This window comes from Umezawaea endophytica (genome assembly GCF_025061645.1).
GTDB classification, from domain to species: domain Bacteria; phylum Actinomycetota; class Actinomycetes; order Mycobacteriales; family Pseudonocardiaceae; genus Umezawaea; species Umezawaea endophytica.
Genome location: NZ_JANYMP010000031.1, coordinates 1 through 111,517, shown reverse-complemented (window position 1 = coordinate 111,517; position 111,517 = coordinate 1). Strand labels below are relative to the sequence as shown.

Below are 111,517 nucleotides of genomic sequence, written 5' to 3'. Positions count from 1 at the left end.
CCGGCACCCAACCCGACCCCCACCAAACCCACCGGACCCCCCAACCGGACCCGCCCGAACCCCCACCAACCCCACCGCCAACCCCAAGACTGTCGGACCCCTCCCCTATCGTTCGTCCCATGTCCGATCCAGCGGCGACGAGTGCGGTCGCGACGAGTTCCCGCCCAGTGCGTCGACCGGCCCTCTCGCCGTCCCGCGCAGGCGACTTCAAGCAGTGCCCCCTCCTCTACCGCTTCAGAGCCGTGGACCGCCTCCCCGAGGTCCCCACGAAGGCTCAGGTCAGAGGCACAGTCGTCCACGCCGTTCTGGAAGACCTCTTCGCCCTCCCAGCAGCCGCCAGAACCCCCGAGAAGGCCAAGTCCCTCCTGGCCCCGGCCTGGGACCGAGTCCGCACCGAACGCCCCGAGTTCGCCTCCCTCTTCTCCGGCTCGGACGACCCGGCCCTGGACGAGTGGCTGAGATCAGCGGACGGCCTCCTGGACGGCTACTTCGAACTGGAGGACCCGACCAGGTTCGACCCCGACGCCCGCGAACTCCTCGTGGAGTCGGAACTGCCGTCCGGCGTCCTGCTGCGCGGCTACATCGACCGGGTGGACGTGGCCCCCACCGGCGAGATCCGGGTGGTCGACTACAAGACCGGCGCCGCCCCCAGGCTCATCGGCGAGGCCAAGGCCATGTTCCAGATGAAGTTCTACGCCCTCATGCTGTGGAAGCTCCGCGGTGAGGTCCCCCGCCAGCTCCGCCTCATGTACCTCGCCGACCGCCAGGCCCTCGCCTACACCCCGGACGAAGCGGAACTGGGCCGCTTCGAACGGACCCTGGAGGCCATCTGGGTGGCCATCCTCAAGGCGGGCAAGACCGGCGACTTCCGCCCCAACCCCAGCAGGCTGTGCGACTACTGCGACCACAAGGCGTTCTGCCCGGCCTTCGACGGCACCCCGCCGCCGTACCCAGGCTGGCCAGAACCGGACGGCAGCGTCGAAACCCCTCTGGACAGGGTGGACTAGGTGGACGCCTTCTACGAACGCCGAACCGCCACCCGCTACCGCTCCACCAGTCACACCGCAGGCCCGTGGAGCACCGAGAGCCAGCACCTCGGCCCACCGTCCGCCCTCCTGGTGCGAGAACTGGAGTCCTGCGCCCCGCGAGACGACATGGTGCTCTCCCGGCTGGTGTTCGACGTCCTCGGCCCGGTCCCAGTGGCGGAACTGGAGGTGACCGCCAGCGTCCTCCGCCCAGGCCGCTCGGTCGAACTCCTGGGCGCCGACCTGACCCACGACGGCCGCCCCGTGCTCCGGGCCCACGCCTGGCGGATCAACCGGGGCGACACGACCTCCATCGCGTCCGAGTTCTCCGGCATGCTCCCCGAACCCCCGGCCTGCCCCAAGATGATCATGCCCGCGGACTGGTCGTGCGGCTACCTGGACGCGGTCGACTGGCGGTCGGTGGACGGCGACATGGCCACCCCCGGTGACGCCGTCGTCTGGGGCAAACCACTACTGCCCACCGTCGAGGGCGAGGAACCCACCGCGCTCCAACGCCTCTTCACCATCGCGGACTCGGCGAGCGGCGTGTCCAGCCGCCTGGACGTCCGGAAGTGGATGGCCATCAACACCGACCTCTCCGTGCACCTGCACCGCGAACCGCAGGGCTCGTGGTTCGCGCTGGAGGCGTCGACGGTCATCGGCGCTGGCGGGGTCGGCGTGGCGTCGAGCGTCGTGCACGACCTGCTCGGTCCGGTGGCGCGCACGGCCCAGTCGCTGCTCGTCCGCGAGAGGTAATCCACGCGCCTCCCTTGACCTGGTGGAAACACAGCGCAACACTGCGTGAACAAGCTGAGGTGAGAGCGCTCCCACTGACGCCCCCTGCATCGAACGAGGAGGCACAGTGTCCACCCTGCGTCGTGTTCTGCTCGTCCTGACCGGCCTGCTGCTGGCCGTACCCCTGGCCCCACCCGCCAACGCCGCCCCGGTCCTCGTCTGGTCCGACGAGTTCGACGGACCGTCGGGCTCCCGGCCCAACAGCGCCAAGTGGGCCTACGACATCGGCAACGGCTCCAACGGCTGGGGCAACAACGAGCTCCAGGCGTACACCGACAAGACCTCGAACGTCGCGCTGAACGGCGGCGGCCAACTGGTGATCACCGCCCGCCGGGAGAACTCCGGCGCGGCGTGCTGGAACGGCGGCACCTGCCAGTACACCTCCGGGAAGCTCACCACGAACAACCGGATCAACTGGACCTACGGCCGCATCGAGACCAGGATGAAACTCCCGTACGGCCAGGGCATCTGGCCCGCGTTCTGGATGCTCGGCTCGAACATCGGCCAGGTCGGCTGGCCCAACTGCGGCGAGATCGACATCATGGAGAACATCGGCCGCGAACCGACCACGGTCCACGGCACCATCCACGGCCCCGGCTACTCCGGAGCGGGCGGGATCGGCGCCGCGAAGCAGAACGCCCAACCGTGGTCCAACGCCTACCACACCTACGCGATCAACTGGTCCGCGAACCGCATCCAGTGGCTCGTCGACGGCGTGGTGTTCCAGACCCGGACCCCCGCCGACCTCGGCGGCCGGAGCTGGGTGTTCAACAACAAGTTCTACCTGATCATGAACCTCGCCGTCGGCGGCCAGTGGCCGGGCAACCCCGACGGGTCGACGCAGTTCCCGCAGCAGCTCGGGATCGACTACGTCCGGGTCTACCAGGGCTAGTGGGACGGGGTGCGGCGGTCCTCGCCCGCCGCACCCCGGCTCCCGCTACTGGAAGATCACATCACTGCACAGGTAGTACGACTGGTCCATGTGACTGGCCTGCCAGACCACGTAGACGATGTGCCGTCCGGTGCGGCTGCCCGCGTTGACGGCCGTCGAGTACGTGCCCGCCGACGCGTAGCGCCCGGTGCGGATCACCTGCTCCAGGTTCCCCCACCCGAGCGCCTGCCGCGTCGGGTCGAAGCCCTGCTTGGTGATGTACACGGCGAGGTAGTCCGCGCCGTGCCGGGCCTGATCGGTGATCGTCAGGGTGAACTGCCTGCTCTTCGTCGCGGCCTGCCAAGCGCCGACGGCGTCGAGGGAGTTGTAGCGGGGGGCCTGGGTGCGCCCGCCGCTGCACAGCGTGCCGTCGGCTATCGCCGCCTGGTGGTTGCCTGCGGCGCCCTCCCGGTACAGGCCGTTCCAGTTCCACATCGCGTTCGGGTCGGCCTGCCACGCCTGCCAGCACATCGGGTCCTTGGTGGCCATGGTCGGGTCCTGGAAGTTGCTGCCCCACCGCTGGTGGCAGCCGTAGTTGCGCGACGGCGGGTCGGTCGTCGAACCGTGCGCGTTCGCCACGCCGACGACGACCGAGGCCAGCAGGGCGGCCACCGCCGTGAGCACGCCGAGTGCTCGGGTTAACACCTTTCGGAAGTTCACACGTCCTCCACGTTGAGGATTGCGAAACAGGGGTCTGGGAACGCTCCCAGTCCGCACCGTAGCGAAAGTCTCACGCATTGTGAACAGGCCGTGACCACTCGGATCTGCCGTTCGACTCGGTGACCAGCGGCTGAACGTCCGAATTCGACGATTCCGGCGACGTGGAATACCTAGGCGAAGTGCTCGACGACCGGGAACGGGTCGTAGAAGTGGTGCAGCAGGTCGCGCCACCGCGGGTACAGCGGCCCCTGCCGGAACCCGACCGTGTGGTCTTCGAGGGTTTCCCAGCGGACCAGCAGCACGTAGCTGTCCGGGCGCTCGACGCACCGCTTCAGCTCCAGCCCGAGGAAGCCCGGTGAGGCCGAGATGACGGTCTCGGCCTCACCGAACGCGGCTTCGAACTCGGCTGAACGGCCCGGCAGGACGTCCAGGTGGGCGATCTCCAGGATCACAGGCGGCAGAACCGGATGTCCGACGCGAGGATCGCCTTCGCGCCCAGCGCGGACAGCTCGTCCATGAGCTGGTTCGCGTCCTTGCGCGGCACCATCGCGCGCACGGCCACCTGGGCCGGGTCGGCCAGCGGCGCCACCGTCGGCGACTCGAGACCGGGCGTGACGCGCAGCGCCTCGTCCAGCAGCGAACGCGGGCAGTCGTAGTCCAGCATCAGGTAGTGCTGGGCGAACACGACACCCTGCAAACGGGCCGTGAGCTGCTGCTTCGCCGCCGAGTCCTCGACCGCCGCCGAGTGGATCAGCACGGCCTCGGACTCGCAGATCGTGTGCCCGAACGGCACCAGGTCGTGCTGCTGGAGCGTGCGGCCGGACCCGACGACGTCCGCGATCAGGTCGGCGACGCCGAGCTGGATCGAGATCTCCACCGCGCCGTCGAGCCGGATGATCTCGGCCTCGATGCCGTGCTTCTCCAGGTCCGCCTGCACGAGCGTCTTGTACGCCGTCGCGAGCCGCTTGCCCTTGATGTCGGCGAGCTGCCAGTCCGTGCCCCTGGGACCCGCGTAGCGGAACGTCGACCCGCCGAACCCGAGCGACAGCCGCGGTTCCACGTTCGCGCCGGAGTCGCGCATCAGGTCGAGACCGGTGATGCCGAGGTCCAACCGGCCGGAGCCGACGTAGATCGCGATGTCCTTGGGGCGCAGGAAGAAGAACTCGACGTCGTTGGCCGAGTCGATGACGGTGAGGTCGCGCTGCTCGTTGCGCTGGCGGTAGCCCGCCTCCCTCAGCATTTCGGAGGCGCGCTCGGCGAGCGCGCCCTTGTTCGGAACAGCCACGCGCAGCATGGGGGATCTCCTCTTACAGGTACTTGTAGATGTCGTCCAAGGTGAGCCCGCGGCCCAGCATCAACACCTGCAGCCGGTAGAGGAGCTGTGAGATCTCCTCCGAGAGCCGCTCGTCGGACTCATGCTCCGCCGCGATCCACACCTCGCCCGCCTCTTCGAGCACCTTCTTGCCCTGCGCGTGCACGCCGGCCTCCAGTGCTGCGACGGTGCCGGACCCCTCAGGCTTGGTGTGGGCGCGCTCGCTGAGTTCCGCGAACAGCTCGTCGAAGGTCTTCACGAGCGGGAATCCTCCCACCTCGTGCCGGGACACGACGCATCTGGGCACGAATGTCCACCCAGTGGACTGACGGAGGACACCTCGACGGGGTCGCGGACCGCCGTTTTGCGCTCGACGCAATCTTGCGCGGCACGCAAGATCCCCTTATCGTGGCGCGATGACGACCCCACCACTCGGCCTGCGGGACCAGAAGAAGATGGCCAGGCGCGAGGCGATGATCCAGGCGGCCGTGCGGCTCGCCGTGGAGCGCGGCGTGGAGAACGCACTCATCGAGGACATCACGGCGGCGGCCGGGGTCTCGCACCGGACGTTCAGCAACTACTTCGGCGGCAAGGCCGAGGCCATCGCCGCCAAGCACCTCGACCGGGCGCGCGGGGTGGCCGAGGTGCTGCGGGGCCGTCCGGCGGACGAGCCGCTGTGGGACGCCATCACCTACGCGGCGCTGTCGCCGTACCGCGCGGACAAGAAGAGCCCGGATCCGGAGTGGACCGCCAGCATCCGGCTGATGACCAGCGAGCCGAGCCTGCTCGGGGAGTTCCTCAAGACGAACGCCGTCGCCGAGCGCGAACTGGCCGACGTGGTGGCGGAGCGGACCGGCACGAAGGTCGCGCGCGACCTCTACCCGAGGCTGGTGGCGGCGACGGTGTGGGCGGCGGTCGAGGTGGCGACGGACAAGTGGCTCAGCACCGCCAAGCCCGCGCCGATCACCCAGCTCGTGCGCAACGCGCTGCGGCAGGTCGCCGCGGGCCTGCCGGACCCCTCAGCCGACTGACCCGCTCGTCCGTGAGCTAGTTCGCGTTCAGCGGTCGCGGTGCCCTCGGAGGAGCGGTCCCGCGAAGGCCGAGCCCAGTCGTCGGGCCCGGCCCACCGGATCAGACCCGAACACCGGCGCCCCGGAAGTGCGGCGCGCGACGGGTGGTGATCGTCGACTCGGCGGGCGAAGCCGCCCTCAGGTCGGCGGTCATCCGGACGAGGTCGAGGTCTTGGACGTCGTTGCTGCCCGCCAGCCGCGCGTGCGGCCCGGACTGCTTGCTGTTGTTGCGCTCCAGGCTGTAGCCCACCAGCGCCAGGACGGCGAGGACGATCAGTGCGCTTGTCATGGCACTAAGTTTGTCCTGCACAACATCCCGCCACCAGTGGCAGCTCTGACGTTGTGCCACAAAATCCTGCCAAGTATGCTTCGAGCATGCTGAACACCGTGGCGTGCTTGCTGATCGATGAGCTGGAGCCGTTCGAGTTCGGGCTCATCTGCGAGGTCTTCGGCGTCGACCGCACCACCGACGGCGTGCCGCCGATCGAGTTCCGGGTGTGCGGCGAAGAACCCGGCGTGCCGCTGCGCACGAACGTCGGCGTCGCGCTGACCCCGGTGCTCGGCCTGGACGCCCTCGTCGGCGCCGACCTGGTCGCCGTGCCCGCGTTCACCACCCGCGACGAGTACCCGCCCGCCGTCCTGCAAGCGCTCCGCGACGCCGCCGCGGCGGGCGCCACCCTGCTGTCGGTGTGCACCGGCGGGTACCTGCTCGGTGCGGCCGGCCTGCTCGACGGGCGGAACTGCACGACCCACTGGCGCGAGCGTCGGACGTTCGCCGACCGTTTCCCGCTCGCCCGGCTCGACCCCGACGTCCTGTTCGTCGACGACGGCAACATCATCACCAGCGCGGGCGGCGCGTCCGGCATCGACGCGTGCCTGCACCTCGTGCGCCGCGAACACGGCTCCGCCGTCGCGACCGCCATCGCCCGCCGCATGGTCGTCGCCCCGCAGCGCGACGGCGGCCAGCGCCAGTACGTCGACATCCCCCTGCCGGACTGCCAGGCCGACAGCCTCACGCCGCTGCTCACCTGGATGCTCAAGCACCTCGACACCGAGCACGCCGTGGCCGACCTGGCGCGTCGCGCGCAGCTCTCCGAGCGCACGTTCGCCCGCCGGTTCGTCGCGGAGACCGGCACGACCCCGCACCGCTGGCTCACCACCCAGCGCGTGCTGCGCGCCAGGCAACTGCTGGAGGACACCGCGTTCAGCATCGACGAGATCGCGCAGCACAGCGGTTTCGGCACGGCTGCCCTGCTACGCCACCACTTCAACCGCACGGTCGGCGTGACCCCGAACGACTACCGCCGCACGTTCGCCCACCGGCCCGCGGCGGTCTGACGTGTGGCGCCTGGCCGCGGTCGTGGCGGTGCCCGCGGTCCTCGTCGGCGCGCTCTGGCTGTTCCAGCGCCACCTGGTGTTCTTCCCGGACACCTCCGCGCCCCCGTTGGCGCGCGGCGCCCAACCCGTCGTGCTGCGCACGGCGGACGGTCTGTCCCTGAACGCGTGGCACTTCCCCGGCCCCGGTCCCACCGTCCTGGTGGCGCCGGGCAACGCGGGCAACCGGGCGGACCGCGTCCCGCTGGCGACGGCGCTGGTCCGGGCGGGGTTCGCGGTCCTGCTGCTCGACTACCGCGGCTACGGCGGCAACCCCGGCAGCCCGTCCGAGGAGGGTTTGGCGCTGGACGTCCGCGCCGCCCGCCAGCACCTCGTGGACACCGGTGTCACCGCCGACCGGCTCCTGTACTACGGCGAGAGCCTGGGCTGCGCGGTGGTCGCCGAACTGGCCACCGAACACCCACCCGCGGGCCTGCTCCTCCGCTCCCCGTTCGTGGACCTCGCCACCGCGGGCCGCACGCACTACCCGTACCTCCCGGTCGGCCTGCTCCTGCGCGACCGCTTCCCGGTGCTCGAACACGTCACGGCCACCTCGGTGCCGACAACGGTCGTCTACGGCACAGCCGACACCGTCGTACCACCCGCGCAAAGCCTCGCCGTCGCGAAAGCGGCACACGCCGCCGTGGTCGCGGTCGACGCCGACCACAACGACCGCGTGCTGCTCGACGGGTCCTCGCTCATCGACGCGGTAGTTGGGCTCAAACGGCAATAGACCACGCGGAAGAGTGAACAAACAGGGTTCCATGACCAATGGTCCACGGGCACCATTAATGGCATGCGATCGATGACGGACATCCAGGCGACAAACGATTTCGCCGCCATACTCAAGGCGGCCGAAGAAGGCGAGAGTGTGATCGTCACCAAGAACGGCGTGCCGATCGGCACCTTCATCCCGGATCGCACACCGATCGGCGTGCGCGTCCAGGAAGTCATGCGCAAGTACCCGGTCGACCCGGACTTCGCCGACGACATCGAAGCGGCGATGCGGGAAATGCGCGCCCAGCCCGACCGGATGACCAAGTGGCCGACCGACTGATCCTGGACACCGGCATCCTCATCGCCGCGGAACGCGGAACGACCGACCTCGCCACGGTGATCGGGAACGACGACCCCGTCATCGCCGGGATCAGCGTGGCGGAACTGCTCGTGGGAATAGATCGGAGCACAGGGCCGAAAAGAGATTTCCGCGCCCTCCACACCGAAGCGCTCCTCGCGGTGATCCCGGTCGAGGCGTATTCGATCGAGGTGGCGAGAATGCACGCCTTCCTCCAAGGCCACGTGCGCAAGACCGGAAGCCCTCGCGGCACCTTCGACCTGATCATCGCCGCCACCGCCGTGGCCTCCAGCCGGACGCTGGTCACCCTGGACTCCAACGCCAACTTCGGTGCCCTTCCGGGGCTGAAGGTTCGGGTGGTGATGGCCGGGTAGTTTCGGGGCGTGTCGGAATTCGCCAGGGTGCTGGCCACACTGCGACAGGCTCGTGGCATCAGTCCGTTCTTCGTGCTCGACGTCGGCAGGCCGGACGAGAGCTGGGCGTCGGGTGAGGCGTTGCTCGACGGGAGTCGGGCGTTGACGGACACGCTCGACACCATCGCCGAGCGGTACCGGACTTCGGAGCGGCGGGTGGCCGCGTCCCTGTTCTTCCTGAGCTACACGGCACGGCTGCTGTGCCCGACGGTGGCCGCGCACGTGCTGGACGGCGCCGTGCCGGACATCCGTCCCGCGAACCTGTGGTGGAAGTACTCCCCCGCCGACGGGTTGCGGGTGCGGTTGGCGGAGCCGGTCACCGGGCCGGGGGTAGTCGAGGCGATGGTGCCGGTGGTCGACGCGATTCGGCGGGAGAGCGGCGTGGCGGCCGGACTCCTGTGGGGGAACGCGGTGTCGTCCATGGCAGGCGGGCTGCGGACGATGGCGCGGTCCGGCGCGGCAAGCACCGAAGACTGCCTCGCGGTGGGAGCGGCGCTGTTCGCCGAGCCACCACTGCTCGGCGCGGGCGAGTTCATACCGTTCCCCGGCGAGGTCGCGTTCAGGCGGCGCAGTTGCTGCCTCTACTACCGGCTCGACGGCGGCGGCACCTGCGGCGACTGCCCCCTGCCCGCCAGGTGACGGGGCCGCGGGGCCGGTGAACAGCGGCGGCTGGGATGGAACTGGTGTGGCGCTATTGCCGGACGCGACGATCCACTGGATGGTCAACGGCTCCGCGCGGCTGGGGAGCTGGATAAACGTCGCGGGGAAGACGCTGGGGCTCCGCATCCGGTGCGTCAGCGACCACCGTTGCCGCCGCGACGGGAAGGGGGTTGTGCCGGGCGATTGGCGCAGCCCGGTTCAGCTTCTCCCGCTGTGGACACCGTCATAGGTGACGGCGGAGTCCCGGTGCACCATGGCTCGGACGCGGCCGCCAGACCCGCGTCGGCAGTGAGTCAAGCGGCCCGAGCCCCAGCGGTGTTCGTGAGGCCGGGCTGGCTCTGCTGGAACCTAAGCGGCAGCGGCCGGAGCGGCATCTCGCGGCCTCCGAACCGGACCCGAGCATGCCGCCGCAGCCAGAGTCGATCCCCAGCCCGAACCGCGCCTCGACCCCCGCCGTCCGCGCGGTGACTGTCCGTTTTCCGAGGTGACGCTCATGACAACTCGTCTGGTCGGTTGTGCCGGAGCACGTGGGACCTTTACGGTTCCAGCGCCGCAGTGGACGGGAAGCCGGTGGGAATCCGGCGCGGTCCTCGCCACTGTGACCGGGTAGCGACCCCGCCGAGAACGTCACTGGCAGAAGAGTTCTGCTGGGAAGACGCGGGCTAGCGGTGACCTGGGAGTCAGGAGACCGGCTGCGGCGCCGAGTACACCGTTGACCTTCCACGAGGTATGGAGGAGCCCGTCATGACGAGCCCCGCACTGACACCGTCCATCGCCGTGCCGAAGTGGGCGTTCGCCGTCGCACTTCTGGCCCTGATCGTCGCCTGGGTCGTCCTCCAGGAGAACGGTGTCGCGCTCGGCGCCACCGCCGAGACCGTCCACGAGTTCTTCCACGACGGACGCCACGCTCTCGGCGTCCCGTGCCACTAGGCACCGGGGACATGGCTACCACCTACACCGGGCTGTTGACCCGCGGCTTGGCCGCGGGCGGCATCGCCGGACTCGCGGCTGGTCTCGTCAGCCTGTTCGTCGTCGAGGTGCCGATCCGGGCCGCGTTGGCGGTCGAGGAGGCGCGGGCGGCCGCTGAGCACGTCGAAGGTGACGCGCACGAGCACGCCGAACTGTTCAGCCGGGGCACCCAGGTGCTCGGTGGGGTGCTGGCGGCGGTTGTCGTCGGGCTCGCCGTCGGCGCGCTGTTCGCGACGATCTTCGCCTACACGCGCCGCTGGTTCACCGACCGGCAGCCGTTCTTCCGCAGCGCCACGCTGGGGTTGGCGGCGTTCGGCGTGGCGGCGCTGCTGCCCGCGATCAAGTACCCGGCGAACCCGCCTGCCGTGGGCGACCCGACGACCGTCAACTACCGGACGGGCCTGTACCTCGGGCTCATCGTGGCGGGCATCGTGGTCGCGTTCGGGGCGAGCTACCTCGCTTCGCGGCTCGGTCACCTGGCCGCGCCGGTGCGCGTCACGGCCGTGCTGCTCGCGACCGTGGCCGCGGTGACGATCCTGCTGCTGGTGTTCCCGGCACCGCCGGACGCCGTTCCCGCCGACATGCCGTCGAGCGTCCTCTGGGACTTCCGCCTCGCCTCACTGGCCGAGACGGCGACCCTGTGGATCGGGCTCGGCCTGGTGTTCGGACTGCTGATCGACCCGGCGGTCCGCAAGACCAAGACCAAGGCCAACGCCAAGTCGGCCGTCGCCGCCTAGCACGACCACACGGCCGTGGACTCCCCGAGCGGGGGTCCACGGCCGTTGTCGTCTACAGCCGCTCTCGACCACAGCCGTTCTCAACCACGGCCGTTCTCGTCTACGCCGTCGACTCGCCGATGGCCTGGTCCAGGATCTCCAAACCCAGCCCCAGTTCCGCCTCCGTAGCGGTGAGCGGCGGCGCGATGCGGAACACCCCGCCCATGCCCGGCAACTGGACGATGTTCATGTGCAGCCCCAGTTCCAGGCAGCGCCGGGTCACGGCCGCGCCCAGTTCGTCGGAACTCCCCTTGGTGTCGCGGTCCACGACCAACTCGATCCCGACCAGCAGTCCCCTGCCCCGGATGTCGCCCACGACGTGGTGCCGCTCGGCGATCCCTTCGAGGCCACGGCGCAGCACTCCGCCGAGGTGCAGCGCGCGCTCGTCGAGGCGGTCGCGTTCCAGGACGTCGAGCACCGTGTTGCCGACCGCGGCGACCAGCGGGTCCGAGACGTGCGTGGTGAAGAACAGGAAGCCGCGGTCGTGCGCCTCCTGCTCGATCTCGGCGCTGGTCACCACGGCCGCCAGCGGCAGGCCCGCGCCGAGCGTCTTCGACAGCGTCAGGATGTCCGGGACGACACCGTCGCGCTCGAACGCGTACCAGGTGCCCGTGCGGCACAGCCCGGTCTGAGCCTCGTCGAGGATCAGCAGCATCCCGCGTTCGCGGCACTTCTCCAGCAGCGCCGCGAAGTACCCCGGCGGCGGTTCGAGCAGGCCGCCCGACGACAAGATCGGCTCCACCAGGCACGCGGCCAGGCTGCCGACGGACTGGGCGTCGACCAGGTCGAACCCGAAGTCCAGTTGCCGCCGCCAGTCGAGCGTGCCATCGGGGTGGGTGAAGTCCGGTCGGTAGGTGTTCGGCGCCGGGATGGCGAAGTTGCCCGGCGAGGACGGGCCGTAGCCCTTGCGGCCCGCGCTGTAGGTCGCGTTCGCCGCGGCCTGCGTCATGCCGTGCCACGACCGCGCGAACGACACGACCTCGTGCTTGCCGGTGACGAGCTTCGCCATCCGGATCGCCGCCTCGTTCGACTCGGCGCCGGTGGTCAGCAGCAGCGCCTTCTCCAGCGGCGCGGGCAGCGTCCCGGCCAGCCGCCGGGCCAGGTCGACGACCGGGCGGCTCAGCATCCCGCTGAACAGGTGGTCCAGCGACCCGATCTGGCGCCGCACGGTGTCGACGATCTCCGGGTGCGAGTGGCCGAGGATCGCGCTCATCTGGCCGGACGTGAAGTCGAGGATGCGGCGGCCGTCCTCGGTGTGGACGAAGCTCCCGGCGGCGCCACTGATGATCTCGGGGGTGAACTCGCCGCCGTAGCGGACGAGGTGGCGTCGGGCGTCGGCCCAGAAGTCGGTGGACGTCGGTGCGGTCGTCGGAGCAGCCATGTCCTCGAAGCTAGGACCGCCCGAGCGACACGTCCATCTCACAATTCCGACTGTGCTGTTCGGCGGAACCGCACAACAATGGCGCCATGCTGAACCCGTGGCGGCTCCGGCTGCTGAGCCAACTGGACATCCTGGGCACGGTCCGCGCGGTCGCCGAGGCGGCCAACCTGAGCGCGTCGAGCGTGTCCCAGCAGCTCGCCGTCCTCGAAGCCGAAACGCACACCCACCTGCTGGAACGCACCGGCCGCCGGGTCCGGCTCACGCCCGCCGGGTTGGTGCTGGCGCGGCGGAGCAGGGCGATCCTCGACCACATGAACACCGTCGAGGCCGAGCTGCGCGGTCTCGGGGAGGAGCCGTCCGGGCTCGTGCGGGTGGGCGCGTTCCAGAGCGCGATCCACACCCTCGCCGTGCCTGCCGTGATCGAGCTCGCACGCACCCACCCGCACGTCGACGTCGAGCTGCTGGAGCTGGAACCGCACGAGAGCGTCCAGGCGCTGCGCGTCGGGGACGCGGACCTGATCATCACCACGCAGGACTTCGTCACGCTGCCGCTCGGCCCGGACATCGACGTGGTCCCGCTGGCGAGCGACGGGATCGTGCTCGTCGTGCCGTCGGACCACGCGGGTCGCGGGCCGACCGACCTCGCCGCCTACGCGGGCGAGCCGTGGGCGTTCGACATCCCCCAGTCGTACATGGCGAACCTGACCACCCGGCTGTGCCGCCAGGCGGGGTTCGAGCCCAGGGTCGTCTGCCGGTTCAGCAACTACATGATGACGTTGCAGCACGTCGAGGCCGGTCTCTCGGTGGCGCTGCTGCCCGCGCTCGCGGTCGACCCCCACTACCGGGTCGCCACGCGGGAACTGGCCCCGGCCGTCTCCCGCACGATCACGGCCATGACCCGGCGCGGCGCCCGGCCGCACGCGGCGGTCCGCCTCGTGCTCGACACCGTGCGCAGGCAGCCGGTGCCCACCGACCCCCGGTGAGCCCGTTCACAGCGCCGAGAGCACACCCAGGTCCACGCCCACGAGCGACTCGCGGAAGACCCGCCGTTCGCCCTGGTCGACCTCCACGTCGCACGGCACCACGAGCACCGTGCAGCCCGCGGCGACGGCGGAGGACACCCCGGTCGGCGAGTCCTCGATCGCGACGCAGTCGGCCGCCTCGACGCCGAGCAGCCGGGCGGCCTTCAGGTACGGCTCGGGCAGCGGCTTGTTGAGGCCGTCGACCTCGTCGCCGCACACCGTCACGTCGAACAGGTCACGGCCGATCGTGTCCAGCGCGACCTCGGTCAACGCCCGCTCGGTCGACGTCACCAGCGCCATCGGCACCCCGGAGTCCCGCACGGCGCGCAGCGCGTCCACGGCTCCCGGCCGCCACGGCAGGCCCGCCCGGAACACCTCCTCGGTGCGGCGCGCGATCCACACGGCGGCGTCGGTCAGGTCGTCCGGCGTCGGCTCCAGCCCGAACTCGGCGAACAGCAGCGCGAGCGTGGTGGGCACGTTCGACCCGACCATGGCGTGCCTGGTCTCGAGCGACAGCGTTCCGCCGAGCTTCTCCGCGTACTCGTAGAGCGGGATGTCCCAGAGCTTCTCCGAGTCGAGCAGGGTGCCGTCCATGTCCCACAGGACGGCGGCGGGCCGCCTTCCGGGGAGGGCAGTTCCATCAGGCATGGGAGTACTTCGCTTCCGGGTGGTGCGCGGCGAACGCGTCGGTCGGCTGGTCGGTGGGGCCTGCTCCGGACGGTTCGAAGATCCGGTCGGAGGTGCCGCGGTCGGCGGGGTTGGGCGGATCGGACCCGAAAGTGTTGGTCTCGACGGAGTCAGGTCCTGCCTCCGGGCAGGCGCGGCGCACACCTCGCCCGACATCCGGCCTGGTGGCGTTCAGCAACTCGCGACAACCGCTGTGACCTGCGAAGTCCTCCCGCAGGACCCTCACCGGCGGGAGCGCGGCGTCCGTCGTGCCGCCCGCGCCGACCACTCGATCTTCGAAAGCGGCCGCCACGGGTGAGGAGACACGATCCGCCATGCGCCAAGCCTACGGGCAACCAACTTGGCTCCGGGTCGTAGTCTGACCCGGTGACCGATCCGGACCAGGCCTCCCCCACCCCCTACGACCCTCGGAAACCCCTCACCAACCCGATCATGGTGGCGGCGTTCGAGGGCTGGAACGACGCTGGAGACGCAGCCAGTACCGCGATCGAACACCTGCAACTCACCTGGGACGCGACTCCTCTGGCGGAGATCGATCCCGACGACTACTACGACTTCCAGGTGACGCGGCCCACGGTCCGCATGGTGGATGGCATCACCCGAAGGGTGGAATTCCCGACCACTCGCCTGACCGTGTGCCGTCCGCCGGGTTCCGCGACCGACGTGGTGCTCGTGCACGGCATCGAGCCGAACATGCGGTGGAGCAAGTTCGCGGCGGAACTCCTCGGCCACATCGAGGGCCTCGGCATCACCACCGTGGTGACGCTGGGAGCGCTGCTCATGGACACCCCGCACACCCGCCCGGTCCCGGTGACCGGCACCGCCTACGACGAGGAGTCGGCGGCGAAGTACGGCCTGGAGCGCTCCCGCTACGAGGGGCCCACCGGGATAGTGGGCGTCTTCCAGGACCTGTGCGTCCAGGCGGGCATCCCGGCCATCTCGTTCTGGGCCGCCGTGCCGCACTACGTCTCCCAGCCCCCGTCGCCCAAGGCCACCCTCGCACTCCTGCACCGGGTCGAGGAGGTCCTCGACGTCGAGGTGCCGCTCGGCGCCCTGCCCGAGCAGGCGGAGGAGTGGGAGCGGACCGTCAGCGAGATGGCGGACGAGGACGAGGACGTCCGCAACTACGTGCGCGCCCTCGAGGAGCGCGGTGACGCGGAGATCGAGATCACCGAGGAGAGCGGCGACGCCATCGCGGCCGAGTTCGAGCGCTACCTCCGCCGTCGGGGCCGCGGTCCCGGCAAGGGCCCGGCGGGCCTGTAGCCACCGGTGCCGTCACCGCCCCGAGCGGTGGCGGCACCGACTTTTCCGCCACCACCGCGAGCCCGTCCTCCCTACAGTGGTAGCCACCCTGGGGAGGTGGGTTCGGCCATGGCTGAAGCGGAGTGGAGCGAGATCCTGGCGGGGATGGACCGCCACCGGGGCAGACGGCACCGGTCGCCGGACCGGATCTCGCTCCCGGACCTGATGGACCTGCACCGGGTGCCCGCGGTCAGCGTCGCCGTCACCGGGGACGGTGTCGTCCCGTGGGCGGCGGCGTACGGGACGGCGACGACCAGCACGATCTTCCAGGCGTGCTCGATCAGCAAGCACGTCGCCGCGTTCGGCACCCTGCGCCTGGTGGACCAGGGCGTCCTGGACCTGGACGAGGACGTCCACACCTACCTCACCTCGTGGCGCCTGCCCGCCGACGACGGGTGGCGGGCGCGCACGACCGTGCGCCAGTTGCTGGCCCACACGGCGGGCCTGTCGTCGAACTGGTTCCGCGGCTTCCACCAGGACGACCAGGTCCCGACGTTGCGCCAGGTCCTGGACGGCGAACCACCGGCCACCACCCCGCCGGTGCGGGCGACCACGCTGCCCGGCAGCCGCTTCCGCTACTCGGGCAGCCACTACGCCGTCCTCCAGCAGGTGCTGGAGGACGTCACCGACACCCCGTTCACGACCCTCATGCACACCCTGGTCCTGGAACCGCTGGACATGCGGGACAGCAGCTACGACCAGCAGTTCCCCCTGCACCACGACACCGCGACCGGCCACCACGCGGAGGGCACCCCGCTCGGCGGCGGGTGGCGCGTGCAGCCGGAACTCGCGGCGGCGGGCCTGTGGACGACCCCGTCCGACCTGGTCCGCCTGGGGGCGGAGATCCGCACCCGCGCCCTCTCGCTGCTCACCGCCGACACCACCGAGCAGATGCTGACCCCGCAGGTCCCCGGCGGTTACGGGCTGGGGGTCCACGTCGACGCGGCGGGCAGGTTCGGCCACACCGGTGGCAACCTCGGGTACGGCTGCTGGACGTTCACCTGGCCCGACGCCGGGGCCACCATGGCGGTGATGATCAACAACGAGCTGGCGGACGAGGTCCTCATGGGCCTGCTGGACGAGGCGGAACGCCGGTACGGCACGTCGCGGCCCGGTGCGGTCGAGGGCTCTCCGACCGGCACGTGGCGCCTGCGCGACGACTACCGGATCGACATCACCGAGACCGACGGCGGGCTGGTGCTCACGTCACCCGGCCAACCTCCGCTGGCCCTGCACCCGCTGGGCCGGGGGCGGTACCGCGCGGGCGCCCTCGACTGCGAGATCAGGCGGACCGACCGGGACACCCTGGAACTGCGGCAGGAGGACGACGTCCGGACCGCCACCCGCGAGCGGTGATCCCCCTACTCGGACCGTGCGGCGGGTGGAGTTGACTGTCCACGGCCCCGCACCACGATCCGACCAGGACCCATGACCACGACGACACCCCGCACCGGCTGGCGGGACAGGGCGACCATCGCGGCCCTCTACGCGGGCGGCTTCCTCGGCCCGTTCGGCGGCGCGATGACGACCTCGATCCTCCCCGAGATCGGCGCCGACTTCGACCGCTCCGGCGGTGAGGCGGCGACGACCCTCAGCTCGTACCTGCTCCCGTTCGCCGGTCTCATGCTCGTCTCCGGCACGCTCGGGGCCAGGTGGGGAGCACTGCGCACGGTCCGGATCGCCTACGTCGTCTACGTACTGGCGTCGGTGCTCTGCGCCGTCTCCTGGACGTTCCCGGTCCTGCTGGGCGGCCGGGCGATCCAGGGCGCGGCCAACGCCTTCACCACCCCGCTGCTGCTCGCGGCCATCGCCGCCGTCACGGAGCGGGAACGCCTCGGCCGCACCCTCGGCGTCTTCGCGTCCATGCAGGCGGCGGGCCAGACGTCGGCCCCGCTCGTGGGCGGTCTGGCGGCGGAGGCGTCCTGGCGCTGGGCGTTCGTCGGCGCGGCCGTGGTGGCCGCCCTGCTCGCGTGGATCGGTCTGCCGAAGAACACCACCCCGACCGGCGACCGGCCGAAGCTGCGCAGCGCGTGGCGGCCCTCGGTGATCCGGATCGCCGCCACCGGGTTCGTCGGCTGGGGCTGCCTCGGCGGCATCTCGTTCCTGGTCGCCTTCCGGCTGGGTGACGGCTTCGGCCTGAGCGCGGGCGAACGGGGCGTGGTCCTCACCGGCTTCGGCCTCGCGGGCATCCTGACCGCGCGACTGGTGGGCCGGGCCGTCGACCGCTTCGGCGCCAAGCGGTGCGTGCAGGTGGGGGCGATCACCGGCGGGGTGCTGCTGGCTGCGGTGGCGACGCTCCCGTCGATCTGGGCCGTCGGCCTGCTGTGGGCGCTGGCCGGGGCGTGCAGCCAGGGTGTCGTCGTCGGCGTGCACGCCATGGTGCTCACGGGCGACAGCGCCAACCGGGGCGGCTCGGTGTCGGTGGTGCAGTCCCTCCGGTTCCTCGGGGGCGCGCTGTCACCGATCGCCTTCGTGCCGCTCTACCACCTCGACCCGGTCGTCGCGTTGCTCGTCCCCGCCGCCCTGCTCGTCGTCGTGGCCCCACTGGCGGTTCAGCGCCACCAAGCCGGCTAGCGCGTACAGCCCGGCCTGCGCGTCGAGCAGCACGGGCAGCCCCAGCGGCACGACGAGCACCCCGGCGATCACCATCCCCAGCGCCTGGAACCCGTCGAACAGGGTGAAGAAGCTGCTCAGCACCCGTCCGCGGGAGCTGTCCGAGGTGTGGAGCTGGAGCACCGACATCATCCCGACCCCGCCCACGACGCCGGGCGCGCCGAGCACGGCGAACGCGACCAGGTAGAACAGCAGCGCGGTCGTCACGTACGCCGCGTTCCACATCAGCGCGGTGAGCACGCCGAACACCAGCAGCGCCCACGCGAGGAGGCGGCCGGCGGCGAACCTCCGCACCAGCACCCCCACCAGCACGCCGCCGAGCAGCCCGCCGACGGCCTGCACCCCGCGCAGCAGCCCGGTCTCCGCCTCGCCGCCGCCGAGCCGATCGGTCACGAACACCACGAACAGCACGACGAACAGGCCCTGCGCCATCGCCATCAGGCCGACGACCAGCACCATGAACCGCAACTGGCGCCGCGCGGCGATCTCCCGCAGGCCGTCCACCCACGCGCGCAGCACGGGCGGGTGCGCCACGACCGGTGGGGAGACGCCGAACCCGCGCACCAGCAGCAGGGCCGCCAGCAGGAACGACGCGGCGTCGGCGAGCAGCACCCCGGGCAGGCCGGTGTACCCGAGCAGCACGCCGCCCAGCGACGCGCCGAGCAGTCGGGCGAGGTTGACGCCGACGCCGATCAGCCCGTTGGCGGCGGGCAGGTCGGCGCGCTCCACCAGCGACGGCAGCAGCGCGCCGCGCGCGGGTTCGAACAGCGCCGCGAGCCCGGCCTGGCAGGCCGTGACGACGTTGACCAGCACGAGGTCCTCGGCGCCGCGCACGGCGAGCAGCGGCAGCAGCGCGAGCGCTTGCAGCACGCTGATCAGCAGCATCAGCCGTCGCCGGTCCCACCGGTCGGCGAGCACGCCCGCCACCGGGGACAGCGCGAGGCTCGGCAGCAGCGCGACGACGAACGTGGTCGCGGTCGCGGAGACCGAGCCGGTGAGCTGGTAGACGTAGACCGGCATCGCGACCTGGAGCACCCAGTCGCCGATCTCGGAGACGAACCCGGCGGCCAGCAGCCGTCGGAAGCCGGGGTTCGCGAGCGGGCCGGTCACCGGAGGAACGCCCGGACGCCGAAGTGGACCGGCGCGGCGCCCTCCGGCGCGTCCTGGCGCACCGGCACGAGGTAGGGCCGCAGCAGGTCGTCGACGATCCCGACCAGCCCGGTCAGCTCCTCCGGCGTGACGTTGAGGGCGTACCCGTGCAGCGCGGACGCCTCCAGCCACTCGCGCGGCAGCTCGTGCTGCCGCTCCAGGAACCGCTGGACCAAGCGGTTGTCCTCGTTGAGCTGCAACGCCGCCAGCGCGTCCTGCTGGGTGCGCACGGCGGGGTCCTCGTCGAACGCGCCGACGTCGAAGCCGACCTCGGTGGCGCGCCACGGCCGTTCCCGGCCGTCCGTGCCCTCGACGCGCTCCACGAAGCCGAACCTGGCGAGCTGCCGCAGGTGCCAACTGCAATTGGACGCGCTGGACCCGACCTCGGCGGCGCACTCGCTGGCGGTGCGCGGGCCGACCGACAGCAGGTGGTTGACCAACGACACGCGAAGCGGGTGCGTCAGCGCCTTCAGCGCCTCGACGTCGGCGACCCGGCGCGGCTGGGGAAACGTCACGACCACTCCTGAAAGAGTTCTTTCGAAATATCTCTTTCAGAGTTGCACGGGATCGCGCGCACGGCAAGGGCCGGGCCCTCCGAGGAGGACCCGGCCGAACGGGTTCAGGTCAGGTGGTGATGTCCCGGCGCCGGAAGGCGGTGAGCCCGGCGGCCACGAGCGCGGCGGCGATCAGCACCAGCCACACCAGCGGCACGGGGTCGACGTCCCCCGCCGGGAACCTCGGGATGTGGGTGTACGGCGACAGGTCCATCGCCCACTGGTCCAGCTCCAGCAGCGGCCCGAGCTGGCCGAGCAGAAGGAACACGACGAGCGCGACCCACCCGGTGGCGACCAGGCGCGGAGCCGCGCCGAACGCCAGCACCACGATGCCGGTGAGCACCCACACCGCGGGCACCTGCAACAACGCCGAGGCGAACACCGGCCCGAACCGGCTCATGTCGCCGGACGACGCGCCGTGCGACAGCCCGGCGCCCGCGCCCGTCGCCGCGACCAGCAGCACCGGGCCGCCGAACGCGATGGCGAGGTGGCTCCACGCCCACCTGGTCCGCGAGACCGCCGCGGCCAGCAGCGGTTCGGCGCGCTGGCCCGTCTCCTCGGTCCGCAGCCGCAGCGCGGCCTGGATGCCGTAGATCGACGCGACCAGGCCCATGACGCCCATCTCCGCGGAGATGAACGCGTCGGTGAGCGCGTCCGTGCCGCCCAGCTTCGCGACCATCTCCCGCGCGGACGGGCTGTCGACGAACCCGCCGACGTTGCCCGCGATGTTGCCGAGCACCAGCCCGAGCCCGGCGAACGCCGCGGTCCAGCCGAACAGCGATCCCCGGTGCAGCCGCCAGGCCAGCGCGAGCGTGCTGCCCAGCCGCGTGGACCCGGCGGGACCGAGCCGGTCGGCGACCAGGCCCGCGCCGATGTCCCGGCGCTCGACCAGCGCGAACGCCCCCATCACGACCACGGCGGCGAAGCCGAGCAGGACCAGCAGGACCCACCAGCGGTCACCCGAGTAGGGCCGGAACTGCTGGCCCCAGCCGATGGGCGAGAGCCACGACATCCACGTGGGGCCGTCCGGACCGGCCGTGTCGCCGACCGCCCGCAGGACGTACACGAAGCCGAGCACGATCGCGGCGAGGCTGGTCGCGCCGCGGGCCGTGGACGAGACCTGCGCGGTGGTGGCGGCGATCCCCGCGAAGGCGATCCCCACACCGCCCCAGGCGAGGCCGAACGCGAACGAGCCCGCCATCGGCATGCCCGCCCCCGCCACGCCCACGGCCGTGAGCAGCGCCAGCACCGCGTTGGTGCCGATGGCGACGATCAACGCCGAGGTGAGCGGGGCGTACCGGCCGACGACGGTGGCGCCGACCAGTTCGAGCCGCCCGGACTCCTCCTCGGCGCGGGTGTGCCGGACGACGACGATGATCGACAGCAGCGCGATCATCACCGCGCCGAGGCCACCGGTCTTGACCATCGAGATGCCACCCTCCGAGGAGGGGTCGTACACCCGGCCGTACAGCGCGACCAGCGCCGTCGTGTTGTTCGCCGCGGTGGCGGAGGCCACGCGCGACTCGACCGTCGAGTAGAGGTCGGCGGCGGCCGCGGCGGACCCCACCGCCAGCAGCACGATGCCCGCGATCCAGCCGGGCAGCAGGACCCGGTCGCGGCGCAGCGCGAGCCGCACCAGCGCGCCCGTGCCCACGAACCCGCCGGTCACCGCGGCGCCCTCGCGCGCCGCCGAAGCGGTTCCGGGGTCCGGCCGCGACACGACGGTGCTCATCGCGCCACCACCGGGTCCGCCGACGGCTCGGGCTCGTAGTGCCGGAGGAACAACTGCTCCAACGTGGGCGGGTGGCTCGCCAGGCTGCGGACACCGGCCTGGGTGAGCTGCCGGAGCACGGCGTCGAGCTGGTCGGTGTCCACGTCGAAGTGGACGCGCAGCCCCTCGACCTTGAGGTCGTGCACGCCGGGCAGCGCGGCCAGGCCGTTCGGCGCGGACGCGAGTTCGGCGGAGATGCTGGTGCGGGTGAGGTGGCGCAGTTCCGCGAGCGTGCCGGACTCGACGGTCCGGCCCGCGCGGATGATGCTCACCCGGTCGCAGAGGGCTTCCACCTCGGCGAGGATGTGGCTGGAGAGCAGGACGGTCCTCCCCTGGACCCGCTCCTCCTGGACGCACTCCTGGAACACGGCCTCCATCAGCGGGTCCAGCCCGGAGGTCGGCTCGTCCAGGATCAGCAGTTCGACGTCGGAGGCGAGGGCGGCGACCAGCGCCACCTTCTGCCGGTTGCCCTTCGAGTAGGCCCGGCCCTTCTTGCGCGGGTCCAGCTCGAACCGCTCCAGCAACTCGGCTCGACGCGTCGGGTTGAGGCCGCCGCGCAGCCTGCCGAGCAGGTCGATGACCTCGCCGCCGGACAGGGTCGGCCACAGCGTGACGTCGCCCGGCACGTAGGCCAGCCTGCGGTGCAGGGTGACCGCGTCCTTCCACGGGTCGCCGTCGAGGAGGCGGGTGGTGCCCGCGTCGGCTCGCAGCAGGCCCAGCAACACCCGGATGGTGGTCGACTTGCCCGCCCCGTTGGGGCCGAGGAACCCGTGCACCTCTCCGGTGCGGACGGTCAGGTCGAGACCGTCCAACGCACGCGTCGGGCCGAAGGTCTTCACCAGGCCCGACACGGATATCGCTTCTGTCATGATCCGTAAGCTACGCTTGTTTCACAAATTCGTGAAGTTCTGAAATACGATAAGGTTCCGACTCGAATCGGACGAAGGGGATGAGGCGGCGGTGACCGGAGTGGCGGAGAGCGAGAACCAGCAGATCGTGCGCTTCATCGAGCGCTTCTCCTCGGTGTTCACCGACTCGGGCATGGCCCGCATGCCCGCGCGCGTCTTCGTCGCGCTGCTGGTCAGCGAGACGGGCCGGATGACGGCGGCCGAACTGGGCGACCTGCTCCAGGTCTCCCCCGCCGCGATCTCCGGCGCCGTGCGCTACCTGAGCCAGGTCGACCTGGTCCGCCGCGAGCGGGAGGTCGGCTCCCGCCGCGACGTCTTCCAGGTCTCCGACGACGTCTGGTACGAGGCCGTCTTCCACAAGGACCAGATGCTCGAACGCTGGTCGGTGCCGTTGAAGGAGGGTGTCGAGGCGCTCGGCCCCGACACCCCCGCGGGCAAGCGCCTCAACGAGACGCTGGCCTTCTTCAAGTTCATCCACCGGGAGATGCCGGACATGCTGGACCGGTGGCGCGCCTACCGCGAGGAGACCTTCGGCGCCTGAACCCGGACCGCCGACGTGCCGAGACCGGTCGGCGTCCCGACCCGCTTCGGTTCCGCCACGTCCGTGCTCGGCGTCGTCACCACGGGCCCGACCGGTGCGGGTGACACCGCCGCGGTCGGCACCGAACCACTCGATCGAGGGACACCGTGACCGCTCGGCACCACGCCGCGCGGTGAGCCGGCCGGCACGGGCAGGACGCCTGCACCGCGCCCACGGGGCAGCGCGCCGGGCGGGACCGTCGCACCGGGCAGACCGGCGCCCGACACCGCGAACCACTGCCTGCTGAACCCTCCCGGCCCCGCGACCGACCCCGGCACCGACGAGCCCGGCGCGGGCCGCCCGACCGACCGGTCGCGGCGCAGTTCGGCCTCGCCGTAGCGCACCACCTTCCGGTGCCACTCCAGGATGCCGGACATCCACTCCTTCAAGCCCTCGGCCTGCCCGGTCAGGATCGCGCGCACCGAGTCGTCCAGGTCGAACTCCTCGAACAGCTTCGGCAGGTCGTTCGCGACGATGTGCTCGAACTGGCTCATCCGGTCGGCCATCAGCCTCGCCACCACGTCCCTGGCCGCGAACCGGTCGACCTCCAGGAAGTTCTGCACCACGACGACCATGTTGTGCGCCTCACCCTCGAACTCGACCTCCTTCTGGTAGGAGAAGAGGTCGTTCGTGAAGCAGGCGTAGTCCTGGGCCGCCGTCTCCATCTCGCGGACCACCCGCGTGTCGTAGACGGCGCGCGGCACGGAGTTCCAGTTGGCCAGCCGGTTCAGGCTCATCGTCATGTCCGAGCCGAACGTCCTGCGACGCATCTCGACGTAGTCGACGGGGTCGGGCACCCGGTGCTGCGCCTGGTTGAACACCTCCCAGACCCAGCTCTCGGTCATGTCCTCCACGGTCTGGCGGAACTCCTGCCGCGCGCCCGGCTCCATCGGCCCGGCGGTGCGCCGCCACAGGTCCCGCAGGCCCAGCTCGACCGGGTTCGCGGGCTCGGGGGTCCCGCCGTCGTCGACCGGCATGAACAGCGACAACCGCTCGTTGAACGCCTTGGCCGCCACGACGTCGCGCGCCGCCCCGAACACCAGCGGGAAGTAGTCGTCGCCGTAGGTGCCCCAGGCGAGCCAGTCCGAGGTCAGGTCGAGGCCGTCCGGGGTGGCGTCGGCGTCGATCATCGCCGCGCAGTGCGCGAAGTCGTAGCCGACGAACTTCCGCTCGTCCCAGAGGTCGTCGAGCATCCCCATCTCCCGCGCCCAGGCGACCGCGTGCTCCCGCGCGGCGTCGAGGTGCGGGCTGGTGCGGACGGCGAACGGCATGGGGAAGTCCGGCAGCGGGAGGTGGCCGACCTGCTCGAACGGGGTGAAGCCGAACTGCCGCGCGCGCCGCCGCGCCCCGGTCGCGGCGGGCGAGAACATCCGGCTCGCCGACGTGCCGAACCCGGACGGTCCACCGAGGACGCTGGTGCCGGTCGCCGCCTCCTCGTTCATGTACCGGCTGGACACGGCGTGCCACTCGTGGCCGCCGGACTGCCAGTCCTGCAACCCCTTCACGTACGCGGCCACGCCGAGCTGCTCGTGCGGCGGGATCCCGTGCTCGGCCATCAGCGCGGGGACCTCGACCAGCGCGGTGTTCTCGAACTGGTGCAGCCGCGAGGTCAGCAGCTCGTTGACCAGGTCGGCGGACTGCTGGGTGGTGCAGCCGAGGAACTTCTCGAACACCAGCACGGCGTTCGAGTTCTCGCCCTCCTCCTCGACCTCGCGCTGGTAGGAGAACAGGTCGTTGCGCAGGTGCACGGCGTCGGAGAACGTGTCCGACAGCAGCCTCATGGGTCGCAGCGCCGCGATGCCGTCCGGGACCTCCGCGCCCACCGCGTACTCGACCAGCCCGGCCGACCACGGGGCCCCGCCGACCCGGCGGCGCATCTGGAGGTACTCGATCGGGTTCGCGATCCGACCCAGCTCGATGTTGTCGAGCTCCCACATGGACTCGACCATCAGGTTGTGCGTCACGGTGGTGAACCGCCGCCGCCAGCCGTCCGACATGGACGGGACCGTGCGCCGCCACAGGTCGTGCAGCCCGGCCTCGGCGGGGTTGGTCACCTCGGGGGCCCGCGCGTCGCCGGCCGTCATGAACCGCTCGAGCCGGTCCAGGTACGCCCGCGCCCCGTCGTGGTCGCGGGTGTACTTGAACTGCTCGAGGAAGTGGTCGTCGAAGAAGAAGACCCAGACGTACCAGTCGGTGATCAGGTCGAGCGCGTCGCCGTCGCAGTCCGGATGGGTGTAGGCGCACATCAGCGCGTAGTCCATCCTGGCGAGCGCGGCCGGGGTCCACACCACACCGCCGCCGGGCTTCGGGGCCGACAGCATCCCCATCTCCTCGGCCCACGCCGCGCTGTGCGCGCGTGTGCGTTCCAGGTGGGGGTTGATCCTGGCCGGGTGGGGCAGGTAGAAGTCGGGCAGCGTGAACGCCTGCATGGGTGGGACTGCTCCTTCGGACCGGCTGCTTCGGGCTCGACGTACGACCCTCGCAACCGACCCGGTGCCCGGACAACGACCATTGGGGCGGCCGACCGGTTCTGGCGGGTGAACCCCGTGCTACTGACCGTGGGGGTGATCATCGCCTTGGCCGCGCCGCCCTGGGGCGCACGACCTGGGATTTCACCCGGTGGTGAGGTCCGCGCACACCGATGGGCCACCCGATCCCAAGGTGGCCCATCGGTTTCGCGACGCGGTCAGCCGGTGATCAGGCTGACCCCGTAGACGGACAGGATCTCGTTGACCGGCTGGAAGTAGGTCTCCCCGCCGGAGGTGCAGTCACCGGAACCACCCGAGGTCACACCCTGCGCCTGGGTCCCGCTGACCCAGGAACCGCCGGAGTCGCCGGGCTCGGCGCACGCGTTCGTCCGGGTCAGGCCCGAGACGGACCCCTCCTGGTAGTTCACCGTCTCGTCCTTGGACTGGACGGTGCCGCAGTGCCACCCGGTCGTGGAACCCGAGCGGCACACCGACGCGCCGACGGCCGCCTCGGTGGACCCCGACACGATCACGTCGGAGCCGCCGTAGTGGTTGACCTTCGCCGTGGGCGTCCAGCCGGAGCCGGTGGTCACGTACGAGTAGTCGTTGCCGGGGAACGAGGACCCCTCGAACGAGCCCATCGACTGGCCACCGGACGTCACGGAGTCACCGGCCGAGCCGCAGTGGCCCGCCGACACGAACCCGCCGGACACGGCGAACCCGATGGAGCACCGCGACGAGCCGTTGATGTTGTAGGCGTCGCCGCCGCGGATGTCCGCGTACAGCCTCGGCGCCCGGTCCGCCTCCACGACCGAGACGGGACCCGCCGCCTTGGCCGTGTCGAGGAACTTCGCGACCTCACCGTCGACGGCCCCGCGCTTCACGGTCACCACGACCGAGTTGGCCTTGGTGTCGACGTACCACCCGGTCACCGCGCCGGGCGCCTTGCCAGCCCGGTCGATCTTGCCCTTGGTGTCGGCCAGCGTCGTCGCGCTGTTCGCCACCACCTTCGGCTCGGCGCCGAGTGCCTTCACCACCCTGGACTTCGCCTCGTCGGTGACGCCCACGACGAGCTTCCCGCTGTCCGCGTCGAACCACGCCCCGCCGTAGGCGGCCCCGACGAACTCCTGGGCCGACCTCTGCGTCGCGGCGGCCGTCCGTTCCAACTCCAATCGCGCCTTCGCCTCGCCCGAGTCCAACCCGAGGTCGCGCTGGTAGGCGGCCAACACCTCGGCGGGTAGCGCGGCGGACGGTTCCGAGGCGGAGGCCAAGGCCGTACCGGGCACCACCGCGAGGGTCGCGAGCACTGCTGCTCCGGCTGCCCGCGCAACACTCGTGCACTTCATCCAGCTCTCCTCTTCCTCGGATGCAGGGACACCCCCGGAGGGGCGGAGGAGAACCGGCGCCGGGTCGAACGGCGTCGAGCGGACCTGTAACACCCAGCGTCCCGATGGCGATGAGGTGATCGACCACGTTGCTGCGTGGTCACGCGCTCGACCCGACACATGGCTCCGCGTCCCCATCGGCCCTGAACCACTCGACTCGGTTCCGGTCCTCCTAATGGGTGACGCTATGCAGGTGTGCCCGGAAGCGGGTAGGGCCGCCCGACGGTAGCGGCCATCCGGCCTAGCGGGGTAGTCGCGACGCGCGTTCCCGGTGATCCGGCCCGTTAAACGCGGATCCGGGTATTCGCATGTCAACGGGTAATTTTCCGTGCGAAGTTGCAACGATCGGTCCTACTCCCGGACCTCGAACATCACGACTATCTTCTGTAACCGGTCGATTACCGCTTCACCCGTTCGCGCGAACGTCCCATCCCTGCAGCTCAGTCGTTCGGCGTGCCGAACGACCGGGCGACACTGTCTTGAGGGAGACACCTGCAATGGGAGACGCTCGGATCACCAGACGTCTGGCCGGATTGGGCATGGCCGCCACCGCGGCCGTCGCCCTGGCCATCACCGCCGCCGCGCCCGCGTCGGCCGAAGGCCAGATCCTCGGTGCGGACCGCGCCGACGCCGTCAAGGACAGCTACATCGTCACGCTCAAGGAGAGCGCGTCGCCGCGGGCCGAGTCCGCGAAGACGGCGGGCTCCTTGACCTCGAAGTACGGCGGCCAGGTGCGTGCCGCGTTCAAGCACGCGATCAACGGCTTCTCCGTCACGATGACCGCCGACCAGGCCCGCAAGCTCGCCGCGGACCCCACGGTCGCCTACGTCCAGCAGGACGCGGTGGTCAAGCTCGCCGACACCCAGTCGCCGGTCCCCTCCTGGGGCATCGACCGGATCGACCAGCAGAACCTGCCTCTCGACAACAGCTACACGTACAGCACGACGGCGTCGAACGTGCACGCCTACATCGTCGACACCGGCGTGCGCACCACGCACTCCACGTTCGGCGGGCGTGCGACGTGGGGCACCAACACCTCCGGTGACGGCAACAACTCCGACTGCAACGGCCACGGCACCCACGTGGCGGGCACGGTCGGCGGCTCCGAGTACGGCGTCGCGAAGGGCGTCTCCATCGTCGCCGTCAAGGTGCTGAACTGCTCCGGCTCCGGCACGACCGCAGGCGTCGTCGCGGGCATCGACTGGGTGACCGCGAACGCCATCAAGCCCGCCGTGGCCAACATGAGCCTCGGTGGCGGCGTCGACACGACCCTGGACAACGCGGTCGCGAACTCCATCGCCTCGGGTGTCTCCTACGCCATCGCGTCGGGCAACTCGAACGCCAACGCGTGCAACTTCTCCCCGGCACGCGTCGCCACGGCGCTCACGGTGAACGCGTCGACCAACACCGACGCGCGTGCCTCGTTCTCGAACTTCGGCACCTGCACCGACCTGTTCGCCCCCGGCCAGAACATCGTGTCGTCGTGGAACACCAACGACACGGCCACGAACAACATCAGCGGCACGTCGATGGCGGCACCGCACGTCGCGGGCGCGGTGGCCCTCTACCTGGCGGACAACCCGTCCGCGAGCCCGGCGACCGTCCACTCGGCGATCGTCAACGCCGCGACCAGTGACAAGATCACCAGCCCCGGCACCGGTTCGCCGAACAAGCTGCTGTTCACCGGCACCGGTGGCGTGCCAGGCAACCCGTCGGTCGCCAACCCCGGCGCGCAGACCAGCACCGTCGGCACGGCCGTCAGCCTCCAGCTCTCGGCGTCGAACGGCACCGCGCCGTACACCTGGACCGCCACCGGCCTCCCGGCGGGCCTGTCGATCAGCTCCTCGGGCCTGATCTCCGGCACGCCCACCACCGCGGGCACCTCCTCTGTGACGGCGACCGCGACGGACGCCGCCGCGAAGACCGCTTCGGCGACCTTCTCCTGGGTCGTCAACCCGATCGGCTCCGGCTGCGACCCGGCCACCAACGGCACCGACGTGGCGATCCCGGACAACTCGGACGTGAGCAGCTCCATCGCGCTGTCCTGCTCCGGCAACGCCTCCGCGACCACGAAGGTCACGGTCGCGATCGTCCACACCTACATCGGTGACCTGGTCGTCGACCTCGTCGCGCCGGACGGCACCTCGTACAACCTGCACAACCGCACCGGTGGCAGCACGGACAACATCAACCAGACGTACACGGTGAACGCCTCCAGCGAGGTCGCCGCCGGTACCTGGAAGCTGCGGGTCCGCGACCAGGCGTTCCTCGACACGGGTCGCATCGACTCGTGGACGCTGGACGCGTAGGTCCCGACCCATCCCGTGGGTGAGCCGCCCCGCCCGGCTCACCCACGGGCCCCACAGCACGGAAAAGGCCGTCCTGCTCAGCGCAGGACGGCCTTTGTGCTCCTCCGGCTAGAGCGCCACGCCCAGCAGCGCGTCCACGGCGTCGCGCACGAGCGCCGGGGCCGAGTGGTCCGAGCCGCCCGAGGCCAGCGCGTCGGCGGCCCAGGCGTCCACGGCGGCCAGCGCGCGCGGGGTGTCCAGGTCGTTGCCGAGGTGGTCGCGCAGCCGGGCGATGGTGTCCTCCGCGGACGGGGCCGCCACCAGTGCCGTCGCGGCGCGCCAGCGGTCGAGCCTGGTCAGCGCCTCGTCGAGCAGCGCGTCGCTCCACGGTCGGTCGGACCGGTAGTGGCCCGCGAACAGCGCGAGCCGGACGGCGTTCGGGTCGACCTTCTGGGCCCGCAGCTTCGACACGAAGACCAGGTTGCCCCTGGACTTCGACATCTTCTCCCCGTCGAGGCCGATCATGCCCGCGTGCACGTAGTGCCGGGCGAAGGGGTGCTCGCCGGTCAACGCCTCCGCGTGCGCGGAGCTGTACTCGTGGTGCGGGAAGACGAGGTCCGAGCCGCCGCCCTGGACGTCGAACGCGGTGCCGAGCCGGTTGAGGGCGATGGCGCTGCACTCGATGTGCCAGCCGGGGCGGCCCGCGCCGAGGTCCGACGGCCACGCGGGCTCGTCCGGCCGTTCCAGGCGCCACAGCAGGGCGTCCAGCGGGTGCCGCTTGCCGGGGCGGTCGGGGTCGCCGCCGCGCTCGGCGAAGAAGCCCAGCATCGTCTGCTCGTCGTAGTTCGACTCGTAGCCGAACCGGCCGGTGACGGTGTGGTCGAAGTAGACGTCGGGGTACTCGGCGTCGTCCACGCGGTACGCGGCGCCGTCGGCGACGAGCTTCGCGATGGCCTCGACGATCTCCGGGATCGCCTCGACCGCGCCGATGTACTGGCGCGGGGGCAGGACCCGCAGCGCCTCCATGTCCTCGCGGAACAGCGCGGTCTCCCGCATGCCGAGCACGACCCAGTCGTCCTGGTCGCGGGCCGCGCGCTCCAGCAGCGGGTCGTCGATGTCCGTGACGTTCTGCACGTAGTGGACGTCGTGGCCGTTGTCGAGCCACAGCCGGTGCACGAGGTCGAAGGCGAGGTACGTGGCCGCGTGGCCGAGGTGCGTGGCGTCGTACGGCGTGATGCCGCAGACGTACAACCTGGCGGTTTCGCCCGGCGCCGTCGGGCGGACCTCGCCCGTGGCCGTGTCGAACAACCGCAGGGGTCGAGGTTCGCCCGCTACCCGCGGCACTGGGATGGATGACCAGGTCTGCATGGGTTCGACCCTAACCCGAGTGCGCGGACTGGGAGGACTTCTCGTCTGCTGGGACGCCGGTCACACCCCTCCGCGCCAGCGCCGACGGCCACCAGACCGCGCGGCCGATGTCCACGGTGAGGGCGGGCACGAGCAGCGAGCGCACGATGAGCGTGTCCAGCAGGACGCCGAACGCCACCAGGAACGCGATCTGCGCGAGGAACAGGATCGGCAGGACCGCGAGCGCGGCGAACGTCGCCGCGAGCACGACACCGGCCGAGGTGATCACCCCGCCGGTGACGGACAGGCCGATCAGCGTGCCCTCGCGCGTGCCGTGCCGGATCGACTCCTCGCGCACCCTGGTCATCAGGAAGATGTTGTAGTCGATGCCGAGCGCCACCAGGAACACGAACGCGAACAGCGGCACGCTCGGGTCCGCGCCGGGGAAGCCGAGCACGTGGTCGAACACCAGCGCGGCCACGCCCAGGGTCGCGGCGAACGACAGCACGACGGTCGCGATCAGCAGCAGCGGCGCCAGCAGGGCGCGCAGCAGCAGCGCCAGGATGAGGAAGATCACCAGCAGCACCACGGGGATGATCACCCGCAGGTCGCGCTTCGCGGTGTCCTGCACGTCGACCTGGATCGCCGTGACACCGCCGACGATCGCGCCGCCCACCGGGCGCAGGTCGGTCCGGAGCTGCCGCAGCGCCGTCGTCGCCTCCGCGCTGTCGGCCGGGGCCTTCAACGTGGCGAGCAGCTCGACCTTGCCGTCGACGACCTTGTCGCTCGACGGCGCGACCTCCGCGACACCGGGCACCGCCTTGGCCTTGGTCACGGCCTCCTGCGCCGCCGACTGGTCCACGACGATCACCGCGGGCGAGCCCGTGCCGCCGTCGAAGTGCTCGGTCAGCACCTCCTGCCCGGTCACCGACTCGACCGGGTTGAGGAAGAAGTCCGTCTGCGCCACGCCGTTCGCCTTGAGCTGCGGCACGAACGCGACGCCCACCAGCAGCACCAGAGTCGTCACGATCCACGTCGCCCGAGCCCGCCGTCCGACGAACGCGGACACCCGCTGCCAGAGCCCGGTCTCCTTGTGCGCCACCGTGTCGAACTTCGGCCGGAACGGCCAGAACGCCGACCGGCCGATCAGCGCCAGCATCGCGGGCAGGAACGTGAGCGTCGCGACCAGTGACGCGGCGATGCCGATCGCCGCGACCGGCCCGAGGCCCTGGTTCGACTTCAGGTCCGACAGCAGCAGGCAGAGCAGGCCGATGATCACCGTCCCGGCGGACGCCACGATCGGCTCCAGCGACCGCTTCATGGCCGTCCGCAGGGAACTCCAGCGGTCCTCGTGCCGGTGCAGCTCCTCCCGGAACCGCGCGACGAGCAGCAGCGAGTAGTCCGTGGACGCGCCGAACACGAGGATGAACAGGATGCCCTGGCTCTGCCCGTTGAGCGTCAGCACGTCCTCGCGCGCCAGCAGGTACACGGCGATGACCGCCAGGCACAGCGCCAGCCCCGCGTTGAGGATCACCACGAGCGGCAGCAGCGGGCTGCGGTAGACGACGAGCAGGATCAGCGCGACCACGACGGCCGTCACGAGCAGCAGCAGCCCGTCGATGCCGCCGAACGCGTTGGCGAAGTCGCCGAGGATGCCCGCGGGCCCGGTGACGTGCACGGTCAACCCGGACGGCAGCCCTTCGCGGACCAGCGCGCGCAGGTCCTCCACGACGTCGGTGATCTCCGAGCCGACGGGCTTGAGCGGCACGATGATCTGCGCGGCCTCGCCGTCCTCGGAGGGCACCGGACCGACGACGTCGCCCGCGAGGCCGTCGAACGTCGCCAGTGCCGCGCCCCGGCCGACGGTCGCGCGCAGGTCCTCCTCGGTCAGCCCGCCGTCGCGCTCGAACACCACGAGCGCGGGCAGCGACTCCTGGTCCGCGAACCGCTTCTGCCAGTCGGCGACCTCGGTGGCCTCCGCGGAGGCGGGCAGGAACGACGCGTTGTCGTTCTTCTGCACCTCCGACAGCTTCCCCTGCAACGGCCCGCCGATGCCGCCGACGAGCAGCCACACGGCGACCAGGAGCGCGGGCAGGGTCCAGCGGAGCCACTTCATGGTGCAGAAGGCTAGGCGGCCGTGATCAGGTCCGCCTGACGGGCGAGGTCACATGTCGGACAAGACGATCCGCCGGACGACCCGGTCGCGGGCGTACGCTCGGAACCGGGTCGTGGCTGAGGTGAGGTGGTCCCCGATGATCCTCGACATCGTGCGCGGCGTGCTGGGCCTCGCCGTCGTGGGACTCGGTGCCAGCGCCCGCGTCATCAAGCAGTTCGAGCAGGGCATCGTCTTCCGGTTCGGCCGGGTGCGCGAACAGCTCCGCGGCCCCGGACTGACCATGCTGGTGCCGGGCGTGGACCGGCTGCGGAAGGTCAACCTCCAGATCGTCACGCTCCCCATCCCCGCCCAGGACGGCATCACCCGCGACAACGTGACCCTGCGCGTGGACGCGGTGGTGTACTTCAAGGTCGTCGACCCGGTCCGGGCCGTGGTGAACGTCGAGGACTACCGCTTCGCGATCCTCCAGGTGGCGCAGACCTCCCTGCGCTCCATCATCGGGAAGAGCGAGCTGGACGACCTCCTGTCCAACCGCGAACGCCTCAACCAGGGGCTGGAGCTGATGATCGACACGCCGGCGCTCGGCTGGGGCGTCGACATCGACCGCGTGGAGATCAAGGACGTGGCGCTGCCCGAGGGCATGAAGCGCTCGATGTCCCGGCAGGCCGAGGCCGAGCGGGAGCGGCGGGCGCGGATCATCACCGCGGACGGCGAGCTCCAGGCGTCGGTGAAGCTGTCGCAGGCCGCCGAGACGATGGAGAACACCCCCGCCGCGCTGCAGCTTCGGCTGCTCCAGACGATCGTCGAGGTGGCCGCGGAGAAGAACTCGACGCTGGTGCTGCCGTTCCCGGTGGAGCTGCTGCGGTTCCTGGAGAAGAGCTCGGACGCCCTGGACCGCCGGGCCGCCCAGGTCGGGGACCCTGAACCGAACAAGCCGGGGGAACAACTCCCCGGCTGACCGATTGCCGCCCGTTCCACGCGGGTGGAGCATGGGTGCCGCTCACGTCCACGAGACGAGGGAGGCGCCAGTGACGACGCTCAGGCCCACACCGGTGGTCGTGCACCCCGGCGCCGCCCGACCACGGCCCAAGGGCGGGCTGCTGCTCTCGCTGTTCCGCACCACCGATCCCAAGGTGATCGGGCTGCTGTACCTCGTGACGTCGTTCGCCTTCTTCATGGTCGGCGGCGTCATGGCGCTGCTGATGCGCGGCGAACTGGCCCGCCCCGGCATGCAGTTCCTGTCGAACGAGCAGTACAACCAGCTCTTCACCATGCACGGCACGATCATGCTGCTGCTCTACGCCACCCCGATCCTGTTCGGCTTCGCCAACTACGTCCTGCCGCTCCAGATCGGCGCCCCGGACGTGGCGTTCCCCCGCCTCAACGCGTTCTCCTACTGGCTGTTCCTGTTCGGCGGCCTGATCGTCCTGTCCTCGTTCCTGACGCCCGGCGGCGCGCCGGACTTCGGCTGGACGGCGTACACACCGCTGAGCAGCGCGATCCACAGCCCCGGCATCGGCGCGGACCTGTGGATCATGGGCCTGGCGGTCTCCGGTCTCGGCACGATCCTCGGCGGCGTCAACATGACGACGACCGTCGTCTGCCTGCGCGCGCCCGGCATGACGATGTGGCGGATGCCGATCTTCACCTGGAACATCCTGGTGACCAGCATCCTGATCCTGCTGGCGTTCCCGATCCTCACCGCCGCCCTGATGGGGCTGGCCGCCGACCGCCACATCGGCGCGCACGTGTTCGACCCGGCCAACGGCGGCGTCATCCTGTGGCAGCACCTGTTCTGGTTCTTCGGTCACCCCGAGGTCTACATCGTGGCGCTGCCGTTCTTCGGCATCATCACCGAGGTCATCCCGGTGTTCAGCCGCAAACCCCTGTTCGGCTACAAGGGGATGGTGTTCGCGACCCTGGCCATCGCCATGCTGTCGGTCGCCGTGTGGGCGCACCACATGTACGCGACCGGCGCGGTGCTGCTGCCGTTCTTCGCGCTCATGACGTTCCTGATCTCCGTGCCGACGGGCATCAAGTTCTTCAACTGGATCGGCACGATGTGGCGCGGCCAGGTGACGTTCGAGGCGCCGATGCTGTTCAGCATCGGCTTCCTGGTCACGTTCCTGCTCGGCGGCCTCACCGGCATCCTGCTGGCGTCCCCGCCGATCGACTTCCACGTCACCGACACGTACTTCGTCGTCGCGCACTTCCACTACGTGCTGTTCGGCACCATCGTGTTCGCCACCTACGCCGGGATCTACTTCTGGTTCCCCAAGATGACCGGCCGGATGCTCGACGAGGGCCTGGGGAAGCTGCACTTCTGGACCACGTTCCTCGGCTTCCACCTGACGTTCCTGGTGCAGCACTGGCTGGGCAACGAGGGCATGCCCCGGCGCTACGCCGACTACCTGGCGAGCGACGGCTTCACGTTCCTCAACACCCTGTCCACCATCGGCTCGTTCCTGCTGGGCGCCTCGGTGCTGCCGTTCGTGTACAACGTCTTCCGCAGCTACCGCTTCGGCGACGCGGCCGCGGCCGACGACCCGTGGGGCTTCGGCAACTCCCTGGAGTGGGCCACCTCCTCGCCCCCGCCGCGGCACAACTTCACCGAACTGCCCAGGATCCGCTCGGAGCGGCCCGCGTTCGAGCTGCACTACCCGCACATGGTCCAGCGGATGCGCGACGAGTCCCACTTCTCGCTGCTGAAACCGGGCAAGCACCGCGTGGCGCACGACGAGACGACCGAGACGGCGCTCGCGGCGGACCGGGAGAGCCCTACGGAGCCTTGAGGTCGTCGCGCAGAGCGGCCACCCGCTCGCCCGGCAGGTCGACTTCCGCGAGGAGGCCCAGCGCCTCGTCGCGGTCGAGGTCGCCGTACACGTCGTGCAGGCTCCCCCGCAGCCCGTGGAACAGCGCTTCGTGCAGGACGGGTGTGCTCGCGGCCCGGCGGTAGAGGTCCCGTTTGAGCCGCCACGGCACCGGCCCGGACACGACCAGCACCCGCCGGGCTCGGCGCAACGGCCCCTCGGCCAACTCGTCGAGCCCCACGACCACCTCCGCGAACGCGGTGTCGACGGTCGCCGGGTCCTCGAACCAGTCGACCCACAGCGAGTACGTGACCGGCTCGGCGGACTCCGGCGCTTCCAACCGCCGCCGGTAGGCCGCCCAGAACACGACTTCCGCCTCCGGTGGCAGCGGTGTGGTCTTGAGGTACATCGCCACCGCGTACTGGTCCAGCAGGTCGAGCAACCCCAACGCCACCCGGACCCGCCCCACCACGTCCAACGACGGATCTTCGAGCACCTTGTCGGTCCACTCGTGCGCCACCTCGTTGGCGGAGCACCCCTCCCCGTCGCACGACCACACGTCACCACTCCCGGTCACGCCGCGCCCGACCAACCAGTCCCGCGCCAGCCGCGCGTCCTCGGAGTCCACGGCTCCAGTGTGACCGGTGCGGCCGGAACTCGCCCCGGACGCGGGTCCGGGGCGCTCCGACGTCACCGCCGACGCTTGCGAGCCCGCAGGTAGTCGCTCACCACGGCGGCGCCGAGGCCGTCCTCGTCCGGCGCCACCACCCGCCCGCCGCTCCGCCGGGCCACGGTGTCCACGAACGCCGCCAACCGCGGGTCGTCGCCCAGCTTGAACACGGTGATCGACGCGCCCAGCTTGGCGATGTTGTCGACCTCCACCAGCGTCTTCCCGAGTGTGCGCGGCAGCGGCGGGTAGTGGAACTCCGCTTCCCCGCTCGGCTCCAGGTGCGCCGTCGGCTCGCCGTCCGTCACGACCAGCACCACCGGCTGCGCGTCCGGGTGGCGGCGCAGGTGGCGGCCTGCCAGCAGCAGGGCGTGGTGCAGGTTGGTGCCCTGTTCCCACACGCCTTCCAACGACGTGAGCCCGCCGATGTCGACGGTCTCGGCGTGCCGACCGAACGTGATGAGTTCCAGCGCGTCCGTGCGGAACCTGGTGCGCACCAGGTGGTGCAGCGCCAGCGCGGTGCGCTTCATCGGCACCCAGCGGCCGTCCTGGACCATCGACCACGACGTGTCGACGCACAGCGCGATGACCGCCCGCGACCGCAGTTCCGTCTCGGTGATCTCGACGTCGACCACGTCCAGCGAAACCGGCCCGCCACCGCTGCGCAGCACCGCGTTCGTCACGGTCCGGGGCACGTTCCACGGTTCGGCGTCGCCGAACTGCCACGGCCGGGTGCTGCCGATCGGCTCGCCCGCCGCACCCGCCCGGTTGCTGTCGCGGTCGCCGCGCGGTGTCCGGACGCTGTCCACGACCCCGCGCAACGCCGTCTCCCCCAAGCGCCGCAACGCTTTCGGCGTCAACCGCAGATCACCGTCCGGCCCGCGTTCGAGCAGGTTCTGCTCGCGGAGCTGGCGCTCCAGGGAAGCCAGGCGCTGGGCGTCGACGCCCGCCTCGGAGCCGAGTTGCCGGACGAGCGACTCGACGTCGATGTCCTCCAGCCGCGCGCCGGGGTAGGACTGGCCCAGTTGCTCGGCCAACGCGTCCAGGTCGGCCAGGTCCTGCATGGCCTGTGCGCCTTCGCCCAACCCCAGCGGGTTCTGGCCGCGGAAGCGGGACGAGCCGGTCCAGTCCTGGCCGGGCCGCAGGCCTTGCAGCAGCGAGTCCAACTGGGACAGTTGCTGCCCGACACCGGAGTTGCCGAAGGCCTGCTGCGACAACGCCGCCAGTTCGGCGCGCTGCTCGTCGGTCATCGAGTTCATCATCCGCTGCGCGGCGGCCGAACGCTCCGCCAGCGCGTCGATCAGCTCGTCGACGGTGCGCGGGTTCTCCGGGAAGAACTCGCCGTGCTTGCGCATGAACTCGTCGAACCGCCGCGGGGTGTCCTCGTCGCCCGCCGCGTGACCCGCCAGCAGCGCGTTGAGGTCGGCCAGCATCTCCTGGACGCGTTGCACAGAAGCCTGGTCGACGTTGCCCATCGCCTCCTTCATGCCCTGGAAGCGCTGGTCCATCAGCTCGCGGCCGAGCAGGTTCCGGATCTTCTCGTACGACTCGCGCGCCTCGGCGGAACGCCAGTCGTACTCGGCCAGGTCGCGCACGGCCGCCGCGGTGCCCGGAGGCAGCGCGTCGAGCTGGGCCTCGCGGAACCGGGCGTCGTCGGTCGGCTCCGGGAACAGCGCCTTGCGCTCGGCGCTCAACGCCTCCGAGAGCAGGCGCTGGACCTCCTGCAACGTGCCGTCGAGCCGGTGGCGGCGCTGGATGTCCGAGCGCTTCTTCCACAGCCTGGACATGAGGTCGTCCAGGCCGCGGGTGCCCTGCACGCCGCGCCGCAGCAGTTCGCGCAGCGCGGCGGCGGGTGAGGAGCCCTCCATGACCTCGCGGCCGAGCTCGTCCATGGCGGCGCGCAGGTCCGCCGGTGGCGCCAGGGGATCCGGGCCGTCGACGTAGCGCCCGTAGCGGTATCCGCTCATCCGTACACCGATCGATCGTCGTCGCTGTCCTTGCCGATCTGCCTGGTCAGGTAGAGCGACTCCAGCGCCAGTTCGACGGCGGAGGCGATCCGGCCGACCGGGTCCTTCGGGCCGGCGCCCAGGCGGGCCGCGACCTCGTGCAGGACCGGCAGCTCGGGCAGGGCCGCGAGCATGTCGCCCGCGGGCACGCGCTCGCCGGTGGCGACGGGGTGACCGTCGGTCACGGCCTCCGCGAGCGAGCGGAGGTTGAGCCCGGCGAACGTGGACCGCGCGGTGTCGGCGATCGAGCGGCGCAGCAGGTGCGTGAGGATCTCGATCTCCCGCCCCTCCTCCCCCGCCTCGAACTCCAGCTTGCCGCGCAGCACCTCGGGCACGGACTCCAGGTCGATCGGCCGGGCGACGGCGGGGGTCTCGCCGATCAGCGCGGACCGGCGCAGCGCGGACGCGGCCACGGTCTCGGCCGCCGCGACGGCGAACCGCGCGGACACGCCGGACCGCTGGTCGACCGCGGACGACTCGCGCAGGTGCCGCACGAACCGGGCGACGACCTCGATCAGGTGGTCGCCGACCTCGGCGACCAGGTCGGCCTCCTGGCGGACCAGGTCGATCTCGTTGGCGATCTCCAACGGGTAGTGCGTGCGGACCTCGGCGCCGAACCGGTCCTTGAGCGGCGTGATGATCCGGCCGCGGTTGGTGTAGTCCTCGGGGTTCGCCGTGGCGACGAGCAGCACGTCCAGCGGCAGCCGCAGCGTGTAGCCGCGGACCTGGATGTCGCGCTCCTCCATCACGTTGAGCAGCGACACCTGGATGCGCTCGGCGAGGTCGGGCAGTTCGTTGATGGCGATGACACCGCGGTGCGAGCGCGGCAGCAGGCCGTAGTGGATGGTCTCGGGGTCGCCGAGGCTGCGGCCCTGTGCGACCTTGACCGGGTCGATGTCGCCGACGAGGTCGCCGACGGACGTGTCCGGCGTGGCGAGCTTCTCGGCGTAGCGCTGGTCGCGGTGCCGCCATGTGACGGGCAGGTCGTCGCCCAGTTCCGCGGCGCGGCGCTTCGACTCGGGCGTGATGGGGTCGAGGGGGTGTTCGCCCAGCTCGGAGCCCTCGATGACGGGGGTCCACTCGTCGAGCAGGCCGACCAGGGTGCGCAGGAGGCGGGTCTTGCCCTGGCCGCGCTCGCCGAGGAGCACGAAGTCGTGCCCGGCCAGCAGGGCGCGTTCGAGCTGCGGGACCACCGTGCGGTCGAAGCCGACGATGCCCGGCCAGGGGTTCTTGCCCGCGCGGAGCGCGGTGAGCAGGTTCTCGCGGATTTCGGTCTTCACGCTGCGGGGCAGGTGGCCCGCGGCGCGGAGCTCACCCGCGGTACGGGGAAGTGCGGAGGAGGCGGTCACCCGATCGACGCTACGCACGTTTGCCAGACTGGTCGACGTGGAGCAACTCCAGCGGCGGTGGGCCGTCCTCGCCGCGGTGGTCCTGCTGCTCCTGGTGAGCACGGCGTTCGGCCTGTTCCAGGTGTCGAAGTCGCGCACGTTCCAGTTCGCGGGAGAGCTCGTCCACCGGGTGGAAACCGACCGCAGGGTCGTCGCGCTCACGTTCGACGACGGCCCCGGCGACCGGACCCCCGAGGTCGTGCGGACGCTGGCCGACCTCGACGTGCCCGCGACGTTCTTCGTCGTCGGCCGGGAGATGGACGCGCACCCCGAGTACGGCCGCCAGCTCGTCGCCGCGGGCCACGAGCTGGGCAACCACAGCTACACCCACCAGCGGATGGTGCTGGTGTCGGAGGAGTTCGTCGCCGACGAGGTCGAGCGCACGGACGCCGCGATCCGGGCGGCGGGCCACACAGGACCGATCCACTTCAGACCGCCGAACGGCAAGAAGCTGTTCACCCTGCCCGGCTACCTCGCCGACCACGACCGCACCACGGTCATGTGGGACGTGGAACCGGATTCCGCCGAGCAGCCGACGTCGGCCGACGTCGTGCGGCGGACCTGCGACGAGGTCCGGCCGGGGTCCATCGTGCTGCTGCACGTCTGGCCCACGTCGCGGCAGTCCTCGTGGGACGCGGTGCCGGGAATCGTCCGCGCGCTCAAAGCGGTGGGTTACACCTTCGTCACGGTGTCCCAACTGCTCGCCTGAGGCACAGGAGAATGCGGCGGCACGGACATCCCGGACATCGGAGAACCAGGTGAGCGGCAGCGTCGACTTCAGGTGGTCACCCGAACCCGCCGACTGGGGTGACGCCCTGCGCTCGGCCGTGCCGATGTTCCGCTGGGCCCCCTGGTTCGCGGGCTTCGTCCTGGCGGGCTCGGTGGTGGTGCTGCTGAGCGGGTCCACGGCGCCCGGCCTGTTCGGCATCGCCGTGGCGGGCCTGATCGCGGTGCTGATCCCCATCCAGGTGCGGATCGACTTCAGCGGCCACCCGCTCGCGGCCAACACCGTCACGGCGACCGCGGACGACCACTCGCTGCGGATGACCGTCGGTGACGCGGCGCGCAGCGAGCTGCCGTGGACGCACCTGCCCACGTGGACGGAGACGCGCCGCGGGTTCATCCTGCGCACCCAGGAGGGCGCGCGGGGGCCGATGTACGCCGTGCCGTACCGCGCGTTCGACGACAACTCGGCCCGCAACCGTTTTCGAGACCTGCTGGTCCGCCACGTGGGACCTGCCGCCTGAGCGCGGAGCATCCCCGCGAAGGCACTAACCTTGGACAGCGTGTCTTGTGCGAGTGCGACGCTGGTCGTCTGGACTTCCGCTTGGCTGCATGGCGCAGCCGCGGCCGACGACGTCCTTGACGCCCTTCAAGAGTGGGCGGACCTGCACGAAGTGGCGGCCGACGACGACGGCACCGCCACCGCGCTGGACCTCCCCGGCCCCGACGAGGCCCCGGTGGGCCCGGCGCTGCTGCTGGCGTCGCTGCGCCGCGCGGGCACCCGGACCGGCCGCCTCGCGCTCCCCGTACCGGGTGATGTTCGCGGTCTGGGCGGCAAGGGCCCGCTGAGCACGTGCGCGCTGCGCGCGGGTGAGGCGGCGGTCCTCCCGGACATCGGGGTGGGCCTGGTGCCCAAGATCGTCGCGGACGGCGTGATGCGCTGGACCGTGTTCGACCTGCCGTCCACGGGCGGCGCGGAGCACGTCCCCATCGGCGAGGCGGAGCACGGCCTCGCCAGCGCCATGCGCCAGGCCGCGACGGCGCTGGTGACGCTGGACGTCGCCAAGCACCGCCCGAACGTGCGCGAGGAGATCGCCGCCCTGTCCACCAGGCACTCGAAGCTGGAGTGGCCCGCGGGCATGCCGCCGAGGTCGGTCCGGGTGCTCCAGCGGGCCGCCGAGGTCGCCGCGATCCTGGAGGTCGCGCGCAGCGACGCCCCCGGCGGCGCCAGTTCGGCGTCCGCGATGCAGGCCAGGGACGAGGCGCTGCGGCCGCTGTCGGAGGCCGTGCGCCGGGCTCGCTGCGCCGCCGTGGAGGAAGCCGTGCGCGTGCTGTCCGACCAGGCGGCCGGGCTGCACTAGCGACTTGTGACAGAACGCGGACATCTCGGGGACGAGGCGATCGCACGGCGGGCCGACCATCGGTGTGGTGATGCCGACCCCAGTGCTCGACCGGACGTCCACCGGCAGGCGGTTCCTCGTCGCCGCCGTCGTCTGCCTGTTCGCCCTCGGCCTGACCTGCGCGGTGTTCGTGGGGACGCCGTTCGGGCAGGCGTTCGACAGCGCCCTGCTGCCCCTGTCGGAGCGCGGGGCGAGCTACGAGCAGGACTCCGCGCTGCTGGAGCCCGCCAAGGCCGTGCTCTCCGTCTTCGGTGACCGGGTGGTGCTCGCCGTGGTGCTGCTGGTCGTCGTGCTGCTGAGCAGGCGCCTGTGGACGTCGGTGGCGGCCGTGGGCGTGGTGCTCGGGTCGGTGGCGACTGCCAGGGTGCTCAAGGAGGTCGTCGTGCGGCCCGACCTGGACGTCGTGGGCTCGTCGACGCACAACAGCTTCCCCAGCGGTCACGTCGCCGTGGCCACGGCGCTGCTGCTGGCGTTCGCGCTGGTCCTGCCGCGCTGGTGGGTCCTGGTGCCGGGGGCCGTGGTGGTCGTGGTCGTCGCCGCCTCGACGATGATCACCGGCTGGCACCGGCTCAGCGACCTCGTCGGGGGCGCGCTGGTCGCCGCGGTGCTGTACTGCCTGGCCGCCACCGCGTTGGCCGATGACCCGGCACCCGTCGATAGTTGACCTCATGTCACGGGTGTTGTTGATCGAGGACGACCGAGCGGTGCGCGACGGGCTCCAGCTCGCGCTGACCAGGCAGGGCCACGTCGTGGACGCCGTGGAGACCGGCGAGGAGGGCCTGGAGCGGCTGCCGTCGTCGGAGGTCGTGGTGCTCGACCTGATGCTGCCGGGGATCGACGGGTTCGAGGTGTGCAGGCGGATCCGTGTTGCGGGCGACCTGCCGATCATCATGCTGACGGCGCGCGACGACGACATCGACGTCGTGGCCGGTCTGGAGGCCGGGGCCGACGACTACGTGATCAAGCCCGTGCAGGCCCGCGTCCTGGAGGCGCGCATCCGGGCCGTGCTGCGGCGGACCACGGCCGAGCCGAGGACCGACCCGGCCGTGGAGCGGCACGGCGCGCTGACGCTCGACCGGGCGGGGCTCGTCGTGGCGAAGAACGGTGCCCGCGTGCCGCTCGCCCCCACCGAGCTGCGGCTGCTGCTGGAGCTGTCCGGAACGCCGGGGCGGGTGCTCAGCCGCCAGCAGCTCCTGGAATCGGTGTGGGAGCACGGGTACCTGGGCGACTCGCGGCTCGTGGACGCGTGCGTGCAGCGGCTGCGGGCGAAGATCGAGGACGACTCGACGGCACCGGTGTACGTGCAGACCGTGCGCGGCTTCGGCTACCGGTTCGGGCCGCTGTGACGATCGGTCTGCGCGCGCGGCTGGTGGTGGCGTTCGCGCTCGTCGGCGTGATCACCGCGCTGGCCGTCTCGGGCGGCATGTACCTCAAGGCCCGCGACGTCATCCTCCGCCAGGCGCAGGACGCCGCCGTGCTGGCGCTGACCGACGGGGTCACGCGGTACGGCCTGCTGCCGCCCACGCGGGAGCGGCTGTACCGGATCGCGGACGAGCTGTCGGACCGCGACGACACCGCCGTGGCCGTGTACGGCGACGTGAGCGCGGGCAGCCTGCCCCTCTCGGTGGTCACGCCGGAGCTGCGGGAGTCCGTGCGCGGTGGGCGCACCGCGTGGCAGCGCGTGTCCCTCGACGGCGTGACCCAGCTCGTGAGCGGGACCAGCGTGGCGTTCGGGCCGTCCTTGCTGGAGGTCTACTCGCTGCGCACCCTGGAGCCCGCGGCGGTGAGCGTCGCCGAGCTGTCCACCAGGGCGTGGGTGTTCGGCGGCGGCGCGCTGGTGTTCGCGCTGCTCCTGGCGCTGCTGGCCGCGTGGAGCGTGCTGCGGCCGGTGCGTGAACTCGGGGAAGCCGCGCGGCGCATGGGTTCCGGTGACCTGGAGTCCCGGTTGGACGTTCGCGGCTCGGACGAGCTGGCGGGCCTGGCCGTCACGTTCAACGACGCCGCCGACGCGCTGGGCAGGCGCGTCGACGAGCTGCGGCGGATGGAGGCGGACGCCCGCCGGTTCGTCGCGGACGTGTCGCACGAACTCCGCACGCCCCTCTCCGCCATGACCGCGGTGGCGGACGTGCTGGAGGAGGAGGCCGAGGTGCTGCCCGCGGACGCGGCGCAGGCCGCGCGGCTCGTCAGCCAGGAGACGCACAACCTGACGAGGCTGGTGAACGACCTGATGGAGATCAGCAGGTTCGACTCCGGCGCCGCCGCGCTGGTGCTGGACGACGTGGACGTCGCCCAAGCCGTCCGCGCCTCGCTGCGCGCCAGGGGCTGGCAGGACGTCGTCGACACCACCCTGCCCGCCGACGTGGTCGCGCGGGTGGACCCGCGCAGGCTGGACGTGGTCCTGGCGAACCTCGTCGGCAACGCCGTGCGGCACGGCGGCGCGCCCGTGTCCGTGGCGCTCGAGGTCCAGCCGGGGTGGGTCGTCATCACGGTGACGGACCGCGGCCCCGGCCTGTCCTCGGGCGTGCTGCCCCACGTGTTCGACCGCTTCTACAAGGCCGACTCGTCCAGGGCGCGTTCCGCGGGCAGCGGCCTGGGCCTCGCCATCGCCCGCGAGAACGCCCTCCTGCACGGCGGCACCCTGGTCGCCGAGAACCACCCCGACGGGGGCGCGGTGTTCACCCTGCGGCTGCCCGACTCGGGAGGTGCCCGGTGAAGCGCCTGGTGGTTCTCGCGACCGTCCTGCTGGCCACGGGCTGCGGCGTGCGCCCCAGTGCCGTCATCCTCGGCGGCCCGGCCCCGACGGCGGCGGCCATGATCTCCGTGTACTTCGTGTCCGACGGCCGCGTCACCCCCGTACCACGCCCCGACTCCGCCTCCGGCCTCGCGCAGCTCGCCGTCGGCCCGACGACCGGGGAACGCGAACAGGGCTACACGACCGAGGTCCCCGCAGGCGCCGTCCTCGACGCCGCGGGCTCGACCGTGACCGTCTCCGTCGACGTGACCTCGTTGTCCACCAACGCCGCCACCCAGATCGCCTGCACCACGGCCGCCGGTCCCGTCACCCTGGTCGGCGGCGGCCAGCGACGCGGACCGCTGACGTGCCCGGTGGGCTAGTGCTTGCCCGGCCTCTTCGCGGGCTCGCAGCACAGCGGTGCGCAGGGCGCGCCGTTGACCGTGCACCCGGCCGCGGTGAAGTCGGACAGCTTGCGCGGCGCGACCCCGTCCGTGTGCTCCCGGACCAGCTCCACCACCAGCTCCGCGAACCGCGGGTCACCGTTGGGCGTCGCCGCGCGGGCGAAGGCCATGCCGAGTTCGGCCGCCCGGTCGCGGGCCTCGGTGTCGAGGTCCCACACGACCTCCAGGTGGTCGCTGACGAACCCGATGGGGCACACCAGTACCCCGCTCACGCCGTCCTTGTGCAGCGCCTCGACGTGGTCGACGACGTCCGGCTCCAGCCACGGGATCTGCGGCGGCCCGGAGCGGGACTGCCACACGACGTCGTACTCCTCGCGGCCGACCGCGAGGGCGACCAGGCGGGACGCCTCGGCGACCTGGCGGGAGTAGCGGTGGCCGCCCTCGCCGGGAGGCCCGGCGGCCTTGTCCGCCGACTCCGGCACCGAGTGCGCGGTGAACACGAGGCGGTAGTCGGCGGGCAGTTCCACGGCGGCGGCGCGCACCGCGTCGGCGAACGCGCCGATGAACAGCGGGTGGTCGAAGAACTGGCGCAGCTTCACCAGTTCGGGGGCGTCGAGGACGGCCGCGCGGGCGCGCAGGATGTCCTCGTCGTACTGGCGGCAGGCCGAGTAACCGCCGTAGGCGCTGGTGGGGAAGACGAGCGCGCGCCGCACGCAGTCGCGCTTCATCTCGGCGAGGGTGTCCTCGACCATCGGGTGCCAGTTGCGGTTGCCGAAGTAGACCGGCAGGTCGAACCCGCTGCCGCGCACGGCGTCGATGGCCGCGCGGTTGAGGGCGTTGATCGGTGACACTCCGCCGAAGTGCTGATAGTGCACCTCGACCTCGTCCAGCCTTTCGGGTGGTACGCCACGCCCCCTGGTGACGTTTTCCAGGAACGGACGAACGTCCGCTGGTCCTTCCGGGCCTCCGAACGACAACCAGAGCAGCGCGTCGTAACTCACCGCTACATCCTGGACCCGCCTCGGCCAACCCGCACAACCGGGTCGACGTGCCGATGATCACGTCGACCCGGTCGGGCGACCCTAGAGACCCAGGAAGTGCACGCCGCCGTCGACGAACACCATCGAGCCGGTGGTCGCGGGGAACCAGTCGGACAGCAGGCCGCACACGGACTGCGCGACGGGCGTCGGGTCGTCGACGTTCCAGCCGAGCGGGGCCTTCTCCGCCCACAGGGATTCCAGGTCGGCGAAACCGGGGATCGACTTGGCGGCCATCGTGCGCACCGGGCCGGCGGACACGAGGTTGACCCGGACGCCGTGCTCGCCGAGGTCGCGGGCGAGGTACCGGTTGATCGACTCGAACGCGGCCTTGGCCGGGCCCATCCAGTTGTAGGCGGGCCACACCTGGCGGGCGTCGAAGTCGAGGCCCACGATCGAGCTGCCACGGGTCAGCAGCGGCAGCGCGGCGGCGGCGAGCGCCTTGTACGAGTACGCGGACACGTGCATCGCCGTGGCCACGTCCTCCCACGGCGCGTCCATGAACGGGGCGCCGAGGCAGCTCGGCGGCGCGTAGCCGACGGCGTGCACGAGCCCGTCGAGGCCGTCCACGTGCTCGCGCACCCGGTCGGCCAGCGTGTCGAGGTGCTCCTGGTTCTGGACGTCCAGCTCGACGACCGGCGCCGGGTTCGGCAGCCGCTTCGCGATGCGCTCGACCAGGCTCATCCGGCCGAACCCCGTGAGCACCACCTGCGCGCCCTGCTCCTGCGCGACCTTGGCGACGTGGAAGGCGATCGACGCGTCGGTGATCACCCCGGTGATCAGCAGCCGCTTGCCTTCGAGCAGTCCCGTCACGTGCTTCCTCCGTAAACGTGGTTGTACAAGATCAGTGGCCCATGCCGAGGCCGCCGTCGACCGGGACGACCGCGCCGGTGATGTACCCGGCGGCGTCCGAGGCGAGGAACGCCACGACCGCGGCGACCTCGTCGACGGAGGCGAACCTGCCCGCGGGCACCTGGCCGAGGATCTGCTTCTTGCGGTCGTCGGTGAGCTTGTCGGTCATGTCCGTCGTCACGAAACCGGGCGCGACCACGTTCGCGGTGATGTTGCGCGAACCCAGCTCGCGGGCGATCGAGCGGGCCATGCCGACGAGGCCCGCCTTGCTGGCCGCGTAGTTGACCTGCCCCGCCCCGCCGTACAGGCCCACGACCGACGAGATCAGCACGATCCGGCCGTAGCGGTTGCGCAGCATCCCCTTGGACGCGCGCTTCACCACCCGGAACGCGCCGGTCAGGTTGGCGTCGACCACGTTGGTGAACTGGTCGTCGGACATCCGCAGCAGGAGCGTGTCGTCGGTGATGCCCGCGTTCGCGACCAGCACCTCGACCGGCCCCTGGTGCGCCTCGACCTCGGCCAGCGCGGCGTCGACCTCCTCGCCGTTGGTCACGTCGCACTTGACGCCGAACAGCCCTTCGGGCGCGCCGGAACCCCGGTGCGTCACGGCGACCTTGTCACCCTGTGCGGCGAACGCCTTGGCGATAGCCAGGCCGATACCCCGGTTGCCCCCGGTGACCAGAACGGACCTCGACACGTTGCTCCCATCGCTGCTGGTTGATGGGCGCGAGGCTATCCGTTACCCCCGAGTACCCCGACATCGGCAGACCCGGATCACAATCGTCCGGGTGAGCGAATTCTCCGATCGGCTGCGCGCCGAGGTCTCCGGTGACGTGCTGACCGACGCCTCGTCCCGTGCCGTCTACTCGACCGACGCCTCGAACTTCCGGCACGTGCCGCGGGTCGTCGTGCGGCCCAGAACGGTCGACGACGTGCTGGCCGCGGTGTCGTTGGCGGTCGAGCACGGTGTGCCGATCACGAACCGGGGTGCCGGGACGAGCATCGCGGGGAACTCGGCCGGGCCGGGGGTGGTGCTGGACTTCGCGCGGTACCTGGACCGGATCGTGGAGGTCGACCCGGACCGCCGGCTGGCCGTGGTCCAGCCGGGTGTCGTGCTCGACCGGCTGAACGCGGCCGCCGCGCCGCACGGGCTGGTGTTCGGGCCGGACCCGTCGACGCACTCGCGGTGCACGCTCGGCGGGATGGTCGGCAACAACGCGTGCGGCGCGCACTCGGTCGCGTGGGGCAAGACCAGCGAGAACGTCGAGGCTCTCGACGTGCTGCTGCCGAACGCGACCCGGTTCGACACCCGGACGCCGCCCGCTCTGGACCTCCCGGACGTCGACCCGGCGTGGTTCCCGGCGCTGGGTCGCCGGGTGTCCGGGTACGCGCTGGACGCCCTGCCGGACCTCACGCGGGCCCTGGTCGGCACGGAGGGCACCTGCGTGACGGTGCTGGGGGCCACGGTGAAGCTGGTCGAGGCCCCGGAACGGCGGGTGCTGGCCGTGCTGGGGTTCGCGGACACCTACGACGCCGCGGACAACGTGATGGCGCTGCGCGAGCACGACGTGCTGGCGCTGGAGGGCATCGACGCGGGCATGGTCGCCGTGGTGCGGCAGCGCACGCCCGACTCCCCCGCGCTCGCGCTGCTGCCGCCCGGCGCGAGCTGGCTGTTCGTCGAGTGCCGCGACGAGTGGACCGCGCAGCGGGTGGCGTCGATCGCGCCCAGCTCCGTCGTGGTGACCTCGCCCGCGCGGCAGCGGCTGCTGTGGCGGATCCGCGAGGACGGCGCGGGCCTGGCGACGCGGATGGCCGACGGCACCGAGGCGTGGTCGGGTTGGGAGGACGCGGCCGTGCCGCCGGAGCGGCTCGGGAAGTACCTGCGCGAGTTCGACGCGCTGCTGGCGGGGCACGGACGGCGCGGCCTGACCTACGGGCACTTCGGCGAGGGCTGCGTGCACGTGCGGATCGACTTCGACTTCGCGTCGGGCTACCGGTCGTTCCTGGAGGACGCGGCGGACCTAGTGGTCGCGCACGGCGGGTCGATCTCCGGCGAGCACGGCGACGGCCAGGCCCGCTCGGAGCTGCTGTCGCGGATGTACCCGCCCGCCGCGCTCAAGGCGTTCAGCCGGTTCAAGGCGGCGTTCGACCCCCGCGGCCTGATGAACCCCGGCCGGATCGTCGACCCGGCACCGCTGGACGCGGACCTGCGCGTGCTCGTCGCGCCCGCCCGCATCCCGACCCGCACGGCGCTCGCGCTGCACGCCGACGGCGGCGACATCGCCGCCGCGACCCGGCGGTGCGTCGGTGTCGGCAAGTGCCTGAACCACAGCGGCGGCGTGATGTGCCCGAGTTACCGCGTGACCCGCGAGGAGCAGCACTCGACGCGCGGGCGGGCGCGTCTGCTGTTCGAGATGCTCAACGGAGACGTCGTGAAGGACGGGTGGCGGTCGACCGAGGTCCGCGACGCGCTCGACCTGTGCCTGGGGTGCAAGGGGTGCAAGCGCGACTGCCCGGTGGACGTGGACATGGCCACGTACAAGGCGGAGTTCCTGCACCAGCACTACCGGGGACGGGTGCGGCCGGTGGCGCACTACTCGATGGGCTGGCTGCCGCTGTGGCTGCGGCTCGGGCTGGTGAACCGGCTGACGTCGCGGTTCCCCCGGCTCGCCGGGCTGGACCCGCGGCGGCGGATGCCCGTCGTGGCGAAGCGGTCGTTCCGGGCGACGTTCCAGCGCTCGGGGGTCGACGGGCCGAGGGCGCTGCTGTTCACCGACACGTTCACCAACCACTTCGAGCCGTCGATCGGGCACGACGCGGCGGCCGTGCTCACGCATCTCGGGCAGCGGGTGGAGATCCCCGGCCGCACCGTCTGCTGTGGACTGACGTGGATGTCGACCGGCCAGCTCGGCACGGCCCGCAAGGTGCTGCGCCGGACCGCCCGGATCCTGCGGAGGTTCACCCGTGCGGGCGTCCCGGTGGTCGGGCTGGAGCCGAGCTGCACGGCGTTCCTGCGCGGCGACGCGCTGGAGCTGGCGGGCGACGACCCGGACGTCGCCGCGCTGGCCGCCGCGACCCGGACGTTCGCCGAGCACGTGGCCCCGTCGTTGGACGGGGTTCCCGGTGACGGCAGGGCGATCGTGCAGACGCACTGCCACCAGTACGCCGAGCTGGGCTTCGACGCCGACCGGGACCTGCTGGCGAAGTCCGGGGTGACCGCCGAGGTGCTCGACAGCGGGTGCTGCGGCCTGGCGGGCAACTTCGGCTTCGAGCGCGGGCACCACGACGTGTCGATGGCCGTGGGTGAGCAGGTGCTGTTCCCAGCCGTCCGGAAGGCGGACCCGGACACCGCGGTCGTCGCCGACGGGTTTAGCTGCCGCACCCAGGTGCGCGAGGGGACGGGCGTCGAGCCGGTGCACTCGGCCACCGTCGTCGCGCGGGCGCTGGGGCTGCGCGACTGACGCCTGTCACACATCGCGGGTCTCCGTCGTCTTCATTACACGTGTCCCGGCCACCGATCAGGGGCACACTGGAGAGGCGGATCGACGCCTGGGGGGTGCGTCCACCCCCGGGCCGCCGCGGTCCGGACAGGGGGTACCGGTCATGAGTTCGCTCAGCAACGCCGCCACAGCCGCCGACCAGCGCTACCACTTCGCGGGCGGCCTGCGAAAACAGCTCAACAAGGTGTTCCCGGCGCACTGGTCGTTCCTGCTCGGCGAGATCGCGCTGTACAGCTTCATCGTCCTGCTGCTGTCGGGTACGTACCTGGCGCTGTTCTTCGACCCGTCGATGGAGGAGGTCGTCTACGACGGCGCGTTCACGAACCTCCAGGGCATCGAGATGTCCCGCGCGTTCGCGTCGACGCTGGACCTCTCGTTCGAGGTGCGCGGCGGCCTGTTCGTGCGTCAGGTGCACCACTGGGCGGCGCTGCTGTTCATGGCCGCGATCGTCGTGCACATGCTGCGGGTCTTCTTCACCGGCGCGTTCCGCCGTCCGCGCGAGCTGAACTGGGTCATCGGCATCGTGCTGTTCCTGCTCGGCTGCGTCGAGGGCCTGTTCGGCTACTCGCTGCCCGACGACCTGCTCTCCGGCGGCGGGCTGCGGGTCACGGCGTCGCTGCTGCTGTCGATCCCCGTCGTCGGGACGTGGATCCACTGGGTGCTGTTCGGCGGCGAGTTCCCCGGCACGGAGGTCATCCCGCGGATCTACACGCTGCACGTGCTGCTGATCCCGGCGATCATGCTCGGGCTGATCGCGGTGCACCTGGCGCTGGTCTGGTACCAGAAGCACACGCAGTTCCCCGGTGTCGGCCGCAAGGAGACCAACGTGGTCGGCGTGCGGATCATGCCGGTGTTCATGGTGAAGAGCGGTGTGTTCCTGGCGATGGTCGTCGGTGTGTGCGCCGTGCTGGGCGGGCTGTTCCAGATCAACCCGGTGTGGAACTTCGGGCCGTTCAACGCGGGTCAGGTGTCGGCGGGCACGGTGCCGGACTGGTACATGGCGTGGACCGACGGCCTGCTGCGGCTGTGGCCCGCGTGGGAGCTGTACCTGGGCGACTACACGGTTCCCGCCGCGTTCTTCCCGTTCATCCTGGGGCTTCCCCTGCTCACCGGCCTGGCCGCGCTGTACCCGTGGATCGAGCGCAGGCTCAGCGGCGACCGCGCGCACCACAACCTGCTGCAACGACCGCGCGACGTGCCGGTGCGCACGTCGTTGGGAGCGATGGCGCTCGCGTACTTCCTCGTCTCGCTGCTGTCCGCGGCCAACGACGTGATCGCGCACGCGTTCGACATCTCGCTCAACGCCACGGTGTGGGCGGGCCGGATCGGCCTCCTGCTGCTGCCGCCGCTGGCGTACTACGTGACCTACCGGCTGTGCCTGGGGCTCCAGCACTCCGACCGCGCGGTGCTCGAGCACGGCGTCGAGACCGGGCTGGTGAAACGGCTGCCGCACGGCGCGTACATCGAGGTGCACCAGCCGCTCGCCGACCACCCGCTGACCTACCAGGGTGCTTCCGTGCCGAAGAAGATGAACAAGCTCGGCGCGGCCGGGTCACCCGTTCCCGGCTCGTTCTTCTCCCCGGACCCCGCCGAGGAGGTGCGGGCGCTCGACTGACGCGGTCCACTGTGGACCGGACACGATCAGGTGCACTTCCCGTGAGGGTTGGGAGGCGCGCGGGCGCTCTGCGACCATTGTCCCGGTGATCGTGAGACAGCCCCGCAGGAACCACCTCCGGTCCGTCCCGCTCGCGCGGGCCGAACCGGTGAAGTCCTTGCTGCACCTCGATTCCAGCTATTCGGGCAATTCGGTCAGCAAGCACCTCACCTCGCTGTACGCCGACACGTGGCGGGAGCGGCACGGCGCCGTGGGCTACCGGTACCGCGACGTGGCCGCTGACCCGGTGCCCCTGGTCGGCCCGGCGTACTGCTCGCTGCGCAGGCGGTTGGAGGGCCGGGACCCGGTGCCGGTCGGCGGGGTCGCGGCCGTGGCGGCCAACGCGGCGGAGGAGCGCGAGTGGGCGTCGACGCTGCCGCTGGTGACCGAACTGCTGGCGGCGGACACGGTGCTGCTCGGCGTACCCGTGCACAACCTGACCGTCCCGGCGCCGTTGAAGGCGTGGATCGACCGCGTGACCGTGCCGGGGGTGTTCACCGACCCGGCCACGGAGGAGAGCCTGCTGCGAGATACCGAGGTCGTCGTGGTCACCGCGAGGGGAGGGCGCCGCGGCGACGACTTCCTGGAGCCGTACCTGCTCGCGTACTTCGGCGGGCTGGGCGTGGCCGACGTGCGGTTCGTGCACGCCGAACTGACCCGCGCGCCGGACGTGCCGCGACCGTCGCGGTTCCAGGCGCTGGGCACGGAATCGCTGGCCGCGGCACGTCTCGCCGTGGTGGAACTGGCTCAGGGCTTCTCCTCCAGCGCGGACTCCTTGGAGGTCTCCCGCATCGAGCCGTAGACGATCAGCGAGATCAGCACGCACCCCGAGACGTACCAGTAGAACCACGACTCGTGACCGGCCGACTTCAGCCCGAGCGCCACGTACTCGGCCGTGCCGCCGAAGATCGCCACCGTCAGCGCGTACGGCAGCCCGACCCCGAGCGCCCTGATCCGCGTCGGGAACAGCTCGGCCTTCACGATGGCGTTGATCGACGTGTAGCCGGTCACGACCACCAGCCCGCACAGCATCAGCAGGAACGCTTGCACGGCACCGGTCGTCGACGCCAGCGTCGTCAGCAGCGGCACCGTGCCGACCGCTCCCAGCACCCCGAACGCGAGCAGCAGCGGCCTGCGCCCGATCCGGTCGGACAGGCCTCCTGCCAGTGGCTGGATCACGACGAACACCAGCAGTGCCAGGAAGTTGATCCAGCTCACCGTCGCCGCGTCGATGCCGCTGGTATTAATCATGAACTTCTGCAGGTACGTCGTGTACGTGTAGAACGCCACCGTGCCGCCCAGCGTCAACCCGACGACCAGCAGGCATTCCCTGGGGTACTGCGCCAAAGCCCGCAAAGACCCCCGTGACTCCGACGACTTCCCCTCACGCTGGAAGCTCTCGGACTCGTCCATCCCCCGCCGCAGGAACATCACCACGATCGCCCCCGTGGCCCCGATGACGAACGCGATCCGCCACCCCCACGACAGCATCTCCTCGCGCGTCAGCACCTGCTGCAACACGATCTGCACGCCCAGCGCCAACAACTGCCCGGCGGTCAGCGTCACGTACTGGAAGCTGGAGTAGAACCCCCGCTTCCCCGTGGACGCCACCTCCGACAGGTACGTGGCCGACGTCGAGTACTCCCCACCGACCGACAACCCCTGCAACAACCGGGCCGTCACCAGCAGGATCGGCGCCGCGACCCCGATCGTCGCGAACGACGGCGTCAACGCGATCATCAACGACCCCAACGCCATCAACGTCACGGACAACGTCAACGCCGCCCGCCGCCCGTGCCGATCCGCGTAACGCCCCAACAACCACCCACCGAGCGGCCGCATCAGGAACCCGACGGCGAACACGGCCGCGGTGTTCAACAACTGCGCGGTCTGATCCCCCTTCGGGAAGAACGCCGCGGCGAAGTAGATGCTGAACGCCGTGTACGCGTACCAGTCGTACCACTCGATCAGATTCCCGATGGACCCCCGCAACACATTCGCGACAACCCGGCGCTCAGAAGCACCCTCGACCCGCCCTTGCCCAACCTCGACTGCCATAGTCGACCTCCTGATGTGATCACCCACACCATCCGGCCGACCCCGAACCCACGACAAGACAGACCAGCGCTTCTTTGCACTCCCTTAGGGCGATGGGCGGCAAATCATGATCAAATTCCATCTGCCAGGCATTTTTACCGCCGAGTCAGGTCGCATGACCTGGTCGACTTCGCCGCTGTGCCGTTAGGGTTCCCCTGTGCAGAGGGGTGGGGATGTCGGCCTGGGCGTGGTGGCCGCGCGGCGCCTGGCTGAGCTGGGTTGCTGCGTGATCGCGCCTGGATTGACCGACGCGGAGTTCGCCCGCATCGAGGGCGAGCACGGTTTTGAGTTCGCCGACGATCATCGAGCGTTCCTCGCGGCGGGGCTGCCGGTGAACAGCCCTCTCGAGCCGGAACCGGGGGTCTCCTACGCCTGGGAGAAACCGTGGCCCGAGTGGCGCGACGGTCGCCCTGACGAGCTCCGTGAGCAGCTCGACTGGCCCGTCGAGGGCGTGTTGCGGGCGGTGGAGAGCAGCGGGCACTGGAATGCGGCCTGGGGTGCGCGGCCGGACATGCCTGAGGCAGCGGTGGCGGCGGCTCGGCGGTTGCTGGCTGAGGCGCCCAGGTTGGTCCCGATCTACGCGCATCGGTTTCTGCCCGCAGGACGCGGCACGTTCGGACATCCGGTTCTGTCGGTGTGGGGAACGGACATCATCTGCTACGGGGCCGACCTGGTCGACTACGTCGACCAAGAGTTCGAGGAACCTCGGCCCGAGCACCCCGACGACTGGTCCCCGCAGTCCACTGTGCCGTTCTGGCGCGACTACCTGTGACTGCGATCTCGGATTCGTGGCGCAGGACCGAACCGCGGCGTCCCTGTTGATCGTGTGATCGGTTCAGGCATCGCGGTGTCTCCGGTTCGGCATCGTGAGGACGTTGTCGGCCGTGGTTTCGTGGGTGGGTTCGGTGACGACGGCGCAGAGGGTTGTGATCGTGGTCCTGAGTGACTTCAAGCGTGTGGATGCCTCCAGCACCGTCCGTTCCAGGCGGGAGAACGACTCCCCGACCACCGGAAGGTGTCGTGGTCTCGGCGCGGGCTGGACGCCGCGGCCGTCGAGCCCGCGGCGTCCGGCCTTGTCCCCCCGAGTTACCTCAGTTCGGGCAGTGGTAGCTGCTGCCGTAGTTCGGCAGCAGGTCGTCGCGGACCCAACCCTGCCTGCTGGTGCTGGTGTTCCGCAGGTAGGTCCACGTGTAGCCGTCGTTCCCGAGCGTGTAGCAGTAGAAGTCCAAGCGGTGGGAAGGCTCGATCGAGCCGACCGCCGTGCAGGACGTGGACGAGCCGGTGCGGATGCGCGCACCGGAGCTGCCGCCCGTGATCGCCGAGATCGGGTCCGAGTTCGGCGGTACCACCGCGCTGTTGCAGGCGTAGTGCTGCACCGTCACGCCGTCCCCCTTGGGCGTCCCGGCTTGAGCCGGAGTCGCGATCAGCACCAGCGGCAGCGCCACCCCCGCGACGGCCGCCGCCAGCTTCACCGTTCCTCTCATGTTCTCCCCCTTGATCGGAATTTTGTGAACGAAAGCGACTTTCGTCCCGATGGGTGAACTTCGCAAGAGTGTTCCGCCAGGCCGAAAATCTCCAGCCATCATGGCGGTCAGGGGAGTTTTCACCAGGGGGGAACGTCTTGCTGTGCGTCCATTTCACGACCGATGACCTCGTGCGCACGACCGTTGCGCCGACCGCCGACCCGTTGTGGGAGGTGGTGCTCGCCGGCTGCCGACTGCGCGATCGCGTTCACCCGCCTCTGTTCCGCGGCTGGGTGAACGCGGTGCGGAAGCGGTTCGACCGCCGCGACCCAGCGCCGCACCTGCTGCACGTGCTCGCGCCAGTGCCGGACTTGCTCACGCCGCCGGAGTCGGCCGACGGATTGGAGGCGGGGCTGGAGGCGTTGCGTGCGACACCGCCCCACCGGTTGACGGCGGAGTTGGAGCGGCTGAGACCGCTACCGGCGTGGGTCGACCCGTTGTTGGACGGGGCGCGTGGGCCGACCGTGCTCGCGGAAGTGCTGCGGCACCTGCACTCGGTGCTCGTCGAGCCGCACGCCGAGGTGGTCCGGGAGAGCGTCAACGCCGACCGCGCCCGCCGCGCCCGCGACCTCGTGGACGCCGGCGTGCACGGCCTGCTCGCAGGCCTGCGCCCGCACGCCCGGTGGAACGGCTCGGTGCTGGAGGTCGACTTCCCGCAGCACCGGGACCTGCGCCTGCGCGGCCGAGGACTGCGCCTGGTGCCCTCGTACTTCGGCCGCCTGCCGGGCACGTTCACCGATCCCGATCTGCCGCCGGTGCTCGTGTACCCGATCCTGGACGCCGACCGGTGGACCGGAACCGCGCCGAGCGGGCTGGACGAACTGCTCGGCACGACCCGCCACGCCGTGCTGGAGTGCGCCCGCATCGGCGCAGGCACCATCGAACTTGCTCGCCGCGTCGGCACGTCGCCCGCGTCGGTCAGCCGACATACCGGCGTGCTGCGCGGCGCAGGCCTGCTCCGGACGACCCGGCACGGCGCACGGACCGTGCACTCGCTGACCACACTGGGAGAGGCCCTGGTGAACGGACGCGTGCCGGCGGCCGAGGGGTGATGGATCGCAACGACCGGAGTCCTAAGTAGAGCGGTGATCGGTCACATGAAGATCTTCACCAGCACATCGTGTCCGTCGTCATCACGCACCACGACCTGACGACCCGCCTTCAACTCGCCGGCGATGAACTCGTAGAGCTGGATCGCGCGGTTGACGATGTCGACCTTCTTGAGCCCAGTGTCGTCCTGAAGTTTGACGAGGGCCTTCGCGCTCTCCTTGACCAGGGCGATGTTCACGCGGGCCACCACCGCAGGCTCCCCTACGGCCTCCGATTCCTTCGACGGTGTAATAACCGCGCTCCCTTCACGACTCCCAGCGCAGTTTTGCGGCCAGGTCCCATCATCGTCGCAGATGACACACTTCAATACCATCTTCTGACACAGAAAATGTGTGAAAAGTGTTGCTCGCACATATCGGGCGTGCCAGACTTTCCCTGGTGGGGCCACCATGACAACGGCTGCCCCACCACCAAGGCGACCTGATCACCAAACCGAGAGAGGAACGGGAGAGTGACATGACAACTCGCCTTATCACCCACATACGCGGTGATCCAGCGGAGCGGCCGACACATCCACCTGGAGGTCGGTCACTTCTCTGAATCACAGGCGGCAGCCCGTCCATCTGCCGCATAACCGGCGCTCGGGCGTGGATTCCACCCATCGGGGGAGATGGGCTCAACGCCCGCCGTCGGACCCGCAGTCCCAACCGGGGTCTGCGAGGTCCGCGAACAGAGGAGACCGGACTTGGACATTCCGGAGCAGGACGGCGACGACTCGATCTTCGCCGGGTTGGAATCGGTCGGGGACGAGCGTCCCACGTCCGAGGCGCGGTTGCGCATCGAGAAGGGAGAGCTGACGGTGGACGTTTCAGTGCCGTCGAGCCACGCCTCCCAGTTCCTCGAGGCGGCGACCGCCGCGCTGCTGGTCATCGGCGCGCTTGTAGCGCCGATGTTGACGTTGACGGCTGCGCCCGAAGGACTTCCGCACTGGGCGACAGTCGTGATGATCACCGTTCAGCTCGGGATTCTCATCTGGGTGAGCGTCAACATCTTCACGGGACAGGCTGTTCTACGACGCCGCCCGACCGGCTGAGGCGGGAAGATCCACAGGGGCGCCTTGCGAGGCGCCCCTTTTCTCCGCCCATGGGTGTCGCGAGCGCGTCGCCGCAGGTGCCAGCCGTTGACGGTGCGGCGCAGAGGGGGAAACGCTGGATAGCATCGAGCCATGACCGCTACGGACAGGCCGATCACCCGACTGCTCCGCGGCCTCCCGTCGCTCGCGGGCCCGCTCCCGGCGTTCGACCCCGACACCGCGCCGGACGACCCCGACGCCCTTTTCGAGGACTGGCTGCGCGACGCCGTCGACGCGGGCGTCATCGAACCGCACGCGATGACACTGTCCACAGTGGACCCCGCCGGTCGGCCATCCGCGCGAGTGCTGATCCTGAAGAACCTGAGCGGCGGGCTCTGGCAGTTCGCCTCGGGCTCGGCCAGTCGCAAGGGCAAGGAACTGGCCGACACCCCGTGGGCCGCGCTCACGTTCTACTGGCCCGTGCTCGGGCGGCAGGTGCGTGTTCGGGGGGCGGTGGTCGTGGCGAACGCGGAGAACAGCGCGCGGGACTACCTGGGTCGGTCACCCAGTGCCCGAGCGGCAGCCCTGCTCGGGCGGCAGAGCGAGGTCCTGCACGACCCGCGCGAACGGGACCTCCGGCTCGCCGAAGCGGCCGAGCTGATCCGACGGGATCCGGCTCTCGTCGCCCCGGAGTGGACGCTGTACGGCGTGCGTGCCGACGAAGTCGAGTTCTGGCAGGGCGACCACCACCGCAACCACGTCCGACTCCGCTACACCGCCACCGGCGAATCCTGGACGACCGATCCGCTGTGGCCGTAACCCGGTTCCGCCGGTCGTAGCCGCGCGGTCGGGCACGACTCGGAGGCGTGCAGATTGACCAGGTCATGCACGGACCCATCATTCCACTGCCCTGAATGGCCGGGGGATTCCTGCCTCCGCGCCCTGTTTTCCCGTTTGACCTACCCGTCGCCCACCGCCGCCTTGCCAAAAGCCTGCCACAAATATTTACATCGGCTCAGAAGACATCCCCCGGAGTATTCGCCTGAAATTCACCACCCGGCTCCAGCCGGTGACATCCTCCACCACCGGAACAGGTGCACGACCAATGGCAAATGTGAATACTCCGCGAACACCCACGGATCCCCTGATGCCCTATTGAACTACCCGGCACGAACACACCACGATGGATCCGTATTCGCCTCGTCGACAACCGGTCGCACCAAGGAAGAGGAACTCTATGGCGCGGGCACGAGATACCGGACCACTGGACGCGCGAATCCGCTTCGGGATATTCGGCCCGACGGAAGCTTTTCTGAACGACGTGGAAATACCGTTGCCCGCCGCTCAGCAACGCACGATCCTGGCCGGTCTGCTGCTCTACAACAACCGGGTGGTCTCGATCGACCGGATCGCCTGGTTCCTGTGGGGTGAGGACCTGCCGCCCAGCGCCGTGCCGACGATCCGGACCTACGTGATGCGTCTGCGCCGCACGCTGGGTCCGCGGGTGGCGGAGCGGATCACCACCAGGGCGCCGGGTTACATGATGAGCGTGGGTCCCGGCGAGAGTGATCTGGCGACGTTCTTCGACCTGCACGGCCGGGCGGCGACGTTGGCGGCGGGCGGGCGGTTGGCGGACGCGTCGTCGGCGTTGTCCTCGGCGTTGGCGTTGTGGCGTGACGCGCCGTTGTTGGACGTGCCGTCGCCGACGTTGCAGGACATCGAGGTGCCGCCGCTGCTGGAGTTGCGGATGCAGACGTTGGAGTGGTGGATCGACCTGGAGTTGCAGCTCGGCAGGCACGCGCAGTTGGTGCCGGAGTTGTCGCACCTGGTGCGGGCGCATCCGTTGCGGGAGTCGTTGACCGCGCAGTTGATGTTGGCGTTGCACGGGGCGGGTCGGCAGTCCGACGCGTTGGCGGCGTTCCTGCACATCCGGAAGATGCTGATCGACCAGCTCGGCAGCGAGCCGGGTGAGGAGTTGCGCCACGCGCAGCGGCACGTCCTGCGCACCACCACCGGTCCCGAGCAGAGGCAGAGCCGCACGTCCATCCTGGCCAACCACCTGGAGAACAGGTGGCGGCTGATCGGCTCGCCCAGCTTCGGCTGACGGCCCTGGCCTGCGTGCTGCCCGCACACCAAAGCGGGGGTGCCCCTGATCTGTCTCAGGGGCACCCCCGCAATCGCGCTCCACGCCGTCGAAGACCTGATCCACCACGACTAGGACCAGGCGGGCGGCTCAGGTGCGGGCCGGGGGACGCGTGACGTCGACCGCGGCCAGGTCGCTGTTCCCCTGGATGAGCGTGGTCACCCGCTCGAGGAACTCGTTGCGCGTCACCAAGCCGTCCCGGTCGGAGTCGACGGCGTTGAAGTTGGCCTCGGCGTCGGTGTCCGAGATCCCCAGGGTGGCGTTGATGGATCCCCACTCGGCACGGCTGATCTTGTTGTCGTTGTCGGTGTCCGCCGAGTCGAACAGGGTCATGTGGAGGGCGACGGTGGATTCGAACACCGTGTCGTAATCGGCGCCGGCGATGAACTCGTCCTTGGTCACGACGCCGTCGGAATCGGCGTCCAGTGCGGACAGCGCCTTCCAGAGGGCGGCGGCCTTGTCGGTGGCCCGGCCACCCGCCTTGGCCCCGAACGATTCCAGGTCCGCGCGGTCGATCCCACCGCTGCGATTGCCGTCGAGAAGTGTGAACAGTCGAATCAAACTGTCTTGCGACATGGCGCACCTTTCCCCTGGATCCGAACACCGGCAGCATCGACCACCCGGTGGGCGGCTGCCATCGCGCAAGTCGTCCGATAGCAGCCGTCATCGAAGCTAACACGCGACCGAAACAATGAAACTAGCCCTTTAGAGGGAAGCGGGACGCCGATCGAGAACACGCGGTTGGAATCTGCTACACCGACAGGAATTCACCTCGATCGGCCCTGGTTTCACAATACTTACCGCAGATCCGTACCATGACCCGAGTTCTCTCGGTCCGCATTTTTCGGGACCATGACCCACTACAAAATACTGGGAATTTCCCAGTATTCCCACCGCCGTCCGGGCACAAAAGTTACCATTCGAAACGACCGATATCGACGCACCGGACGAGACGACCGCGAGGGGGCCGAGTGGAACGGGACGGCGAAGCGACCATCTCCAACCTGATCGAGGGAACCGTGGTCGGTCCCAGCGTCCTGGCAGGCGTGATCCACGGTGACGTGCACTTCCACGACGCCGCGCCCGCGGCGGCCGCGGCACTCCACCCCGCACCCGAGAGCTGGACCGAACTCCCCGTCCTGCCCGCCGAGGTGGCGTCCCTGCTGCGCGCCCAGGTGGCGGCGGCGCAGGAGTCGCCCTACCGGCTGCCAGGGGCTCGACGCCCCGCGCTGGCCGAGGTCTACGTGCGGCAGGACCTCGGTGGCTGGGCGGAGGAGCCGCGCGCCGAACCATCCAGGCCCACCCCGATCCTGGACGGGCACGGCCAACTGCTGGAGGCGCCCACCCCACCCGTGACGCGCGTGGCCGTCCGACCACCGGTGCGGACCGTGCGGGAAGCGTTGGACGGCGACGACCACCTGGTCGTCACGGGCGGTGCCGGGCACGGCAAGTCCACGCTGTCGCTGCGGCTGGCCGCCGACATCGCGGCCCGCTGGACGTCCGGTGGTGCCGAGCCGCTCACCGAACCCGTGGTGCCCCTCCGCCTCAGCGCGCGGGAGTTGGCCGTACGACTGGACATCCCCTTCCCCGAGGCCCTGGCCGAGAGCGCGCGGGCCGAGTACGGCGCCCTCCTGCACGCCCCCGTGACGGCCGCCGCGCTGAGCGACCGGGTCGTGGGCTGCCGCTGGCTGCTGCTGGTGGACGGCTTGGACGAGGTGGCCGACTCCGACGACCGGGACCGGCTAGTGCAGGTGCTGGCGTCGTGCGCCTCGGCGTCGCCCTACCGGGTCGTGCTCACCACGCGGCCGATCGAAGGCGCCGCCATCGCCCCGCTGCACCGCGTCGGGACGATGCGCTACGAACTCCAGCCGTTCAACCGCGAGGCCCTGCACCGGTTCGCCCTCAACTGGTTCGCTGAGGAAGGCCCGGATCCGGCTGACCGGTTCGTGCGCCAGATCCGCGCGGCCCACCTGGACGAACTGGTGTGCGTGCCGCTGCTGGCCACGATCGCGGCGATCGTCTTCCAGCGGCACGCCGACCAGCCGTTGCCGGACAACCAGTACGAGTTGTACGAGGCGTACCTGGCCCTGCTCCTCGAACGGGCCCGCACGCGGCCGAGCCCGTTCGCCCAGCACCGCGACCAACTCCTGGAGCACCTCGGCCGAGTGCGGGTGGAGACCGACACTTCCCTGGTCGCTGCCGCACGCGACTGGACGCACGTCACCGTCCCCGAGCACTGCCTGACCGCGGGGTGGGCCGAGGAGCTGACCGCGTTCCTGGTGTCGACCGGACTCCTGGTCGTCCGCGGTGAGGATCTCCAGTTCCTGCACCACAGCTTCGCCGAGCACCTGGCCGCCACCGCCGAGGCGAAGGACCTCCCCGCGACGTTCACGCCCGACGCCTTCGTGCGCCTGCTGCACGCGGCGCGGATCAAGGAGGCGGGCAGCTACGCCAGAACCGTGATCCTGCACCACACCCACCTGAGGCAGGGCGAAGCGGACCCGCTGCTGCGCTGGCTCCGAGCGGGCGACGCAGAACAACACCTCCTCGCGGCCCGCCTGCTCGCCAAGCGGATGCCCGCGGGCCCACAGGCCGTGGACGCCTTCCTGGACACCGTGCGCGGCTGGGCCATGACCACCCAGTACGTCGTCACCGACATGCTCGCCCAGACCAGTCGTGCAACTCAGCACCCAGGCCTGACCGAGTGGCTGGCGACGCTGATGCGCGACGAGGCCGCACCGTGGGAGTCCCGGACGGAAGCGGCCACGGCGTTGGCGGTGCGAATCCGCCAGGCACACGCGCGCGAAGCGATCACGTTCCTGACCGCCGTGGTCGACGACGCGGACAAGTCGGTCGCGGTCCGGTTGGCGGCGGCCGAGGCGTTGTCCGAAACCGGCTCAAGCGAACGGGACACAGCCGAACGCGGCTTGCGTTCCGTACTCCGCGACCCCTACGCCTCCGGCCCCGACCTCCGCACAGCCGCCGTGATCCTCGCCGCCTTCGGTCCCGACGCCCGGCGGACCGCTGTCGAGACGTTGCTCGGTCTGGTGGACGACAGGACGATTCCCCCGACTGTGGCGGTCGACGCCGCGACGGGCTTGATCGAGATCGGTGTCGAGTTCCATGCTCGAGCCGCTGAGATGTTCAGCGCGGTACTGCATGACAAGGGGTACGACGCTGGCGCATGGGAAAACGCTGCGCTCGGAATGGCGCAACTCGGACCGGAGAAGACCAGCGAAGCGGCCGCGGCGCTGAAATCGATAATCGAAGACGCCAGGCGACAGTTCCTTGAACGCCTCGTGGCCGCGGAAGCACTCGGAATTCTCGGTCCCGACTACCGCATAACTGCCGGAGAGCTACTACTTTCCACTATTTCCAAGCCGGGCACCATTACCCACGAACGCCAGTTCTTCGTGAGTCAGCTAGCAAACTTCGGTCCCGCATTTCGTGACCATGCAGAATTCGAACTTCGCACCATCATCAGGGATCCAGAAGCGACAATCAACAGCGTTCACACGGCGACCAAAGCGCTTGCGAAACTGAGCCCGAAGCATTCCACCGAAGCGGCCGAACACCTATTGGACCTACTGGCCGAAGTCCAGCTCGGTGCACCCGTGCGCATCTCGATCCTCGGAAGCCTCCTCGACCTGGGAGATCCGTACCGATCATCCGCCCTGCACCAGCTCTGCAACCTCATGGCCGACCTAGGTGAGATCCCAAGGAACCGCGTCCAGGCCGCGACCCGGCTCAGCCACAGTGGACCGGAACTCCACCCCAAGGTCATCTCGCAACTGCTCGACGTCATCGCGGCATGTCCTGATCAAGAAGCGACGCTGGAAGCTTGGGACCAGTTGGTGAGACTTGACGCCCGATTCCACGATGACGCTTTCATGACCCTCCTTGACCAGGCTCGGTTTTACCACACACGTCAATACCCTTGGCCATCCCCCATCAAACGGTTCATGTCGTCGGACACCGAGCGGAACCAGATCGCCGAAACCATGCTCCAGTTGGCAGGTGACCCTACCCAGTCGCAACGATCCCGACAGAACGCACTGCGCTGCGTGATCGAGTTGGGCTCCCAATTCCATCCTCGCGCGGTAGCCCAAACGTGCGAGCTGTTCCGCTCCGCCTCGACCCCAGGGTTCGAATTCCAATACGTCGTGACCATATTTACAGACGTTGGCGTTGGCCTTCGCGAGGAGATCGCACGCGTTCTTCTCGAACTACTTGGCGATTTCAGGGCGAACGCATTGCGCGTGGAAAACGTCATCAGCGGACTGGAGCGCTTGGGCTTCGCACATGCCCCAGAGGTGCGGGCGGCAGTGGACGTGCTCGCCAGGGATGGATCCGCAACATCGGCGACCCGACTTTGGGCGATAAACATGCAACCTGAAGTCGCCCCCGAGCGCTTGGCAGAGATCACCTTCGATGATGATGTCCCCTGGACGAAGTGGCGTGAGGCTGTCCTCCAACTCGCTGGTCTCGGTGCCGACGTTGTGCCCAGGCTGCGTTTCCTCCTCGCTGACCACGACACCAGTCAGCAGGGACGAGCAACAGCCGCGTGGTTGGTGTGCAAGTTGCGACCAGGGGACCGCCAGGCGCTCGACGAACTGCGGCAACACGCCCATGACACCCACTTATGGCTCACCCGCCGTAGTGACGCCCACCAAGCCCTGGCCGAGTCTGGCACAGCCAACCGGGATGCCCCCGTGGTATATCACCGCCAGATTGCGGAAGACGAGCGGCAGTCTGTCTCCCTCCGAAGCTGGGCTGCGGGCAAACTCACACTCCTGGATCGCCCTAGTAACAAGAAGACGTTGGCAGTGCTCCGTCGACTCGCCGAAGACCAGGAAAATACGGTGGCCGACCGCGTAGCCGCGACCGCCTGGCTCGCATTCCTGAGTGCAGTGCGCACCGAGCCGATACCTCTCCTGACAGCATCCGCCGCGCGGCAGGCCACAGGCGGCGACCTGCAAACGCTCATGCACCAACTGCCTCGCAAGCTTCGCACTGAAGTCGAACGGGATCTGCTCGATGATCACGCAAAGTCGATCGCCGAACGGGTACCGCGACAAGACAGATGGAACGACCTGCCCTTGGCGGCCGAGGCGGAGGCCGCGATTCGCGAGGTGTTGACCGCGCCGGAAACGTCGCGCCGAGAACGAGTTGCCGCTGCGGCGGCCCTGGCCGACCTGTCGATCCACCTGATGCCAGAAGCCCTGCGACTGCTGGAGGACATGGCCAACGACGGGTCGTACGAGTTCCGGGCACGAGTGGCTTTGACCAAGCTCGGGCATGCCCAGTGGTCCCGTGTGCTCGAAGAGGCGAAGCTCGTTGTGCTCGACGACGCGCAACCGGTGCGGCAGCGGTTGGCGGCGGCCCGTTTGGTCGACAAGGTGGCCACAGCACAGCCCGCCTGGACAGCCGGTTTGATGCGCACGGTCCTCGCCGACCCCCGGTCGTCGGATCGAGACCGGGTGGACGCGTTGTTCCGGCTGCGGAGAATTAATGGCCTCGGGCCGCTGAGGAAAGTCCTGGAGGACGAGCGATCGTCATCCGTGGCGAGGTGGCGGGCGGCCGAGAAGTTGAACGACTTTCGACCCGAGGACCGGGTGACGGCGGCGCGGGTCCTGGCGGTGATCGCGGCCGATCCCAGGGCCCTACCCGCGATGCGTTGGCGCGTCACGCGAGACCTGGCGGACTACGGAGAAGCCGGACGCGAGAAGGCACTCGAACTGCTGCGGGCGATGATGGAGGACACGGAGTTTCCTGTGTCGGCCCGGACGGATGCCGCTCATGTGCTGATCAAAATCGCGCCGATGACTCGACAGCAAGCACTGACAGTCCTCTATGGACTATTGACAGTCGGCAAACCGTTGCAAAACAGAAAGATCCTCCTCACCATCGGCGAGCTGGAGCCGACCTGGGCCGCCCTGCGGCTGATGGCCATGGCCCAGGACGACCGACTGGGCGCCATCACCCGCATCCGATGTGCCGACGCGGCGGCAACGTTGCGACAAGCGTGTCGTGAAGAAGCGGCCGTGGTCGCACGGGAGATCGCCTGGGACGAGAAGGTCGCTCGGCACGTTCGGCGGCGGGCGGCCGGTCACCTTGCGCGGTGGAGCCTGGTGTGCAGGCAGGAAGCCCGCGAAGTGGTCCGAGCACTGTCAGGCTGAGGCGCGGACGTCCTGGTGTCGGCCTGCGGCGGCCGGCACCAGGAACGTCATCGGTGTCAGGGAATCCTGCGCTTGAGCTCGTTCCGGGCGTTTCGGAGGTCCTGCTCGGTCATCCTGGGGTAGACGGCGACCAGCTTCTCCACGGGAACGGTGAACACCTCGTCGACGTTGGCGGTGTAGCTCTTGCCGTTCTTCTCGGCGCGCACGACGAGCGCCCTCACCTTGCCCTTGTCCACGCTGTGCTCCTCGACCAGCACGACCACCTCGTGCTTGCCGTTGGTCGCGCTGAAGTCGTTGCGGCTGAAGTCGCAGTGGTACACCACGCCTTCGTAAACCGCGTGAAGGTTCGTCGTCATGTTCTCCGGGTCCTCGTCTCTCTCGGGGACTCCCAAACTAGGCAGCCTGCGTGGCGATACCGCCATTCGTGCAGAATTCGACCGCAATCCACTCGTCCAGCGGCTGTCCGGGCCGTCGGCGGATCCCAGAGGATCGCGGCATGGCATCGACCCGACACCAGCGCGGCCGCCTGACCTCGATCGCCGACGACGACGCCGGAGGGCCCGTCACCAGGGTGGACAACAAGGCAGCTATTAGCTGGCTGCTCACCCTGCACCGCCTCTACGCGCCGGACCGGGCGTTGCGCACGCTGGAGGGACTGGCTTCGGCGTTGAAGACCTCGGCCGTGCCGGGGGTCTCCCCCACCACGGTGTCGCGGTGGGAGAACAGGCGCACCAGGATGTCGCTGGCCGCCATCAGGCGCTTCGAGGAGTTGGTCGGCCTGTCGGCCGGGCAACTCGACGCCGTCGTGACAAGCCTGGAAGGAGGCATCCCGCCGAGGTGGCACCTCCCGGTGAACGCGTCCGCCGTGCTGGAGAAGTTCCTGGGAGGGGCCGTCATCACCGCTGTCGAGTGGGTCGACTTCGTTCGCGGGCTGCCGCGCTCCCGGCTGCGGTTGTCCACCTCGCAGTGGTACCCGATCGTCCACCGGCTGCTGGCCGAGATGGCGATCTCGATCAGGTGGCGGTACCTGCTGCGGCTGTCCGCCCTCGAACACCTGCACCGGTACGCGCGCGCCGACGAGGCCCTCTTCCGGGCCATCTCCGACTTCACGGCCGATCCCGCCTGCCAGGTGGTCGTAGACCCCGTCGCCCTGCTCGCCGGGAACCGGCGACCAGCCGTCACCGCGAAACTGCTGACCATGCTGGCCTCGCCCGCCACCGAACTGGAGCTGCGGGGCGCGCTCATCGCCTGGACCACCCGACTGCCGTGGGACGACCAGCACCGGAACCACGTCGCCGCCGTCGCGTGCGGCCACCTGCTCGCCGACTCCTCCTCGGTCCCGCTCCGCGAAACGGCCGCCGACCTGCTGGCCACCATCCCCCGCGGCCTGCTCGAACCCGAGGTCCGCCGGGCGTTGGACACGAGCGACCACGGCCACCGCGCGACCATCACCCACCGCCTCAGCCCGTCCTTCACCGCGTACCTGCCGGAGGCGGAACGCCTGCTGGACGCGGTGACCGTGGCGCAGACCGAGCGCCACGACGACGATCCCCTGGTGGGCCGGTTGATCCGGCAGTCGCTGTTCAGCACGGACACCGACACGCGGGTCTACGGGGCGAACGTCCTGAACAGCTCGCCGTTCCGCGACACCATCGCCGACGCGCTGGACCGACTGCTGGCCGATCCGGCCCGCGACTCCGACCCGGCGACGAGCGCCGCGCTGGTGGACCTGCTCGGGAGCCTCGGCTCGGAACGGCACCGGGCGACCCTGGAGGCGCTCATGAGCGCGCAGAGCACCCCGTCGCACCTGACCGCCGGGGCTGCGTTCGCACTGGCCCACCTTCCGGGCACGACCGAGCTGAGCACCTGGCGGCGCGTGCTCGACGGGAACAAGCCGCGCAGCGACTGGCAGATCGACGTCGAGCACCGCGCCGTGCTCTACGCGGTCGGCATGAACCAGGACCGCGCCGGTCTGCACTACCTGCGCACGAGCACCTCGACGTCGTCGGACGTGGCGCGTCGGGCGCACTGGTGGCTCCGCCTGCCCGACGCCGTCATGGCCAGCGCGCGCTGGTAGCGCGGCCGTAGACCTAGATGCCCGCGAGGACGGTGGGGTCGCCTTCGGTCCAGGCGTTGTCGACGGTGACGTGCCTGATGACCCACACGTCACCCTGCCGGGCCAGGTCGACGTCGTACCTGTTGGTCATCAGGACGTGGCGCGAGTGGTCCTCCCGCGGCAGGTGCTGGCACGCCATGATGCCTTCGAGGTGCGCCGTGTCGCCGTCGAGGCTGACCCGCGGGTTGCTCAACGAGTGCGTGGTGTCCAGGCGGCTGAGCGAGCCCAGCAGCGCCGTGGCGATGGTCCCCCCGCCCTTGATCGGCGGGTACTCCTGGCCCGCCTTCTTCGTGGCCGGACCGAAGTCGGCCACCGCGTCGTCCGCGAAGGCGGAGGCGAGCAGGTCCTCGTCACGCAGGTCGAGGCCCGCGGCGTAGCGGTAGAGGGTCTCCACGACCGCGAGCTTGTCCTCGGTCGCGGTGGGGGCGGTGGTGCTGTCGGTGGTCGACATGGCGCGTCCTCGGGTGGCAGGTCGTTGTCCCCACTCACCGTAGACCTCTAATTGACAGGTGTCGAATAGTGGTAGGCTCAGTGCGTCCGGTCCGAAGTGGATCGAGCGGTGACGACGATCGACTTGGCGCGCAAGCGATTCGCGTCACGTTCGGGAGGTGTGCGTTCGTGGTTGGCGACCAGTCCTCAGCCGTGGAGGCGGATCCGCGCTTCACCCGCTCACGACGGGCGATCTCCGACGCGCTGGCCGATCTGGTGCGGCGAACGGAGTCGTGCCCTTCGGTCTCCGCGCTCGCCGAAGCCGCGGGCATCCACCGCGCCACGTTCTACAACCACTTCGACTCCGTCGAGGAGGCCGCGGTGCACGTGATCGCGGAGGACTTCCGCGCCCTCCACGACCTGAACATCAGCGACCGGCGGAAGGGCGCGGACCCGACCGCCGTGGCCGTGGCGACGCTGAACGCCATGCTCGACTCCCTCCGGCAGCGCCGGAGCCTCTTCCTGGTGGCCTCGACCTGGCGGTCGCCGAGCGGGCTGATGGGCATCGGCGACCTCCTCCTGGAGCAGCTCCACGCCCTTCGGCGCGACCTCGGCGTCGACGAACAGGGGTCCGACTCCGTTGAGGACGTCTACACGGCCTCCGGCGTGCACGGGGTCTTCTCCGCCGCCGTCGGCGGCACCGCGGACTGCGATCAAGAGGAGATCGCCGTCCGCCTGTACGCCCTCCTGCCCGACTGGATCCGCCACCCACCCGAGTCGACGAAACCCTGAGCCCGCACGCTTTTCCCGCGTCGACGGCGGGCGTCCGAGTCCGGGTGATCTTCGAATATTTCGCGACTCGGCGGTCTTGTGCTCCGATGTGCGCGCAGGGTCGGTGCGGCCACGGAGCCGGGGGTGGGCGAGCATGCGGGTGTCCGCGAGCAGGTGCGAGGAACTGCTGATCAAGGAGATTTCCGGGACCGCCAAAGAGGAATCGACGCGGAAGCTGCTCGCCGCCGACTCGTCCTCCCGTGTTCGCGGCGCGGTCGTGCTCCTCCAGAACGTCCTCGACCACATCGCCAACCTGGAGTCGAGCCTCGGCGAGGACGCCTTCGGCAGGGGCGTGGACGCCGCGTTGAGCAGGTTCGCCGCGGTACCGGACGACGGGAAGGTGTCGATCCGCGGGCTGCTCGCCCTGGTGAAGCTCAACGCCTCGCTGTTGAAGAGGAGGTTCGACGCGAGGTCTCCCGTGGTCGCGATCGGTACGGGCGAGGCCGACCGGATCGACGGCTACGACCGGGAGTGCCGCAAGCTCTTCGCGGACGTTCCCGCCGTCCGGAGGGCGATCAGGGAGGTGTACGGCTCGACCAAGGCGAACGCGGAGTTCCGGCGGTGGTGGGACCGCGTCGACTTCGAGGGGGTCGAGTACCTCAAGGCCGGGACCACCTCGTTCATCCTGAAGGCGAACTCCAAGGATCGACCGGCGACCTCGCGGTCGTCCATCGTCGTCAAGTGCGTCCTGTTCCCCTGGAACAAGATGTTCGCCGTCGCGCAGGCCACCGCGAACTACGCCGACACCTACGGCGGGCACAACACCTCGAAGATCGTCGTCCAGCCGATGGTCTCCACGGAGCAGTGCATCCTCATGCCCTACCAACCCGGCCGGACGCTCCGGGAAGACCTGTGGCACTTCGAGCAGCAGCCGCGCACCGACCACGAACGACTGGTCAAGGCGCGGGAGGTGGCGCGCCACCTCGTCGCCTCCCTGCACAGGCTGGCGGACAAGGGCGAGGTGACCTCGAACCTCCCGCAGCGGCAACACCTCGACCTCTCGCCCAACAACGTGATCATCGACCCGGAAACCGGCGAGATGCACTTCATCGACCTCGGCCGCAACCACCTCTACAGCAGGCAGGTCGGCATCGCCGAGCACGACGACTCCGTCTACGTCGCCCCCGAGGTGAAGAACCGGGACAAGGAGACGACCTACGCCGACGCCTACTCCCTCGGCGTGATCCTGGCGGAGACGATCTGCGGCTACCCGCCGCGGTCCGGCCAACTCCCCGTGCGGGTCTGGCAGCTCAGCCCGCAACTGGGGACCCTGCTGCAAAACCTGATCGAATGGCGATCGGACCTGCGGCTGTTCTCCTTCGCCAGGACGCCGTTCTCGTTCGAACGGCTCGGCAAGCACATCGACGACCAGTTCGCCCTGGCGCTCAAGGAGGGCACCGCGAGCAAGAACGCGCTGGCGCGGGCGTGGACGGTGTTCGCCCCGTCGTCGCGGGAGGTCTGGACCCAGGTCACGCTGTGGCGGGGCGCCCGCCACCTGCATTCCACCGTCCGGTTCAGCAACTACCTGCTGTTCTTCTCCGTCATCTCCAGCGCTTGCTGGTGGTTCGTCGTGGCCAAGGCGGCCCCGTTCAAGCTCGACGACGTGCTGGCGTTCGAGGTGGACCTCCCGTCGAGCGAGCTCGAGTGGGCGGCGAAGATCGTCGCGCTGAGCCAGGGGCTGGTGGCGGCGAAGTTCTACCAGACGATCCTGGGCCGGGTCACCGCCCGCGGAACGGGCGGCGCCACCACGTTTCTCGTCGAACTGCTGATCCGACTGATGGCCGTGATCGCCCTGCCCACCACGGTGATAGCGCTCTTCTGGCGGCACGACCTGTGGGCGTGGTGCCTCGCGGGCGGGGCGCTGGCCGTCGCGCTGGCCAACCTGATGACGCTGGTGTTCGCGCGGCGGATGCTGCGCACCGCTGACGACCTGTTCCCGAAGGGGTCGGCCGACGCGAACTTCTCGACGCACGGGTTCGAGCAGTGGTGGTGGACGATGCTGCTGTACGCCTGCCTCATCGCCATCATCGCCCTGGGCCTGGACATGGGCTGGCTGCACGACACCGGCGCGTACGTGTTCGGGTTGACCCTGATCAGCATCGGCATCCACTACACCGCCAAGTGCATCGGCGCCGGGTTCGCCATCCGCGGCGAACTGGCGCGCGCCTTCTTCATGGGCGAGAGGAGCAGGGCGAAGGAACTCCTGGACGGCGGCGAGTCACCTCCCCTTCATCAGCAGCTTCACGACGAGGCTGGTGCGGCTCATGCCCGACCGTGACTCGACCGGCGCGCCGGGGCCGCGCACCGGTGACATGCCGTCGAGCCTGCGGTTCCGCTTGCCGTCGGCCTCGGTGGCGAACATCGCGACGGCGGTCGCGGTGATGCCGTCGCTGCCCACCGACCACGTCCACTGACCGCCGTCGTCCACGGCGCTGTCCATGAACCCGCCCGGCAGCGCGGCCTGCCCGACGCCGACCGGGTCGTCCTCGGGGGCAGGAGCCCGCCACACGACCTGCCCGTCCTTCCGGACCTCCGCCACGTGGTGGGGTTGCCGGTAGGTGGTGCCGAGGGAGGCGAACGCGGCGGCGGCCCGCATCGGGGTCGTCGCCAGGTCGCCGGGCCCCGGCGGTTCGCCGTCGTCACGGGCGTCGAAGATCTTCTTGTCCTCCAACGACGTCGCCGCCCCGTCGCCCCTGGCGAACGCCTGGTCGAACTTCCACAGCGTGTCGCCGAGCGAGCCGATCGGGCCGCTGGCCTGGAAGGCGTCGTTGAAGCTCTGCTCCAGGTAGCCGGGGCCGCCGTGGAAGCCGACGATCGCGCCGGTGGCGACGTCGACCGACGCGACGGCCAGGTGGACGTCCCGGTCCTCTGGCCGTGCCGGGTCCAGGTTCGCCAGCCCCTGGGCCACGGCGTCGCGCACGGCGGTCATCCGCTCCGGCCGGTAGGTCGTCACGACGGTGTAGCCGCCCCTGGCCAGCATCGCGGCGTCCGGCACGGTCGGGTCCTGCTCGTGCAGGCCGTTGAGGAACTGGGTCGCCGCGTCGGCCGCGTAGCCGTTGACGCCGGACAGCTCGTTCGGCTCGTGGCGGATCGGTTCCGGGAACGCCAGGCCCGTGCGCTTCCCCCGGTCGAGCCAGCCCTCCTCGACCATGCCGTCCAGGACGTAGTCCCACCGTTCCCGCAACGCCTTCGCGGCCTCGGGGTCGTCCGGCGCGGTCGCGTAGTAGTACGGGGCCTGGATGATCGCGGCCAGGTAGGCGGCTCGCGCCGGATCGTCGACTTCCTTGACGGGCACACCGAAGTACGCGCGCGCCGCCGCTTCGATCCCGTACGTGCCGCGGGCGAAGAACGCGGTGTTGAGGTAGTCCCGCAGGACGGTGTCCTTGGGGGTCTCGTTGGCGATCTTGATCGACACCAGGACCTCCTCCGCCTTGCGGCGGAAGGTCTGCTCCTGGGTGAGGTAGTAGTTCTTCACGTACTGCTGGGTGATCGTCGACCCGCCCTGGAGCGCGCCGCCGTCGCCGGTGATGTTGTTCTTCACCGCCCGCAGCAGGCCCGTGACGGAGACCCCCGGATCGCTGTAGAACGAGCGGTCCTCGGCCGCGAGCACCGCGTCGCGCACGACCGCCGGGATCTCGTCGAACTCGACGGGCTGGCGGTTCACGCCGACGTGGGTGATGCGCGAGCCGTCGGACCAGGTGAAGATCGTCGCTTCACGGGTGGCGAAGTCGTTGGGCTCCGGGATCTCCACCACCGACAGGGCCATCGCGAACGCCGCGCCCGCGAGGCCGACGACCAGGACGAACAGGCCCACCACCAGCTTCGGTGACGGGAGGAACCGCCGCACGCCCCTGCGTCCGGTGGTTCTGTGCCGCGCTTCACCGGATCGGGTGGTCTTCGGGACGTCGTCCGCGACGAGACCACCGCCGTCACCATCGGCTGCCGGGGTTCCGCTGTCGTTGCTCATCACCGGTGACACTCGCCGGGGAACTCCGGAGTTGCATCACCCGCGCCGACGTCGGCGGACGACGCGGACATCTGTTCCAATCTGGTGTACGACCAGCCAGGAGGTGTTGGCCCGCTTCACCGGCCGGGACGACGCCCGCGCGCCTGGACGCGCTCCTCGAAGGGATGATCATGCACGCACTGCCGGCCACCCGGCCCCGGTCGCTCGCGGCGACCCGAGCCGCGACAGCCAAGACCGTCGACCAGGGCGGCCCGTGGGATCGGGGGCGCAACCGTGGTCCCCGCTGACCCCGTCCTCGCGGTCACCGACGCCGAACTCGACGAGCTGCGGTCCCGGTTGGCGCGGACGCGGTGGCCGACGCGGTGGCCCATGAACGGGTGGGACGCGGGGACCGACCCCGGCGAACTGGAGCGGCTCGTCACCCGCTGGGCGTCCGACTACGACTGGCGCGCCCACGAGACCGCGATCAACGCGCTCCCCCACCACTTCGCGGACATCGCCGGGACACCGGTGCACTACCTGCGCTTCGACGGCGAACGCCCCGACTCCCTGCCGATCGTCCTGACGAACGGGTGGCCCAGCACGGTCCTCGAACTGGTCGGGCTCGCCCGGCGGCTGGCGACCCCGTCGGAGCACGGCGGTTCCGCGGAGGACTCGTTCACCGTCGTCGTCCCGTCGCTGCCCGGATTCGGCTTCTCCCCGCAGCGGCCTTCGCTCATGGACCAGACGCACGACCTCTGGCACCGGCTCATGCGCGAGGAGCTGGGTTTCACGCGCTACGGCGCTCACGGCGGGGACCTGGGCGCGGGCATCACCTCCCGGCTCGCCGAAGCCCATCCCGAGGCGCTGGTCGGCATCCACCTGATGGCCGTCGCGGGCCCGCCCACCCACGACCCGGCGAGCCTCACGGCCGAGGAGCGGGCCCACCTCGACTCGGTGGCGGACTGGTCGGCGCGGGAAGGCGCTTACCAGCACCAGCAGAGCACCCGACCGCTCACCCTTGGCTACGGCCTCGCCGACTCACCGGCCGGGCTGCTCGCGTGGATGGTCGAGAAGTACCGCGCGTGGAGCGACTGCGGCGGCGACCTGTCCTCCCGGTTCAGCGACGACTTCCTCCTGACGCAGGCGTCCCTCTACTGGTTCACCAACACCGTCTCGACCTCGTTCCGGCCGTACTACGAGTACGGCGAGAGGCTGACCCGGCGGGTCGAACGGGTGGACGTCCCCACGGCGGTCGCGCTGTTCCCGGCGGACCTCGCCCAACCGCCCCGCAGTTGGGCCGAGCGCACGTACAACGTCACGAGGTACACGAAGATGCCCCGCGGCGGCCACTTCGCCGCGCACGAGGAACCCGAGCTGCTGGCCCACGACCTCACCGAGTTCTTCCGCTCCCTCCACTGAGGACCGGGAACACGACGAACCCCGACGACCTCTTGGCCGTCGGGGTTCGTCGTGCGTACGGGGGTCAGGCGTGTGCGCGCCGACCCGTCACCAGCCGGTAGATGCCCAGCAGGATCAGCGACCCCAGGATGGCCAGCAGCCAGGTGCTGAGGCTGAAGAAGGTGCTGATGTCGGTGCCGAACAGGGCCTTGCCGACGAAGCCGCCGATGACGGCGCCCACGATGCCGATCAGCATCGTGATGATGATGCCACCGGGGTCCTTGCCGGGCATGATGGCCTTCGCGATGGCGCCTGCGATGAGGCCGAGCACGATCCAACCCAAGATACCCACGGAAAAATCTCCTTCGTCCGGCGGCGGCGAGCGGATGCTCTTTCGCCTTCGACTAGCTCGACGGAGAGATGCCCGAACGGCGGGAACTCCAAACCAAGAACTTTCCGGGAACCGTTCACCCGAGACGGTCGAGGAACCGGGCCACCCTCCCGCGAGGTGGCCGCAGCCACTCGGCGACGTCGGCGATCACGGCCGGGTCCACGTGCTGCGCCGGTTCGTACTCCGCCGGTGTGGACGGACCCGTGCCCGTGAAGAACAGGTGGTTGTCGTCTTCGTGGACGCGGATGTCCACATCGGACCTGTGCGCCAGGCCCGCTCGCCAGCGCGCGAGGTCGTCCTCGACGGTCACCTGGTAGTCACGGCCGCCCTGCGCGATGAGCATCGGTTTGCCCAGCGCGGCCGCGGTCGCGACGGGGTCGTAGGAGCGCAGGTCCAGCCAGTACGACGCGGACAGGCCGAACGGCAGCTCACTCGCGGGGGTCGCCACCGTCAGGTCGGGGCCGTCGACCAGCGCGGTCTGCCGGACGACCGACGCGACCGCGGCGTCGGCGTTCGGGCCGGGGGTCAGCGAGGCGAGGTGGCGGACCACCCGGACCGCGGCGTGGTGCATCGGCTGCGCGTCCGCCGCCAGGAGCACCAACCCGGCCACGGACGGCTCGGCAGCCGCGACCCTCGGCGCGACTTTGCCGCCCATACTGTGCCCCAGCAGGAAAACCCGCCCGGAGTCCACAGAGGACTCCCGCTGGAGCAGGTGGACGGCCGAGACCGCGTGCGGCACGTACTCGTCCGACATCGTGAACCCCGGCGCGTCGACGACGTCCCCGTGGGTGTGCGTCACCTTGTCGAACCGCACCACCGCCACGCCCCGGCTCGCCAGTCCCCAGGCGAGGTCCTTGAGCGGCTTGTTGGCCCCGGTCGTCCCGTCGCGGTCGAACGGCCCTCCCCCGGCCAGCAGCACGACTCCGGGACGCGGACCTCGCCCGCGCGGCACCGTGATCGTGCCGCTCACGGCGAGGGGACCCGACCCGATCTCGACCGACCGCTCGGTGAACCTCCTCGGAGCGGCGTAGGGCGGCGGCGTCCACGCCCCGGCGGCTTCGGGGGCCAGCAGCAGGCCGTGCAGCGCACCCGCGTCGTCCACGGACATGACCACCACGAGCCCGCCGCGCTCGCACTGCACCGGGACGCTCACCCGAACCAGCCCCGCCGCGGGCGGTTCACCCCGCGGCGCGCCGATGGCCGTGACCGGCCCGCGCCGTTCGACCTCGACCGTCCAGGCCGTCCGCAGCGCGTCGGCGGACACGACCGCGCGCAGCCGTGGCGCGAACAGCTCCTCGACCTCCGCGAAACGCCCGTCCCGCATCATCTCGACCACCGCCGTCGCGGTCCCCACCGGATCGATCCCCAGCATCACCCGACCACCTTTCTCATCTTTTGCGAAAGGTATCACCGCGTGAGATCGTTGTCTCGTGAACACGTTGGAACTCCTGGGACACCCCGTGCGGCTCCGGGTCGTCCACGCCCTGCGCGGGGGTCGGCTGCTCACGACCACCGAGCTGTCCGCGCTGCTGCCCGACGTCTCGAAGGCCATGGTCTACCGGCACGTCGACCTGCTCGCGGCGGGCGGGATCCTGGAGGTGGCCGACGAACGCCGGGTGCGCGGCGCCGTCGAACGCCGGTACCGGCTGCGCCACGACCGCGCGAGCGTCGACACCGACACCTTCGAGTCGCTGTCGCCCGCCGACCACCAGCGCGCCTTCGCGGCGGCGATGGCGGCGCTGGTCGCCGAGTTCAACGCCTACCTGGACCGCGACGGCGCCGCACCGGCGACCGACCTCGTCGGCTACCGACAGCACGCGGTCTGGCTCAGCCCGGACGAGGTGCTGGCGATGATCGAGGGCATGCGCCACGCGATCGTGCCCCACCTGGCCAACCAGCCGACCCCGGACCGCGCGCGCTACCTCCTCAGCCCGATCCTCTTCCCGATCGAGGAACCACCGGCGGACACCGAGCCCGCCTGAGGCAGCGGTCAGGCGCCTTCGAGGTACTCGGCGAGGTTCTCCAGCGAGGACGCCAGCCCGGCGGCGTGGTCCTCGGCGGAGATGCCGTCGGGGACGTCGTCGGCGCGGATCTCCACCCGCGTGCCGGTGTCGACGGCGCTGACCTCCCAGGTCATGGTCATCGTGCCCGCGTAGGACGGGTCGTCGGAGACGAAGTCGACCGCCTGCACCACGCGCACACCGGGGACGACGTCGACGAACCGCGCCTCGACCACGTCCGAGTCGGGGGTGGCCTTCCCCGGTGAGGCCGACGCGTCCGCGTAGGTCAGGACCAGGCGGTACGACCCACCGGGGCGCACATCGAACCGGTCGAACCTGCCGCTCATCCCCTTGGGCGGCAACCAGGCCGTGAGCGCGGCCGGGTCGACCAGGGCGGCGTACACGCGGTCGGGTGAGGCGGCGTAGACGCGTGATCCGGTGTCGGTCCGTGGCATGGGACCAGGTTAGTCCGCGTCACGCCGTGCGCAGCGCGCTCGCGGCGGCCGAGCGGACCGCCGCGGTCAACGCCGACAGCACCGCCGACTCCAGCCGCCAGCACTGCCAGTACAGCGGCACGTCGAGGTGGTGGCCCGGCGCCAGGTCGACCAGCCTGCCGTCGGCGAGGTCGGGGCGCGCGACCCCCTCGGGCACCAGGCCCCAGCCGAGGCCGAGCCGGACCGCTTCGGTGAAGCTCGCCGCGGCGGGCACGAAGTGCGTGGGCGGGTCGACGTCGCGGCGGGTCATCGAGCGGGCGAACCGCCGTTGGGTGACGTCCTTGCGGTTGAAGCAGATCACCGGCGCGACCGCGAACGCCTCGGCCGGGTCGCGGTCGGCGAACCACTCCGCGTGGCGGTCGGGTGAGGCGACGGCGAGGTAGCGCATCGCGCCGAGGCGCGTGACCCGGCAGCCCTGGACGGCGACGCGCTCGGAGGTGACGGCGGCCATCACCGCGCCGGCGCGCAGCAGCTCGGCGGTATGCCCCTCGTCGTCGGTGTGCAGTTCGAACGCCACGTCGGGCAGCTCGGTGAGGACCGGCAGGAACCAGCCCGCGAGCGAGTCGGCGTTGACGACGACGGCGACCCGCGTGCGGGCCTGGCCGCCCAGCGCGCCGCGGGCGTCGGCGAGCGCTTCGCGTTCGAGCAGCGCGACCTGGCCGCCCAACCGCACCAGCGGCCTGCCCGCGTCCGTCGGCTCGCACGGCCGGGTGCGCCGCACCAGCACCTGCCCGACGACCTGCTCCAGCGCCTTGACGCGCTGGCTCACCGCCGACGGCGTCACGTGCAGCACCTTCGCCGCGGCGTCGAAGCTGCCGTGCTCGACGACCGCCTGGAACGTCGCGAGCTGCACCGGGTCGAGTGACATGAAGCGATTCTAAGGGTGCTGAAGAATCTTTAGCTGGAATGCGGGAGCCGGTGCTCCTAGCGTCCCCCGCATGGGTTCCGCTCTCGCCGGTTTCGGCTTCTGCTTCGCTCTCATCGTCGCGATCGGGGCGCAGAACGCGTTCGTCCTGCGCCAGGGTCTACGCCGCGAACACGTGCTGCCGGTCGTGGTCACCTGCGTGGTGGCCGACGCGGCGCTGGTGGCCGCGGGTATCGCGGGCCTCGGCGCCGTCCTGACGTCCGCGCCGGGCGCGCTGACGGCCGTGCGCTGGGGCGGTGCCGCGTTCCTCATCGGCTACGCCGTCCTGGCCGCCCGGAGGGCGTTCCGCCCGAGCGCCCTGACACCGCTGGACCTCCCGCCCGCCACCCTGCGGGCAACCCTGTTGGCCTGCCTGGCGATGACGTTCCTCAACCCGCACGTGTACCTCGACACCGTGCTGCTCATGGGGACGGTCGCCCACGACGACCCGAGCCCGTGGGCGTTCGGCGCGGGCGCGACGACGGCGAGCGCCCTCTGGTTCACCGGTCTCGGCCTGGGCGCCCGCAAGCTAGCCCCGGTCCTGTCCCGCCCGCTGGCGTGGCGGTTCGTGGACGGCTCGATCGCCGCCGTCATGACCGCCATCGGCGTGTCACTGGCGGTCGGGTGAGCGGCCCGGCTTTCGGCTGAAAGGCCAAGCGCCGCGGCGGTCTGACGTGACAGGGCCCCGGTCCGCGGGGACCGGGACCCGTCAACGGCCTCAGCGCTCCAGCACGATGACCGGGATCAGCCGGTCGGTCTTCGTCTCGTAGTCGGCGAAACCGGGCATCTCCTCGACCATGCCCGCGTACAACCGGTCGCGCTCGGCCCGGTCCGTGACCTCCTTGGCGGTGGCCTCGAACTTCTCCGTGCCGACCTCCACCGTCACCCGCGGGTTCGCCAGGACGTTGTGGTACCAGTCGGGGTTCCGGTCCGCGCCGCCGTACGACGCGGCGATGACCAGCCGGTCGCCGTCGACGCTGCTGACCAGCGGCGTGGTCCGCTCCTGCCCGCTCCTGGCCCCCACCATGGTGAGCAGCACCAGCCGCCGCCCCTCGAACGGCCCGCCGACCTTCCCGCCGTTCGCGTGGAACTCGTCGATGATCTTCTGGTTCCAGCCGCCCGCGTCGTCCGCCATCGCCAACCCTTCCTCCTGGCACGCCTCGGCGCGCCACCGGCGTTGCCGGATTCCACGCTACTGGGATTCCCGGCGCGTCACCGCGCGAGCGCGGCCTCCACCTTGGCGACCATCGCGCCCTCGGCCGGGGCGACCTGGCCGTCGGCGCGGGCGACCTCGCGGCAGATCGCCACCACGGCGGCGGGGAACGCCTCGGCCTCGGCGGGCGCCTTCGCGGCGAGGATCTCGACGGACCGGCGCAGCGCGAACAGCACGCCGTCCTCCACGTCGGACACCGACCCGGCGGGCAGGACGGGCCGCCCGGCCTTCAGCACCTCGCGCAGCTCCGGCGACAGGTGCGCCATCGCCCGTCCACCGGCCTGGCTCTCCTGGTCGAGCGACCCGGCGTCGGCGGTGGACACGAGGACCATCGCCCCGAACACGGCCGTGCGGAGCGTCCGGCCTTCCTCTTCCGTGTACTCAGTCATGCCACCAGCCTAGGGACGGCGACCGGCGGCACCCGGTTCACCCGACCCGAACGCGAGCCGGACTCGCCTGTTATCGTCCGGAATGGACAAACCCGAGGCGCACAACCCTTGTCACCCAATGGAGTTAGTGCCGAGGCGCGGAAAAACCCATTCAGGAGTTCCCATGTCGTTGCGCGACCGCGTAGGCCACCTCGTGGAAGGCAAGCGGTTCCAACGGATGATCATCGTGGTCATCGTCGTGAACGCCGCGGCCCTGGGCTGCGAGACCTCCCCGTCGATGGTCGCCGCGCACGGCCCGCTCCTCTCCACCGTGGACCGCGTCGCGCTCGGCGTCTTCGTGGTGGAACTGGCCGCGCGCCTGTACGCCCACCGCCTCCGGTTCTTCAAGGACCCGTGGAACTGCTTCGACTTCCTGGTCGTCGGCGTCTCCCTGCTCCCGGCGGGCGGCGTGCTCTCCGTGGTCCGCTCGCTGCGCATCCTGCGGGCCCTGCGCCTGGTGTCGATGGTCCCCAGCATGCGCAGGGTCGTCTCCGCGCTGGTGAAGTCCATCCCCGGACTGGTGTCGCTGTCCGGTCTGCTGGTGCTGCTCCTCTACGTGGGCGGGGTGGTGGCCAGCAACCTGTTCCAGTCCACTGGCGACCCGAGGTTCGGCGACCTGGGCGCCACCGTCCTCACGCTGTTCCAGATCACCACGGGCGACGGCTGGTCGGACATGATGCGGGACCTCATGCCCGCCCAACCGCTGGCCTGGATCTTCTTCGTCTGCTACCTGCTGGTCGGCACGTTCACCATGCTCAACCTGTTCATCGCGGTCGTGTGCAGCGCCATGGAGTCCGAGATCCAGACCTCGCCGGTGGTGCCAGCCCAGCGCGGCGCCCCGGACGAGGTGCTGGAGGAGATCAGGGCGCTGCGCGAGGAGGTCCGGGCCCTGCGCATGCAGCCCGCGAACGGTTCCGACTAGCCCACCTCGGCCAGGCGCCGCACCAGGAACCGCCGTTCGGCGTCGGTGGCCACCAGCGCGAGGGCCTCCCGGTAGGCGGCCGCCGCTTCGGCCCGCCTTCCCAAGCGCCGCAACAGGTCCGCGCGCGTGGCGGCCAGCAGGTGGTACCCCTCCAACCCACCCGACGCCTCCAGCGCCCGCACCAGCGCCAGCCCGACGGCGGGCCCGTCGGCCATCGCCACGGCCACCGCCCGGTTCAACTCCACCACGGGGGTCGGCACCAGCCGCGCCAACGTCCCGTAGAGAGCGGCGATCTGCGGCCAGTCCGTGTCCGACGCCTCCACGGCGGACGTGTGGCACGCGGCGATGGCGGCCTGCACCTGGTACGGCCCGACCGGACCGCGCCGCAGCGCCGACTCCACCAGCGCCTCCCCTCGGCGATCTGCGCCCGGTTCCACCGCGTCCGGTCCTGCTCGTCGAGCAGCACCAGGTCACCGGCCGCGTCGACCCTGGTCTCCCGCCGCGCGTCGTGCAGCAGCATCAACGCCAGCAGCCCCACCGCCTCCGGTTCGTCCGGCATCAGGCCCACGAGCACCCGCGTCACCCTGACCGCTTCGGCGCACAGGTTCCGCCGCACCAGGTCGGCGCCCGCCGTCGCCGAGTACCCCTCGTTGAACAGCAGGTACAGCGCCCCCAGCACCCCACGCAGCCGGTCCGGCAGCAGGTGCGCGGGCGGCACCCGGTACGGGATCCCGGCGTTGCGGATCTTCCGCTTGGCCCGCACCAGCCGCTGCGCCATCGTGGCCTCGGGCACCAGGAACGCCCGCGCGATCTCCACCGTGCTCAGCCCGACGAGCGTCCGCAGCGTCAACGCCACCTGCGCCTCCACCGCCAGCGCGGGGTGGCAGCACGTGAAGATCAACCGCAACCGCTCGTCCGGCACCTCGTCGACCTCGGGGTCCTCCGGGTACGCCACAGCCGCCACCTCCCGCAGCTTCACCGCCTCGTTCGCCTTGCGCCGCAACCGGTCGAGCGCCCGGTTCCGCGCCGTCGTCGTCAACCACGCCCCCGGCCGCCGCGGCACCCCGTCCACCGGCCAGCGCTCCAGCGCGGTCGCGAAAGCGTCTTGCGCGCACTCCTCGGCGAGATCCCAGTCCCCGGTGGTCCGGATGAGCGTCGCGACGACGTTCCCCCACTCCTCCCGGAACGCGACATCGACCTCGATCATCAGTCCTCCCAGAGCGGCCTGACCTCGACCGTCCCGAACTTCGCCACCGGGTGCCGCCCCGCGATCTCCAGCGCCTCGTCCAGGTCCGCGCACTCGACCAGGTCGAACCCCGCGACCTGTTCCTTCGTCTCCGCGAACGGCCCGTCCGACAACAGCACGTCCCCGCCACGCACCTGCACGCTCGTGGCATCCCCACTCGGCCGCAACCGCGACCCGTCCACCCTCCGGTCCCCGACGAACTCCAACCACGGCTCGATCGGGTCGACCTCGCCGACGTCAACGCCTTCCTGGGCGCAGATCAGCAGCATGTAGCGCATGTGAACCTCCGTGGTTTCCGTCGTGTCGATGACCCGACGAACGGGGACGACCGAAATCGACAGGGTGGCACCACGAGTTTTCCGCGACCACGTCGGTGTGGGCTCCGGGCGCGAACGGAGCAGGTCAGGGAGCCGCGCGGGGCTCGACTAACCCTCTTCCCGCTCCCGCAGCGACACCAGGAGCTTCCTGGCCACCTCGACGAGCTTGGTGTTCGTCGCCTGGGACTCCTCCACGAGTCGTTCGAACGCCGCGTCGGGCTCGATGCCGTGCACCGCCATCAGCGCGCCCTTGGCCTGGTCGATCTCGGCGCGGGACACGAGGGCCTTGGTGAGGTTGGCGATGATCTGGCGGGAGCGGGCCGAGCGGCGGGCTGCGGTGATGGCGCCTGAGGCGGCGGTGGTGAAGAGGCGGAGGAGGGCCTCGTCGTAGGGGTCGAAGGCCTCGTCTACGTAGCCGTAGACGTTGAGCGAGCCGAGGACGTCTTCGCCGACGGCCAGCGGGGCGGAGAGGTAGGCGCGGACGCCCGCCTTGGTGGCGGCGGCGGCGAACACGGGCCAGCGTTCGTGGGCGGCGTCGACCGCCACGCGGACCGGGGTGATGGTGCGGGCGGCCTCGAGGCAGGGGCCCTCGCCGGAGGCGTATTGCTCGGCGTCGACGTGGATGACGTCCTCGCTGGTGGACGCCGCGGTGCTGGCCTCGGTCCCGTCCACGATCGTGATGCTGACGGCGCCGGCGTCCGCGATCACCCGGACGGCGGCCTCCGCGAGGCCCTGGAGGGCCTCCTGGATGGGTTGTTCACCGGCGAGCACACCCTGGAGGTCTTCCAGGGCCGCGCTGGCCTCGTCGAGTCGGGCAGCCGACTCCACCTCATCGATGCTCACACCGGCATTGTCCACACACGGGAAGCGATACTGAACCCCCACACGCGGAAGGAGCACCCGTGCGCGTACTGCTCGTCGAGGACGACGACGGGGTGGCCGACGCCCTGGTGGAGGCGCTCGGGGCGAACGGCCACGAGCCGAAGCGGGTCGCGCGGGGCGCGGACGCGTTGACCGCGCACCGCGACTTCGACCTGCTGCTGCTCGACCTGGGCCTGCCGGACACCGACGGGCTGGAGGTGCTGCGGAAGATCCGGCGGATGGCGGACGTGCCGATCGTCGTGCTCACGGCCCGTGGCGACGAGCGCACGATCGTGCGTGGACTGCGGCTCGGCGCGGACGACTACCTGGTCAAACCGGTCCGCCTCGCCGAACTGCTGGCGCGGATGGACGCCGTGGCCCGGCGGTCGGCGGCCCACGGCGCGCCCGCGGACCGGGTGGTGCGGTGCGGTGACGTGGAGATCGACCTGGACGCGCGGCGCGTGCTCGTGGCGGGCGCGGAGGTCGCGCTGACGACGAAGGAGTTCGAGGTGCTGGCCGTGCTGGCGAGCCGTCCCGGCACGGCGGTCAGTAGGCAGCAACTCATGGACGAGGTGTGGGGTGACGCGTACCTCGCGGTGTCGCGGACGCTGGACGTGCACCTCACGCAGTTGCGGGCCAAGCTGGACCGGCCCGGTGTGCTGACCACGATCCGCGGTTTCGGCTACCGGTTGAGCACGGATGCGTAGACGTCTGCTGATCGTGCTGCTGCTGTTCTCGGCAACGGCCGTCACGGCGTTCGCGCTGCCGCTGCTGGAGAGCACGGCGGCCGAGCGCACCCAGCGGTTCACGATCAGCCGAACGGCCGACGTCGACCGGTTCGCCGCGCTGGCGACCGGCGACCGGGAGGCGCTGACCGCCGAGATCACCGCCTACACCGCGCTGTACGACGAGCCGGTGCTGGTCATCGACGTGCAGCGGCAGGTCGTGGCCCGTTCCGGCGACGTCTCCCCCGACGACCCGGCGCTGGCCGCGGCCGTCGACGCCGCGCTGCGCAACCAGCCCGCCGCCGCGGTGCCGACCGTCCGGCCGTGGACGAGCGGCCCGGTCGTGTTCGCCCGCCCGGTGGGCACCGGCACGAGCGTCGCGGGGGTCGTCGTGCTGCGCGCGTCGACCGGACGAGCAGCGTCCGACGTGACGGTCGGCTGGGTCTGGGTGCTGGCGGGCGCGCTGGCCGCCGCGCTGGGGTGCGTGCTGTTGGCGCTGGTCGTGTCGCGGTGGCTGCTGCGACCGCTGGCCGAACTGGAGGGCGGAGTGCGGGCCGTCGCGGCCGGGCAGCAACGGGCGCACGTGCCGGGCAGCAGCGGACCGAAGGAGCTGCGGGCGCTGTCCGAGTCGTTCAACCGGATGTCCGACGCGGTCAGCGAGGCGGCCGACCAGCAGCGCAGGCTGATCGCCGACACCTCGCACCAGTTGCGCAACCCGTTGGCCGCGCTGCGGCTGCGGATGGACGTCCTGTCGGCCCAGGTCGGACCGGACGGCACCTACCGCGCGGCGGTGGCCGAGGTCGAGCGGCTGGAGTCGCTGCTGGACGGCCTGCTGGCGCTGGCCACCGCCGAGAGCACCGCCACGGAGGCCGCGGCGGGCGGACGGGAACCGGCGCTGGCCGACCTGGGCGCGGTGGTGTCCGACCGCGCCGACTTCTGGTCCGCCGAGGCCGAGGTGCCCTCGGGGCTCGCGATCCTGGTGCGGTGCCCCGAGTCCGACGTCGCGCAGGTGTTGGACGTGCTGCTGGACAACGCGACCAAGTACGGCGGGGGCGGCCGGGTGACGACCGGCGCGGACCGCTCGGGCGGCACGGCCTGGCTGGAGGTGGTCGATCACGGCCCCGGCCTGTCCCAGGAAGACCTCGCCCACGCCACGACCCGCTTCTGGCGCGGCGACACGACACCTCGCGGCACCGGCCTGGGCCTGGCCATCGCCGACCGAGTGGCCACCGCCCGCGGCGGCGCGCTGGAACTGTCCGCGGTCACCCCACACGGCCTGCGCGCCCGACTCACCCTCCCCCTGGAGCCCCCGCTGTGAACCGCCACCCCAACACCGCTACCGCAAACCGCCGCACCCGGCCCGCCCACCCCGGAGCCCCTGCGGTGAACCGCCAACCCCGCCCCACGCCAACGCCCCCACCGCGCCCCGGCACATCCATCCCGGCGCCACGGCTGTCGGCCGCCTCCCCACAAATCGGCACACCCACCCCGCAGCCCCAGCCGCCAAGCAGCACACCCACCTCTGAGCCCCAGCCGCCAGCCGCTCCCCCACGAACCGGCACACCTACCCCAGCGCCCCGGCTCTCAGCCGCCACCTCACCAACCAGCTCACCCACCCCGCAGCCCCAGCCATCGACCCCTTCCCACGGCTCGTCCCCACCACCCGGCGTCACCGTGAACCGCCGGACGTTCCTCCTCGGCACGCTGGCCGTCACGGCCTGCGGCACCGGCACCCCCATCGCCGACCTGACCCTCGCCGCCGGGGAGCAGGGCGGTCTCTACCTCGACTTCGCCACGCTCCTCGCCCGCCAACTCGAACCGAACCCGCACGTCACCCCCCGCATGACGGCGGGCAGCCTGGAGAACCTGTCGCTCCTCCGGGACCGGCAGGTCGACCTCGGGCTCACGCTGGCCGACACCGCCACGGGCACCGACCTGCGCGCGCTCGGCCGCGTCTACGAGAACTACTTCCAGCTCGTCGTCCGCGCCGACGACCCGGCCCGCTCGGTGCGCGACCTCGCCAACCGGCCCCTGTCCCTCGGCGCGCGCGGATCGGGCGCGAGCGTGTTCGGCGAGCGGCTCGTCACCGAGGCGACCCTGGGCTCGCTGATCGACCACCTGCCGCTCGCGGAGGCCGCGCAAGCGTTGGCGGACCGGCGGATCGACGCGTTCCTGTGGTCCGGCGGCGTCCCCACCCCGACGGTGTCCACTTTGGACGCGAAAACCCCGGTCAGGCTCCTCCCCCTGGCCGACGTCCTCCCCTCGCTCCGGCAGCGCTACGGCCGCGTCTACGAACCCGTGTCCGTCCCCGCCGGCGTCTACCGCGCACCCGCCGAGGTCCCCACGGTCGGGGTCGCCAACCTGCTCGTCTGCCGCGCGGACCTGCCGAACGACATCGCCGGAGCCATCACCCGCACGCTGGTCGAACGAGCCGCCGCGCTCGTGCCGGAGCAGGCGTTGGGCACCCAGTTCCTGGACGTCCGCAGCCTCATCGGCACCACGGACATCCCGCTGCACCCCGGAGCGGCCACGGCGTACCGCGACCTGCACGGCTAGTCGAGGAACCGCCGAGCGGCCACCACCCCCGCCGCGGCGTCCTTCGACTCGTCGACCACGGCGGCCACCTGCTCCTCGGTGACGGCGCCGTCGGCCGCGATCAGGGCGCCGATCGCCGCGTCGTCCTCGGATCTCTTGGTGAACGCGGCGATCAGCTCGCGACACCTCTCGTCGGACACCAGCGGCGGGTTGACCGACGTGAACCCGTCGTGCAGGTCGTACGGCACCCGCTGCCACTCCCCGTCGGCGTAGCCGTAGACGAACCCGATCCAGCGACCGGGCTCCTCCGTCGCCCGCACCGGCTCACCCCACCAGTCGGGAGCACCGGCCAGCAGATCGGTCTCGTCCTCGCCGAAGTACTCCGCGGCCAGGTTGTAGTAGGTGTCCGAGTACTCGTGGTCGTGGCCGAGCAGCACCGCCCGATCACCGTCGAGCCGGTGCAGCTCCGCCCAGTTGCCGCCGCCGTCGTCGTAGTACCACGGGCCGCGGTCGGCGTTCGCGCTGTCGCCGTACCCGAGCGCCGCCATCACCGCCGAGTGCGCGGCCCAGCGCGCGCGCATCTCCAGCGGGCTCGGGAGGTCGACCGGTACCAGTGCCACGTGCTTCTCCTAGTCGTCGGATCGGGCAACACGGCTCATGCTGCCAAAGGGGTCCGACAATTCCGGGAGGCTAGGGCAGGCGCTGGCTGAAGACGAGCGCTCCCGCCGCCGACAGCATGGCCAGGATCGTGCCCAGCACGAGCCACGGCTTGCTGGCGTCGGCCTGCTTCTTCTCGAAGCCGATCTGCTCGCCGAGCGTGTCGTAGACGCGGCGCAGCTCCTCGGCGCTGGCGGCCTTGAAGAACTCGCCGCCGGACAGCTTCGCGATCTCCTTCATCGAATCGTCGTCCACCGGCACGTCCTGACGGCGGCCCTCGATCTCGACCACTCCCTCCTCGGTGCCGAAGGAGATCGTCGAGATCGGGATGCCCGCGGTCTTGGCGTCCTCGGCGGCGTCGAACGCCTTGCGCGTGCCGACCGTCTCCTTGCCGTCCGTCATCAGCACGATGCGGGCGGGCGGTGGGCCGTCCGCGCCCCCGACGACCTTGCCGAACGAGTCGATGGCGGCCATGGCGGCGACGATCGCGTCACCGGTCGCGGTCGACTGCGCCAGTTTCAGGTCGCCGATGCTCTGGCTGACGGCGTCGCGGTCGGTGGTCGGCGCGACGAGCACGGTGGCCGAGCCCGCGAACGAGATCAGGCCGAGGTTGATGCCCGGTGTGAGGCCCTCGGCGAACGACTTCGCGGCCACCTGGGCGGCTTCCAGGCGTGAGGGCTGGATGTCGGTGGCCTTCATGGACAGCGACACGTCGATCACCAGCATGACGGTGGCGCGGTTGCGCGGGACCTTCTGCTCGGCGGTCGGCCCGGCGAGCGCGATGGTCAGCAGGAGGAACGCGACGAGCAGGAACGCGGCGGGGACGTGGCGGTACCAGCCCTCACGCTTCGGGGCGACCTTCTCCAGCAGCTCCAGGTTCGCGAAGCGCAGCATCCGCTTGCGGCGCACCCGTTGCAGCAGCACGTAGACGGCGGCGAGCGCGACGATCGCGATCGTGAGCAGGAACCACCACGGAGTCGCGAACGCCCCCAAGCTGAGCCCGAGCATCAGGCGACTCCTCCAGACCAGCGGCGCTTGCGGGCGACGACGAAGCGGACGACGTCGGCGATCCAGTCCGAGTCGGTGCGCAGCACGAGGTGGCCCGCGCCCGCCTGGCGCAGGCCCGCGGCCACGCCCGCGCGGTGTTCCGCGGCGGCGGCGGCGAACTCGCGGCGCAGCAGCGGGGACGCGGTGACCTCCCGCTGCCGCCCCGTTTCCGGGTCGGCGAGCACGACCGTGCCCACCTCGGGCAGGTCGATGTCACGCGGGTCGACGACCTCGATCGCGACCAGGTCGTGCCGGGCGGACAGGGCGCGCAGCGGGCGCTGCCAGCCGGTGTCGCCGAGGAAGTCGGAGATCACCACGACGAGGCCGCGGCGGCGCGGTGGGCGGCGGAGTTGCTCGACGACCCCGGCCAGGTCACCCCTGGTGCCCTCGGGCGCGCGGGGCGTCTCCGCGACGCGGCGGATCAGGCCGCGGGCGTGCGCGAGGCCACCTCGGGCCGGGACGCGGACGAGCGCGTCACCGGTCGAGACCAGCGCGCCGATCCGGTTGCCGCCGCCCCTGGTGAGGTGCGCGACGGCGGCCGTGGCGGCGATGGCCAGGTCGCGCTTCTCGCACACGGCGGTGCCGAAGTCGAGGCTGGGCGACAGGTCGATCGCCATCCACGTCTCCAGCTCGCGGTCGGCGACGGTCTCGCGGATGTGCGGGATGGTCGTGCGCGCGGTGACGGCCCAGTCCATCCGGCGCACGTCGTCGCCGGGCTGGTAGGTGCGCGCCTCACCCGGTTCGGAGCCGGGGCCGGGCACGAAACCCATGTGGTTGCCCTGGAGCAGCCCGTCGAGCCTGCGGCGCACCTCGAGTTCGAGCGTGCGCAGCGCGGCCTCCATGCGGCCGCCGTGCATCACCGGCGGCGCCCACGACGGACGCTCGCCGGCCTTCTCGGCGCTCACGGCCTGCCGGCCATCCCGGCCTGCGCGACCGGCTGGCCGGTGGGCGGCTGCGGCCGGGCGGACACCTGGGGCAGCGGCACGGTCTGGAGGACGCGCGTGATGATGTGGTCGAGCGGCACGCCGTCGGCGAGCGCGTCGTAGGACAGCACGAGGCGGTGGCGCAGCACGTCCGGCACGACGTCGACGACGTCCTGCGGCAGCACGTAGTCCCGGCCGCGGACGAGCGCGAGCGCGCGGGCGGCGGCGATGATGCCGAGGCTGGCGCGGGGCGAGGCGCCGTACGCGACCCAGCCCGCGACGTCGTCGAGCTGGTGCTCCTTCGGCGCGCGGGTCGCGATCACGACGCGCACCACGTAGTCGACCAGCGCGTGGTGCACGAACACGCGGGACGCGACGCCCTGGAGGCGGACGAGCTCCTCCGGGCTGAGGACCTGGCTGGGCACGGGCGCCTCGACGCCCATGCGGTAGACGATCTCGCGCTCTTCCTCGGCGGTCGGGTACTCGACCTGGATCTTGAACAGGAACCGGTCGCGCTGGGCTTCCGGGAGGGGGTAGACGCCCTCGTTCTCGATCGGGTTCTGGGTGGCGAGCACGAGGAACGGGTTCGGCATGGGGAACGTCTTGCCGCCGATGGACACGTGCCGCTCCGCCATCACCTCCAGCATCGCCGACTGCACCTTGGCGGGCGCGCGGTTGATCTCGTCCGCGAGGACGAAGTTCGCGACGACCGGGCCCAGTTCGACGTCGAACGTCTCGCTGCTCTGCCGGTAGATGCGGGTGCCGAGGATGTCCGCGGGCACCAGGTCGGGCGTGAACTGGACGCGTGAGAACGAGCCGCCGACGACCCTCGCGAACGTCTCGACCGCCAGCGTCTTGGCGACACCGGGCACGCCTTCGAGGAGCAGGTGGCCCTTCGCGAGGAGACCGACGAGCATCCGCTCGACCAGCCGGTCCTGCCCGACGATGACGCGCTTGACCTCGAACACGGTCCGTTCGAGCAACTGGGCATCACGCGCGGGGGTGTTGGGCGTCGTCTCGCCCACCGCACCCTCGGTACCCGGACCGGACTCGGTCACGTGTCAACCTCCTAGAACGCACACAGCACTGGCGGTTTCGCGAGCCTAGTCAACCCGGTCACCGGTATGGCGCTTGTGAAGGGTCGACAGGTCCTCCGGAGTGTCCACGTCGTCCGCCTCGCCGGGCCTCGCGGGGACCTCGACTGGGGCGAGCGGGCGGAGCACGGAGCGCAGCGGCACGCCGTCGGGTTCGGCGGGCACGGCCGCGCGCAGCACGGACGTCCGCCAGACGCCCGCGAGCCACTGGAGGTGCCCGTCGTCGACCAGCACCGCCCCAGCGCCGTCGCCGACCGCTTCGCGCAGGCGGTCCACTGTGGAGGCCGTGACCCCCGGCTGGTCGACCGCGAGCACGGCCACGAAGTCCACATCGGCCACCGCCGCCAGTCCGGCGGCCAGACCGGCGACCGGCCCTCCGCCCGGCGGGTCCTCCCGTGTCCACACGACACCGTCGGCAGCGCGCTGGGGGCCGACCACGACGACGGGCGCCGCTCCCGCGACGGCCGCCAGAGCGTGGTCGAGCAGCGTCCGGCCGCCGAGCACGACCCCGGCCTTGTCCACGCCGCCGAGCCTGCGCCCGGAGCCCCCGGCGAGCACGATCGCGCCCCAGTCGGTCATGCGGACCACGCTAGGGCAGGCCGGTGATGGCCGCGCGGACGGCGTGGTCGAGCGCCAGCCGGGTGGCGCCGTGCAGCGGGGCCAGGACGCCGAGCGTGCCGTGCTCGACGCGGGCGGGGCTCGGCGACAGTGCGGCCACGGCGTCGCGCACGGGGGCCAGCAGGGTCGGGTGCGTGCCGACCGGGCCGCCGAGGAGCACCACCTCGGGGTCCACGACGGCCGTGACGGAGCCGACGACGCGGGTGACGGCGGCGACGAGGACGGCAAGCGCGCGCGGGTCGTCGTCGTCCAGGGCCTTGAGCACGGCCGTGACGTCGTTGGACGGGGCGTCGGAGCGGCCGAAGCCGTCGGCCGCGAGTTCGGCGGCGAGCGTGCCGGGGCCCGCGCCGGGCAGGTAGCCGATCTCGCCCGCGAGGCCGTGCGCGCCGCGGACCAGCCGGTCGCCGAGGTACAGGCCGAGGCCGAGGCCCGCGCCGACGTAGACGTACGCGAAGCTCGCCGCGCCGACGGACCCCTGCTCGGCCAGCGCGGCGAGGTTCACGTCGTTGTCGACCAGCACGGGCGCGGTCACCAGGTCCGCGAGGACGTCGGCGGGGCTCACCAGGCCTTCCGGGAACGGCGTGCCGGACAGGGCGATGACCTCGTGCGTGGTCGGGTGGACCGGGTTCGCCATCGAGACCGCGACGGCGCGCAGCGGGCCCGCGGGCGGCGTGGCGAGCGCCGAGGTGACGACCGCGCGCAGCGCGTCGACCAGCGCGCGGGTGTCGCCCGCGCCGCCGGGCGGCCGGTCGTGCCGGTGCCGCACGCGTCCGGCGAGGTCCGCGGCCCACGCGTGGACGCCGGACTGGTCGACCTCCACCGCGAGCACCCAGCCCGCCGTCGCGCCGAGTTCGTAGAAGGTGCCGACCCGGCCGCGCCTGCCGGTTTCCTGCGGGCCGGTGGCCGCGAGCAGCCCGCCGTCGGTCAGCCGTCGAACGGACTCCGAGACGGTCGGCTTGGAGAAGCCGGTGGCGGCGGCGAGTTCGGCCCTCGTCACGCGTTCCCGGCCGACGACCTCGTCGAACAGCGCGCGGTCGGTGGTCTCGCGCAGCACCGACTGGGGCAACGCCCGTTCCACCCTTGCGCCCCCTCCGTCGGTTGGCCTACCGTAGGCGAACGTTCTAGTTAGGTCACCTTACCAAATAGCCGGAGGTTTCCCGTGACCACCGCTCCCCAGGACATGCCCGCCGCCATCCGCCAGGTGAAGGCCGAACTCCGCGCCCGGATCGGCGACGTCGGCAAGGCCTTCGCCCGCGCCGAGGAGTTGATGCGCGCGGAGGTCGCCGAGGTCGTGGCCCAGCGCGACCGCGGCGAGCAGGTCTGGCCGGTGGTGCGCTTCGAGGACGTCGCCGCGGGCACCGTCCCGGCCGACGTCGTGGAGGCCGTCCGGCGGCGCGGGTGCGCGGTCGTGAAGGGCACGTTCCCGCGTGCACGAGCCGAGGCGTGGGACCGTGAACTGGTCTCCTACCTGGACCGCAACGAGTTCGAGAAGACCTACGAGTACGTCGACGACGGCGTGTTCGGCGGTCTCGCGGCAGGCAAGCCGTCCATCTTCCCGATCTACTGGTCCAGACCGCAGATGGAGGCCCGCGAGGACGAGGGCATGGTCGCCGTCCGACGCTTCCTCAACGGCTTCTGGAAGCACGAGTCGCAGGGCCGCACCTGGTTCGACCCGACCCGCGACACCGCGTACCCCGACCGCGTCCGCCGCCGCGCGCCCGGCGCGACCTCGGGCGGCCTCTCCCCGCACACCGACTCCGGCTCGGTCGAGCGCTGGCTGCTCCCCGCATACCAGAACGTGTTCCGCCACGTCTTCGACGGCGATGTCGACGCCTACGACCCGTGGGACGGCGCCCACCGCACCGAGGTCCACGAGTTCGAGTCCACGGTCATGTGCTCGGCCTTCCGCACCTTCCAGGGCTGGACCGCGCTGTCGGACATGGAGCCGACGGAGGGTGTCCTGCACGTCGTCCCCATCCCGTCCGCCATGGCCTACCTGCTCCTGCGCGCCTTGCAGGACGACGTGGCCGACGACGACCTGTGCGGCGCGGCCAACGGCCAGGCGCTGCCGATCGACGAGAAGTGGCACCCGACCCTCCTGCCCGCCCTCACCCCGATCCCCGCCGTGGAGCCGGGCGACACCGTCTGGTGGCACGGCGACGTGATCCACTCGGTCGGCGCGGTGGAGGACCAGAAGGGTTGGGGCAACGTCATGTACATCCCCGCGAGCCCGTACTGCGAGAAGAACGCCGCCTACGCCGAGCAGTGCGGCCGGGCGTTCCTCGACGGCACCAGCCCGACCGACTTCGCGGCCGAGGACTACGAGACCACCTGGCAGGGCCGTCCGTCCGCCGCCGAACTGTCACCCGTCGGACGGCGCCAACTGGGCCTGAGGTAGCCGATATTCCGCAATACTGCGGAGTTTTACATTGGTCCATTATGGAGCGACCCGCGTCCAACTGGGTGAGAAGCTGATGATTTGATATGTGATCTACTGCCGTTTGAGTTAAGGACTACGTACATGAGCACTGTGCTGGACACCGGGGTTGCCGACCTGACCGAACTGCCCCTCGCGGAGCTGCGGTCCACCTCGGAGTCCAGGGTGCTCGACTCCGTCGAGCGACTGGTCATCCGCATCGAGCACACCCACCAGGTCGTGATGGAGAACAGCCAGAAGAAGGTCGGCTGAACCGCGTAGAACACCGATGATCAGCAACCACGGGCTCTCGACCGACGACATCGACGCGCTGGCCGCGGACGCGGGCAGCGCGAGCGCGGTCCAGCACCTCGTCAGGGCGAACCACAGCAAGCACCGGACCCTGCTGCGGGCGGTGTTGGACCACGCCGAAGCGGTTCCGGGGCCGTTGCCGCCCGTCGGCGACGCGTGGGAACTCCTCGCGGCGGCGCACCGGAGGAACCCGGACGCGGTCGGCAGGCTGCTGCGGTACCCCTCGGTGGGCAACTGGGCCACGTCCGCGCTCCGGCGCCTGCGCGGCGCGCCGTCGGACGGGACGCCGTCGTGGGTCGTGGTGGGCCACCTCCACCAGATCGCGGTGGCCGCCGCGGTCCTGGCTGATCATCCCTTCACCCTCGCCGTGCCCTCAGCGAACGGTGAGGTGCTCCTGCCGACGGTCGGGCTCGTCCGGATCCCCGGCGAGCCCACCGGCTGGCACACCGCCACCGCCACCGGTGACGCGACCGGGTTCAGCGTGGTCGGCGCGTCCGGTGCCGTGCGGGTCGACGACCGCGTGGTCGACGGTGCCGGGTGGAGCGCCGTCCGCAGGCTCCGCGCGGGTGACCTCGACGTGGTGCTCGACGACCTCTACCCGTTCCCCGGATTCGGTGCGGCGCTGCCGCCCGAACGGCTCACCGGGGCCGAGGTGGCGCGGTGGCGCGACGCCCTCGACGACACCTGGGTCCTGCTGGAGAAGCACCACGGCGAGGTGGCGCGAGCACTCGCGTTGGGCGTCACCGCGCTCGTGCCCTGTCCGCCCGTGGACCGGTTCCGGACCTACAGCGGGTCCGCGGACGACGCGTTCGGCTGCGTCGCGCTGTCGCTGCCGTCCGACGCCGCGGACTTCGCGGCCACCCTCGTCCACGAGTTCCAGCACAGCAAGCTCTCGACCCTGCTGGACCTCGTGGAACTGAGCCGTGCCACCGAGCAGCGGTTCTACGCGCCGTGGCGGGACGACCCCCGACCGCTGCCCGGACTGCTGCACGGCCTGTACTCGTTCGTCGCCGTCGTCGACTTCTGGCGCGTGCAGCGCGAGGCCGACGACACGCCGATCGCCCACTTCGAGTTCGCGCACTGGCGCGACCAGTCGCTCCTGGTCGCGCGCGCCCTGCGGGACGACCCGCACCTGACGGACCTCGGCCGCCGGTTCGTGTCGGCCCAGGCGGACCGGCTGGAAGCCTGGTCCACCGATCCCGTGCCCCCCGACGTGCTGTCGGCCGCCCGCGACACCGCGGCGGACCACCACGCGACCTGGCGGGGGAGGCACCTCCGCCCGGACCCGGCCCACGTGGTGGCGTTGGCCGACGCGTGGCTCTCGGGAGGTCCGCGACCGGACCGGCCCGCGCCGGGGAGCACCCTGTCGGCAGGCGCCGACGAGCCGACGCCGCGGCCGGTCCTGGCCCGGCTGCGGCTGGCCGATCCCGCCGCGTTCGCCGCGGTCGTCGCCGATCCGGGAACCGTTCCCGGCGCCTCGGGGGCCGATCTCGCGCTCGTCGCGGGAGACACCGCGCGGGCGCTGCCCGGCTACCTCGACCTGGTGCGCGACGACCCGACCCGGACGACGGCGTGGACCGGCCTCGGGGCGGCTCTCCGCACGACGCCCGCGGGGGCGGCGATCCTCGACCGGCCGGACCTGGTGAAGGCCGTCTACCTGGCCGTCGTCGGCAGGCCCGGCGCGGTCGCACCGGACCCGGTCGGGCTCGCCGAGTGGATCGGCGCGGCCCCCTAGATCTGCATGGGGTCGAGGTCGCAGTTGGCCCGGACGTTGTTCATGGCGTCCAACGTCGCGGGGTGCTGCGCGCCGAGGACCCGCCCGAACCGCACGACGACGTCCCTGCGGATTTCGTCGGACTCGTCGAGCCGCCCGAGCCCCTGGAGGTCGAGCGCGAGGTTCACCGTCACGGCGAGGGTCGAGGGGTGGTCACGGCCGAGGGCCGCGGTGGAGTGGTCCAGCGTGGACGCGTCGAGTTCGTGGGCGTCGGCGAGCCGCCCCGCGACGGCGAGGTCGCTGGCCAGGTTCGTGGCGCAGGTCAGCGTGAAGAAGTGGTCGGGCCTGAGCACCCTCCTGAACGCGCTCAACGTGTGCGTGTTGACCTCGCGCGCCCGGTCGAACTCGCCGAGCAGGCGGAGCGTGACGGCGAGGTTGGTGGCGCCCGCCAGGGTGAAGGGGTGGTCCTCCCCCATCACGACCTGGTAGAGGTGCCAGACCTTCTCCCCCAGTTCCAGCGCGGCTCTCAGCTCGCCGGTCTGCCGCAGGGAGATCGAGTGGTTCATCCCCGCCGACATCGAGTCGGGGTGGCGGGGGCCGAACCGGTCGAGCAGACCCCGGTAGGACTCGTCGGACAGCACCCGACCGCCTTCGTGGTCACCGTACTTGCGCCGGGAGATGGACAGGTTGGTGATCGCCGTCAGGGTGAGCGCGCGATGAGGGCCGACGACCTCGCGGAAGCGGTTCACGGTCTCGTCCTGGAGGACGCACGACGCCTCGTAGTCACCGCAGGCTCGGAGGTCGACGGAGAAGTTGTCGCGGGTGATCAGGGTGAACCTGTGGTCCTCGCCCAGCACGTCGGCACGTCGACGGCACGTGCCGTCGTCGAGTTCCTTGGCGTCCTGGAGGTATCCCGCCAGCCGCATGCTGAGGGCGTAGTTGTTCGCCGCGCGCAGGGTCTCGGGGTCGTCCTCGCCGAACGCCCGCCGCGCCCGCTCGTACGTGTCCCTGTTGAGTTCGCGGGCCGCCTCGAAGTCACCGCGCGCCCGCAGGTCCGAGGCGACGCCGTGCGCGGTGAGCAGGGTCTCCTCGTGGTCGTCGCCGAGGGTCGCGCGCAGCCGGTCGAGGGTGTGCCTGGCGATGAGGCTGGACTCCGCGTACTTCCCGAGCGCGCGCAGGGCGCGGCCGTGCCACCGGTTCGCGATCATCGTGTCCAGGTGGTCCTCACCGAGGCGGACGCGCCAGAGGGCGACCATCTCGGCGGACATGTCGCGCGCCCGCTCCGGATCGCCCCAGGCGTAGAGGAAGTTCGCCACGTTGATGGCGAGCTTGCGCACCCAGGGGTCGTCCGAGTCCAGCACCCTCGCGGCCCGCGCGTGCGGCAGCAGCTCCTGGTAGCGCGTCCAGTACTCGGCGTCGTCCGGCTGGTTCGGGTCGCCGTTCGCGAGCAGCACCTGGGCGACGTGGCGCAGTCGCCGCTGGACCTCGGGGGTCATGTGGCTGCGCAGCACGCTCTGGACCAGGCGGTGGAGCTGGATGGTGTGCGTGCTGTGGTCGATCTTGGCGAGGCTGTACCGGTTGATCTCCCGGATGGCCCGGCCGAGGAGCACCGGGTCCCGGAGCGCTTCGGCCAGCGCCTCGGGGGACTCGATGTTCCGGACGTTCGACAGGAGTTTGCGGGCGATCGGCTCGGGCGAGAAGAACGCGCACACCTGGAGCAGCTCGTGGGCCGCCGGGAACTTGTCGCTGAGCCTGTCCATCGACAGGTTCCAGGCGGCGGCCACCGTGACCGGGTAGTCCGTGGGCGGTGGCCCGACGCTCAGCAGCTCGGTCCGCTTGTCCTCGAACAGGGTGAGGTACTCGTCCGCGGTCATGCCGGTCTCGAAGCACCAGGCCGCCGCCTGGTCCACCGCGAGGGGGAGGTCGCCCAGCAGTTCCGCCAGGCGGTCGGCGTCGGCCTCCGCCATGGTCGGGTTGCGCCTCAGCAGCAGCCTGATGCTCTCGGCTCGGGTGAACACGTCCACGGCCAGCGAGGACGCGACCCCTGCCCAGCGCCCGTCCCGCGAGGTGATGAGGATGTGCCCGGCGCCCTGGGGGAAGTACCTGCGCACGTCCTCCGGCGCGTTGGCGTTGTCGAAGACCAGCAGCCACCGGGGGTAGAGCGTGCCCGCCCGGAGCGCCTCCAGCACCAGCGGCACCGCCGTGTCGACGCCCGCTTCGGCGCGGAGGCCGATCCGCGCGCAGATGTTCACGTACGCGGTCTGGATCTGCTCGACGTCCTCCGCGGGGATCCACCAGACCAGGTCGTACTCGGACCTGTGGCGGTAGACGAACTCGACCGCGATCTGCGACTTCCCGATGCCCCCGAGGCCGTGCAGGGCCTCGGGGAGTACCGCGGTCGGCTCGTCCCGGTTGAGCCTGGCGTGCAGGTCGTCGAGCACCTCGTCGCGTCCCGTGAAGTTCACGTTGCGCAACGGGATGCCGCCCTGCACCGCGGGCCGGGCCTTCGCCGCGCCCGACCGCCCGGAGCCCTGGTCGTTCTCCACCACGTCGTCACCCCCGTCCCGCTCGCGGTCGTCCGCCCGCTCGTCCACCCGGAACCCCGTCCCGGTCCGCTTCCGCCCGGTCCCCAGCACCGTCTCGTCGCCCTCGGGGTCGATCGCCCCGGTACCGCCCACGTGGGGCAGCACCGCGTCGATCCCGACCGCGCGCCGGGCGTACGGGCCGGAGAGGGCCTGCATCACGTCGCGCTGGAGCCGCAGCAGGGGGACTTCCACGCCGGAGACGACCGGGATGGCCGCCGTGTCCGGGTGGCGCAGGACCTGGTCGAGGTTGCCGACCGCCTGGACGCGGTCCCCCAGCAACTCCTGGACGAGGCGCAGCACCGCGGCGGTGTCGGCGCGCGCTCCACCCGCCAGCAGCTCGGCGCGGACGCCCTTGTGGAAGTCGTACTCCGCCACCTCAGCCATGAACTCGGCCGAGGACTCGGGCACCGGGCGGAGGAGGCCTCCCAGGAAGACCTCCGCGAGGTGGGCCGGTTCGGAGGACGGGAGCAGCACCGTCCTGACGCCGTGCATGGTCGGGATCGCCAGCGGCGCCGCCGCGAGCAGCACGGCCAGCCGGAACGCCGTCGGGGTCGCGATGCGCCTGAAGCGCAGGACCCGCTCCACCGGGTCGAGGTCGGCGCTGACGCCCACGACGGGGTCGCCGCCGACCGCGGCCCGGAGGCCGGGCAGCTCCAAGCCGCCGACACCGACGGCCGTGACGAGGCCGACCCAGCGCTCGAACCACTCGCCGTCGAGTTCGAGGACCGGGACGGGGAGGACGTCCGAGCCCTCGTCGAACACGTCGAGGTCGAGCGGCTCGGCCACCCACCGCGACGACGGCCGCAACGGTCCGGGGGTGCGCCACGCGCACATCCGCGTGTCGATCGCCGACCACGAGGCCCACATCTCCGAGGGCAGCACCTGCACCACGGCAACCGGACCGGCTCGGCCCCACCGGGTGAGCACGTCGTGCACCCGACCGTCCCGCCACGCCTGGCCGACGCCGTCGGTGAGCACGAAGACGACCCGTCGCCCCGTGGGGTCGGTGAGCGCGGACGGGGGCCAGCGCTGGGCGTGCGGGGAGTCGCCGCGCAGGGCGACGGTCTCCCCCGGCTGGTCCGTGTCGAGCAGCAGCACCCGCACGTCGCGGAAGGCGCCCTGCCGCTCCAGGAGCCTGCGGAAGGCGTCCGCCTCACCCCGCCACACCTTCATCGACGCGCTTTCGTCGATCACCAGCGCCAGGTCGTACGGGTGGACGCGCGCAGGCCGGAGTTCGGGCAGCCACAGCCCTTCCTCGGCGGCGCGGACCGCCGTGCCCTCCTCGTCCAGCGCCCGTTCGACGCGCGACGGCACGGTCCTCATCAACGGCCGCAGCGCTCGCACGATCGCCCGGCTGTCGATCAGGTGGACCACGTCGACCGGTCTCGCGGCGGGCTGGGGCCCCGCGGTGGTCGCCGCGGTCGCGCCGCCGCGCCGCAGGTACAGCGCGACCGTCTCGGACTCCTCGGGCCCGGTGCCCTCCGGGGGATCCCGCTCGGGGTGGTCGGCGCCGTCGCCCTCCCGAACACCGGGGTCGCCCGTCAGGCCTCCCCGCTCCGGCGGGTCGGGCGCGGGTGGGGGCACACCGCCGCCGCTGTGGACGGCGAGCCACAGTGCGTCCGCGACCTCGTCCCAGACGAGGCCGGCGGTGTCGATCCGCTCCCGCGGCTCACCGGTCATGACGGTCCGAGCTCGTGCCACAGGGACTCGCACAGCAGCCGCCAGTCCTCGTCCTGCGTGTACGCGCCCGACGTGGCCATGTAGATCGAGTTCAGCAACTGGTCCGCGGCCAGCCCGCCGTGGTGCGCGCTGCGCTCGACGAACGCCCTGATCAGCTCGGTCGCCTGGCCGACCTCCTTGCCGTGGAAGTGCGCCGCCACGATGTTGGCGAGCTGCTCGACCGTCGGGTCGGGCATGGTCAGCCGCAGGCAGCGGCGCAGGAAGGCGGGCGGGAACTCGCGTTCGTCGTTGCTCGTGATGATGATGATCGGGAAGGCCTTGCACGCCACCCGGCCCCTGCGGATGTCGGCGGTGTTGTCGGAGTCGGCCGTGAAGACCCGCACCTCCGGCCGGGTCCGAGCGATCCGCACCAGCGGCCTGATCGCGAACTCACCGTCCTCGAAGACGCTCAGCAGGTCGTTCGGCAGGTCGATGTCGGACTTGTCCAGCTCGTCGATCAGCAGGACCCTCGGCAGGTCGCACGGCAGCAGGGCGGTGCCCAGCGGACCGAGGTGCACGAACTCGCCGATGTCCGGCTCCTGGTCGCGCCGCGTCGCGGCCGCCTGCACCCGACCGATCGCGTCGTACTCCCACAGGCCCTCCTCCAGCGTGCTCCTGCTGCTGACCGGCCACCGCAGGACCCTGCCGAGCCCGAGTTCCCGCCCGATCTTGTACGCCAGCGCGGACTTCCCCGTCCCCGGACGACCCGTGACGAGCAGCGGCCTGCGCAGGAGCAGCGCGGTGTTCACCATCGTGACCTCTTGGACGGGCGTCTCCCTCAGCCTGGCCGACGTCGGCGACCCCAGCCGCCGTTCCGTCTCCTCCTCCCAGCCGCCCAGGTCCGCCTCCACCACGGGGCCCCCGGTGAACGTCCTCCACGCGGGCGGGCCGGGCAGGGCGGAGAGGTCGACGTCGGGGCTCGGCACGCCGGTGCCCCGGTAGATCCACCAGGCCGGGGTACCGGTCGAGTCCTCGTCCGCTCGGGTCATGGGGATGAGACCTCCTGGCCGTTCGGAGCCATGGGCAGCTCCACCACTTCGACGGTGCGGTTCGGGTCGTCCCACAGGAGGGACACGTGGGAGCAGATCTGCCCCGTGAACCGGACGGCGCCCTGCCCGCCGCGCAGCCTCCGCACCTGTTCCGGCAGATCCGGGTGGCTCGTGAGGAGCGGGCGGACGGCGGAGCTGAAGGTGCGCCTCGGGCCGTCGGCCCGGTGCCAGATCATCACCGGGAGGCCGTTGCGCAGGCCGACGAGGATCTCGCTCGGCCCCTTGGTGCCCACGGGCGGGGGTGGGGCGCTCAACACCAGGGACACGAGTTCCGGGCTCACCGCCAGCAGCGCGTCGAGTTCCCCGAGGTCGCGCGCCCTGGGGTCGCCGCACCAGTGCGCCGTGGGCTGGAAGCGCAGCGCGCCGATCATGGTCGACCAGCGCTCCTTCCAGCCGCGGTGCCAGCGGTAGGTGCGAGCGCGGTCCAGGCTCCGCAGGACCACCTGGTACCTCAGCCCCAGCGCCTGCGGGAGACCCGAGTCGGTCTCCAGCTTCCACTGGTCCACCGGAAGGTTGAGGAGGTCGTACGGGAGGAGGAACTCGACCCTGATCACGTTGGCCCGCTTGGCCCAGGTCTCCTCGGCGTCGTCGACGAGCCGGGCCACCACGGCCTCGAGCTCGACGAGGTTGCCGCTGACGTGACCGCCGTGCCTCGGCCGCCAGCCGGGGCCCAGGTGCCGCCACATCGTCAGGCGGTAGACGTCGTGGCGCAGGCCGCGGCGCTCGATCCGCACCACCAGGCAGGCCGTGACGACGCCGTTGCCGGAGGCGGTGTCGCCGACGAAGCCCCGCCCGCGCGCGGCTCGGAGCTGGTCCGCCACGTGCCACTCCCGCGCCCGCTGGTCGCTCCAGCGGCGCAACCAGTCGGCGGGCCTCCTCGGCGTGTGCCTCGCCAGGTGCTCGATGAAGAGCAGCAGCGGCGGCACCCCGCCGGGCCTGCCGTTGAGGTGTTGCAGGTACAGCGCCCCGTCGACCGGGTCCAGCAGCTCCGAGTCCGGCGGGGCGGCGGCCGGTCCCGCCACGAGTTCGCACACCTCCGCCACGTGCTCGCACCCGACCTCGGCCAGCACCTCCAGCAGGGACCTCCGCTCGCGCTCGGTCAGCAGGTCAGCCGCCTGCATCCGCTCCACCTGGACCCGTGCCTCGCGTACCGCGTCGGACCCTGGGTCCAAGCTCTCCAGCGCCGAGACCAGCACGGGCAGCACCGACATCCGGTAGCACGCGAGGACGATGCTGTAGACGTGCGCCCGGCGCTCGGAGTGGTCCTTGACCCGCAGCGGGGACGGCAGGTACGTGTCGAGGACGTCCAGGAACACCTGCCTCCCGTCGGGGTCGCGCATCACCCCGACCCGCTCGACCGCGTTCACCAGGACGTCCAGCGGACTGTCCGCTCCGGGCACACCCGCCACGGCTCACCTCCCCCTCGACCAGTGCTGCCGGGTGCCGTCGCACGGCGGTCTACCCGGCCCCGTCCGCCACCCAGTCGCGCACGACCACGTCGAAGTGGCGCATCGCGAGCGAATCCCCTTCCACGTCGCGGAGCACACCTGCCAGTTCGGCGAGGCCGCCTTCGTACCGCTGGCAGGTGCGCAGGATCGACACGACGTGCAGCCTGGTCTGGGCGTGGTAGCGGACCGCAGCGCCGATCTCGGAGCGGAGCTGCTCCAGCACCACCTGCCTGCCCGCCACGTCGACCATGACCCCCAGTGCCGACAGCGCGTCGACGAGGTCGACGAACCTGGTGCCCCGCGGCGGGCGGGCGGGTGCGCTCGTGGCGTCGACACCACCGTCACCGCCGTCGGGCAGTCGGAGCCAGATCACCGCTTCCGTCCTCTTCACCACGACGGGGATGCGGCGATAGGAATTGGGCATGGCCGCGGGCTCGGCTTTCACCACGTCGCCGTAGAACAGGTCGGACGCGATCAGCGCGAGAATTCCACCGGAATCGGCCAGCGCCCTGCGGGCCTCTTCCGCGTCGACCATCCGACAGGCGAGGTTGATCGCGGGACTGACCGCGCCGTGCGCGTTCAGGTGCACTTCGCCCGCGTGCAGCGCGACCCTCAGGTGCACCCGCGCCTCGTGCGAGTGGAGCGCGTTGTGGAGTCGGAGCCCGGCCAGCAGGCGGGTCGGCCAGCGGTCGGCCAGGTCGCTCTTCGGGAACTCCGGCGGCACCAGGATGAGCGCGCCGTCGCCGCGATCCTCTACGTGGCAGGAAGACCAGGTGATGCCCGCCTCGGCGAACGACCGCTCCAGCAGCGCGTAGAGGCCCGTCTGGACGGTCCGCTGGTGTGCCGCGCTGCGGTCGGGGTCGGTGAAGTTCACGATGTCCACTACGACAATCGCCCGATGCTCGGCCACGGTGCACCACTCCCGCAATCGTCGCGAGTGGCCCGACTACTGGCTCACTCCCACTGGCGACAGAATGCACGAAACAGCGCCTGAATATCTCCTGCCGAGCCACCGGATCCGGTTGAACGACTCGATCGGCCCAATGCTCGGAACACGATCGGTTCCGTTTCCCGCAATTCAGCGGTTAAGCCGTGCATCGATCTTGTCGGGCTGACGGTCGTTTTCACCGAATTCACGATTCGCGCCGAATGGCCGTCAGAGCAGTCGGGTCGCGTACGGCATGATGCCGCCGTACCGCACCGGGGAGACGCGGACGCTGGAGCCGGAGTACGGGGCCTCGACCATCATGCCGCCGCCGAGGTACAGGGCGACGTGGGTGCCGCCGCCTGGGCCCCAGAAGAGCATGTCGCCGCGCTGCGCCTGGTTGAGCGGGACCTTGCGGCCGGAGTTGTACTGGTAGCCGCTGTAGTGCGGGATGTACACGCCCGCGCCCGCGAAGGCGTACATCATCAGGCCCGAGCAGTCGAAGCCCACGCTGTAGTAGTCGCCGTAGGAGTCGCCGACGCCGCCGTCGCGGATGCCGACGGTGGGTCCGTTGTAGTTGCCGCCGCCCCATGAGTAGCGGGTGCCGATGTACGCCATGGCGCGGGAGATGGCGATCTCGACGCCGTCGCCGCTCGGGGCCGACTGGACGGGCTGGGGGCGCTGGGCCTGCACGGCGGGGGCGTCGTCCTCCTCCTCCACTTGCTGGGCGGACGCCGCCTCGGCGGCGCGGCGGGCGTTCTCGTCGTCCTCGCGCTGCTTGTCCGCGGCCCACTGGTCGTACTGGGCGCGCTGCGCGGTGAGGCCGTCGACCGCGCCGAGCGCCTCGGCGAGCTGGGACTCGACGCTGGCCTTGCTCTCCCTGATCAGGGCCGCCTGGCCCGCCTGGTTCTGCTGCGCGAGCACGGCGACGGCCTGCGCGTCGTCCGCGGCCTTCTTGGCCTCGTCGGCCGCGGCCTGCTTCCGGTTCGCGACGTCGAGCGCGGCGCGGGCGGCGGAGTCCTTGTTCGCCATCTCCGTGCGGCTGCGCTCGATCTGGTCCATCGCGTTGAGGCTCGACCCGGACACGGCTTCGAGGAGCTGCGCGCGGGCGAGCAGGTCTTCCGGGCTGGTGGCGCCGAAGTAGGCGCTGATGGACCCGATGGTGCTGCCCTGCTGGTAGCTGGCGGCGGCGAACTCGTCCAGGTCGCGGCGGCTGTCCTCGACGGCCTTGCCCGCGGCGTCGGCCTCGACCTTGGCGGACTCGGCGTCGGCGAGCGCCTTCGCGGCCTCGGCCTGCGCGGTCTCCAGGTCGACCCTGGCCTTGTTCGCCAGCTCCATCTTGTACGAGACGTCGTCGGTCAGCTCTTGCAGGCGCGCCTCGGCCTGGGTGAGCTGACCGGTCAGCTCGCCGACCCTGGCCGCCTTGGCGTCGGCGTCCGCGCGGCTCGCGCTGATCTCCGAGTCGCCGGGGTTCGGTGGAGGCGGTGGAGCGGCGAGGCCGGGGCCCGCCACCGCGAGGGCCACGACCACCGCCACCACCCCGGAAACCGCGGCCCGAGCGACTGCCCGCCGTGTGAGCACGACGTCACCTCCCACCAATCAGCTCATCGCCACTAGGCCGTTCGGCCTAGTGGCGATGCTTCATGGCAGCGTGCCACCCGGTCCCCGATGCCGCCACCTGGCACACGTGCACCATCAACCACACGTGTCACAGGCACACTCAGAGTGGTCAGTTCACCTTGCGGCTCAGGCCCTCCCAGTACGGCTCGCGCAGCCGGAACTTCTGGATCTTGCCGGTGGCCGTGCGCGGGATGGCGTCGCGGAACTCGACGGACGTCGGCGCCTTGTACCCGGCGAGCTTCGCCTTGCAGTGGGCGATGATCTCCACCTCGGTGACCGCCGCGCCCTCGGCCACGACCACGAGCGCCTTGATCGTCTCGCCCCACTTCTCGTGCGGCACGCCGATGACCGCGACCTCGGCGACCGACGGGTGGCTGAACACGGCGTCCTCGACCTCGATTGACGACACGTTCTCCCCGCCGGTGATGATCACGTCCTTGCGGCGGTCCGAGATCGTCAGGTGGCCCTCGTCGTCCAGGTAGCCGCCGTCGCCGGTGCGGAACCAGCCGTCGGAGATCGCGTCGGACGTCGCGTCGGGGTTCTCCCAGTAGCCGTCCATCACCACGTTCGACCGGGCCAGCACCTCGCCGTCCTCCGAGACCCGCAGCCGCGCCCCGACGACCGGCGCCCCGGCGCGCGACAGCTTCTGCGCGCGCTCCTCGGCGGGCAGGTCGACGTCCTGCGGCCGGGTGCGGTTGAACGTCAGCAGCGGCGACGTCTCGGTGAGGCCGTAGATCTGGAGGAACTCCCAGCCCAGTTCCTCCGACACCCGCGCGATGGTCCGGCTGGGCGGCGGGGCACCGGCGCACACGATCCGCACCGTTCCACGGCCGGGGACCTCGCCCTCCCACGACTGCGCGGCGTCCAGCACGCTGTTCCACACGGCGGGCGCGCCGCACATCAGCGTCACGCCGTGGTCGCGCACGCGGCGCAGGATCTCGGCGCCGTCGACCTTGCGCAGCACCACCTGCGGCACGCCGAGGCCTGCCAGCCCGTACGGCATGCCCCAGCCGTTGCAGTGGAACATCGGCAGCACGTGCATGTACACGTCCCGCTCCCACGCGCGGGTGTGCATGGCGAACGTGACCGCGTCGAGCCAGATGTTGCGGTGCGTCAGCCGGACGCCCTTGGGCCGCGCGGTCGTGCCGGAGGTGTAGTTGATGGTGGCCGTCGCGTCCTCGTCCGGCGCGCTCCACGGCCGCGGCGCGGTGTCGAACCGCATCAGCTCGGTCTCGGTCTGCTCGCCGAGGGTGAACCGGTGCCGCGCGGTGATCCCGTCGAGCGCCTTCAGCTCGGGGTCGACCAGCAGCACCGACGCGCCGCTGTGCTCGACGATGTAGGACACCTCGTCGGCGCTGAGCCGGAAGTTCACCGGCACGCACACCCGGCCGCTCGCGGGCACGGCGTGCAGGAGTTCCAGCAGCCGCGCGGAGTTGTGGCTCACGACGGCGACCCGTTCGCCCTCACCGACGCCCAGCGCGTCCAGCCCGGCCTGCCAGGCGCGCGCCCGCACGGCCATGTCGCCGTACGTCGTCGTCGCCACCGGGCCCGCGGGCTGGTCGGGTTCGTCGATCGTCGCGGTCGAGTCGCGGAAGACCAGCTCGGCGCGGTCCAGGAAGTCCGCGATCGTCAGTGGCACCTTCATGGGACGCACCTCCGGTGTCGATCAGGACCCAACCCTAATCACCACGTGCTCGGATCGCCCCACGTCCTGACCGGTCGATTCGACTCGATCACGGGCGCCGCCACGAGTTCCGGCAGCACGCGGTCCACCGGGTCGCGGACCACGGCGGCGGCCAGCGCGTCGTACGGGGTGGGCTCGGCGTTGCAGATCACCACGGTCGCGCCCGCTCGGGCGGCCAGTCCGACGAGGTCGGCGGCGGGCGCCACCAGCAGCGACGTGCCCGCGACCAGCAGGAGGTCGCAGTCGAGCGCCGCGGTGCGGGCGGCGCGCAGCACGTCGGCGTCGAGCGGCTGGCCGAACGACACGGTGGCCGACCTGAGGACGCCGCCGCACTCCCGGCACGCGGGATCGGCGTCGCCGGAGCGGACGCGGTCGAGCGCGGCGGACATCGGGCCGCGCGCGCCGCACACGAGGCAGGAGGTCTCGCGGATCGTGCCGTGCAACTCGACCACCGACGTCGACCCGGCCCGCTGGTGCAGGCCGTCGACGTTCTGGGTCAGCAGCGAGCGCAACCGGCCGGAGCCCTCCAGGTCGACCAGCGCGCGGTGCGCCGGGTTCGGGGCGGCGGCCCAGACCGGGTGGTCCAGGCGCGCGCGCCACGCCACGCGGCGCACCTCGGCGTCGGCGAGGTAGGTGGCGAGGTCGGGTTCGAGGAGCGCCGCGCCGTCCGGGTCGCGGAAGTCCGGGATCCCGGACCCGGTCGAGACGCCCGCGCCCGTGAGAACCGTCACACGGCGCGCGGCGGCCACCTCCGCGCTCGCTCTGGTCACGTCCACCGCCCCACCGTTCCACACGCATCTCGTGACCATTTTCCGTGTCCTGGAGAAATGTGCCGAGAAAGGCCTGAGAGCATGTGCCGGTGCGCGCGATGTGGCTTGGTTGCGGAGTAGGTGCTCTCGGTTTGATAACGACCGTGGCGGGTTCGTTCCTGCCCTGGTTGCGATCGGGAACCGTGAACAGGGACAGCTACGAGGTGCTCGCTCTCCGTGGTTGGGCGGGTCTGGGAAACGGATATGGCGAGGTCATCCGGGTCGCGTGGGTCGCGATGACTCCGGCGGCGGTCTGCTGCGTGCTCTTGTTCACCTTCGGACTTCGACGATTCGCCGCGTGGATCGGAATTCTTTTTGGCACGATCACGGGAACGGTGGCGGCACTTGCCACCGTCCAAGGGAGCAACGAGGGCGCGATGGTCGGGATCAGCCTGACCGGACCGGCCGTTGCCCTCTGTGGTGCCGTGCTGGCGATCGCGGGGGCGATCACCGTGCTCACCGCGTCGGCCCGCGCAGCGACCAGCAAACCAGGAGGAACACCGTGAGCTACCCAGGTGGCGGCGGCGGCGAATGGCCCCCGCAGAACAACCCGAACCAGCCGCAGCAGGGTGGGTGGCAGCAGAACCCGCAGCAGGGCGGCTACCCCCAGACGGGTCCGCAGGGCTTCCCGCAGCAACCGCAGCAGGGCGGCTACCCGCAGAGCAACCCGCAGGGCTTCCCCCAGCAGCAGCCGGGCTTCCCCCAGAGCAACCCTCAGGGCTTCCCGCAGCAGGGCGGCTACCCGCAGACCGGTCCGCAGGGCTTCCCCCAGCAGCCGCAGCAGGCGTGGGGCCAGGACCCGTACGGCCAGCAGCAGTTCCCGCCCGGCGGCCAGCCGCCGATCGGGTACGCGGGCGGCCCGCCGAAGAAGAAGCGCACCGGCCTGGCGATCACCGCCGTGGTCGCCGTCGTCGCGCTCGCCGCGGGCGCCGTGGTGACCGTGTACGCGCTGAAGAACTCCAACGACGTGGCCGCGGGCGCCCCCAGCCCGGCCGCCGCGGCGAACAACCTCGTCAGCGCGCTGGGCAGCGGTGACGTCATCGGCATCATGAACGGCCTCGCGCCCGCCGAGGCGAAGCTGAGCAAGGACTACCTGACCGGCACCGTCGACGAGCTGAAGCGGCTCGAGGTGCTGAAGAAGGAAGCCGACCCGAACAAGATCAGCGGTGTCGAGTTCAAGGCCGAGAACGTCAAGTTCGACGAGGCCGCGGCCGAGACGGTCAACGACCACCTCGTGATCAACAAGCTGACCGAGGGCAAGATCACGCTGACCTCGGACGTCAAGAAGATCCCGTTGACGGACAAGCTGGTCGAGGCGATGGGCGCGAACCTCGACACGAAGCCGACCACCGAGACGATCGACATCGCCGAGGAGATCAAGAAGTCGAACAAGGGCGAGCCGGTCCGCATCGCGTCGATCAAGGTCGACGGCGAGTGGTACCCCAGCCTCTTCTACACGATCGCGGACAACGTCCTGCACGAGGAGAAGCTGAAGTGGCCGTCCAACCCGATCGCCCCCGCGGGCGCCGGGTCGGCCTCCGACGCCGCGAAGCAGATCGTCGAAGCGGGCATGAGCGCCGACCTGACCAAGGTCATCGCGCTGCTGCCGCCGGATGAGCTGGGCGTGCTCCAGGACCTCGGTCCGGTGATCATCGACCAGGTCGGCAAGGTCCCGGCGACGGGCGCGAAGCTGACGGCGTTCGAGACGGACTCCAAGGACGTCACCGGCGGCACGCTGCTGACGATCAAGAAGCTCGGCGTCGAGGTGGACGGCGAGAAGGTCGAAATCGTCCGCTCCGGCGACTGCTACTCCGTCTCCGCGCAGGGCCAGGACCAGAAGCTGTGCGCCGACGAGATCACGCAGCTCGTCGAGCAGCAGGGCGGCAAGAGCGTGTCCGGCTCGGTGGCCGACGTGATCGGCCGCATCGGCGCCAGGGTGCTGAAGGACGGCGTCGGCGTCGTGTCCACCGAGGTCGACGGCAAGTGGTACGTCAGCCCGGTCCGCACGTACAGCGAGCTCGGCCTGACCCTCATGCGGGGTCTGGAGCCGAAGGACATCGACGAGCTGCTGAAGCTCGTGAAGTAGCGCTCCACCACCGCGAACGCCCCGTCACCGACTCCGGTGGCGGGGCGTTCGCCGTTCCGGTTCGCCTCACGCCCGGCGGGGCCCCAGGCGCCACGCCGCCACCGCCGAGACCGCGACCAGCAGCACGGCCGCGACCGCCGCGACCGGCAGCGCCCCGAGGTCCCGGTGCGCCAACCCGCCGAGCACCGCGCCCACCGGCGTGGCCTGCCCGACCTTGAACGTCACCGCCACGACCGCCACCACGGCCAGCAGCGACGGCCCGGCCCGCCCGATCACCGGCCGCGAGCACAACATCCCCACCCCGACCCCGGTGAACCCGCAGACCAGGTGGGCGACCGCCCCGAGCCCCACCTCGGCGAGCGAGTACGGGTGCGGGTTGGTGACCACGGGCCACACCGTGGCGATCACCGAGAGCACCACCACCCCCACCGCGGCCAGCAACGCCTGCGCCACCGCGACCCGCCCCCAACCACCGGCCGTGACCGCCGTGACGGTGCGCTGGATCGGGTCCTCGGTCGTCGCGACGACCACCCCGAACCAGGCGGCGACCGGGTAGATCAGCGCGCAGGAACCCGCGTAGGCGAACAGCGCGTCACCCGCGTCACCGCTGAACATCATGCCGAGCACGGCGCAGTGCAGGAGCAGCGGCGGCAGGTACCGCTGCGACCGCAGCAGGTCGACGGCGAGGTACCTCACGAGCGCGATCACGTGACTCCTTCACCATGGTCGGCATCGAGTACGGCACAGCGTAACGATGCCCATCTTCCGCCCGGTTGGCGGAAGCGCCGACCACGGCACCCCGTGTGCACTACCTCGATGGACGATCGCGTCACTCGCCTCCGCCGCGCACACCGGTACGACGAGGCCATCGAACTGATCGAGGAGACGCTCGACGGCGCGGTCGCCGAAGTAGAACTGGGTCGGATTGCGCTGCAGCGAAGGCGTCACGCGGTAGCCGACGACCATCTGCAACGCGCCGTGGCTCTGGATCCGACAAACGAGCTCGCACGAGCATGGCAGGTGGCGTTGCTCAGCAGCCGCCGTCGTTATGCGGAAGCGAGGAAACTTGCCGACGTGATTCTCGCCGAACTCCCAGACGCCCATCTCACCCGCATCGCGCGGGGGCGAGTGTCTGTCGACGAGACAGGAGATAACTCAAGTCTCCTCTCGGAGGTCGAGGACGTCCTCGATCGAGACCCGAACCACCTTGAAGCGCTAGAGTGGCGGATTTCCGCGCTAAAGCACCTTGCTCGATACGCCGAGTCGGATGAAGCGGCACGAGAGGCGCGGCGACGTTATCCATATGCTCCCGAACTGGCTTGCGCACGAGGTTCCGCACTCGCTGCCGCAGGTCGATCCGACGAGGCCCTACGATGTTTCGAATTGGCCTTGAACCTCCAATCCGACTACATCTATGCCCACGAGAAGAAGACAAGCCACCTGTGCAAGATGGGTCGCTACGACGAAGCGCTCTCGTACATCGAGAACGTGATCGAACAACATCGAGATGTGGGCTTACTGTACTCGACCTGGGGCATGGCGCTGCACGGGATCGAGAACCACGCGGATGCCCTTGATAAGTTCGAGCACTCCGTCACCCTTGATCCACTCGACGAGGGGAGCCACGCGATGCGCGTGGCCATCCTTCAGTTGCTGGGAAGGACCGACCAGGTCGTCAAAGCGATCGAGGAGGGGCTCGGCCAGCTACCCGACAGTATCGGCTTACTCATCCAGAAGGCAGCATCACTGTGGATCAAAGACGATCCGACTACGGCTCTTGACCTTCTCGAAGAAGCTTCCACCAAAGACCCTCACGATCCTCACCTTACCGTGTTCCGCATCTCACTCCTACGATTTAGGGGCCGTTTCGACGACGCTGAGGAAGTGGCACGGACGGGAATCAAAAATCGATCTCGCGATGCCGACCTAGTGAACGAACTTGGCTGGATCTATGCGGACCAAGACCGAGACGAGGAGGCGCTTGCCCTCTTCGTTCAAGCCGCGAATTTGGCACCCGATTCCACGGAGTTCGCTGCGGATGAAAGCAGGGCACTACGCTGGCTGCATCGTCACACCGAGGCCCATCGCGCCCTGGACGAGGCAATCGAGCGACTTCCCCAGCGAGCCGAACTTCTTGAGCAGAAAGCGTTGACGCATGAAGCCACAGGGGCCGATGACGAAGCGC

102 protein-coding genes, 1 pseudogene and 1 riboswitch are annotated in these 111,517 nt (G+C 70.8%); of the genes and pseudogenes, 51 read left to right on the top strand and 52 right to left on the bottom strand.

Annotated elements, in window-relative coordinates; all coding sequences use genetic code 11:
* Positions 1-119: 119 nt before the first annotated feature.
* The 3 genes from NZH93_RS41585 to NZH93_RS41575 all read left to right on the top strand — a co-directional run bounded on the left by NZH93_RS41585 (position 120) and on the right by NZH93_RS41575 (position 2,712).
* Positions 120-1,007, top strand: a complete 888-nt coding sequence (locus NZH93_RS41585; RefSeq protein WP_259628836.1) for a RecB family exonuclease — start codon at positions 120-122, stop codon at positions 1,005-1,007.
* Positions 1,008-1,781 (top strand): thioesterase family protein, encoded by a 774-nt coding sequence (locus NZH93_RS41580; RefSeq protein WP_259628835.1) that lies wholly within the window; start codon positions 1,008-1,010, stop codon positions 1,779-1,781.
* A 106-nt stretch (positions 1,782-1,887) separates the two neighbouring features.
* The gene (locus tag NZH93_RS41575) at positions 1,888-2,712 is read left to right on the top strand and encodes a glycoside hydrolase family 16 protein (RefSeq protein WP_259628834.1); all 825 of its coding nucleotides are present in this window, start codon (positions 1,888-1,890) and stop codon (positions 2,710-2,712) included.
* A gap of 45 nt (positions 2,713-2,757) precedes the next feature.
* On the opposite strand, the gene NZH93_RS41570 is transcribed toward NZH93_RS41575, so the two are convergent.
* The 4 genes from NZH93_RS41570 to NZH93_RS41555 all read right to left on the bottom strand — a co-directional run bounded on the left by NZH93_RS41570 (position 2,758) and on the right by NZH93_RS41555 (position 4,982).
* On the bottom strand, positions 2,758-3,396 hold the full coding sequence (locus NZH93_RS41570) for a lytic polysaccharide monooxygenase auxiliary activity family 9 protein (protein ID WP_259628833.1): 639 nt from the start codon (positions 3,394-3,396) through the stop codon (positions 2,758-2,760).
* A 185-nt stretch (positions 3,397-3,581) separates the two neighbouring features.
* Positions 3,582-3,863: an antibiotic biosynthesis monooxygenase family protein gene (locus NZH93_RS41565; RefSeq protein WP_259628832.1), complete on the bottom strand. Its 282-nt coding sequence runs from the start codon at positions 3,861-3,863 to the stop codon at positions 3,582-3,584.
* Positions 3,860-4,705: an ATP phosphoribosyltransferase gene (gene hisG, locus NZH93_RS41560; RefSeq protein ID WP_259628831.1), complete on the bottom strand. Its 846-nt coding sequence runs from the start codon at positions 4,703-4,705 to the stop codon at positions 3,860-3,862. The genes NZH93_RS41565 and hisG overlap by 4 nt, the downstream gene beginning before the upstream one ends.
* Before the next feature lie 13 nt (positions 4,706-4,718).
* A complete protein-coding gene (locus NZH93_RS41555) occupies positions 4,719-4,982 on the bottom strand; it encodes a phosphoribosyl-ATP diphosphatase (protein ID WP_106191219.1) in 264 nt (87 codons plus the stop codon).
* Positions 4,983-5,139: 157 nt separating this feature from the next.
* Between NZH93_RS41555 and NZH93_RS41550 the strand changes: the two genes are divergently transcribed.
* The gene (locus NZH93_RS41550) at positions 5,140-5,754 is read left to right on the top strand and encodes a TetR/AcrR family transcriptional regulator (RefSeq protein ID WP_259628830.1); all 615 of its coding nucleotides are present in this window, start codon (positions 5,140-5,142) and stop codon (positions 5,752-5,754) included.
* A 100-nt stretch (positions 5,755-5,854) separates the two neighbouring features.
* Here NZH93_RS41550 and NZH93_RS41545 read toward each other — a convergent pair whose 3' ends face one another.
* On the bottom strand, positions 5,855-6,082 hold the full coding sequence (locus tag NZH93_RS41545; protein WP_259628829.1) for a hypothetical protein: 228 nt from the start codon (positions 6,080-6,082) through the stop codon (positions 5,855-5,857).
* Between the two features lie 86 nt (positions 6,083-6,168).
* Here NZH93_RS41545 and NZH93_RS41540 point away from each other — a divergent pair, with 86 nt between their 5' ends.
* The 7 genes from NZH93_RS41540 to NZH93_RS41510 all read left to right on the top strand — a co-directional run bounded on the left by NZH93_RS41540 (position 6,169) and on the right by NZH93_RS41510 (position 11,021).
* Positions 6,169-7,131 (top strand): GlxA family transcriptional regulator, encoded by a 963-nt coding sequence (locus NZH93_RS41540; RefSeq protein ID WP_259628828.1) that lies wholly within the window; start codon positions 6,169-6,171, stop codon positions 7,129-7,131.
* Between the two features lies 1 nt (position 7,132).
* Positions 7,133-7,900 carry an alpha/beta hydrolase gene (locus NZH93_RS41535; protein WP_259628827.1) on the top strand — a complete coding sequence of 256 codons (768 nt, stop codon included), beginning with the start codon at positions 7,133-7,135 and terminating at the stop codon, positions 7,898-7,900.
* Positions 7,901-7,972: 72 nt separating this feature from the next.
* Positions 7,973-8,224, top strand: coding sequence for a type II toxin-antitoxin system Phd/YefM family antitoxin (locus NZH93_RS41530; protein WP_259628826.1), 252 nt, complete (start codon positions 7,973-7,975; stop codon positions 8,222-8,224).
* Positions 8,209-8,616 (top strand): PIN domain-containing protein, encoded by a 408-nt coding sequence (locus NZH93_RS41525; protein WP_259628825.1) that lies wholly within the window; start codon positions 8,209-8,211, stop codon positions 8,614-8,616. Before NZH93_RS41530 ends, NZH93_RS41525 begins: the two co-directional genes overlap by 16 nt.
* A gap of 9 nt (positions 8,617-8,625) precedes the next feature.
* On the top strand, positions 8,626-9,294 hold the full coding sequence (locus tag NZH93_RS41520) for a (2Fe-2S)-binding protein (protein WP_259628824.1): 669 nt from the start codon (positions 8,626-8,628) through the stop codon (positions 9,292-9,294).
* A gap of 557 nt (positions 9,295-9,851) precedes the next feature.
* Positions 9,852-10,026: riboswitch (cobalamin riboswitch) on the top strand.
* A 33-nt stretch (positions 10,027-10,059) separates the two neighbouring features.
* On the top strand, positions 10,060-10,245 hold the full coding sequence (locus NZH93_RS41515) for a CbtB domain-containing protein (RefSeq protein ID WP_259628823.1): 186 nt from the start codon (positions 10,060-10,062) through the stop codon (positions 10,243-10,245).
* A gap of 11 nt (positions 10,246-10,256) precedes the next feature.
* Positions 10,257-11,021: a CbtA family protein gene (locus tag NZH93_RS41510; protein WP_259628822.1), complete on the top strand. Its 765-nt coding sequence runs from the start codon at positions 10,257-10,259 to the stop codon at positions 11,019-11,021.
* A 100-nt stretch (positions 11,022-11,121) separates the two neighbouring features.
* Here the strand turns inward: NZH93_RS41510 and NZH93_RS41505 are convergent, their stop codons facing one another.
* Positions 11,122-12,441, bottom strand: a complete 1,320-nt coding sequence (locus NZH93_RS41505; protein WP_259628821.1) for an aspartate aminotransferase family protein — start codon at positions 12,439-12,441, stop codon at positions 11,122-11,124.
* A gap of 86 nt (positions 12,442-12,527) precedes the next feature.
* On the opposite strand from NZH93_RS41505, the gene NZH93_RS41500 reads away from it, so the two are divergent.
* Positions 12,528-13,424, top strand: a complete 897-nt coding sequence (locus NZH93_RS41500) for a LysR family transcriptional regulator (RefSeq protein ID WP_259628820.1) — start codon at positions 12,528-12,530, stop codon at positions 13,422-13,424.
* A 6-nt stretch (positions 13,425-13,430) separates the two neighbouring features.
* Here the strand turns inward: NZH93_RS41500 and NZH93_RS41495 are convergent, their stop codons facing one another.
* Complete coding sequence (locus NZH93_RS41495; RefSeq protein WP_259628819.1) at positions 13,431-14,111, bottom strand: HAD family hydrolase; 681 nt, start codon at positions 14,109-14,111, stop codon at positions 13,431-13,433.
* Positions 14,104-14,466 (bottom strand): homocysteine S-methyltransferase family protein, encoded by a 363-nt coding sequence (locus NZH93_RS41490; RefSeq protein WP_259628818.1) that lies wholly within the window; start codon positions 14,464-14,466, stop codon positions 14,104-14,106. The genes NZH93_RS41495 and NZH93_RS41490 overlap by 8 nt, the downstream gene beginning before the upstream one ends.
* A 50-nt stretch (positions 14,467-14,516) precedes the next feature.
* On the opposite strand from NZH93_RS41490, the gene NZH93_RS41485 reads away from it, so the two are divergent.
* The 3 genes from NZH93_RS41485 (at position 14,517) to NZH93_RS41475 (ending at position 18,026) form a co-directional block, all read left to right on the top strand.
* Positions 14,517-15,413 (top strand): PAC2 family protein, encoded by an 897-nt coding sequence (locus NZH93_RS41485; RefSeq protein WP_372506986.1) that lies wholly within the window; start codon positions 14,517-14,519, stop codon positions 15,411-15,413.
* Between the two features lie 108 nt (positions 15,414-15,521).
* Positions 15,522-16,808, top strand: a complete 1,287-nt coding sequence (locus tag NZH93_RS41480) for a serine hydrolase domain-containing protein (protein WP_259628817.1) — start codon at positions 15,522-15,524, stop codon at positions 16,806-16,808.
* Positions 16,809-16,880: 72 nt separating this feature from the next.
* Positions 16,881-18,026, top strand: coding sequence for an MFS transporter (locus NZH93_RS41475; protein ID WP_259628816.1), 1,146 nt, complete (start codon positions 16,881-16,883; stop codon positions 18,024-18,026).
* Here the strand turns inward: NZH93_RS41475 and NZH93_RS41470 are convergent.
* The 4 genes from NZH93_RS41470 to NZH93_RS41455 form a co-directional block, all read right to left on the bottom strand.
* Complete coding sequence (locus NZH93_RS41470; protein ID WP_259628815.1) at positions 17,910-19,175, bottom strand: MFS transporter; 1,266 nt, start codon at positions 19,173-19,175, stop codon at positions 17,910-17,912. The two genes, NZH93_RS41475 and NZH93_RS41470, sit on opposite strands and share 117 nt — an antisense overlap.
* Positions 19,172-19,729, bottom strand: coding sequence for an ArsR/SmtB family transcription factor (locus NZH93_RS41465; protein ID WP_259628814.1), 558 nt, complete (start codon positions 19,727-19,729; stop codon positions 19,172-19,174). Before NZH93_RS41465 ends, NZH93_RS41470 begins: the two co-directional genes overlap by 4 nt.
* A 109-nt stretch (positions 19,730-19,838) precedes the next feature.
* On the bottom strand, positions 19,839-21,500 hold the full coding sequence (locus tag NZH93_RS41460) for an ABC transporter permease (RefSeq protein WP_259628813.1): 1,662 nt from the start codon (positions 21,498-21,500) through the stop codon (positions 19,839-19,841).
* Positions 21,497-22,408: an ABC transporter ATP-binding protein gene (locus NZH93_RS41455; RefSeq protein ID WP_259628812.1), complete on the bottom strand. Its 912-nt coding sequence runs from the start codon at positions 22,406-22,408 to the stop codon at positions 21,497-21,499. The genes NZH93_RS41460 and NZH93_RS41455 overlap by 4 nt, the downstream gene beginning before the upstream one ends.
* 91 nt (positions 22,409-22,499) lie before the next feature.
* Between NZH93_RS41455 and NZH93_RS41450 the strand changes: the two genes are divergently transcribed.
* Positions 22,500-22,988 (top strand): GbsR/MarR family transcriptional regulator, encoded by a 489-nt coding sequence (locus NZH93_RS41450; RefSeq protein ID WP_259628811.1) that lies wholly within the window; start codon positions 22,500-22,502, stop codon positions 22,986-22,988.
* On the opposite strand, the gene NZH93_RS41445 is transcribed toward NZH93_RS41450, so the two are convergent.
* Positions 22,961-25,456: a terpene synthase family protein gene (locus NZH93_RS41445; RefSeq protein ID WP_259628810.1), complete on the bottom strand. Its 2,496-nt coding sequence runs from the start codon at positions 25,454-25,456 to the stop codon at positions 22,961-22,963. The genes NZH93_RS41450 and NZH93_RS41445 overlap by 28 nt on opposite strands.
* Before the next feature lie 257 nt (positions 25,457-25,713).
* Positions 25,714-26,841, bottom strand: coding sequence for a S1 family peptidase (locus NZH93_RS41440; protein ID WP_259628809.1), 1,128 nt, complete (start codon positions 26,839-26,841; stop codon positions 25,714-25,716).
* A gap of 536 nt (positions 26,842-27,377) precedes the next feature.
* Between NZH93_RS41440 and NZH93_RS41435 the strand changes: the two genes are divergently transcribed.
* Positions 27,378-29,189, top strand: coding sequence for a S8 family peptidase (locus tag NZH93_RS41435; protein WP_259628808.1), 1,812 nt, complete (start codon positions 27,378-27,380; stop codon positions 29,187-29,189).
* 108 nt (positions 29,190-29,297) lie between these two features.
* Here the strand turns inward: NZH93_RS41435 and mshC are convergent, their stop codons facing one another.
* Entirely contained in the window at positions 29,298-30,536 is a 1,239-nt protein-coding gene (gene mshC, locus NZH93_RS41430) for a cysteine--1-D-myo-inosityl 2-amino-2-deoxy-alpha-D-glucopyranoside ligase (RefSeq protein WP_259628807.1), read from the bottom strand.
* Between the two features lie 10 nt (positions 30,537-30,546).
* On the bottom strand, positions 30,547-32,631 hold the full coding sequence (locus tag NZH93_RS41425) for an MMPL family transporter (RefSeq protein WP_259628806.1): 2,085 nt from the start codon (positions 32,629-32,631) through the stop codon (positions 30,547-30,549).
* Positions 32,632-32,767: 136 nt separating this feature from the next.
* Here NZH93_RS41425 and NZH93_RS41420 point away from each other — a divergent pair, with 136 nt between their 5' ends.
* Both NZH93_RS41420 and ctaD read left to right on the top strand, forming a co-directional pair.
* Positions 32,768-33,589: a slipin family protein gene (locus tag NZH93_RS41420; protein ID WP_259628805.1), complete on the top strand. Its 822-nt coding sequence runs from the start codon at positions 32,768-32,770 to the stop codon at positions 33,587-33,589.
* Positions 33,590-33,659: 70 nt separating this feature from the next.
* The gene (gene ctaD, locus NZH93_RS41415) at positions 33,660-35,423 is read left to right on the top strand and encodes an aa3-type cytochrome oxidase subunit I (RefSeq protein ID WP_259628804.1); all 1,764 of its coding nucleotides are present in this window, start codon (positions 33,660-33,662) and stop codon (positions 35,421-35,423) included.
* Here the strand turns inward: ctaD and NZH93_RS41410 are convergent.
* From NZH93_RS41410 to NZH93_RS41400, 3 genes are all read right to left on the bottom strand, one after another.
* Positions 35,410-36,069: a hypothetical protein gene (locus tag NZH93_RS41410; RefSeq protein WP_259628803.1), complete on the bottom strand. Its 660-nt coding sequence runs from the start codon at positions 36,067-36,069 to the stop codon at positions 35,410-35,412. The genes ctaD and NZH93_RS41410 overlap by 14 nt on opposite strands.
* A 62-nt stretch (positions 36,070-36,131) precedes the next feature.
* Entirely contained in the window at positions 36,132-38,075 is a 1,944-nt protein-coding gene (locus NZH93_RS41405) for a VWA domain-containing protein (RefSeq protein ID WP_259628802.1), read from the bottom strand.
* Complete coding sequence (locus tag NZH93_RS41400) at positions 38,072-39,463, bottom strand: sigma 54-interacting transcriptional regulator (protein WP_259628801.1); 1,392 nt, start codon at positions 39,461-39,463, stop codon at positions 38,072-38,074. The genes NZH93_RS41405 and NZH93_RS41400 overlap by 4 nt, the downstream gene beginning before the upstream one ends.
* Before the next feature lie 37 nt (positions 39,464-39,500).
* On the opposite strand from NZH93_RS41400, the gene NZH93_RS41395 reads away from it, so the two are divergent.
* The 7 genes from NZH93_RS41395 to NZH93_RS41365 all read left to right on the top strand — a co-directional run bounded on the left by NZH93_RS41395 (position 39,501) and on the right by NZH93_RS41365 (position 44,739).
* Complete coding sequence (locus NZH93_RS41395; protein ID WP_259628800.1) at positions 39,501-40,211, top strand: polysaccharide deacetylase family protein; 711 nt, start codon at positions 39,501-39,503, stop codon at positions 40,209-40,211.
* Positions 40,212-40,260: 49 nt separating this feature from the next.
* Positions 40,261-40,749: a YcxB family protein gene (locus tag NZH93_RS51055; protein WP_259628799.1), complete on the top strand. Its 489-nt coding sequence runs from the start codon at positions 40,261-40,263 to the stop codon at positions 40,747-40,749.
* Positions 40,750-40,788: 39 nt separating this feature from the next.
* Complete coding sequence (locus tag NZH93_RS41385; RefSeq protein ID WP_259628798.1) at positions 40,789-41,586, top strand: Rv1486c family protein; 798 nt, start codon at positions 40,789-40,791, stop codon at positions 41,584-41,586.
* A gap of 70 nt (positions 41,587-41,656) precedes the next feature.
* Positions 41,657-42,289 (top strand): phosphatase PAP2 family protein, encoded by a 633-nt coding sequence (locus NZH93_RS41380; protein WP_259628797.1) that lies wholly within the window; start codon positions 41,657-41,659, stop codon positions 42,287-42,289.
* Between the two features lie 4 nt (positions 42,290-42,293).
* The gene (locus NZH93_RS41375; protein ID WP_259628796.1) at positions 42,294-42,971 is read left to right on the top strand and encodes a response regulator; all 678 of its coding nucleotides are present in this window, start codon (positions 42,294-42,296) and stop codon (positions 42,969-42,971) included.
* Complete coding sequence (locus NZH93_RS41370) at positions 42,968-44,338, top strand: ATP-binding protein (protein WP_259628795.1); 1,371 nt, start codon at positions 42,968-42,970, stop codon at positions 44,336-44,338. The genes NZH93_RS41375 and NZH93_RS41370 overlap by 4 nt, the downstream gene beginning before the upstream one ends.
* Complete coding sequence (locus NZH93_RS41365) at positions 44,335-44,739, top strand: hypothetical protein (protein WP_259628794.1); 405 nt, start codon at positions 44,335-44,337, stop codon at positions 44,737-44,739. The genes NZH93_RS41370 and NZH93_RS41365 overlap by 4 nt, the downstream gene beginning before the upstream one ends.
* Here NZH93_RS41365 and NZH93_RS41360 read toward each other — a convergent pair.
* The 3 genes from NZH93_RS41360 to fabG form a co-directional block, all read right to left on the bottom strand.
* Positions 44,736-45,761 carry a ferrochelatase gene (locus NZH93_RS41360; protein WP_259628793.1) on the bottom strand — a complete coding sequence of 342 codons (1,026 nt, stop codon included), beginning with the start codon at positions 45,759-45,761 and terminating at the stop codon, positions 44,736-44,738. The genes NZH93_RS41365 and NZH93_RS41360 overlap by 4 nt on opposite strands.
* Before the next feature lie 81 nt (positions 45,762-45,842).
* On the bottom strand, positions 45,843-46,610 hold the full coding sequence (gene fabI, locus NZH93_RS41355; protein WP_259628792.1) for an enoyl-ACP reductase FabI: 768 nt from the start codon (positions 46,608-46,610) through the stop codon (positions 45,843-45,845).
* Positions 46,611-46,641: 31 nt separating this feature from the next.
* Positions 46,642-47,346, bottom strand: coding sequence for a beta-ketoacyl-ACP reductase (gene fabG / locus NZH93_RS41350; protein WP_259628791.1), 705 nt, complete (start codon positions 47,344-47,346; stop codon positions 46,642-46,644).
* Positions 47,347-47,437: 91 nt separating this feature from the next.
* Here fabG and NZH93_RS41345 point away from each other — a divergent pair, with 91 nt between their 5' ends.
* The 3 genes from NZH93_RS41345 (at position 47,438) to NZH93_RS41335 (ending at position 52,605) form a co-directional block, all read left to right on the top strand.
* On the top strand, positions 47,438-50,110 hold the full coding sequence (locus NZH93_RS41345) for an FAD-binding and (Fe-S)-binding domain-containing protein (protein WP_259628790.1): 2,673 nt from the start codon (positions 47,438-47,440) through the stop codon (positions 50,108-50,110).
* Positions 50,111-50,252: 142 nt separating this feature from the next.
* Entirely contained in the window at positions 50,253-51,764 is a 1,512-nt protein-coding gene (qcrB, locus tag NZH93_RS41340; protein ID WP_259628789.1) for a cytochrome bc1 complex cytochrome b subunit, read from the top strand.
* Positions 51,765-51,849: 85 nt separating this feature from the next.
* A complete protein-coding gene (locus NZH93_RS41335) occupies positions 51,850-52,605 on the top strand; it encodes an FMN-dependent NADH-azoreductase (RefSeq protein WP_259628788.1) in 756 nt (251 codons plus the stop codon).
* Here the strand turns inward: NZH93_RS41335 and NZH93_RS41330 are convergent.
* The gene (locus NZH93_RS41330) at positions 52,551-53,861 is read right to left on the bottom strand and encodes an MFS transporter (protein WP_259628787.1); all 1,311 of its coding nucleotides are present in this window, start codon (positions 53,859-53,861) and stop codon (positions 52,551-52,553) included. The two genes, NZH93_RS41335 and NZH93_RS41330, sit on opposite strands and share 55 nt — an antisense overlap.
* Before the next feature lie 196 nt (positions 53,862-54,057).
* On the opposite strand from NZH93_RS41330, the gene NZH93_RS41325 reads away from it, so the two are divergent.
* Positions 54,058-54,672, top strand: a complete 615-nt coding sequence (locus tag NZH93_RS41325) for a hypothetical protein (RefSeq protein WP_259628786.1) — start codon at positions 54,058-54,060, stop codon at positions 54,670-54,672.
* Positions 54,673-54,991: 319 nt separating this feature from the next.
* Here the strand turns inward: NZH93_RS41325 and NZH93_RS41320 are convergent, their stop codons facing one another.
* Positions 54,992-55,384, bottom strand: coding sequence for an SH3 domain-containing protein (locus tag NZH93_RS41320; protein WP_259628785.1), 393 nt, complete (start codon positions 55,382-55,384; stop codon positions 54,992-54,994).
* A 170-nt stretch (positions 55,385-55,554) separates the two neighbouring features.
* On the opposite strand from NZH93_RS41320, the gene NZH93_RS41315 reads away from it, so the two are divergent.
* Positions 55,555-56,475: an ArsR/SmtB family transcription factor gene (locus NZH93_RS41315; protein WP_259628784.1), complete on the top strand. Its 921-nt coding sequence runs from the start codon at positions 55,555-55,557 to the stop codon at positions 56,473-56,475.
* 41 nt (positions 56,476-56,516) lie between these two features.
* Here NZH93_RS41315 and NZH93_RS41310 read toward each other — a convergent pair whose 3' ends face one another.
* A complete protein-coding gene (locus tag NZH93_RS41310) occupies positions 56,517-56,711 on the bottom strand; it encodes a hypothetical protein (protein ID WP_259628783.1) in 195 nt (64 codons plus the stop codon).
* Between the two features lie 507 nt (positions 56,712-57,218).
* Between NZH93_RS41310 and NZH93_RS41305 the strand changes: the two genes are divergently transcribed.
* The 3 genes from NZH93_RS41305 to NZH93_RS41295 all read left to right on the top strand — a co-directional run bounded on the left by NZH93_RS41305 (position 57,219) and on the right by NZH93_RS41295 (position 59,649).
* On the top strand, positions 57,219-57,566 hold the full coding sequence (locus tag NZH93_RS41305; RefSeq protein WP_259628782.1) for a hypothetical protein: 348 nt from the start codon (positions 57,219-57,221) through the stop codon (positions 57,564-57,566).
* Between the two features lie 132 nt (positions 57,567-57,698).
* On the top strand, positions 57,699-58,364 hold the full coding sequence (locus NZH93_RS41300) for a pyridoxine/pyridoxamine 5'-phosphate oxidase (protein ID WP_259628781.1): 666 nt from the start codon (positions 57,699-57,701) through the stop codon (positions 58,362-58,364).
* Between the two features lie 502 nt (positions 58,365-58,866).
* On the top strand, positions 58,867-59,649 hold the full coding sequence (locus tag NZH93_RS41295) for an AfsR/SARP family transcriptional regulator (protein ID WP_259628780.1): 783 nt from the start codon (positions 58,867-58,869) through the stop codon (positions 59,647-59,649).
* Positions 59,650-59,778: 129 nt separating this feature from the next.
* Here NZH93_RS41295 and NZH93_RS41290 read toward each other — a convergent pair whose 3' ends face one another.
* Positions 59,779-60,264: an EF-hand domain-containing protein gene (locus tag NZH93_RS41290; RefSeq protein WP_259628779.1), complete on the bottom strand. Its 486-nt coding sequence runs from the start codon at positions 60,262-60,264 to the stop codon at positions 59,779-59,781.
* A 395-nt stretch (positions 60,265-60,659) separates the two neighbouring features.
* On the opposite strand from NZH93_RS41290, the gene NZH93_RS41285 reads away from it, so the two are divergent.
* Positions 60,660-65,867, top strand: a complete 5,208-nt coding sequence (locus NZH93_RS41285) for an NACHT domain-containing protein (protein ID WP_259628778.1) — start codon at positions 60,660-60,662, stop codon at positions 65,865-65,867.
* A gap of 56 nt (positions 65,868-65,923) precedes the next feature.
* Here the strand turns inward: NZH93_RS41285 and NZH93_RS41280 are convergent, their stop codons facing one another.
* Entirely contained in the window at positions 65,924-66,223 is a 300-nt protein-coding gene (locus NZH93_RS41280) for a hypothetical protein (protein ID WP_259628777.1), read from the bottom strand.
* A gap of 140 nt (positions 66,224-66,363) precedes the next feature.
* On the opposite strand from NZH93_RS41280, the gene NZH93_RS41275 reads away from it, so the two are divergent.
* Positions 66,364-67,944 (top strand): hypothetical protein, encoded by a 1,581-nt coding sequence (locus NZH93_RS41275; RefSeq protein ID WP_259628776.1) that lies wholly within the window; start codon positions 66,364-66,366, stop codon positions 67,942-67,944.
* 13 nt (positions 67,945-67,957) lie between these two features.
* On the opposite strand, the gene NZH93_RS41270 is transcribed toward NZH93_RS41275, so the two are convergent.
* On the bottom strand, positions 67,958-68,434 hold the full coding sequence (locus NZH93_RS41270) for a nuclear transport factor 2 family protein (RefSeq protein ID WP_259628775.1): 477 nt from the start codon (positions 68,432-68,434) through the stop codon (positions 67,958-67,960).
* 167 nt (positions 68,435-68,601) lie between these two features.
* Here NZH93_RS41270 and NZH93_RS41265 point away from each other — a divergent pair, with 167 nt between their 5' ends.
* Positions 68,602-69,204, top strand: coding sequence for a TetR/AcrR family transcriptional regulator (locus NZH93_RS41265; RefSeq protein ID WP_259628774.1), 603 nt, complete (start codon positions 68,602-68,604; stop codon positions 69,202-69,204).
* A 133-nt stretch (positions 69,205-69,337) separates the two neighbouring features.
* Positions 69,338-71,521, top strand: coding sequence for a protein kinase domain-containing protein (locus NZH93_RS41260; protein ID WP_259628773.1), 2,184 nt, complete (start codon positions 69,338-69,340; stop codon positions 71,519-71,521).
* Here the strand turns inward: NZH93_RS41260 and NZH93_RS41255 are convergent.
* A complete protein-coding gene (locus NZH93_RS41255; RefSeq protein WP_259628772.1) occupies positions 71,462-73,210 on the bottom strand; it encodes a transglycosylase domain-containing protein in 1,749 nt (582 codons plus the stop codon). The two genes, NZH93_RS41260 and NZH93_RS41255, sit on opposite strands and share 60 nt — an antisense overlap.
* Positions 73,211-73,483: 273 nt before the next feature.
* On the opposite strand from NZH93_RS41255, the gene NZH93_RS41250 reads away from it, so the two are divergent.
* Positions 73,484-74,611, top strand: coding sequence for an epoxide hydrolase family protein (locus NZH93_RS41250; RefSeq protein WP_259628771.1), 1,128 nt, complete (start codon positions 73,484-73,486; stop codon positions 74,609-74,611).
* 64 nt (positions 74,612-74,675) lie between these two features.
* Here the strand turns inward: NZH93_RS41250 and NZH93_RS41245 are convergent, their stop codons facing one another.
* Together NZH93_RS41245 and NZH93_RS41240 are read right to left on the bottom strand one after the other, a co-directional pair.
* Positions 74,676-74,942: a GlsB/YeaQ/YmgE family stress response membrane protein gene (locus tag NZH93_RS41245; RefSeq protein ID WP_259628770.1), complete on the bottom strand. Its 267-nt coding sequence runs from the start codon at positions 74,940-74,942 to the stop codon at positions 74,676-74,678.
* Positions 74,943-75,057: 115 nt separating this feature from the next.
* Positions 75,058-76,353, bottom strand: a complete 1,296-nt coding sequence (locus tag NZH93_RS41240) for an alpha/beta hydrolase (RefSeq protein WP_259628769.1) — start codon at positions 76,351-76,353, stop codon at positions 75,058-75,060.
* A 58-nt stretch (positions 76,354-76,411) separates the two neighbouring features.
* On the opposite strand from NZH93_RS41240, the gene NZH93_RS41235 reads away from it, so the two are divergent.
* Positions 76,412-76,963 carry a helix-turn-helix domain-containing protein gene (locus NZH93_RS41235; RefSeq protein ID WP_259628768.1) on the top strand — a complete coding sequence of 184 codons (552 nt, stop codon included), beginning with the start codon at positions 76,412-76,414 and terminating at the stop codon, positions 76,961-76,963.
* An 8-nt stretch (positions 76,964-76,971) separates the two neighbouring features.
* Here NZH93_RS41235 and NZH93_RS41230 read toward each other — a convergent pair whose 3' ends face one another.
* Both NZH93_RS41230 and NZH93_RS41225 read right to left on the bottom strand, forming a co-directional pair.
* Positions 76,972-77,436 carry an SRPBCC domain-containing protein gene (locus NZH93_RS41230; protein ID WP_259628767.1) on the bottom strand — a complete coding sequence of 155 codons (465 nt, stop codon included), beginning with the start codon at positions 77,434-77,436 and terminating at the stop codon, positions 76,972-76,974.
* A 19-nt stretch (positions 77,437-77,455) separates the two neighbouring features.
* The gene (locus NZH93_RS41225; protein ID WP_259628766.1) at positions 77,456-78,343 is read right to left on the bottom strand and encodes a LysR family transcriptional regulator ArgP; all 888 of its coding nucleotides are present in this window, start codon (positions 78,341-78,343) and stop codon (positions 77,456-77,458) included.
* A 70-nt stretch (positions 78,344-78,413) separates the two neighbouring features.
* Here NZH93_RS41225 and NZH93_RS41220 point away from each other — a divergent pair, with 70 nt between their 5' ends.
* Positions 78,414-79,007: a LysE/ArgO family amino acid transporter gene (locus NZH93_RS41220; protein ID WP_259628765.1), complete on the top strand. Its 594-nt coding sequence runs from the start codon at positions 78,414-78,416 to the stop codon at positions 79,005-79,007.
* Positions 79,008-79,097: 90 nt separating this feature from the next.
* Here NZH93_RS41220 and NZH93_RS41215 read toward each other — a convergent pair whose 3' ends face one another.
* Entirely contained in the window at positions 79,098-79,514 is a 417-nt protein-coding gene (locus tag NZH93_RS41215; protein ID WP_259628764.1) for a nitroreductase family deazaflavin-dependent oxidoreductase, read from the bottom strand.
* Positions 79,515-79,591: 77 nt separating this feature from the next.
* The gene (locus tag NZH93_RS41210) at positions 79,592-79,981 is read right to left on the bottom strand and encodes a hypothetical protein (protein ID WP_259628763.1); all 390 of its coding nucleotides are present in this window, start codon (positions 79,979-79,981) and stop codon (positions 79,592-79,594) included.
* A 163-nt stretch (positions 79,982-80,144) separates the two neighbouring features.
* Here NZH93_RS41210 and NZH93_RS41205 point away from each other — a divergent pair, with 163 nt between their 5' ends.
* The gene (locus NZH93_RS41205) at positions 80,145-80,942 is read left to right on the top strand and encodes an ion transporter (protein ID WP_259628762.1); all 798 of its coding nucleotides are present in this window, start codon (positions 80,145-80,147) and stop codon (positions 80,940-80,942) included.
* On the opposite strand, the pseudogene NZH93_RS41200 reads toward NZH93_RS41205, so the two are convergent.
* From NZH93_RS41200 to NZH93_RS41190, 3 genes and pseudogenes are all read right to left on the bottom strand, one after another.
* Positions 80,939-82,149, bottom strand: a pseudogene (locus tag NZH93_RS41200) (RNA polymerase sigma factor). The gene NZH93_RS41205 and the pseudogene NZH93_RS41200 overlap by 4 nt on opposite strands.
* Entirely contained in the window at positions 82,149-82,466 is a 318-nt protein-coding gene (locus NZH93_RS41195) for a YciI family protein (protein ID WP_259628761.1), read from the bottom strand. The pseudogene NZH93_RS41200 and the gene NZH93_RS41195 overlap by 1 nt, the downstream one beginning before the upstream one ends.
* Positions 82,467-82,613: 147 nt before the next feature.
* Entirely contained in the window at positions 82,614-83,348 is a 735-nt protein-coding gene (locus NZH93_RS41190; protein WP_259628760.1) for an ANTAR domain-containing response regulator, read from the bottom strand.
* Between the two features lie 59 nt (positions 83,349-83,407).
* Here NZH93_RS41190 and NZH93_RS41185 point away from each other — a divergent pair, with 59 nt between their 5' ends.
* From NZH93_RS41185 to NZH93_RS41175, 3 genes are all read left to right on the top strand, one after another.
* Complete coding sequence (locus NZH93_RS41185; protein ID WP_259628759.1) at positions 83,408-84,073, top strand: response regulator transcription factor; 666 nt, start codon at positions 83,408-83,410, stop codon at positions 84,071-84,073.
* Complete coding sequence (locus tag NZH93_RS41180) at positions 84,066-85,409, top strand: sensor histidine kinase (protein WP_259628758.1); 1,344 nt, start codon at positions 84,066-84,068, stop codon at positions 85,407-85,409. The genes NZH93_RS41185 and NZH93_RS41180 overlap by 8 nt, the downstream gene beginning before the upstream one ends.
* Before the next feature lie 356 nt (positions 85,410-85,765).
* Positions 85,766-86,647 carry a TAXI family TRAP transporter solute-binding subunit gene (locus NZH93_RS41175; protein WP_259628757.1) on the top strand — a complete coding sequence of 294 codons (882 nt, stop codon included), beginning with the start codon at positions 85,766-85,768 and terminating at the stop codon, positions 86,645-86,647.
* On the opposite strand, the gene NZH93_RS41170 is transcribed toward NZH93_RS41175, so the two are convergent.
* The 6 genes from NZH93_RS41170 to NZH93_RS41145 form a co-directional block, all read right to left on the bottom strand.
* On the bottom strand, positions 86,644-87,246 hold the full coding sequence (locus NZH93_RS41170; RefSeq protein WP_259628756.1) for a proteophosphoglycan 5: 603 nt from the start codon (positions 87,244-87,246) through the stop codon (positions 86,644-86,646). The two genes, NZH93_RS41175 and NZH93_RS41170, sit on opposite strands and share 4 nt — an antisense overlap.
* 70 nt (positions 87,247-87,316) lie before the next feature.
* The gene (locus NZH93_RS41165; protein ID WP_259628755.1) at positions 87,317-88,291 is read right to left on the bottom strand and encodes a VWA domain-containing protein; all 975 of its coding nucleotides are present in this window, start codon (positions 88,289-88,291) and stop codon (positions 87,317-87,319) included.
* Positions 88,291-89,187: a DUF58 domain-containing protein gene (locus NZH93_RS41160; RefSeq protein WP_259628837.1), complete on the bottom strand. Its 897-nt coding sequence runs from the start codon at positions 89,185-89,187 to the stop codon at positions 88,291-88,293. The genes NZH93_RS41165 and NZH93_RS41160 overlap by 1 nt, the downstream gene beginning before the upstream one ends.
* Positions 89,188-89,231: 44 nt before the next feature.
* Complete coding sequence (locus tag NZH93_RS41155) at positions 89,232-90,311, bottom strand: AAA family ATPase (RefSeq protein ID WP_259628754.1); 1,080 nt, start codon at positions 90,309-90,311, stop codon at positions 89,232-89,234.
* A gap of 45 nt (positions 90,312-90,356) precedes the next feature.
* Positions 90,357-90,926 carry a molybdenum cofactor guanylyltransferase gene (mobA, locus tag NZH93_RS41150; RefSeq protein ID WP_259628753.1) on the bottom strand — a complete coding sequence of 190 codons (570 nt, stop codon included), beginning with the start codon at positions 90,924-90,926 and terminating at the stop codon, positions 90,357-90,359.
* A 10-nt stretch (positions 90,927-90,936) separates the two neighbouring features.
* Positions 90,937-92,043, bottom strand: coding sequence for an ROK family transcriptional regulator (locus tag NZH93_RS41145; protein ID WP_259628752.1), 1,107 nt, complete (start codon positions 92,041-92,043; stop codon positions 90,937-90,939).
* 81 nt (positions 92,044-92,124) lie between these two features.
* Between NZH93_RS41145 and NZH93_RS41140 the strand changes: the two genes are divergently transcribed.
* The 3 genes from NZH93_RS41140 (at position 92,125) to NZH93_RS41130 (ending at position 95,428) form a co-directional block, all read left to right on the top strand.
* Positions 92,125-93,363, top strand: a complete 1,239-nt coding sequence (locus tag NZH93_RS41140) for a YbiU family protein (RefSeq protein ID WP_259628751.1) — start codon at positions 92,125-92,127, stop codon at positions 93,361-93,363.
* A 123-nt stretch (positions 93,364-93,486) separates the two neighbouring features.
* On the top strand, positions 93,487-93,654 hold the full coding sequence (locus NZH93_RS41135; protein ID WP_259628750.1) for a hypothetical protein: 168 nt from the start codon (positions 93,487-93,489) through the stop codon (positions 93,652-93,654).
* Positions 93,655-93,670: 16 nt separating this feature from the next.
* Positions 93,671-95,428 (top strand): HEXXH motif domain-containing protein, encoded by a 1,758-nt coding sequence (locus NZH93_RS41130; RefSeq protein ID WP_259628749.1) that lies wholly within the window; start codon positions 93,671-93,673, stop codon positions 95,426-95,428.
* Here the strand turns inward: NZH93_RS41130 and fxsT are convergent.
* From fxsT to NZH93_RS41095, 7 genes are all read right to left on the bottom strand, one after another.
* Positions 95,425-99,672 carry an FxSxx-COOH system tetratricopeptide repeat protein gene (gene fxsT, locus NZH93_RS41125; RefSeq protein ID WP_259628748.1) on the bottom strand — a complete coding sequence of 1,416 codons (4,248 nt, stop codon included), beginning with the start codon at positions 99,670-99,672 and terminating at the stop codon, positions 95,425-95,427. The genes NZH93_RS41130 and fxsT overlap by 4 nt on opposite strands.
* A complete protein-coding gene (locus tag NZH93_RS41120) occupies positions 99,669-100,700 on the bottom strand; it encodes an AAA family ATPase (protein ID WP_259628747.1) in 1,032 nt (343 codons plus the stop codon). The genes fxsT and NZH93_RS41120 overlap by 4 nt, the downstream gene beginning before the upstream one ends.
* A complete protein-coding gene (locus NZH93_RS41115) occupies positions 100,697-102,169 on the bottom strand; it encodes a VMAP-C domain-containing protein (protein WP_259628746.1) in 1,473 nt (490 codons plus the stop codon). Before NZH93_RS41115 ends, NZH93_RS41120 begins: the two co-directional genes overlap by 4 nt.
* Before the next feature lie 49 nt (positions 102,170-102,218).
* Positions 102,219-103,091 (bottom strand): effector-associated domain 2-containing protein, encoded by an 873-nt coding sequence (locus NZH93_RS51050; protein WP_259628745.1) that lies wholly within the window; start codon positions 103,089-103,091, stop codon positions 102,219-102,221.
* Between the two features lie 273 nt (positions 103,092-103,364).
* A complete protein-coding gene (locus NZH93_RS41105) occupies positions 103,365-104,714 on the bottom strand; it encodes an NlpC/P60 family protein (protein ID WP_259628744.1) in 1,350 nt (449 codons plus the stop codon).
* 148 nt (positions 104,715-104,862) lie between these two features.
* Positions 104,863-106,398, bottom strand: coding sequence for an AMP-binding protein (locus NZH93_RS41100; RefSeq protein WP_259628743.1), 1,536 nt, complete (start codon positions 106,396-106,398; stop codon positions 104,863-104,865).
* Between the two features lie 38 nt (positions 106,399-106,436).
* Positions 106,437-107,246 (bottom strand): SIR2 family NAD-dependent protein deacylase, encoded by an 810-nt coding sequence (locus tag NZH93_RS41095; protein WP_259628742.1) that lies wholly within the window; start codon positions 107,244-107,246, stop codon positions 106,437-106,439.
* A 50-nt stretch (positions 107,247-107,296) separates the two neighbouring features.
* Here NZH93_RS41095 and NZH93_RS41090 point away from each other — a divergent pair, with 50 nt between their 5' ends.
* Entirely contained in the window at positions 107,297-107,752 is a 456-nt protein-coding gene (locus tag NZH93_RS41090) for a hypothetical protein (RefSeq protein ID WP_259628741.1), read from the top strand.
* A complete protein-coding gene (locus NZH93_RS41085) occupies positions 107,749-109,332 on the top strand; it encodes a proline-rich domain-containing protein (protein WP_259628740.1) in 1,584 nt (527 codons plus the stop codon). The genes NZH93_RS41090 and NZH93_RS41085 overlap by 4 nt, the downstream gene beginning before the upstream one ends.
* A 66-nt stretch (positions 109,333-109,398) precedes the next feature.
* On the opposite strand, the gene NZH93_RS41080 is transcribed toward NZH93_RS41085, so the two are convergent.
* The gene (locus NZH93_RS41080) at positions 109,399-110,040 is read right to left on the bottom strand and encodes a hypothetical protein (RefSeq protein WP_259628739.1); all 642 of its coding nucleotides are present in this window, start codon (positions 110,038-110,040) and stop codon (positions 109,399-109,401) included.
* 108 nt (positions 110,041-110,148) lie between these two features.
* On the opposite strand from NZH93_RS41080, the gene NZH93_RS41075 reads away from it, so the two are divergent.
* On the top strand, positions 110,149-111,517 hold a 1,369-nt coding region (locus NZH93_RS41075), incomplete at its 3' end, for a tetratricopeptide repeat protein (RefSeq protein WP_259628738.1).

Excerpts from the sequence above, each read along its gene's own strand:
- NZH93_RS41585 (WP_259628836.1), top strand. The coding sequence starts at position 120 with ATGTCCGATCCAGCGGCGACGAGTGCGGTCGCGACGAGTTCCCGCCCA.
- hisG (WP_259628831.1), bottom strand. The coding sequence starts at position 4,705 with ATGCTGCGCGTGGCTGTTCCGAACAAGGGCGCGCTCGCCGAGCGCGCC.
- NZH93_RS41550 (WP_259628830.1), top strand. The coding sequence starts at position 5,140 with ATGACGACCCCACCACTCGGCCTGCGGGACCAGAAGAAGATGGCCAGG.
- NZH93_RS41545 (WP_259628829.1), bottom strand. The coding sequence starts at position 6,082 with ATGACAAGCGCACTGATCGTCCTCGCCGTCCTGGCGCTGGTGGGCTAC.
- NZH93_RS41540 (WP_259628828.1), top strand. The coding sequence starts at position 6,169 with ATGCTGAACACCGTGGCGTGCTTGCTGATCGATGAGCTGGAGCCGTTC.
- NZH93_RS41530 (WP_259628826.1), top strand. The coding sequence starts at position 7,973 with ATGACGGACATCCAGGCGACAAACGATTTCGCCGCCATACTCAAGGCG.
- NZH93_RS41515 (WP_259628823.1), top strand. The coding sequence starts at position 10,060 with ATGACGAGCCCCGCACTGACACCGTCCATCGCCGTGCCGAAGTGGGCG.
- NZH93_RS41510 (WP_259628822.1), top strand. The coding sequence starts at position 10,257 with ATGGCTACCACCTACACCGGGCTGTTGACCCGCGGCTTGGCCGCGGGC.
- NZH93_RS41505 (WP_259628821.1), bottom strand. The coding sequence starts at position 12,441 with ATGGCTGCTCCGACGACCGCACCGACGTCCACCGACTTCTGGGCCGAC.
- NZH93_RS41500 (WP_259628820.1), top strand. The coding sequence starts at position 12,528 with ATGCTGAACCCGTGGCGGCTCCGGCTGCTGAGCCAACTGGACATCCTG.
- NZH93_RS41495 (WP_259628819.1), bottom strand. The coding sequence starts at position 14,111 with ATGCCTGATGGAACTGCCCTCCCCGGAAGGCGGCCCGCCGCCGTCCTG.
- NZH93_RS41490 (WP_259628818.1), bottom strand. The coding sequence starts at position 14,466 with ATGGCGGATCGTGTCTCCTCACCCGTGGCGGCCGCTTTCGAAGATCGA.
- NZH93_RS41480 (WP_259628817.1), top strand. The coding sequence starts at position 15,522 with ATGGCTGAAGCGGAGTGGAGCGAGATCCTGGCGGGGATGGACCGCCAC.
- NZH93_RS41475 (WP_259628816.1), top strand. The coding sequence starts at position 16,881 with ATGACCACGACGACACCCCGCACCGGCTGGCGGGACAGGGCGACCATC.
- NZH93_RS41460 (WP_259628813.1), bottom strand. The coding sequence starts at position 21,500 with ATGAGCACCGTCGTGTCGCGGCCGGACCCCGGAACCGCTTCGGCGGCG.
- NZH93_RS41455 (WP_259628812.1), bottom strand. The coding sequence starts at position 22,408 with ATGACAGAAGCGATATCCGTGTCGGGCCTGGTGAAGACCTTCGGCCCG.
- NZH93_RS41445 (WP_259628810.1), bottom strand. The coding sequence starts at position 25,456 with ATGCAGGCGTTCACGCTGCCCGACTTCTACCTGCCCCACCCGGCCAGG.
- NZH93_RS41440 (WP_259628809.1), bottom strand. The coding sequence starts at position 26,841 with ATGAAGTGCACGAGTGTTGCGCGGGCAGCCGGAGCAGCAGTGCTCGCG.
- NZH93_RS41435 (WP_259628808.1), top strand. The coding sequence starts at position 27,378 with ATGGGAGACGCTCGGATCACCAGACGTCTGGCCGGATTGGGCATGGCC.
- mshC (WP_259628807.1), bottom strand. The coding sequence starts at position 30,536 with ATGCAGACCTGGTCATCCATCCCAGTGCCGCGGGTAGCGGGCGAACCT.
- NZH93_RS41425 (WP_259628806.1), bottom strand. The coding sequence starts at position 32,631 with ATGAAGTGGCTCCGCTGGACCCTGCCCGCGCTCCTGGTCGCCGTGTGG.
- NZH93_RS41420 (WP_259628805.1), top strand. The coding sequence starts at position 32,768 with ATGATCCTCGACATCGTGCGCGGCGTGCTGGGCCTCGCCGTCGTGGGA.
- NZH93_RS41405 (WP_259628802.1), bottom strand. The coding sequence starts at position 38,075 with ATGAGCGGATACCGCTACGGGCGCTACGTCGACGGCCCGGATCCCCTG.
- NZH93_RS41380 (WP_259628797.1), top strand. The coding sequence starts at position 41,657 with ATGCCGACCCCAGTGCTCGACCGGACGTCCACCGGCAGGCGGTTCCTC.
- NZH93_RS41375 (WP_259628796.1), top strand. The coding sequence starts at position 42,294 with ATGTCACGGGTGTTGTTGATCGAGGACGACCGAGCGGTGCGCGACGGG.
- qcrB (WP_259628789.1), top strand. The coding sequence starts at position 50,253 with ATGAGTTCGCTCAGCAACGCCGCCACAGCCGCCGACCAGCGCTACCAC.
- NZH93_RS41330 (WP_259628787.1), bottom strand. The coding sequence starts at position 53,861 with ATGGCAGTCGAGGTTGGGCAAGGGCGGGTCGAGGGTGCTTCTGAGCGC.
- NZH93_RS41320 (WP_259628785.1), bottom strand. The coding sequence starts at position 55,384 with ATGAGAGGAACGGTGAAGCTGGCGGCGGCCGTCGCGGGGGTGGCGCTG.
- NZH93_RS41300 (WP_259628781.1), top strand. The coding sequence starts at position 57,699 with ATGACCGCTACGGACAGGCCGATCACCCGACTGCTCCGCGGCCTCCCG.
- NZH93_RS41290 (WP_259628779.1), bottom strand. The coding sequence starts at position 60,264 with ATGTCGCAAGACAGTTTGATTCGACTGTTCACACTTCTCGACGGCAAT.
- NZH93_RS41280 (WP_259628777.1), bottom strand. The coding sequence starts at position 66,223 with ATGACGACGAACCTTCACGCGGTTTACGAAGGCGTGGTGTACCACTGC.
- NZH93_RS41275 (WP_259628776.1), top strand. The coding sequence starts at position 66,364 with ATGGCATCGACCCGACACCAGCGCGGCCGCCTGACCTCGATCGCCGAC.
- NZH93_RS41270 (WP_259628775.1), bottom strand. The coding sequence starts at position 68,434 with ATGTCGACCACCGACAGCACCACCGCCCCCACCGCGACCGAGGACAAG.
- NZH93_RS41260 (WP_259628773.1), top strand. The coding sequence starts at position 69,338 with ATGCGGGTGTCCGCGAGCAGGTGCGAGGAACTGCTGATCAAGGAGATT.
- NZH93_RS41255 (WP_259628772.1), bottom strand. The coding sequence starts at position 73,210 with ATGAGCAACGACAGCGGAACCCCGGCAGCCGATGGTGACGGCGGTGGT.
- NZH93_RS41240 (WP_259628769.1), bottom strand. The coding sequence starts at position 76,353 with ATGCTGGGGATCGATCCGGTGGGGACCGCGACGGCGGTGGTCGAGATG.
- NZH93_RS41230 (WP_259628767.1), bottom strand. The coding sequence starts at position 77,436 with ATGCCACGGACCGACACCGGATCACGCGTCTACGCCGCCTCACCCGAC.
- NZH93_RS41225 (WP_259628766.1), bottom strand. The coding sequence starts at position 78,343 with ATGTCACTCGACCCGGTGCAGCTCGCGACGTTCCAGGCGGTCGTCGAG.
- NZH93_RS41220 (WP_259628765.1), top strand. The coding sequence starts at position 78,414 with ATGGGTTCCGCTCTCGCCGGTTTCGGCTTCTGCTTCGCTCTCATCGTC.
- NZH93_RS41215 (WP_259628764.1), bottom strand. The coding sequence starts at position 79,514 with ATGGCGGACGACGCGGGCGGCTGGAACCAGAAGATCATCGACGAGTTC.
- NZH93_RS41210 (WP_259628763.1), bottom strand. The coding sequence starts at position 79,981 with ATGACTGAGTACACGGAAGAGGAAGGCCGGACGCTCCGCACGGCCGTG.
- NZH93_RS41205 (WP_259628762.1), top strand. The coding sequence starts at position 80,145 with ATGTCGTTGCGCGACCGCGTAGGCCACCTCGTGGAAGGCAAGCGGTTC.
- NZH93_RS41195 (WP_259628761.1), bottom strand. The coding sequence starts at position 82,466 with ATGCGCTACATGCTGCTGATCTGCGCCCAGGAAGGCGTTGACGTCGGC.
- NZH93_RS41180 (WP_259628758.1), top strand. The coding sequence starts at position 84,066 with ATGCGTAGACGTCTGCTGATCGTGCTGCTGCTGTTCTCGGCAACGGCC.
- NZH93_RS41165 (WP_259628755.1), bottom strand. The coding sequence starts at position 88,291 with ATGCTCGGGCTCAGCTTGGGGGCGTTCGCGACTCCGTGGTGGTTCCTG.
- NZH93_RS41160 (WP_259628837.1), bottom strand. The coding sequence starts at position 89,187 with ATGCACGGCGGCCGCATGGAGGCCGCGCTGCGCACGCTCGAACTCGAG.
- mobA (WP_259628753.1), bottom strand. The coding sequence starts at position 90,926 with ATGACCGACTGGGGCGCGATCGTGCTCGCCGGGGGCTCCGGGCGCAGG.
- NZH93_RS41135 (WP_259628750.1), top strand. The coding sequence starts at position 93,487 with ATGAGCACTGTGCTGGACACCGGGGTTGCCGACCTGACCGAACTGCCC.
- NZH93_RS41130 (WP_259628749.1), top strand. The coding sequence starts at position 93,671 with ATGATCAGCAACCACGGGCTCTCGACCGACGACATCGACGCGCTGGCC.
- fxsT (WP_259628748.1), bottom strand. The coding sequence starts at position 99,672 with ATGACCGGTGAGCCGCGGGAGCGGATCGACACCGCCGGCCTCGTCTGG.
- NZH93_RS41120 (WP_259628747.1), bottom strand. The coding sequence starts at position 100,700 with ATGACCCGAGCGGACGAGGACTCGACCGGTACCCCGGCCTGGTGGATC.
- NZH93_RS41100 (WP_259628743.1), bottom strand. The coding sequence starts at position 106,398 with ATGAAGGTGCCACTGACGATCGCGGACTTCCTGGACCGCGCCGAGCTG.
- NZH93_RS41095 (WP_259628742.1), bottom strand. The coding sequence starts at position 107,246 with ATGGTCACGAGATGCGTGTGGAACGGTGGGGCGGTGGACGTGACCAGA.